The organism is Neglectibacter caecimuris, from assembly GCF_034335015.1.
Taxonomy (GTDB): domain Bacteria; phylum Bacillota; class Clostridia; order Oscillospirales; family Acutalibacteraceae; genus Acutalibacter; species Acutalibacter caecimuris_A.
The window spans coordinates 115,060-230,402 of the sequence record NZ_JAWXXK010000002.1 but is presented as its reverse complement, the minus strand read 5'-3'; the positions used below and the strand labels follow the sequence as shown (position 1 = coordinate 230,402).

General features: G+C 53.5%; 103 protein-coding genes and 2 rRNA genes (2 of these 105 only partly in view). 57 read left to right on the top strand and 48 right to left on the bottom strand.

What is annotated here, in order from left to right; all coding sequences use genetic code 11:
- The 7 genes from U8T64_RS03125 to rpmH all read right to left on the bottom strand — a co-directional run.
- Positions 1 to 703, bottom strand: the 5' portion of a protein-coding gene (locus U8T64_RS03125; RefSeq protein ID WP_322180864.1) for an HAD family hydrolase. 158 nt of this gene lie to the left of the window's left edge; 703 of the gene's 861 nt are visible here — the first part of the coding sequence; the start codon lies at positions 701 to 703; the stop codon falls past the left edge of the window.
- A gap of 58 nt (positions 704 to 761) precedes the next feature.
- On the bottom strand, positions 762 to 2,135 hold the full coding sequence (gene mnmE / locus U8T64_RS03120; RefSeq protein ID WP_322180862.1) for a tRNA uridine-5-carboxymethylaminomethyl(34) synthesis GTPase MnmE: 1,374 nt from the start codon (positions 2,133 to 2,135) through the stop codon (positions 762 to 764).
- Positions 2,136 to 2,373: 238 nt separating this feature from the next.
- On the bottom strand, positions 2,374 to 3,198 hold the full coding sequence (gene jag, locus U8T64_RS03115; protein WP_322180860.1) for an RNA-binding cell elongation regulator Jag/EloR: 825 nt from the start codon (positions 3,196 to 3,198) through the stop codon (positions 2,374 to 2,376).
- Between the two features lie 21 nt (positions 3,199 to 3,219).
- On the bottom strand, positions 3,220 to 4,293 hold the full coding sequence (locus U8T64_RS03110; protein ID WP_322180858.1) for a YidC/Oxa1 family membrane protein insertase: 1,074 nt from the start codon (positions 4,291 to 4,293) through the stop codon (positions 3,220 to 3,222).
- A 23-nt stretch (positions 4,294 to 4,316) separates the two neighbouring features.
- A complete protein-coding gene (gene yidD, locus U8T64_RS03105; RefSeq protein WP_322180856.1) occupies positions 4,317 to 4,553 on the bottom strand; it encodes a membrane protein insertion efficiency factor YidD in 237 nt (78 codons plus the stop codon).
- A complete protein-coding gene (gene rnpA, locus U8T64_RS03100) occupies positions 4,550 to 4,921 on the bottom strand; it encodes a ribonuclease P protein component (RefSeq protein ID WP_322180854.1) in 372 nt (123 codons plus the stop codon). The genes yidD and rnpA overlap by 4 nt, the downstream gene beginning before the upstream one ends.
- Positions 4,922 to 5,008: 87 nt before the next feature.
- Complete coding sequence (rpmH, locus tag U8T64_RS03095) at positions 5,009 to 5,143, bottom strand: 50S ribosomal protein L34 (protein ID WP_009064849.1); 135 nt, start codon at positions 5,141 to 5,143, stop codon at positions 5,009 to 5,011.
- A 408-nt stretch (positions 5,144 to 5,551) separates the two neighbouring features.
- Here rpmH and dnaA point away from each other — a divergent pair, with 408 nt between their 5' ends.
- The 9 genes from dnaA to gyrA all read left to right on the top strand — a co-directional run bounded on the left by dnaA (position 5,552) and on the right by gyrA (position 16,476).
- The gene (gene dnaA, locus U8T64_RS03090; RefSeq protein WP_322180852.1) at positions 5,552 to 6,865 is read left to right on the top strand and encodes a chromosomal replication initiator protein DnaA; all 1,314 of its coding nucleotides are present in this window, start codon (positions 5,552 to 5,554) and stop codon (positions 6,863 to 6,865) included.
- A 263-nt stretch (positions 6,866 to 7,128) separates the two neighbouring features.
- Positions 7,129 to 8,232, top strand: a complete 1,104-nt coding sequence (gene dnaN, locus U8T64_RS03085; protein WP_322180850.1) for a DNA polymerase III subunit beta — start codon at positions 7,129 to 7,131, stop codon at positions 8,230 to 8,232.
- 56 nt (positions 8,233 to 8,288) lie between these two features.
- Complete coding sequence (locus U8T64_RS03080; RefSeq protein WP_322180848.1) at positions 8,289 to 8,495, top strand: RNA-binding S4 domain-containing protein; 207 nt, start codon at positions 8,289 to 8,291, stop codon at positions 8,493 to 8,495.
- 2 nt (positions 8,496 to 8,497) lie between these two features.
- Positions 8,498 to 9,631, top strand: a complete 1,134-nt coding sequence (gene recF, locus U8T64_RS03075) for a DNA replication/repair protein RecF (RefSeq protein ID WP_322180846.1) — start codon at positions 8,498 to 8,500, stop codon at positions 9,629 to 9,631.
- Positions 9,632 to 9,904, top strand: coding sequence for an extracellular matrix regulator RemB (gene remB, locus U8T64_RS03070; protein ID WP_322180844.1), 273 nt, complete (start codon positions 9,632 to 9,634; stop codon positions 9,902 to 9,904).
- A 67-nt stretch (positions 9,905 to 9,971) separates the two neighbouring features.
- A complete protein-coding gene (locus tag U8T64_RS03065) occupies positions 9,972 to 10,856 on the top strand; it encodes a hypothetical protein (RefSeq protein WP_322180843.1) in 885 nt (294 codons plus the stop codon).
- 415 nt (positions 10,857 to 11,271) lie between these two features.
- Positions 11,272 to 13,266, top strand: a complete 1,995-nt coding sequence (gene gyrB / locus U8T64_RS03060) for a DNA topoisomerase (ATP-hydrolyzing) subunit B (protein ID WP_437125990.1) — start codon at positions 11,272 to 11,274, stop codon at positions 13,264 to 13,266.
- 52 nt (positions 13,267 to 13,318) lie between these two features.
- Positions 13,319 to 13,810, top strand: a complete 492-nt coding sequence (locus U8T64_RS03055) for a hypothetical protein (protein ID WP_322180841.1) — start codon at positions 13,319 to 13,321, stop codon at positions 13,808 to 13,810.
- Positions 13,811 to 13,905: 95 nt separating this feature from the next.
- Complete coding sequence (gene gyrA / locus U8T64_RS03050; protein WP_322180839.1) at positions 13,906 to 16,476, top strand: DNA gyrase subunit A; 2,571 nt, start codon at positions 13,906 to 13,908, stop codon at positions 16,474 to 16,476.
- 959 nt (positions 16,477 to 17,435) lie between these two features.
- On the opposite strand, the gene U8T64_RS03045 is transcribed toward gyrA, so the two are convergent.
- Genes U8T64_RS03045 through U8T64_RS03020 form a run of 6 tightly spaced genes read right to left on the bottom strand, consistent with a single transcriptional unit; the run spans position 17,436 to position 26,045 of the window.
- Positions 17,436 to 19,517, bottom strand: a complete 2,082-nt coding sequence (locus U8T64_RS03045) for an ADP-ribosylglycohydrolase family protein (RefSeq protein WP_322180837.1) — start codon at positions 19,515 to 19,517, stop codon at positions 17,436 to 17,438.
- A gap of 44 nt (positions 19,518 to 19,561) precedes the next feature.
- The gene (locus U8T64_RS03040; protein ID WP_322180835.1) at positions 19,562 to 20,596 is read right to left on the bottom strand and encodes a zinc-dependent alcohol dehydrogenase; all 1,035 of its coding nucleotides are present in this window, start codon (positions 20,594 to 20,596) and stop codon (positions 19,562 to 19,564) included.
- 3 nt (positions 20,597 to 20,599) lie between these two features.
- Positions 20,600 to 21,568 carry a Gfo/Idh/MocA family protein gene (locus U8T64_RS03035; RefSeq protein WP_322180834.1) on the bottom strand — a complete coding sequence of 323 codons (969 nt, stop codon included), beginning with the start codon at positions 21,566 to 21,568 and terminating at the stop codon, positions 20,600 to 20,602.
- Positions 21,565 to 22,947, bottom strand: a complete 1,383-nt coding sequence (locus U8T64_RS03030; protein WP_322180832.1) for an alpha-amylase family glycosyl hydrolase — start codon at positions 22,945 to 22,947, stop codon at positions 21,565 to 21,567. Before U8T64_RS03030 ends, U8T64_RS03035 begins: the two co-directional genes overlap by 4 nt.
- On the bottom strand, positions 22,934 to 24,757 hold the full coding sequence (locus U8T64_RS03025; protein WP_322180830.1) for a sensor histidine kinase: 1,824 nt from the start codon (positions 24,755 to 24,757) through the stop codon (positions 22,934 to 22,936). The genes U8T64_RS03030 and U8T64_RS03025 overlap by 14 nt, the downstream gene beginning before the upstream one ends.
- Before the next feature lie 28 nt (positions 24,758 to 24,785).
- Positions 24,786 to 26,045 carry a helix-turn-helix domain-containing protein gene (locus U8T64_RS03020; RefSeq protein WP_322180828.1) on the bottom strand — a complete coding sequence of 420 codons (1,260 nt, stop codon included), beginning with the start codon at positions 26,043 to 26,045 and terminating at the stop codon, positions 24,786 to 24,788.
- A 332-nt stretch (positions 26,046 to 26,377) separates the two neighbouring features.
- Between U8T64_RS03020 and U8T64_RS03015 the strand changes: the two genes are divergently transcribed.
- From U8T64_RS03015 to U8T64_RS03005, 3 genes are read left to right on the top strand one after another with little or no spacing between them, the layout of a single operon-like run.
- The gene (locus U8T64_RS03015) at positions 26,378 to 28,147 is read left to right on the top strand and encodes an extracellular solute-binding protein (RefSeq protein ID WP_322180827.1); all 1,770 of its coding nucleotides are present in this window, start codon (positions 26,378 to 26,380) and stop codon (positions 28,145 to 28,147) included.
- Between the two features lie 25 nt (positions 28,148 to 28,172).
- Positions 28,173 to 29,105: an ABC transporter permease gene (locus tag U8T64_RS03010; RefSeq protein ID WP_322180825.1), complete on the top strand. Its 933-nt coding sequence runs from the start codon at positions 28,173 to 28,175 to the stop codon at positions 29,103 to 29,105.
- A gap of 60 nt (positions 29,106 to 29,165) precedes the next feature.
- Positions 29,166 to 30,056, top strand: coding sequence for a carbohydrate ABC transporter permease (locus U8T64_RS03005; RefSeq protein WP_322180823.1), 891 nt, complete (start codon positions 29,166 to 29,168; stop codon positions 30,054 to 30,056).
- 235 nt (positions 30,057 to 30,291) lie between these two features.
- Here the strand turns inward: U8T64_RS03005 and U8T64_RS03000 are convergent, their stop codons facing one another.
- From U8T64_RS03000 to U8T64_RS02990, 3 genes are all read right to left on the bottom strand, one after another.
- Complete coding sequence (locus U8T64_RS03000; RefSeq protein WP_322180821.1) at positions 30,292 to 30,903, bottom strand: lysozyme inhibitor LprI family protein; 612 nt, start codon at positions 30,901 to 30,903, stop codon at positions 30,292 to 30,294.
- Positions 30,904 to 31,245: 342 nt separating this feature from the next.
- Positions 31,246 to 31,794, bottom strand: coding sequence for an NUDIX domain-containing protein (locus tag U8T64_RS02995; RefSeq protein WP_322180819.1), 549 nt, complete (start codon positions 31,792 to 31,794; stop codon positions 31,246 to 31,248).
- Between the two features lie 31 nt (positions 31,795 to 31,825).
- Positions 31,826 to 33,118: a DUF1015 domain-containing protein gene (locus tag U8T64_RS02990; protein ID WP_322180817.1), complete on the bottom strand. Its 1,293-nt coding sequence runs from the start codon at positions 33,116 to 33,118 to the stop codon at positions 31,826 to 31,828.
- 628 nt (positions 33,119 to 33,746) lie between these two features.
- Here U8T64_RS02990 and U8T64_RS02985 point away from each other — a divergent pair.
- From U8T64_RS02985 to ribF, 15 genes are all read left to right on the top strand, one after another.
- Complete coding sequence (locus U8T64_RS02985) at positions 33,747 to 34,754, top strand: ABC transporter ATP-binding protein (RefSeq protein ID WP_322180815.1); 1,008 nt, start codon at positions 33,747 to 33,749, stop codon at positions 34,752 to 34,754.
- Positions 34,751 to 35,455 carry an ABC transporter permease gene (locus U8T64_RS02980; RefSeq protein ID WP_322180813.1) on the top strand — a complete coding sequence of 235 codons (705 nt, stop codon included), beginning with the start codon at positions 34,751 to 34,753 and terminating at the stop codon, positions 35,453 to 35,455. The genes U8T64_RS02985 and U8T64_RS02980 overlap by 4 nt, the downstream gene beginning before the upstream one ends.
- 24 nt (positions 35,456 to 35,479) lie before the next feature.
- Positions 35,480 to 37,141, top strand: coding sequence for a DUF7088 domain-containing protein (locus tag U8T64_RS02975; protein ID WP_322180811.1), 1,662 nt, complete (start codon positions 35,480 to 35,482; stop codon positions 37,139 to 37,141).
- Between the two features lie 4 nt (positions 37,142 to 37,145).
- Positions 37,146 to 38,597, top strand: a complete 1,452-nt coding sequence (locus U8T64_RS02970; RefSeq protein WP_322180808.1) for a DUF4340 domain-containing protein — start codon at positions 37,146 to 37,148, stop codon at positions 38,595 to 38,597.
- Positions 38,598 to 38,698: 101 nt separating this feature from the next.
- Entirely contained in the window at positions 38,699 to 39,739 is a 1,041-nt protein-coding gene (locus U8T64_RS02965; protein ID WP_322180806.1) for an ABC transporter substrate-binding protein, read from the top strand.
- A gap of 765 nt (positions 39,740 to 40,504) precedes the next feature.
- Positions 40,505 to 41,044 (top strand): stage V sporulation T C-terminal domain-containing protein, encoded by a 540-nt coding sequence (locus U8T64_RS02960; RefSeq protein WP_322180804.1) that lies wholly within the window; start codon positions 40,505 to 40,507, stop codon positions 41,042 to 41,044.
- Between the two features lie 284 nt (positions 41,045 to 41,328).
- Positions 41,329 to 41,811, top strand: a complete 483-nt coding sequence (rimP, locus tag U8T64_RS02955) for a ribosome maturation factor RimP (RefSeq protein WP_322180802.1) — start codon at positions 41,329 to 41,331, stop codon at positions 41,809 to 41,811.
- A 103-nt stretch (positions 41,812 to 41,914) separates the two neighbouring features.
- Positions 41,915 to 42,994, top strand: coding sequence for a transcription termination factor NusA (gene nusA / locus U8T64_RS02950; protein WP_322180800.1), 1,080 nt, complete (start codon positions 41,915 to 41,917; stop codon positions 42,992 to 42,994).
- Between the two features lie 43 nt (positions 42,995 to 43,037).
- A complete protein-coding gene (gene rnpM, locus U8T64_RS02945; protein ID WP_322180798.1) occupies positions 43,038 to 43,340 on the top strand; it encodes an RNase P modulator RnpM in 303 nt (100 codons plus the stop codon).
- Entirely contained in the window at positions 43,330 to 43,671 is a 342-nt protein-coding gene (locus U8T64_RS02940; RefSeq protein ID WP_322180796.1) for a L7Ae/L30e/S12e/Gadd45 family ribosomal protein, read from the top strand. Before rnpM ends, U8T64_RS02940 begins: the two co-directional genes overlap by 11 nt.
- Positions 43,661 to 46,045: a translation initiation factor IF-2 gene (gene infB, locus U8T64_RS02935; protein WP_322180794.1), complete on the top strand. Its 2,385-nt coding sequence runs from the start codon at positions 43,661 to 43,663 to the stop codon at positions 46,043 to 46,045. Before U8T64_RS02940 ends, infB begins: the two co-directional genes overlap by 11 nt.
- A 280-nt stretch (positions 46,046 to 46,325) precedes the next feature.
- Positions 46,326 to 46,712, top strand: a complete 387-nt coding sequence (gene rbfA, locus U8T64_RS02930; RefSeq protein ID WP_322180792.1) for a 30S ribosome-binding factor RbfA — start codon at positions 46,326 to 46,328, stop codon at positions 46,710 to 46,712.
- On the top strand, positions 46,709 to 47,668 hold the full coding sequence (locus tag U8T64_RS02925) for a DHH family phosphoesterase (protein WP_322180790.1): 960 nt from the start codon (positions 46,709 to 46,711) through the stop codon (positions 47,666 to 47,668). Before rbfA ends, U8T64_RS02925 begins: the two co-directional genes overlap by 4 nt.
- 148 nt (positions 47,669 to 47,816) lie before the next feature.
- Positions 47,817 to 48,719, top strand: coding sequence for a tRNA pseudouridine(55) synthase TruB (gene truB, locus U8T64_RS02920; RefSeq protein WP_322180788.1), 903 nt, complete (start codon positions 47,817 to 47,819; stop codon positions 48,717 to 48,719).
- Positions 48,720 to 49,330: 611 nt separating this feature from the next.
- Positions 49,331 to 50,233, top strand: coding sequence for a riboflavin biosynthesis protein RibF (gene ribF, locus U8T64_RS02915; RefSeq protein WP_322180786.1), 903 nt, complete (start codon positions 49,331 to 49,333; stop codon positions 50,231 to 50,233).
- Between the two features lie 451 nt (positions 50,234 to 50,684).
- Here ribF and U8T64_RS02910 read toward each other — a convergent pair whose 3' ends face one another.
- Entirely contained in the window at positions 50,685 to 51,596 is a 912-nt protein-coding gene (locus U8T64_RS02910; protein WP_322180784.1) for a hypothetical protein, read from the bottom strand.
- A 470-nt stretch (positions 51,597 to 52,066) separates the two neighbouring features.
- Here U8T64_RS02910 and rpsO point away from each other — a divergent pair, with 470 nt between their 5' ends.
- Entirely contained in the window at positions 52,067 to 52,330 is a 264-nt protein-coding gene (rpsO, locus tag U8T64_RS02905; protein ID WP_322180783.1) for a 30S ribosomal protein S15, read from the top strand.
- Positions 52,331 to 52,480: 150 nt separating this feature from the next.
- The gene (locus U8T64_RS02900; RefSeq protein WP_322180781.1) at positions 52,481 to 54,673 is read left to right on the top strand and encodes a polyribonucleotide nucleotidyltransferase; all 2,193 of its coding nucleotides are present in this window, start codon (positions 52,481 to 52,483) and stop codon (positions 54,671 to 54,673) included.
- A gap of 688 nt (positions 54,674 to 55,361) precedes the next feature.
- Here U8T64_RS02900 and U8T64_RS02895 read toward each other — a convergent pair.
- From U8T64_RS02895 to rrf (U8T64_RS02865), 7 genes are all read right to left on the bottom strand, one after another.
- Entirely contained in the window at positions 55,362 to 55,907 is a 546-nt protein-coding gene (locus U8T64_RS02895; RefSeq protein WP_322180779.1) for a hypothetical protein, read from the bottom strand.
- A 353-nt stretch (positions 55,908 to 56,260) separates the two neighbouring features.
- A complete protein-coding gene (locus U8T64_RS02890) occupies positions 56,261 to 56,575 on the bottom strand; it encodes a helix-turn-helix transcriptional regulator (RefSeq protein ID WP_322180777.1) in 315 nt (104 codons plus the stop codon).
- Between the two features lie 259 nt (positions 56,576 to 56,834).
- Positions 56,835 to 58,064: a DHHW family protein gene (locus U8T64_RS02885; protein ID WP_322180774.1), complete on the bottom strand. Its 1,230-nt coding sequence runs from the start codon at positions 58,062 to 58,064 to the stop codon at positions 56,835 to 56,837.
- Positions 58,065 to 58,127: 63 nt separating this feature from the next.
- On the bottom strand, positions 58,128 to 58,478 hold the full coding sequence (locus tag U8T64_RS02880) for a DHHW family protein (RefSeq protein WP_322180772.1): 351 nt from the start codon (positions 58,476 to 58,478) through the stop codon (positions 58,128 to 58,130).
- A 59-nt stretch (positions 58,479 to 58,537) separates the two neighbouring features.
- On the bottom strand, positions 58,538 to 59,986 hold the full coding sequence (locus U8T64_RS02875) for an MBOAT family O-acyltransferase (RefSeq protein ID WP_322180770.1): 1,449 nt from the start codon (positions 59,984 to 59,986) through the stop codon (positions 58,538 to 58,540).
- Between the two features lie 65 nt (positions 59,987 to 60,051).
- Positions 60,052 to 60,585 (bottom strand): hypothetical protein, encoded by a 534-nt coding sequence (locus U8T64_RS02870; RefSeq protein ID WP_322180768.1) that lies wholly within the window; start codon positions 60,583 to 60,585, stop codon positions 60,052 to 60,054.
- Between the two features lie 508 nt (positions 60,586 to 61,093).
- Positions 61,094 to 61,210: ribosomal RNA gene (gene rrf / locus U8T64_RS02865) — 5S ribosomal RNA — on the bottom strand.
- Positions 61,211 to 61,404: 194 nt separating this feature from the next.
- On the opposite strand from rrf (U8T64_RS02865), the gene U8T64_RS02860 reads away from it, so the two are divergent.
- Entirely contained in the window at positions 61,405 to 61,920 is a 516-nt protein-coding gene (locus U8T64_RS02860) for an RNA polymerase sigma factor (RefSeq protein WP_322180766.1), read from the top strand.
- Entirely contained in the window at positions 61,917 to 62,897 is a 981-nt protein-coding gene (locus U8T64_RS02855) for a zf-HC2 domain-containing protein (RefSeq protein WP_322180763.1), read from the top strand. Before U8T64_RS02860 ends, U8T64_RS02855 begins: the two co-directional genes overlap by 4 nt.
- Positions 62,898 to 62,983: 86 nt before the next feature.
- Here U8T64_RS02855 and rrf (U8T64_RS02850) read toward each other — a convergent pair.
- Positions 62,984 to 63,100 (bottom strand): 5S ribosomal RNA (gene rrf / locus U8T64_RS02850).
- Between the two features lie 321 nt (positions 63,101 to 63,421).
- Between rrf (U8T64_RS02850) and U8T64_RS02845 the strand changes: the two genes are divergently transcribed.
- Positions 63,422 to 63,562, top strand: coding sequence for a hypothetical protein (locus U8T64_RS02845; protein ID WP_322180761.1), 141 nt, complete (start codon positions 63,422 to 63,424; stop codon positions 63,560 to 63,562).
- A 401-nt stretch (positions 63,563 to 63,963) separates the two neighbouring features.
- Here the strand turns inward: U8T64_RS02845 and U8T64_RS02840 are convergent, their stop codons facing one another.
- Both U8T64_RS02840 and U8T64_RS02835 read right to left on the bottom strand, forming a co-directional pair.
- On the bottom strand, positions 63,964 to 64,674 hold the full coding sequence (locus tag U8T64_RS02840; RefSeq protein ID WP_322180759.1) for a tRNA 2-thiocytidine biosynthesis TtcA family protein: 711 nt from the start codon (positions 64,672 to 64,674) through the stop codon (positions 63,964 to 63,966).
- Between the two features lie 27 nt (positions 64,675 to 64,701).
- Positions 64,702 to 64,833: a hypothetical protein gene (locus U8T64_RS02835; protein ID WP_322180757.1), complete on the bottom strand. Its 132-nt coding sequence runs from the start codon at positions 64,831 to 64,833 to the stop codon at positions 64,702 to 64,704.
- A gap of 351 nt (positions 64,834 to 65,184) precedes the next feature.
- On the opposite strand from U8T64_RS02835, the gene rplM reads away from it, so the two are divergent.
- The 11 genes from rplM (at position 65,185) to U8T64_RS02780 (ending at position 78,346) form a co-directional block, all read left to right on the top strand.
- Positions 65,185 to 65,613, top strand: a complete 429-nt coding sequence (gene rplM / locus U8T64_RS02830; protein ID WP_322180755.1) for a 50S ribosomal protein L13 — start codon at positions 65,185 to 65,187, stop codon at positions 65,611 to 65,613.
- Positions 65,614 to 65,630: 17 nt separating this feature from the next.
- Complete coding sequence (gene rpsI, locus U8T64_RS02825; protein WP_322180753.1) at positions 65,631 to 66,032, top strand: 30S ribosomal protein S9; 402 nt, start codon at positions 65,631 to 65,633, stop codon at positions 66,030 to 66,032.
- A gap of 167 nt (positions 66,033 to 66,199) precedes the next feature.
- Positions 66,200 to 66,817 carry a matrixin family metalloprotease gene (locus U8T64_RS02820; protein WP_322180751.1) on the top strand — a complete coding sequence of 206 codons (618 nt, stop codon included), beginning with the start codon at positions 66,200 to 66,202 and terminating at the stop codon, positions 66,815 to 66,817.
- Between the two features lie 22 nt (positions 66,818 to 66,839).
- Positions 66,840 to 67,703: a hypothetical protein gene (locus U8T64_RS02815; protein ID WP_322180750.1), complete on the top strand. Its 864-nt coding sequence runs from the start codon at positions 66,840 to 66,842 to the stop codon at positions 67,701 to 67,703.
- A 481-nt stretch (positions 67,704 to 68,184) separates the two neighbouring features.
- On the top strand, positions 68,185 to 69,603 hold the full coding sequence (locus tag U8T64_RS02810; RefSeq protein ID WP_322180748.1) for a resuscitation-promoting factor: 1,419 nt from the start codon (positions 68,185 to 68,187) through the stop codon (positions 69,601 to 69,603).
- A gap of 924 nt (positions 69,604 to 70,527) precedes the next feature.
- Positions 70,528 to 70,821, top strand: coding sequence for a hypothetical protein (locus U8T64_RS02805; RefSeq protein ID WP_322180745.1), 294 nt, complete (start codon positions 70,528 to 70,530; stop codon positions 70,819 to 70,821).
- Positions 70,822 to 70,937: 116 nt separating this feature from the next.
- Positions 70,938 to 71,861, top strand: a complete 924-nt coding sequence (locus tag U8T64_RS02800) for an AEC family transporter (protein ID WP_322180743.1) — start codon at positions 70,938 to 70,940, stop codon at positions 71,859 to 71,861.
- Between the two features lie 331 nt (positions 71,862 to 72,192).
- On the top strand, positions 72,193 to 72,834 hold the full coding sequence (gene rpe / locus U8T64_RS02795; RefSeq protein WP_322180741.1) for a ribulose-phosphate 3-epimerase: 642 nt from the start codon (positions 72,193 to 72,195) through the stop codon (positions 72,832 to 72,834).
- A 515-nt stretch (positions 72,835 to 73,349) separates the two neighbouring features.
- The gene (locus U8T64_RS02790; RefSeq protein WP_322180739.1) at positions 73,350 to 73,664 is read left to right on the top strand and encodes a hypothetical protein; all 315 of its coding nucleotides are present in this window, start codon (positions 73,350 to 73,352) and stop codon (positions 73,662 to 73,664) included.
- Between the two features lie 756 nt (positions 73,665 to 74,420).
- Positions 74,421 to 74,861: a hypothetical protein gene (locus tag U8T64_RS02785; RefSeq protein WP_322180737.1), complete on the top strand. Its 441-nt coding sequence runs from the start codon at positions 74,421 to 74,423 to the stop codon at positions 74,859 to 74,861.
- 239 nt (positions 74,862 to 75,100) lie between these two features.
- A complete protein-coding gene (locus tag U8T64_RS02780) occupies positions 75,101 to 78,346 on the top strand; it encodes an S-layer homology domain-containing protein (protein WP_322180735.1) in 3,246 nt (1,081 codons plus the stop codon).
- A 644-nt stretch (positions 78,347 to 78,990) separates the two neighbouring features.
- On the opposite strand, the gene U8T64_RS02775 is transcribed toward U8T64_RS02780, so the two are convergent.
- Positions 78,991 to 79,227 carry a hypothetical protein gene (locus U8T64_RS02775; RefSeq protein ID WP_322180733.1) on the bottom strand — a complete coding sequence of 79 codons (237 nt, stop codon included), beginning with the start codon at positions 79,225 to 79,227 and terminating at the stop codon, positions 78,991 to 78,993.
- A 63-nt stretch (positions 79,228 to 79,290) separates the two neighbouring features.
- On the opposite strand from U8T64_RS02775, the gene U8T64_RS02770 reads away from it, so the two are divergent.
- The 5 genes from U8T64_RS02770 (at position 79,291) to prmC (ending at position 85,379) form a co-directional block, all read left to right on the top strand.
- Positions 79,291 to 80,664, top strand: coding sequence for a hypothetical protein (locus U8T64_RS02770; protein WP_322180731.1), 1,374 nt, complete (start codon positions 79,291 to 79,293; stop codon positions 80,662 to 80,664).
- A 31-nt stretch (positions 80,665 to 80,695) separates the two neighbouring features.
- On the top strand, positions 80,696 to 81,400 hold the full coding sequence (locus U8T64_RS02765; protein ID WP_322180729.1) for a response regulator transcription factor: 705 nt from the start codon (positions 80,696 to 80,698) through the stop codon (positions 81,398 to 81,400).
- Positions 81,401 to 82,103: 703 nt separating this feature from the next.
- A complete protein-coding gene (locus U8T64_RS02760) occupies positions 82,104 to 83,597 on the top strand; it encodes a sensor histidine kinase (RefSeq protein WP_322180727.1) in 1,494 nt (497 codons plus the stop codon).
- Complete coding sequence (locus U8T64_RS02755; RefSeq protein WP_322180725.1) at positions 83,590 to 84,528, top strand: DUF1385 domain-containing protein; 939 nt, start codon at positions 83,590 to 83,592, stop codon at positions 84,526 to 84,528. The genes U8T64_RS02760 and U8T64_RS02755 overlap by 8 nt, the downstream gene beginning before the upstream one ends.
- A complete protein-coding gene (gene prmC / locus U8T64_RS02750) occupies positions 84,525 to 85,379 on the top strand; it encodes a peptide chain release factor N(5)-glutamine methyltransferase (protein ID WP_322180723.1) in 855 nt (284 codons plus the stop codon). Before U8T64_RS02755 ends, prmC begins: the two co-directional genes overlap by 4 nt.
- 174 nt (positions 85,380 to 85,553) lie before the next feature.
- On the opposite strand, the gene U8T64_RS02745 is transcribed toward prmC, so the two are convergent.
- The 11 genes from U8T64_RS02745 to U8T64_RS02695 all read right to left on the bottom strand — a co-directional run bounded on the left by U8T64_RS02745 (position 85,554) and on the right by U8T64_RS02695 (position 94,712).
- Positions 85,554 to 85,982 (bottom strand): hypothetical protein, encoded by a 429-nt coding sequence (locus U8T64_RS02745; protein ID WP_322180721.1) that lies wholly within the window; start codon positions 85,980 to 85,982, stop codon positions 85,554 to 85,556.
- Positions 85,983 to 85,997: 15 nt separating this feature from the next.
- Entirely contained in the window at positions 85,998 to 86,432 is a 435-nt protein-coding gene (locus U8T64_RS02740; protein WP_322180719.1) for a cell wall hydrolase, read from the bottom strand.
- A 175-nt stretch (positions 86,433 to 86,607) separates the two neighbouring features.
- Entirely contained in the window at positions 86,608 to 87,720 is a 1,113-nt protein-coding gene (locus tag U8T64_RS02735) for a DUF4179 domain-containing protein (RefSeq protein ID WP_322180717.1), read from the bottom strand.
- A complete protein-coding gene (locus U8T64_RS02730; protein ID WP_322180715.1) occupies positions 87,714 to 88,241 on the bottom strand; it encodes a sigma-70 family RNA polymerase sigma factor in 528 nt (175 codons plus the stop codon). The genes U8T64_RS02735 and U8T64_RS02730 overlap by 7 nt, the downstream gene beginning before the upstream one ends.
- A gap of 111 nt (positions 88,242 to 88,352) precedes the next feature.
- Positions 88,353 to 89,273 (bottom strand): thioredoxin-disulfide reductase, encoded by a 921-nt coding sequence (gene trxB, locus U8T64_RS02725; RefSeq protein ID WP_322180713.1) that lies wholly within the window; start codon positions 89,271 to 89,273, stop codon positions 88,353 to 88,355.
- Between the two features lie 3 nt (positions 89,274 to 89,276).
- A complete protein-coding gene (gene trxA, locus U8T64_RS02720; RefSeq protein WP_322180711.1) occupies positions 89,277 to 89,591 on the bottom strand; it encodes a thioredoxin in 315 nt (104 codons plus the stop codon).
- Between the two features lie 107 nt (positions 89,592 to 89,698).
- On the bottom strand, positions 89,699 to 90,790 hold the full coding sequence (locus U8T64_RS02715) for a uridine kinase family protein (RefSeq protein WP_322180709.1): 1,092 nt from the start codon (positions 90,788 to 90,790) through the stop codon (positions 89,699 to 89,701).
- A 36-nt stretch (positions 90,791 to 90,826) separates the two neighbouring features.
- Positions 90,827 to 91,549: an HAD family hydrolase gene (locus tag U8T64_RS02710; protein WP_322180707.1), complete on the bottom strand. Its 723-nt coding sequence runs from the start codon at positions 91,547 to 91,549 to the stop codon at positions 90,827 to 90,829.
- A gap of 48 nt (positions 91,550 to 91,597) precedes the next feature.
- On the bottom strand, positions 91,598 to 91,966 hold the full coding sequence (locus tag U8T64_RS02705; RefSeq protein WP_322180705.1) for a DUF1667 domain-containing protein: 369 nt from the start codon (positions 91,964 to 91,966) through the stop codon (positions 91,598 to 91,600).
- Positions 91,967 to 91,980: 14 nt separating this feature from the next.
- Entirely contained in the window at positions 91,981 to 93,267 is a 1,287-nt protein-coding gene (locus tag U8T64_RS02700) for an NAD(P)/FAD-dependent oxidoreductase (RefSeq protein ID WP_322180703.1), read from the bottom strand.
- Positions 93,268 to 93,284: 17 nt separating this feature from the next.
- A complete protein-coding gene (locus U8T64_RS02695; RefSeq protein WP_322180701.1) occupies positions 93,285 to 94,712 on the bottom strand; it encodes an NAD(P)/FAD-dependent oxidoreductase in 1,428 nt (475 codons plus the stop codon).
- A 202-nt stretch (positions 94,713 to 94,914) separates the two neighbouring features.
- On the opposite strand from U8T64_RS02695, the gene xylB reads away from it, so the two are divergent.
- From xylB to U8T64_RS02680, 3 genes are all read left to right on the top strand, one after another.
- On the top strand, positions 94,915 to 96,444 hold the full coding sequence (gene xylB / locus U8T64_RS02690; RefSeq protein ID WP_322180699.1) for a xylulokinase: 1,530 nt from the start codon (positions 94,915 to 94,917) through the stop codon (positions 96,442 to 96,444).
- A 554-nt stretch (positions 96,445 to 96,998) separates the two neighbouring features.
- The gene (locus U8T64_RS02685; protein WP_322180697.1) at positions 96,999 to 97,685 is read left to right on the top strand and encodes a hypothetical protein; all 687 of its coding nucleotides are present in this window, start codon (positions 96,999 to 97,001) and stop codon (positions 97,683 to 97,685) included.
- A 61-nt stretch (positions 97,686 to 97,746) separates the two neighbouring features.
- Positions 97,747 to 98,385 (top strand): hypothetical protein, encoded by a 639-nt coding sequence (locus U8T64_RS02680; RefSeq protein ID WP_322180695.1) that lies wholly within the window; start codon positions 97,747 to 97,749, stop codon positions 98,383 to 98,385.
- A 339-nt stretch (positions 98,386 to 98,724) separates the two neighbouring features.
- On the opposite strand, the gene U8T64_RS02675 is transcribed toward U8T64_RS02680, so the two are convergent.
- The 8 genes from U8T64_RS02675 to U8T64_RS02640 form a co-directional block, all read right to left on the bottom strand.
- A complete protein-coding gene (locus U8T64_RS02675; RefSeq protein ID WP_322180693.1) occupies positions 98,725 to 99,174 on the bottom strand; it encodes a hypothetical protein in 450 nt (149 codons plus the stop codon).
- A 168-nt stretch (positions 99,175 to 99,342) separates the two neighbouring features.
- The gene (gene pgsA, locus U8T64_RS02670) at positions 99,343 to 99,918 is read right to left on the bottom strand and encodes a CDP-diacylglycerol--glycerol-3-phosphate 3-phosphatidyltransferase (RefSeq protein ID WP_322180895.1); all 576 of its coding nucleotides are present in this window, start codon (positions 99,916 to 99,918) and stop codon (positions 99,343 to 99,345) included.
- A gap of 12 nt (positions 99,919 to 99,930) precedes the next feature.
- Positions 99,931 to 101,256 carry a 30S ribosomal protein S12 methylthiotransferase RimO gene (rimO, locus tag U8T64_RS02665; RefSeq protein WP_322180691.1) on the bottom strand — a complete coding sequence of 442 codons (1,326 nt, stop codon included), beginning with the start codon at positions 101,254 to 101,256 and terminating at the stop codon, positions 99,931 to 99,933.
- A 12-nt stretch (positions 101,257 to 101,268) separates the two neighbouring features.
- Entirely contained in the window at positions 101,269 to 101,796 is a 528-nt protein-coding gene (locus U8T64_RS02660) for an NUDIX hydrolase (protein WP_322180689.1), read from the bottom strand.
- Positions 101,797 to 101,801: 5 nt separating this feature from the next.
- Positions 101,802 to 102,221: a DUF3842 family protein gene (locus tag U8T64_RS02655; protein ID WP_322180687.1), complete on the bottom strand. Its 420-nt coding sequence runs from the start codon at positions 102,219 to 102,221 to the stop codon at positions 101,802 to 101,804.
- Positions 102,222 to 102,267: 46 nt separating this feature from the next.
- A complete protein-coding gene (locus tag U8T64_RS02650; protein ID WP_322180685.1) occupies positions 102,268 to 103,149 on the bottom strand; it encodes a YihY/virulence factor BrkB family protein in 882 nt (293 codons plus the stop codon).
- A 541-nt stretch (positions 103,150 to 103,690) separates the two neighbouring features.
- Positions 103,691 to 104,626 carry a transglutaminase domain-containing protein gene (locus U8T64_RS02645; protein WP_322180683.1) on the bottom strand — a complete coding sequence of 312 codons (936 nt, stop codon included), beginning with the start codon at positions 104,624 to 104,626 and terminating at the stop codon, positions 103,691 to 103,693.
- Between the two features lie 400 nt (positions 104,627 to 105,026).
- The gene (locus U8T64_RS02640; RefSeq protein WP_322180681.1) at positions 105,027 to 105,488 is read right to left on the bottom strand and encodes a GyrI-like domain-containing protein; all 462 of its coding nucleotides are present in this window, start codon (positions 105,486 to 105,488) and stop codon (positions 105,027 to 105,029) included.
- A gap of 207 nt (positions 105,489 to 105,695) precedes the next feature.
- On the opposite strand from U8T64_RS02640, the gene U8T64_RS02635 reads away from it, so the two are divergent.
- From U8T64_RS02635 to cysS, 4 genes are all read left to right on the top strand, one after another.
- Positions 105,696 to 107,720 (top strand): beta-galactosidase, encoded by a 2,025-nt coding sequence (locus U8T64_RS02635; protein WP_322180679.1) that lies wholly within the window; start codon positions 105,696 to 105,698, stop codon positions 107,718 to 107,720.
- A gap of 186 nt (positions 107,721 to 107,906) precedes the next feature.
- On the top strand, positions 107,907 to 109,091 hold the full coding sequence (locus U8T64_RS02630; protein ID WP_322180677.1) for a ribose-phosphate pyrophosphokinase: 1,185 nt from the start codon (positions 107,907 to 107,909) through the stop codon (positions 109,089 to 109,091).
- Positions 109,092 to 109,730: 639 nt separating this feature from the next.
- Positions 109,731 to 110,417: a serine O-acetyltransferase EpsC gene (gene epsC, locus U8T64_RS02625; protein ID WP_322180675.1), complete on the top strand. Its 687-nt coding sequence runs from the start codon at positions 109,731 to 109,733 to the stop codon at positions 110,415 to 110,417.
- 2 nt (positions 110,418 to 110,419) lie between these two features.
- Complete coding sequence (gene cysS, locus U8T64_RS02620) at positions 110,420 to 111,838, top strand: cysteine--tRNA ligase (protein WP_322180673.1); 1,419 nt, start codon at positions 110,420 to 110,422, stop codon at positions 111,836 to 111,838.
- Positions 111,839 to 112,459: 621 nt separating this feature from the next.
- Here the strand turns inward: cysS and U8T64_RS02615 are convergent.
- On the bottom strand, positions 112,460 to 112,789 hold the full coding sequence (locus U8T64_RS02615) for a helix-turn-helix domain-containing protein (protein ID WP_322180671.1): 330 nt from the start codon (positions 112,787 to 112,789) through the stop codon (positions 112,460 to 112,462).
- Positions 112,790 to 112,980: 191 nt separating this feature from the next.
- Here U8T64_RS02615 and U8T64_RS02610 point away from each other — a divergent pair, with 191 nt between their 5' ends.
- Positions 112,981 to 114,603, top strand: coding sequence for an S-layer homology domain-containing protein (locus U8T64_RS02610; RefSeq protein WP_322180669.1), 1,623 nt, complete (start codon positions 112,981 to 112,983; stop codon positions 114,601 to 114,603).
- Between the two features lie 534 nt (positions 114,604 to 115,137).
- Positions 115,138 to 115,343: the 5' end (the start) of an Ig-like domain-containing protein gene (locus U8T64_RS02605; RefSeq protein WP_322180667.1), read on the top strand. Its footprint extends 2,362 nt past the window's final position; only the first 206 of its 2,568 coding nucleotides appear in the window; it begins with the start codon at positions 115,138 to 115,140; the stop codon falls past the right edge of the window.

Genomic DNA, 115,343 nt, shown 5'->3' with positions numbered 1-115,343 from the left:
CCCCATCGCCGAACGCCACCAGCCGATCCGCCTTCAGCTTCTCCTTCAGCTGAGAAGCTGCATTAGCCTTGGAGGCGCCTTGCGGAATGACCTCAAAAAAACAGTCCCCGCTGTAAAACTCCGTCTGTAAAAAGCAGTGAAACTGTTCCCGATACCGCTCATAAAGAGGCCGCAGCTTTTCCTCCTCGTCAATACAGGTAAAGTAAAAAGCCTCCCCCTCCAAAAGCTGTTCCCATTGGGAAACCGGACGGTCCCGGGGATCCGGTTTCCTGGAATCGAGAAACGCCCGGGTTTTCTCATTGATCTCCTGCCGCAAATAAGAAAAATGCTCCTGCCCGTCATAGGTGTAAACAATGGGGGAAATCCCGTTTTCCAGCAGGGCCTTCAAAAGCTCTTCCGCTTCCCACCTCGTGAAAAAATAAGAAAGCAGCAGCTCTCCCGAGCTGTTGTCACGCACCAGCGTCCCGTTATAGGTGATCAGTGGGATCCGGGCCGTAAGCCCGGAGGTGGCCCTGGAGGCGGTAAGGTAAGAACGGGCCGTGGCATAGGAAAAAAGCATGCCCCGCTCCGTCAGCTCATTGATCACCCGATTGGTAAAGGGGGAAGTCCTGACATCCCCCCGCAGCAGCGTGCCGTCCAAATCAGAAACATACAGCGTTTTCATGTCTCCCCCCAAAAAAGCATCAATGCCCTGCCCTTCCATTGCTCGGCATTCAGTATCAAAAGCCCTTCTCTAACAACTAACTACTAATAACTAACAACTACTTCCCTACGCAAAACTCCTCAAACACCCGGTCGATGATCTCCTCGGAAACGGTTTCTCCCGTCAGGGAATACAGGGCGGAAAGGGCGTTTTCAATACAGACGGTGGCGGCGTCCAGCGTAAGGCCGCCCCGAAGCGCCCGCTCCGCTTCTTTCACAGCCTCCAGGGCCTGAAGCACGTCGCTTCTCTGGCGCTGGGTAAAGAGAACTCCCTCGGAAGGGGCAAAGTCCTTTGCGCCCAAGAGCTCGGAAACCTTTTCCTCCAATGCCCCCAGTCCCTGGCCGGACAAAGCGGAGAAGGGAAGAAGATGAGGAAAGGCCTCTTCCAGCCTTTTACTGTCCAAGGTACGCGGAAGATCGGATTTATTGATCAAGAGGATCGTCCTGTCGGGAGGAAGCTCCAAAGCCCAGGAAAGCTCCTCCTGAGAAAGCTCCTGAGAGGCATCGAACACCGCCAGGATCAGCTGGGCGCTTTTCAGCCGCTCCCTGGCCGCCTGGACGCCAATGGTCTCTACCGGGTCGTCCGTTTCCCGCAGCCCGGCGGTGTCCGCCAGGCGCAGGGGGATCCCTCCCAGCTGTACCGTTTCCTCCACGATATCCCGGGTGGTTCCGGCATATTCCGTCACGATGGAACGCTGCTGTCCGGAAAGCAGATTCATCAGGGTGGATTTTCCCGCGTTGGGCCGGCCGGCGATCACAGTATCCACGCCCTCCCGGAAAATTTTCCCCCGGTCGAAGGTATCGTCCAGCGCGGAAAGCTTCTCTATGATCTCAGAAAGTCTCTGAAGAAGTTCCGTTTCCTCCAGGGCGGGTACGTCCTCTTCCGGAAAATCGGCCCAGGCCGCCAGATGGGCGGCAAGCTCCGCCAGAGAATCCCGCACGGCGGCCACTTTTTTGGAAAGCGCGCCGCTGCTTCCCGCCTGGGCGGCCCGGGCGGCCTGCTCGCCGTTTGCCCCAATGAGCCGCATCACCGCCTCCGCCTGGGTCAGATCCAGCTTTCCATGAAGAAATGCCCGGCGGGTAAATTCCCCCGGCCCGGCGGGAGCGGCGCCGGCGCGAAGGATCACTTGGAGCAGCCGCTCGGTCACATACAGGCCTCCGTGGCAGGAAAGCTCCACCACGTCCTCACCGGTATAGCTTTTTGGCGCTGAAAATACCAAAGCCACCACATCGTCCAGCTTTTCGCCGTTTGGAAGAAAGGCCCCGCCCAGCTGGGCGGTATACCCTGCCATTTCGGAAATTTTCTTCCCGCTTTTTCCACGAAAGACCTGGTCCGCCACAGCCTTGGCGTCTTTGCCGGAGATCCGCACGATCCCAATGCCGCCCGGCGCAAACCCGGTGGAGATCGCCGCAATGGTTTTTTCCCCCTGCATATGCCCTTCCCCCTCTTTCTATCCTCTGCCCTCAGCTTTCGGCTGTTGCAGGGTATTTTTTTCGCAAACGGACGCTTCCCACGGTCAGTGTTCAGTAAAAAAGGGGCCGCCTTTTCAGGCCGCCCCAAAGCTGCTCTATCGACCCGAGGGAAAAACAGGTCTCAGAACCGATGCTTACAACCGAGAAACACCAACAAAAACAGATTTTTTGGTGTTCTCCAGCTGTAAATTCAGGTTCTTATTTATTGATCTCGATCTTTCCGTAAATGGGCATATCAGGGGCGTCGGATTTCGGCCCCTCCGCCCTGGGCGTGTTGTTCGCCGAAGAGCCGCTTCTGCCGCGGTCCCGGCCGCCGCCCCTGCGGTTATCATAGCCGCCTCTGCCGCCGCGCCGGTCGTTTCTCCGGTTATCATAGCGCTGAGGCCGCTCGCCGCCCTCCGGGCCGATGACCACATGGCGGTTCATATCTGTTCCCTCGCTCCAGGATTTTGCGCCCTCCACCGTCTGTACAGCGGTGTGAATGATCCTGCGCTCATAGGGGTTCATGGGCTCTAAGGAAGAATTCCTTCCGTATTTTACGGCACGAAGCGCCATGCGCTTGCCCAAAGCCTCCAAGGTTTCCTTCCGCTTTTCCCGATAATTTCCCACGTCCAGAGTAATGCGGTAATAGGATTCTTCCACATGGTTTGCCACCAGGGAAGCAAGATACTGCAAAGAATCCAGAGTCTCTCCCCGGTGCCCGATCACAAAGCCGATATCCTCTCCGCTGAGGCTCAAGGCCGCGCCGGCTTCCTCCCTGCTGATCTCCACCTGCACATCGGAGAGACCCATTTCCCGCAGCACGGCCTTCAGATATTCTGCAGCCATTTCGGCGGGATCGCTGTGAGTTTCAATATACGCCCTTACCTTGGCGGGACTTCCGCCAAACAGACCAAAGGTTTTTTTGGTGGGCATTTCCAAAATTTCAAATTCCGCCTCGGTGGTATCCACGCCCAGCTCCCGGCAGGCGTTGGCAAACGCCACTTCCACCGTTGCGCCCTGGGCCACAGCTTCTTTTATCATAACCGTTTTTCTTCCTTTCCGTTACTTTTTGGTTCCTATATAAGCGCTCGAGTCATTTCCGCCCGAACCGCCTTTTTTCTTTTTTGAAGCCTGCTTTTGCTGCTTTCCTCCGTCCTTTTCCTGCTTTTTCTGAGTACCGGCGGCCAGTCTGTCCGCAATCTGCTTTTGTGCCTCCGCGGAAAGAGGGCGCACATTCGCCTCCGCCAGCTCCAGGGTAACGGCCCGCTGCGCTTCCGTCATGGCGGTCATATGCGCGGCGCTGAAATATTTATTGGTCACAACGCTTTGCGCCCAGCTGGTCAAGGAAGAGATGATCCAGTAAAAACCAACGGCCGCAGGCATGGTATAGGCCCAGTACAGGCTGATCAACGGAAACACACAGGTCATCACCAGCATGCACCCCATGGGGTTTTGTCCGGTGGTTTTCTTTTGATAGAGCATGGTATATACCTGGAAAGCCACGCTGCTGACCAGGGAAAGCACGGGGATCAGCCACAGAAAGGTGCTGAACGCGGCGCCCTGAGGCGTGGAGAGCAGATCCAGGCCGAGAAATTTAAAACCCTTGGAAAAATCCTCGATCTTCGCGATATCCCCAGCGGAAAACATGGTAAGGTTATCCCGCAGGGCGCTGAAATTCCGAATGATCTGAAGCTCTGAATAAATACCGCCTGTGGAAACCATGCCGGGGATCTTGGAGATGTATTCCGTGGCCTTGTTTACCGTATCGGAAGCGATATGCAGCGTATTGGACAGCGGCATGATCACGGAATAGTAAATACCCAGCATGATCGGAAAAGGCAAAAGGGTGGTCAAACAGCCGTTTGTGGGGCTTACCCCTTCCTTTTCATAGAGCTTCATCAGCTCGTCATTATACTTCTGCTTGTTATTTGCGTATTTCTTTTGCAGCTCCTTCTGCTTTTCCTGAAGCTTGCTTTGAGAGGCCATGCTTCGCTGCTGCTTCAAGGAGGTGGGGAAAAGAGCCAGTTTCAGAATAATAGTAAATAGAATAATGGCAACGCCGTAGTTTCTGAATATGGTATACAGAAACCACAGGAGATACCCGAGAATACTTCCGAAAAAATTAAATATTGCCATGGTAACGCAACGGCTCCTCTGTTTCAGCTTCCCAGCTTTTTTTCTTTTTTCTCCGGCACCGGGTCATATCCGCCCCGGCTCCAGGGATTACACCGTAAAATACGCCATATGGTAAGAAGGCTGCCCTTTAAGGCCCCAAAGCGTTCAATGGCCTCTATCCCATATTGAGAGCAGGTAGGAATATACTTACAGGAGGCAGCGGTTCGAGAAGAGATCGCGGAGCGATAAAACCTGATCAAGCCGATCAAAATCCGCTTCACCGCATGTCCCTTTCCTTCTTTTCCGTTTTCGGGCGTTTTAATACCCCCGCAGCGGAAAGCTGTTTTTCCAGCTGCCTTTTTACTTCCGTGCTCTTTTTATGAGGGGTTTTCCCTCTGGCCACGAAAACAAGGTCACAGCCCGGCAAAATTTCCGGAAAAAGCTGTCGAAACGCTTCTTTGATCACCCTTCTGGAACGGTTTCTCATCACGGCGTTTCCGATTTTTTTACTGGTGGTGATCCCCACTCTGGTGATCCCCAGCCGGTTCTTTCTCACATAGGTCACCGCAAGGGGACCTACAAAGCTTTTTCCTTTCATATATGCCTGCCGAAAGTCGCTGTTTCTGCACAAAGATACCATTTTTTCCATGCTGGACCGCACTCCCGGTATATCCACCAACTCTAAAAAAATACAAAACAAAGAAAGGCCACGCGAGGTGACCTTTGAAGCGCCTTTTTAGTAAGAAAGGCGCGCTCTGCCTTTTGCTCTGCGGCGTGCAAGTACCTTGCGTCCGTTACGATCGGACATTCTTTTCCGGAACCCATGCTCCTTCTTTCTGTGGAGCTTCTTCGGCTGATAGGTTCTCAACATACCAAAAACCCTCCTTTCGGGCTGCTTTCCCGAAGGCAATATGATCCTGATGCCTTGCGATTTAGTATTATACCGTAACTCTGCCGCCTCTGTCAACAAAATTTTTTCTTCTCTTTCCCGAAAAAAAGAGCCATTCTTTTCTTTCCAAATTTCTTTTTTCCAAAAATCTAATATCAGTAGCGCTTTAGAAATGTAAAAACACAATCCATTGTGTTTTTTACCAGATCCTGCTTTTTCTATATTTTCCAGAAAAAAATTTTGAAATTTTGTAGTGCAAAACCCTCCTATTTATGTTATACTTCTATTTGTATATCGGCATTTTTCTTTCCTTTTTTTGAAAGCCCCGCCCTATGGAAAGAGTACAGACCGAAAATACCGAATTGAAACTGTTTTCTGGAGGGAGCCGCCTTGGATTCTTTCAACCAAACCTGGGAGCTGATCTGTGATTTCTGCCAGTCCAGAATCACAGACGTGGCCTACAAGACCTGGTTCAGCCGGTTAAAGCCCGTTTCGCTGGATTTTGAACAGGGGCTGGCCATTATTGAGGCGCCGAACGAATTTCATAAAAATACTCTCCTGCGCTGCTATAGCGAGCTTTTGCAAGAAGCAGTGCAGAGCGTCTATGGCCCGAAAATCAGCTTTTCTCTGTGTGTCCAAGAGGAAAAACCGGAAAGAAAACAGCCTATGGAGGTCACCGAAGAGCAAAGCGAGGATTTCACCTTTGAAAACTTCGTGGTAGGGCCCTCCAACAGCTTTACCCACGCGGCCTGCCAGGCGGTGGCCGCGCAGCCCGCGGTGCTTTATAATCCCCTGTTTATTTACGGAAATCCCGGCCTGGGGAAAACCCATCTGTTAAACGCCGTGGCAAATAAGTTTAAGAAAAACTTCCCGCACCTTACCACCCTTTACATCAAGGGAGAGCATTTTGCCAATGAGGTGATCGAGGGGATCAAAAGCGGCACCATGCCGACCATTCGGGAAAAATACCGCACGGTGGATCTTTTGCTGTTTGACGACATACAATTTATCGCGGGAAAAAACTCCACCCAGGAAGAATTTTTCCATACCTATGAAACTCTGCATGAAGCAAAAAAACAGATCGTTCTCACCTCTGACCGGCCGCCCAAGGAGATCGCCACGCTGGAAGAGCGGCTACAGTCCCGCTTTGAATCGGGACTTATCGCGGATATCGGCGTTCCCGATTTTGAGACCCGTACCGCCATCGTCATTAAAAAAGCGGAATCTCTTGGCTTCGAGCTTCCCAACACCGTTTCGGAATACATTGCCACAAAGCTGAAAAATAATATCCGCCAGCTGGAGGGCGCCGTAAAAAAGCTGCGGGCTTTCCATCTTTTAGAGGACAAGCCGATCAATATCGCCACAGCTCAGGCGGCCATCAGCGATATCATCAACAACAGCCAGCCAGCCCCCGTCACGGTAGAACGCATTGTAGAGGAGGTTTCCAGAACCTACGGGAACGTCACCCCGGAGGATATCCTTTCTCAAAAGAGAAACTCCAATATTTCCGGGGCAAGACAGATCTCCATGTATATCGTGCGGGAGATCACCGACCTTTCCATGGTGGAGATCGGTGAGACCTTTGGCGGAAGAGATCATTCTACTGTTGTCTACGCCATTCGTCAGGTAGAAAAAAAGGTAAACAGCGATTCTCATACCAGAAACATTGTAAACGATATTATTAAGAATGTAAGCAGCCATTAAGTTTTACACGATTTTTTCCACATTTCACCGGTGAGATTCCACAGCCCTGTGGAAAGAAAAAGCTTTTTTCACTTCTTTCACATTTTGTTCACAAGTTCATTTGAAAAAATTCCCTGGAATATTTTCAGGATTTCCGGGAATCCTTACTCTTTTTACACATTTTCACAGCCCCTACTACGACTTCTAAATCTATCTTTATCAATAAAAGACTATAAGCAACCCATCAAAAAGGTCCGTCTCAGCAGACCGGAAAGGAACAGCAAATGAAATTTACAGTAAATAAAAACGATATTACGGAGGCAGTTTCCAATATTCAAAGGGCCGTTTCCAGTAAAACCTCCATTCCGGCGCTGGAGTGTATTTTACTCACGGCTTCGGAAAGCAGCTTAGAGCTCTGCGCCTATGACTTGGAGCTGGGTATGACCACAGTGATCCCGGCAAGGGTGGAAGAACCCGGAAAGGCGGCGCTGACCGCAAAAATCTTTTCCGATATTGTAAGGAAAACACCGGACGAAACCGTTACTGTTACGGTAGATGAAAAAAATATGGCGTCTATCGAAAGCGGCTACAGCAAGTTTTCTATTATTTCCACGCCGGCCCAGGAATTCCCGGAGCTGCCGAAGCTGACGGATTCCACAAAGCTGGAGCTGCCGTCAAACGTATTGAAAAGCATGATCCGCCAGACCCTGTTCGCCGTGGCGGAAAGCGACGCCAAGCCCATTCATCAGGGCAGCCTGTTCCATCTGGAAAACGGGATCCTGGATGTGGTGTCGGTAGACGGCTACCGCCTGGCGAAGCGCAGCGAGCCGGTGGAATTTAAAGAGGATATCTCCTTTGTAGCTCCCGGTAAAACACTGGGTGAAATTCTGCGCCTTTTGAAGGATACCGACGACGTGGTGGAAATTTCCGCGGGTCGCAGGCACATTTTATTCCATATTGAAAACTACACCGTGATCTCCAGCCTGCTGGAGGGCGAATTTCTCAATTATAAGGCCGCGATCCCGCCGGACAGCAAAACGGAAGTGGTCGTGAAAACGAGAGAAGTCATTGAAAGCGTGGAGCGCGTCTCCCTTTTGATCACAGACCGCCTGAAGAGCCCGGTGCGCTGTCAGTTTGCGGAAGATGAGATCAAGCTGCTCTGCACCACCGCCATGGGCCGGGCCAGCGACCAGCTGACCGCTGAGATCACAGGCGACGATGTGGAGATCGGCTTTAATAATCGCTATTTGCTGGACGCCTTGCGGAATACGGAATGCGACGAGGTAAAGATCCAGCTGGGTGGGCCCTTGAGCCCCATGAAGATCGTTCCGAAGGAAGGGGACAGCTTCCTGTTCCTGGTTTTGCCCGTAAGGCTGAAGAACGATTGATCTTTTTTAGAAAATGCCTTGAGTCTGTTTTATGTTAGAAGGGAGCGGCGGAAACTGTGGAAAAAATCAAAATAGAAACCGAGTTTATCCGGCTGGATTCCCTTCTGAAGCTTTCCGGTCTGGTGGATACCGGTGGACAGGCAAAGTTTGTGATCCAGGGTGGAGAGGTTTCAGTCAATGAAGAGCCCTGCCTGATGCGGGGAAAAAAGCTGCGGCCCGGCGATACGGTCACCTATGCCGGAAAGCGGTTTCAGGTGGAATAGCCATGATCATACAGCGGCTTGGCACAGTAGGCTTCCGAAATCTGGAGGACAGCGAGCTATTTCCCTGTGAGGGAGTCAATGTGATCTACGGAGACAACGCCCAGGGAAAAACCAATCTTTTGGAAGCTTTGTGGCTTTTCACAGGGGGACATTCCTTTCGGGGAGCAAAAGACAGCGAGCTGCCCCGTCTGGATCGGAAAACGGGAATCAATTCTCCCGCCGCCTCCCTGGCGCTGGATTTTTTCAGCGAGGAGCGGTCTCAGAAGGCAGTGCTTCAAATAGAAAACGGCAGAAGAAGCTCTGTCATAAACGGCGTAAAGAAAAAGACAGGCTCCGCCCTGGTGGGAAAGGTGCGGGCTGTGATCTTCTCTCCGGAACACCTGCTTCTGGTAAAAGAGGGGCCTTCCCGCCGCAGAGGGTTTATAGACGGCGCTCTTTGTCAGCTAAAGCCCTCCTTTGCCCGAATGCTCAGCACCTATCATCGTACTTTACTGCAAAGAAACGCTTTATTAAAGGACATTTCCCGTTTTCCTGAGCTTCAGGATACCCTGGAGGTGTGGGATCTGCGTTTGGCAAAGCTGGGCGCGGGAGTAATGCTGGAAAGAAGAGAGTATATTGAAAAGCTGGCTCCCGGAGTGGAAGCTGTTTACAAGGGAATTTCAAAGGGAAAGGAAACGCTTGCGGTGCGGTATTCCCCATCAGTAAAGCTTTCTGTGGAAAACTTTACCGCACAGGAGGCGGAAGAAGCCTTTTTCCAAGAGCTGAAGCGATTTCTGCGTTCTGATATTCGCTCGGGCTTTACCTCCAGCGGCCCTCACCGGGACGATTTGGAGCTGGAGCTCAATGGGATCTCCGCCCGGGTCTATGGGTCTCAGGGACAGCAGAGAAGCGCCGTGCTGGCCATGAAGCTGGCAGAGGCGGAGGCTCTCGCTGAAATTTCCGGGGAAACACCCATGGTGCTTTTAGACGATGTAATGAGCGAGCTGGATCAAAGCCGCCAGGATTATTTACTCAATCATCTGCACGGAAGGCAGGTTTTTCTTACCTGCTGCAGCCCGGAAACAGTCAGCTTGCAGGAAACGGGAAAGCGTTTCCATGTGGAAGCGGGCCGCGTGCGGCCGGAGGAGCTTGAATAAATGTATCTGCATTTGGGACAAAATATAGTAGTGAGGACCGATGAGATCCTCGGTGTGTTCGATTTGGACAATTCCACGGTATCAAAGCACACAAAAAAGTTTCTCGGAATCGCGCAAAAGGAAAAACGGGTAGTAAACGTATCTATGGAGCTCCCGAAATCCTTTATCGTCTGCGAAAAAAACGGGAAACGGATCATTTATATCTCTCAAATCGCGCCGTCTACCCTGCTTCGTAGGGCCAGGGGGAAAAGCGTTCTGGAGGGAATGCTCTGATCCCGGTAAAAAACTTGTACCGGACCGGAAACAGGAATCTTGATTCGGAAAGAAAGGAAAAGAAGCCATGAAATATTTCGGAATTTCTTCATGTCCCTACTGTAAAAAGCGGGTAAACCTGATCAGGTCCTGGTCCCTGAAGCGCCAAGGCGAGTATCGGTGTCCCCGGTGCGGAGGAATCTCCAATATTTTTCTTTCTCCGCTCATTTATGTATTTGCCCTGCTGGCTGTTTTTGCCGGAGGAGCGTCTTATTTCTTTCACAAATTCATTCTCAACGATATTTCCCTTTCCACACTGGTACAGGTGATGATCCCCTTTGCGGTCTTTTTTCTGCTGAGTCTTTTTATGGTGAATTTGGAAAGACCTATTATTAAAAAGGTCCCCCGTGGAGAGGCCGAGCGAAAAAAAGCAGGCAAAAGCAGCTTGGAGGATCGCCGTATGCCGGCTGCCGCCGGTTCTATGGGCCAAAAAGAATCGCTGTCCTTTCGTGGGGAAGAATATCTTCCAAAGGGAGAATACCGAACCGGACCCTTGCCTCAAATGGAAGGCGGAGAGGAAAAGAGGCTTCCTGTCCGTTCTCAGCGGCCTGCCTATCAGGAGGACCTGGAAAAAACCTCTGTGGTGGAGGTTCCCGTTTCCAGGCCGCAAAGGCCTGCTCCTGAGATGAGAACAAGGCAACCTGCCCCTGCCCCGCGGGCAGCTTCTCAGCAAAGGACGGGGAAACCGCAGAGAACAGTACAAAATACCGCCGCGCCTTCTGTGGAGGCAAATCGGCCAGCTGTTGTAAGGCAGCAGGCTCCGCAGGCAGTAAAAACCGCCCCTTCTTCCCATGTGGTCACCAGCGTAAATATTCCCAGTGTAGGCGATGATTTTTTTGCTAAGTATAACGATCCGGATTATGTGGAGCGCCGCCTGAAGGAGATCAAGGAAGGCAAAAAAGAGATCAAGTAAGGAAAAGTTTTATCCTGTACCGAACCGGTAAGAACTTGCCGAAAACTGTACGCTTTCATTTGATAAGATACACTCTCAGCGCAAAAGGCCTGTTGGAAGCCAAAATTTTTGGCTTTTTCAAGCAGGCTTTTCTTGTTTTACAAAAAATATATTTGTAGATACTCTTTTAAAAAAAAACAAAAAAACTGATCTGGAAAAAGGAGAGACAGCGCCGAGTTCCAGTATTTTTTTGTTTACAAAGAAGTGAAAATCTGATATACTTATACTAATATATAGGGAAGCGCGGGATCCATTTTACGGCATGGCTTCACGCTTGGATCTTTCTTGTGTTTCCCGGGAATCCGTAAAAGAAATTTTACCGGCACGGTGCCGCGGTGACGCAGGCCAGGCAGGTTACAGATTTGGGGGACTTTTTTTGGACAATCAGGAATTAAACAGCGAGCTGCTGAAGGCGGACGCTCAAAAAGCCTACGACGGAGACCAGATCCAGGTCCTGGAGGGCCTGGAGGCGGTGAGAAAGCGCCCCGGCATGTATATCGGCTCCACCGGGCCCAGGGGCTTGCACCACCTGGTCTATGAGATCGTGGATAACGCCATTGACGAGGCGCTGGCTGGCTTTTGCGACAAGATCGTGGTGAAGATCCTGCCGGGCAATATCATCTATGTTTCTGATAACGGCCGGGGCATTCCGGTAGGCGTGCAGCACAAAACCGGCCTGCCCGCCGTTACCGTGGTGTTCACCATTCTCCACGCCGGCGGAAAGTTCGGCGGCGGAAGCTACAAGGTGTCTGGCGGCCTTCATGGCGTGGGCGCCTCTGTGGTAAACGCCCTTTCCGAATGGCTGGAGGTAGAGGTGGTCAGCGACGGCGAGCTTTATTACCAGCGCTTTGAGCGGGGTAAGGCCGTAACGGAGCTGGAAAACCGCGGCAAAGCCCCGGAAGGGCGCTCCAGCGGCTCTGTGATCTGCTTCAAGGCGGATTCCGAGGTCTTTAAGGAGACCACCACCTATACCTACGAGACTCTGCAGACCCGCCTGAGAGAGCAGGCCTTCTTAAACGCCGGGGTCAGCATTGAGCTGATCGACGAAAGAGACCCGCAGGAGCGGGTGCCGGACGAGCAAAATCAAGAAGGAAGGATCTCCAACACCTACTGCTATGAAGGCGGTGTAAGTTCCTTTGTGGATTATCTGAACACCAAGAAGGCGGTAGAGGTCATTCACCCGGAGATCATTCGCTTTGCCGCCGACGCCGCGGACGGAAATTCCACGGCGGAGATCGCCATGCAGTATACGGACAGCTTCAACGAGCTGATCCTTTCCTTCGCAAATAATATCCATACCACAGACGGCGGTACCCACGAAGACGGCTTCAAGCGGGCGCTGACCCGCGTAATGAACGATTACGCCAGGAAGTATTCCATTTTGAAGGAAAACGATAAAAACCTTTCCGGCGAGGACGTGCGGGAGGGCCTGACCTGCGTCATCAGCGTGAAGCTGAAGGAGGCGCAGTTTGAAGGGCAGACCAAGGCAAAGCTGGGCAACACGGAGATGAGCGCCCTGGTCAGCTCCATGGTCTATGACAAAATGATGACCTTCCTGGAGGAAAACCCCGCCACGGCCAGGGCCATCTTTGATAAGGCGCTGACGGCCTCCCGGGCCAGAGAAGCGGCCAGAAAGGCCAGGGAGCTGGCCAGAAGAAAAACCGCCCTGGAAAACAACTCCCTGCCGGGAAAGCTGGCGGATTGCCAGTCCAGAAACCCGGAGGAAACCGAGATTTATATTGTGGAGGGCGATTCCGCCGGAGGCTCCGCCAAGGGCGGACGGGACAGAAAATTCCAGGCAATTTTACCCCTTTGGGGAAAAATGCTGAATGTGGAAAAGGCAAGGCTCGACAAGGTGTACGGCAATGAAAAGCTGATGCCCGTGGTCACAGCCCTGGGCACCGGCATTGGGGAGGATTTCGACCTTTCCAAGCTGCGGTATGGGAAAATCATCATCATGGCCGATGCCGATGTGGACGGCTCCCATATCCGCACCCTGCTTCTCACCTTTTTCTTCCGCTTTATGCGGCCTTTGGTGGAGGAGGGCCATATTTACCTTGCCCAGCCTCCCCTGTTCCGGATCACCAAGGGAAAGCGCCACTATTACGCCTATTCCGACCCGGAGCGGGACAGCATTATGGAAGAGCTTGGCAGCGGCTATGAGATCCAGCGCTACAAGGGCCTGGGTGAAATGGACGCCGAGCAGCTGTGGGAAACCACCATGAACCCGGAGGTCAGGACCATGCGCCGGGTAGAGGTGGAGGACGCCGCCGAGGCGGACGAGGTGTTCACCGTGCTGATGGGCGATAAGGTAGAGCCTCGCCGGGATTTCATTGTGGAGAACGCCCAGAAGGCGAACTGGGACGTTTAGTTGTTAGAGAAAGGGCAAGGGCCTGAGTGGGCTGCTTGTGAAAGCAAGATTTATGCAGAAATTGGAGTTTTCCTATACTTTGACAGAGAAAGAGGTCTATGATGGGCTGCGGCTTTCCGGGGTGTACCGTACCACCGGGAAGCGGGCTGTGGTGGAAACCGCGATCCTCGGGGTGTTCTGCTTGTTCTTTCTCGTTTCCTATGTCCTGCAGAAAGAGACGTTTAACCTCATTATGACCTTTGTTTCCCTGGGGGTGCTGCTGGCGCTGAACCTGGTGCCCCGGCTGGATATGAGAAAGCAGGCGAAAAACTGCCACAGGCAGGTAAAGCTGCGGCTGTACCCGGATCGGTTTTTTCTGGAAACAGAAGCCGGCTCTCAAAGCGTCCTGTTAGACGGCTCTTCGGAGATCAAGGCTGCGGGGAAAAAGGAAAATAAGCTGCTCATTGTCCACATTGCGGGCGGCGGGCTGTTGGTGATCCCCCTGCGGGCCATTCCCGAAGCCATTCGGGGACAGGCTCTGAGCTTCCTGCTTCAAGGAGACTGAGGAATGTTTTGAAGAGCTTTTGATCGATCAGGAATTATATTTTTCACCCGGAGCAAAGCGTTTAGTCCCGGTGAGAAAGGATAGGATGGCGAATTATGGATTTTGAAAACAACGAGACCCCCCGGGAGGAACAGCAGAGAGGCCGCGTGATCGACGTCAACCTGACAAAGGAAATGCAGCAGTCCTTTCTGGACTACTCCATGTCGGTCATTGTACAGCGTGCCCTTCCCGATGTGCGGGACGGCTTAAAGCCCGTGCACCGGAGGATCCTCTATACCATGTACGAAAATACTCTCTGGCCGGAAAAGCCCTACCGCAAGTGCGCCGATACCGTAGGCGCCGTGCTGGGCCGTTATCACCCCCATGGCGACGCCTCCGTGTATGACGCCATGGTGCGTTTGGCCCAGGACTTTTCCCAGAGGTACATGCTGGTGGACGGCCACGGAAACTTTGGCTCCGTAGACGGAGACCCCCCCGCCGCCTATCGATATACCGAGGCGAAAATGAACAAGCTTTCCGTCGCCATGTTGGACGATATCGACAAGGACACGGTGGATTTCAACCCCAACTATGACGACCGCCTGAAGGAGCCCTCCGTGCTCCCCTGCCATTTCCCAAATATTTTGGTCAACGGTTCTACCGGTATCGCCGTAGGTATGGCCACCAATATTCCCCCCCATAACCTGGGGGAGGTCATTGATGGCGTATGCTGCCTCATCGATAATCCCGAGGCCACTCTGGAGGAGCTGATGGAGCACATCAAGGGACCGGACTTCCCCACCGGCGGCGTAGTTATGGGCCGCAGCGGGATCCGGGCCGCCTATGCCACCGGCCGGGGAAAAATCACCGTGCGGGCCAGAGCGGAGATCGAGGAAAATGAAAAAACCGGGCGCTCCAAGATCATCGTGACGGAGCTGCCCTATCAGGTCAATAAGGCAAGGCTTATTGAAAATATCGCCGACCTGGTCAAGGAAAAGCGGATCGAGGGCATCTCCAATGTGGACGACCATTCGGACCGCAACGGCATGCATATTGTGATCGACGTCAAGCGGGACGCTTCTCCGCAGATCGTTCTGAACCATCTGTACTCCTTTACCCAGCTGCAAACCACCTTCGGTGTGATCATGCTGGCCATTGTGGGCGGCAGGCCCGCCATTTTGAACCTGCGGCAGATCCTGGAGGAATATATCAAGTTCCAAAGCGAGGTCATCACCCGCCGTACCAGGTTCGACCTGAAAAAAGCCCAGGAGCGCGCCCATATTTTGGAAGGCTTGATCATTGCTCTGGACTTTATCGACGAAGTGATCGCCATTCTGCGAAACTCCAAGTCCATTCCCGAAGGCAAGGAAGCCTTGATGGAGCGCTTTGGCCTGGACGATCCCCAGGCTCAGGCCATCGTGCAGATGCGCCTGGGACAGCTTACCGGCATGGAGCGCACCAAGGTGGAAGAGGAGCTGCAGGCCTTAAAGGAAAAAATCGCGGATTTTCTGGATATTCTGGAAAGCGAAGGGCGGCGTATGGCCATCGTAAAGGACGAGGCCCTGAACATGAAAAAGCGGTTTGCCGATGAACGCCGCACTGAGATCGCCGCCATCAGCGGCGAGGTGGATATCGAGGACCTGATCCCCAAAGAGGAATGCGTGCTTACCCTGACGAATTACGGCTATGTCAAGCGCCAGAAAATGGATACCTACCATACCCAAAAGCGGGGCGGCAGAGGCGTGGCCGGCATGAACCGCCGGGACGAGGACGTGGCCACGGAGCTGTTTGTCACCGGAAGCCACGATTACGTCATGTTCTTCTCCGACCTGGGCCGCGTCTATAAGCTGAAATGCTATGAGGTGCCGGAGGGCAGCCGCCAAAGCCGGGGTATGAACATCAAGAATCTCCTGCCCCTGCAGCCGGACGAAAAGATCACCTCCATGATCCGGGTCACGGAGTTTGACGAGGATAAATTCCTGGTGATGGTAACGAAAAACGGCATCATCAAGCGCACCAGGCTCTCCGCCTATGATACGGCCCGCAAGGGCGGCCTGATCGCCATTGACCTGGACGAGGGAGATACCCTGAGCTGGGTGCGGGTCACAGACGGCGCTTCCGATCTGCTGGTAGCCACCAAAAAAGGCATGGCGATCCGGTTCCACGAGTCCGGCGTCCGGGAATTGAGCCGTACCGCCAGAGGCGTAAAGGTAATGAAGCTGCGGGAAGGCGACTGCATTGTGGGCATGTCCGTGCTGCGGGAAGGCGGCCTGGTGCTCACCATCACTGAAACCGGCTACGGCAGGCTGTCAAGCCCTGAAAACTACCGGCTGCAAAAGCGGGGCGGCAAGGGCCTGCGGAACTACCACACCGAAAAATTTGGCGATGTGGCCGGAATCAAGGTGGTAGACGCCCAGGACGACGATGTGATCCTCATTTCCGAAGACGGCATCATTATCCGCATTCAGGCCGATTCCATTCGCGTCTGCGCCCGGCCCAGCAAAGGCGTCAGGGTCATGAAGCTTCAGGAGGGCAGCAAGGTGGTAACACTTGCCAGGGCCCCCCATGAGGAAGATGAGGTAGACGATGTGGAGATCGAGGACGACGGTTCCGCCGAAGAAGGCGCCGACACCCCTGACGAGCCGGAGGAAGAGCTGGACGAAGAAATTGACGAGACAGAAGAATAAAAAATAAAACCAGGAGCTGCCGCAAAATTTGAGTTTTGCGGCAGCTTTTTCTCGAATGAGCAATTAGGAATGAGCAGTGAGCAATGAAGGACAAGGGCACAAGCGTTGCTTGCAGCGCTGATAAATGATAGTTTTGCGGCGAACCGCCGCAGGTACTCGTGCCCCTGCTTGGTGCGGGAGTTTGGGTTCCGACCCGACCGGAAGTAAATCGGAAAATTTTAGTTTAGTGCCCTTAGGCTCCCCTTGCGCGAGTAAGGGGTGCTGGTCTCCAGTGGAGACCAGCACCGGTTTCACCTGTCGGTTCGGTCGGTGCAGAACAATGCGCCAAGAAAGCCATGGCTTTCTGCGCTTTGCACCCGGAGCGAAGCGGAGAAAGCTGTCACGGCTTTGCCGTGACTGAGGGGATTCTAACTAGCGGTTTTATCCCACTTTCTGCGTGTGACTATCCCTTCCACCGCCTATCGGCAGTCCCCGCAGACTGCGAAGCAGTCTGTTTCCCCTCTATAAATAAGGGGAGGCAAAGGGCTGCTGAATTCTGATTTAGCAAATAGTCCTCCCTTGTTATCCTGAGTCGTCGAAGGCGGCGAAGGATCTCGACCCTTCTTTCTCAAATGGTGCAAGGGGCAAGATTCTTCACCGGGAAAGCAAAGCGCGCTTTGCTTTTGCTCGGAATGACAAAGAGAGGATCACTGCCCTTTCTAACAACTAATTACTAACAGCTAACAACTAAAGGGCGGGATTCTTCGCGGCGGCAAAGCGCACTTTGCTTTCGCTCAGAATGACAAAAGGAGGGAATCACCGCCCGTTCTAAACTTCTGCTTTACCTCAGGCTACAGCCGGAACTGATTGGAATTCTTGGTACGAAGAAAATAGGAAAGGAAGAAAAAACGATCCCCAAAAGCTCAAGTCTTTCGGGGATCGTTCTTTGCATTTACTTTTTTCAGCGTGTCGGAAATTTTTTATGCTTCCTTGCAGGTAACCTCAAACCTGTCGATCCGGCAGCGGCTTCCGCTTCGAATGGCCAGGCCGTAACAGCCGGTGAGATAGGGCGCTTCCGGGTCTTCCACGGTCAGGAGAGCTTCGCCGTTTACGGAAAGGATGATTTTGTTTCCATCGGCCTTTACTGTCAAGAGGTATTCCTTTCCGTTTTCCCAGGCGTACTCCTTAGAGGCCAGGGTGCGTAAAGTGCGTTGGTTTTTAACGATCGCCAGCCGGTCTCCCAGAAATCCAGCAAAGTAGCCGCGCATAGCGCCCTGGGCGCGTACCATGACCAGGTGGTTCCGGCCGGTCATGGGGCAAATGTGAGCGTTTACCGTATAGTCCCGGAAATCGATGCCGCCGGTAAACAGCTCCCCGTGGTCTGCGCAGCTGCCGTAAGCGGCGCCGCCGGCCATTCTCCACAGGCCCATGGAATGGGAGGTTTGCCCCAGCTCTATATGGGAACCGTTCCACCGCTCTTCTCCCGCCTTGGTAAAATCCAGGGTGTAGGCCGGAGCTCCTTCATAGGTCAAATGATCCACAAAAACCGTTACGGCGCTTCCGGCGGGAAGCTCCACTCCCACCTTCTGAATGCACCCATCTGACATGGGCAGCTTCAGCTTCAGCTCTGTCCAATCCTTTACCGTGGTCTCATCGCCATAGAGACAGCTTTGGGAATACGCGTCATAGGCAAAGGGGCGAAGGGCCGTGGGCTGGCTTGCCCGCACCCGCAGCACCACGGTTTGCCCGGGGAAAACCTCCGGCGTAAAGGAAGGGGAGTAGCGGTCATCGTTAAAATCGTCCGGCCGATAGTAGGTTTGGCGGTACAGACGGACCGGCTGCTCTCTCGCGGGGAATTCCCCTTGCAGGCAGCGCCCCATAGAAGCGTCTGTCAGAGGGATATTCCGCAGGGAGGCGGTTCCGTTTTCCACCCGGAAGGTATGGGTGCTGTCAGGCAGCGCAAAGGAGAACCGGGGAGCGGAGCCCTCCAGAATAGCCCGGTATTCCTCCGGATAGGCTTCCCCGGCGATCCGATAGCCGAGAGACGCCAGAAAGAAAGCGTCGTTGGTGATATCCCGAAGGTTCATGCAGCCCAATACGCTGGAGCAGGCCAAAAAATCGTTGATGGGCGCGCGCCAGGAAGCATCGATCCCTTCCAGCCCGACCATGACCCCCAGAATGCAGCCCACGTTGGCCACATTGCAGTCCGTGTCCCAACCGCACATATTGCATATATTGATGGAACGGGAAAAATCCCCGTTGCCGTACAGCAGGGAAAGCAGCACTACCGCTGAGTTTGGAATGATATGGCAAACGCCGGGATATCGATCGTAGCCGAAGTACTCCCGCACGTAGAAGAAGCATTCTCTCCAATCGCTTGGGTGCTCCCGATGGAAAGCCATTACCGCGTCTGCCATTCTCCTGTATTCACAATCCTCCGGGATCACTGAAAGCCCCGCCCGGATCACAGACAGGATATCATGCTCTACAAATGCCGCACTGACGCAGGCTGCAACAAACATGCCGCCGTATACTCCGTTGCCGCCGTGGGTAACAGAGGCCATTTTTTCCGCATACCGGGCCGCCCGGTGATGATTCCCCGGATTCACCAGCCCCCAGGTATCAATAAAGATCTGCCCGCCGATCTGTTCCGCCACAGCGGCGCCATTCAGTTCTACCGATCCGGAAAGAGGTGCGTCAATGCCGTTTAACAGGTTCAGATACGCGGTATGCTCTGTGGACATGCCGTAGCCGCCCCACCAGAAAAAGCCATGCTGGCAGGGAACGTAATTGAGCACGGTCTCCCCCATTTCCCGGGAGGTGATCTCTTCCGTGCAGGTATGGTCTTCCAAGGCGCGGATAAAAAAGATCGGCCCGTTGCTGTCATCGTCTGCGGCAAAATTTTTGAAATCGAACAGGTAGCCTGATACTTCGCCATATTTTTCGGCGATCTGTTCATAGGACCAGCCTTCTACATTAGAGCCGTGTCGGATCCCAATAAGCTTACCGTACCACCCGGCATAAGCACGCTGGATATAGTCCTTGGGAATAGAGATTGACATAGTGGTTTCCTTCCCTAAAATATAGTTATTGTATCGTCATCTTCTCAAAATTGCAATACGGTTTGCAGGCATTCCATGGAGCTGTCCAGCATCGTATAGGCTTTTTCCGCCTCACGATACGCAAAGCGGTGGGTAATGAGGGAAAGCAGGTCAAGCCGGTTTTCCCGGCAAAGGCGGTAGATGGTTTTTTCCATGCGGATCCGGTTCCAAACGTCCCGCACGTGGGGGCCGGTGTTTTCGATCTGCGAGCAGATCAACTGGATCCGGTTATGGTGGAATTCTTCGCCCAGGATCAGCCCGGAGGCTTCCAGGGTCATAAAGCCGGAGCACACCACCTTGCCGTTATAGGAGCAGCTCCGTATGGCGGAGTGCAGCGCTTTGGGAGAGCCGGAAATTTCAATGACCTTGTCCGCGCCGCCCTTTGTCATACGCTTGATCTCCAGCCCCGCGTCGCAGCTGTCGGAGTTGATGGTTTTGAAAGCCCCCAGGCGCTTTGCCATGTTCAGCCGGTAATCGTTGCGGTCCACCGCGATGACGTCCGCACCGTTCAGCCGGGCCAGCTGAGAAACGATCTGCCCCGGAACGCCCTGTCCAAACACAGCCACGGTTTCCCCTACGTGGATATCCGCGTCTAAAATGGCGTTCATGGCAATGGCGCCCATTTGGGAATAAATGCCCAAAACAGGGTCCAGCTCTTCGGGAAGCAAATGGGAAAGGCAGTATTCCTCCGAAACTACCTGATGGGTGCGGTGGCCCCAGGTGCCGTATACCACCATTCCCTCAGAAACCTGTGTTACCCCGGGCCCCAGCTCACAGATCCGCCCGACTTCCTCATAGGCCCAGGCGCCGGGAATGGGATAGGGGCTTTTCGTTTGATCTGCCGGCTCAAATACCCGCAGATCGGCGTTAAAAGATTTTGTGAGATAGGGGTTATTTCCCCGGTAAAGAGTCAGCTGCGTGCCGGCGCTGATGCCGGAATACAGCATTTCCAGGCGAACCTCTCCGGGCTTTAAGGCGAGATCTTCCGTATCAGCATAGCCCAGCTCTCTGGGCCCTCGAATTACGATCATGTTTCCCATAAATTATGCCTCCTTCGCGTTGTCCGATACTGTTTTTACAAGGCATAGGCCCTGATATCCCTCTTGAATGGGGCAGGAGCTTTTCTTTCCTGCCAGCACGGCCTCTACAAAGGCCCGCACTTCCTCCAAATACATGTCTACCTCACCGCATACGGTGGATTCCACCGGCTCCTCTCCGGAGGTGTCCCAGAACACGGCGTGATTGGGATCGGTAAACTGGGCGGTGACGTTTTCAAACACCGCCGTAAAGGGGTTTTCCCATTTGCCGGGAACCGCGCAGTTGGTGGCGGTAATAGACCCCAATGCTCCACTGCAAAACCGAAGCAGGGAAGCGCTGACGTCTTCAATGGTGTAATTCGGCACATCGGCGTGGCAGAGATTGGCCATCAACCCGGTGGAGAATTCGATGGGCCCCATCAAATAAAGGGCCATATCGTACAGGTGAATGGCCTGTTCCAGTATTTGGGATCCGCACTTATCCTTTTGCCGCCACCAGGGGCTGTGCAGGGAATTACACTCGTAGCGGGCGTTAAACAAAACGGGCTTTCCGGCTTTGCCGGAATCCATCAGTTTCTTCAGCTGGCAAACGGCTTCTCCAAACCGGTAGTGATACCCCACCTGAGAAATGACGCCGTTTTTTTCAATGGCCTCCACCATGCTTCTGGCGCGGCCTTCTTCCAGGGCAATGGGCTTCTCGATAAAAATATGGATCCCAAGGTCAGCCGCCTTTTCCACCTCGCCGTTGTGGGCGAAGGGCGGCAGGCAGAGAAAAAGCAAGTCCGGCTTTTCCTCCCGGAGCATCTTGTCAAAATCTGTATAGACGCGGGCATTATAAGACTGGGCCAGCTCATTAGCGGCGCTTTCCTTGACGTCGCAGACCGCCCGCAGGGAAACTGTTTCCAGCTCCTTCAGGCTTTGGGCGTGTCTATGGCCCATTCCCCCCGCTCCTAAAATTGCGGCACGCAGCATCATACATTCTCCTTTTCATTTCTTTTTTCACTGAGATAAATTTCATATCCGTAGGGCAAAAGGGTTCCCTGAATATGGTCTTTGCAGGAAACCGGCGCGCCGGTCAGGGCGTTTCGGTATGCTCTGCCGGCCTCGGCCGGAACGGAAAATTCCTGTTCTCTGTCGGTAAAGTTCAGGACCACCACCGCTTCCTGTGCCGATCCGGCAACAAAGCGGGAGAAGGCGTACCAGCCGTTTTGATCCTGGATCAGTTTGCGGTCTCCGTTTACGCGCAAAGCCTCCGTATTGGCACACAGCTTCAGAACACAGGCAAGCTTTTCCCGCATTTCCTTGGAAAAGCCCAGCTGCAGCAGGCTGCAGTCATCGTGCAGGATCGCGCCGGTGGTCACAATGGTGATAAGCTCCAAAAGGAACTGGGGCTCTGTCAGGGGAGTATTCCAATAGGTGCCCAGATAGGTGGTTCCTCCGGCCCGGATCACCGTTTCTCTCCAGGTGCTGAGGGCGGGCTCCAAAAGGGAGGGGTCTTCCTTTTGAATGGCTTCGCCGATCAGGGTGACCGGGTGGGAAAAGCGGAGAATGGAATAATCCTGAAGGGAATTGTACCCGGCTTCCAAAAGCCACCGCCTTAAGCTTTCCCCGGCGGCTCCTCCGCCCTCCGGCTGTAAATACTGGTTGGGATATTCCCGAACAACGTCGGTAATGCACTGGTTATTCAGGGTAAAATCGCAGTTTAAGTAACAAAAGGGCGCGTCGATGATCATGCCGTCAATGCCGGTATCCAGCCAGAACCGCAGGATTTTTTTACATTCCTCCTGCCAGGCGGCGGAGGCGAAATTGTATTGGGGCAGGGCCACGTCATTTTGAAAGCCCAGCCATTTGACCCAGTAGTATTTGCCCGCCCGGGGGCTGAATGCCCACTGGCCCTCCGGCTCTTTTCCGAATTCGGTGGAAAAGGTTTTGGGCGGGGGCGCGTCTTCTCTGTCGGACCAAAGAAAAAAGCTGGTTTCCCGGCTTTCTATGCCGCGTCTTACATCGTCCTGAGCCTTCAGAAAATCCACATTTTCCATGGCGGCATAGCCCACATTGATAAAAATGATCACGGCCATGCTTCGCCTGTGGCATTCTTCGATCAATTTCAGAAACTCTTCCATGGTGCCGATGGCGGGGTCCACAATGGTAAACTCATAGGGATCCAGCGCGCCGTATTGATCTCCTCCCCAATAGGGGGCGAAGATCTCAATGGCGCCTACGCCTTGCGCCTGGTACTCGTCCAGCATGGAGATGGTCTTTTGCAGCGGAATGCCGTCCCTGCGGGAAAAGACACGGGAGATGCAGGGGCAGGTTTCCCACCAGTTTTGTTTTAGAGCGCTAGTTTGGTTCATCTTGCCTTTCCTCCACTTTTATTTCCAGCAGCTCCGCCTCCGAGGGTGATAACTCGGCGGAGCCGCATGGCAGCGAAATGGTAATGGTGGTTCCCTGGCCCAGGGTGGAGCGGGCCGAAAGCCCATAGCGGCTTCCGTAGTACAGCTTGATCCTGTCGTTTACATTTCGAAATCCGATGCTGTTGCCGTTTTTGCTGACAACGGTGCCTTCCAGCAGTCGCTTCAGGGTATCCGGGGCCATGCCGGCGCCATCGTCCTGAATTTCAATGAGGATATTATTTTCCGCAACACGGGAGGAGATCATAATGGAAATGGTTTTCCGGTCGCAGGTCAGGCCGTGCCGAATGCTGTTTTCCACCAGGGGCTGCAGGGTGACCTTGGGGATCTGCGCCGCTTCCGTCAGGGGATCGATCTGATAGTACACGTTGATTCGGTTCCTATACCGTTTCTTTTGCAGGGCCAAATAAGCGCGCACCGCCTGCAGCTCTGATTCCAGAGAAACCAAGTCCTTTCCCTGGGAAAGAGTCTGCCGGTAAAAAACCCCCAGGTCCTCTACCGCTTCCCGAATTTCCTCCCTGGGGTGGTTATCGGAAAGCCAGGCGATGGTGGAAAGGGCATTGTATAGAAAATGGGGGTTGATTTGCGTTTGCAAAACCTCCAATCGGAATTTTTCCTTTTGCAGCTGCATCACGTAGGTCTCGTGGATCTGCCGCTTCAGCTCCAGCGCCATTTGGGTAAAGTTGGCGTCCAGCACGGCGGCTTCGTCTTTTCCCGTAAGGGGCGGGCCCAATTCCATTTCTTTCTTTCGAAAGGTCTCCATTTTGCGGATCAGGAAATCAAAGCGCCGGGAAACCTGCCTGGAAAACAGGAAGATCAGCGGCAAAATGGTCAAATTCGCCAGCAAAAAGAGAAGCCGGCCAAAGCTCCACATGGTGTCGGAAACCATTCCCGCTTCCGCCAGGGGCACAATGGTCATCAGCTTCCAGCCGTTACTTAAAGAAGAATCCTCCGTATAGTACCATTCGTTTCCGATCTGCACCTTGCCGTTTTCTTCCGGGAGCCAGCTGAAATCCTCCCCATAGTCCCCGTCGGAGGCGACAACAACAGCGCCGCTCTGGTCTAAAAGGATCATCTGAAAATCGTCCTGCGCGTTGATCACGTCTGTAATGGCACGGCCGTCCACTTCAATGGTCAGCATGCCGATGGGTACGCCCAGGTGCCTGGCGGAATAAAGAATTCTGCTGTAGGCAAAGCTTTGGTACTTGCCCTTCTCACAGTCCCGGTTGGAGGGGTCCCAGTATTCGTGGTTTTGAATATTCCGAAGGCTGGACCAGTACCCTGCCGTGCCAAGCTCCAGGATCTCCTGATATTCCGGCTGGCTTTTCATGTAGGTATCCAGGCGAATCAGATACGGGTAGGAATTGTGCAGGGTGGGGTTGGAGGAATACACCGTAATATGCCTTAAATAAGGCCAGCTCAGCCGGTTTGCGCCGTACTGATCCCAAATGCTTTGATACAGATCCAATGCTCCCAGAACGCTGGGATAGGGCTTTTCCAAATTGTTTTTCAGTTCGCTGTTATTCGATACCAGATTGGCCAGAGATTCGTAAACCAAAAACTGAGAATTCAGGATCTGGGTATAATTGACACTGCGGGAGCGTACGGTTTCCAAAACCTGCTCCTCCACAACACTCTGATTGTAGTACGTATAAAAAAGGCTTACAATGAAAAAGAGGATCCAAACGGAGACGTAGATGAAAAGCAGCTTCCCCTGCAGGCTCATATTGTGGATATGGTGAGAAACACGCATAGTCAAGCCTCCTTTTTGAACAGGATCCTTACTGCCTTGTTACCTGGCGGCGGTATTCGCCGGGGGTCAGTCCGAAGTACTTTTTGAATACCAGGTTGAAATAAGAAGGGCTTTCGTAACCGGTCAGCATGCCGATCTCCTGAATTTTATATTGCAGCTGACCCAGCATTCGGGCGGCGTGGTCCATACGCACCCGCTCCACATAGTCCATGATGGAAATTCCCATATGGCTCTTAAAGATCCGGCGGACATAGGAGGGAGAAAGATACAAATTTTCCACAATGGCCTCGGTGTTCAGCGGCTTTGCGTAATTTTCATCGATAAAGCGCTGAACATAGGTCACAATGGTATTGGGCTGAGAAGCCTCCTGCTGTTCCCCGGTATTTTTCTGCTTTTCATAAAACAGAACATGGCTCAAAGGAGAGCTTTCCCTTTTTTGCACGGCGGAAATGCTTTGCCGGGAAAGCTCTGAAAGCTGTTCCGGTTCTTCGGAAATATCGCTGATTCCGATAAAGACGTCCCGAAGCTGTTGAGAGTACAGCTGCTCCAAAAGCTTATCGGCCGTTTTGGAAAGCCGGTCAATGGCACTGCTTTCCTCCATAAAGCCGGGTAAGGTAAACACAATGGCGGCGGTACGGTGATCGGTGACCACCGGAACCAGTGCTTCCATTTCTTTGGCGAAGCGCTGCAAAAACGGCCGCAGATCATACATGTCCGCACAGCTGGCGGCGGAGAATACAAGGGAAAACACCGCAAGCTTCTTTCGCTCCAGAGAATCGGAAAACGGCGGCTGAGCAAGGAGCCTTTTGGTTTTTTCTTGGGGCGCGGTCAGCGCGTGCCGCAAAAGATGCTCTTCCTCCGGAGAATAAAGAAAAACTGGAGCGTCCGCGCTCAAAGGGCGCCTTCTGTCATTTTGTGATCTGGCAGGCAAAAGCTTATACAGGGCCCGAAACAGCTCTTCCCGTTTTACCGGCTTCAGCAGATAGGAGCTGACGCCTAAGTCGATCCCCGCCCTGGCGGCCTCAAAATCTTCATAGCCGGAAATAATAATGGAATGGGGGGCATACTCCTGGCAAGGGACTTGGTTCAGCATTTCGATCCCGGTAAGGACCGGCATGGCCAGATCTGTCAGGATTACGTCCGGGCGAAGCTGCCTTGCCTTTTCCAGGCCTTCCTGTCCGTTTCTGGCCGTTGCGCAGATCTCCAGCGGCAGATCGAATCCCTTGATCATAAGAGATAAGCCCTGCAATTCAAGATCTTCATCATCTACCAATAAAATACGGCACACAGCCACCTTCCCCCTTTCCCCCTTTTTTCAAGAGTATTGTATCACAAGAGGATTTTAATTATCAACGCCAAGTTGGTAAAAAGGACAAAAAATAATACTGATTGCCATTATTTTATATAGATTTCGTTGCCATGCACCTCTATAATAAAATTTAAAGAAACGCTGAATCAATCTGGCGCGCAGGATACGTGCCAAGCCTGATGGTGTGATTTATTCAGTGCTTCCTTAGACCAGCTTCTCGAAGGTACGTATGCCTTGGTTTCTGAGGGTGAAAACCGCATACAGCTTTTCAGGAAGCAGAAAAATACTTTTGAACAGAGGAGGCCCTTGTTATGAAAAAAGAGATCCAATTGACAGCCGTTTTGTTAGCGCTGGTACTTCTGATCTGTGGGTGCAGCGCTGCCCCGGAAACCAGTTCTGCTCCCGTGGGCAGCACCACGGGGACAAGCAGCACCGTTTCCGATCAGGGAACCGGTACGGCGGAACCTATTGAGTTTGAGATATTTATTCCCGACCCGAATAAAAAAATTCCGCCGGAAGACGCGCCTGTAATGCAGCAGCTGTTTGAAAAGACAGGGGTGCGCATCAAATACACGGTTCCGCCTACGGAAGCAAAGGAACGGCTAAATATCATGCTTTCCAGTGACGACCTGCCGGATCTGATCCGGTTTGACGATTCCAGTATCATGAAACAGTATATTGACGCGGGAAAGCTGCTGAAGCTCAATGACCTGCTGGAAACTCACGCTCCCCAGCTTTTCAACGTGAACTGGGAGACCTTCCGAAGCCGTATTGCCGATGAAAACGGCGATTACTGGTATATGCCCGGCAATTATACCTTCGGACAAGCCTATATTGAAGCCAACTACGGCTTTAACCTTCGCAACGATTATCTGGAGGAATTCGGCTATGAAAATGTGCCGAAAACCATGGCCGATATCAAGGAGCTTTTGAAAAAAGTGAAGGAGTGGAACCCGGATATTATTCCGATGGGCCTGGCCCTGGGTCCCCAGGGGCATCTGAACTACTTGCCGCAGATCGGCGCCGCCATGAATGGCCTTACCTATCTCGACAACTGGGGCGGATATTCCCTGTATTTACTGGATGAGGCAAAGGACGAGCTGGTGTACTACACGGATTCCCCGGAGCTCAAGGCTTTTTTCCAGTTCTTAAATGAACTGAATGTGGAAGGACTCATTGACCCGGAATCCCCTATCATGTCTGCTGAAATGCTGAAACAAAAGGCGGTTTCCGAGCAAATCTGGTCCTTCTTCGGTCCCTGGTGGGAAGTGAATTCCGAGGTAAACGCCTATGAGGCCTCCATCGGTTCTCAGGAACAGTCTGTGGTGGTATACCCCACCGCCGATGCTTCTATCGAGGTGGGTACCTATTCTCCTTATACCGTGGATATGTTCACAACAGGCGTTACGGTAACCACAAAATGTAAGGATCCCGAACGGTATATGGACTTTATTGAATACATCAATACGGAAGAGGGCTGGCTGAACGCCCAGGGCATTATCGATTACCATCATACCGGAGATAATACGGCAGAGTCCACGGAAGGATATGACTATATTATCCGCGAAGATATGCTCATCGATGGAAAACCTGCTTTTCAGTCCAGTTCCTGGATGGGAGATATGTGGGAATCCGATGAAAACTGGTGGTGGAACCGCGGCGTTGAGTGTATGGGAGATTTTACCTACAGCATCAATTTCCTGCACAAGAATTCCAGCTATGTAAAGCCCCCGGAGGACGTGAGCATTTGGTGGGATGAAAATACACAGCGGATCAATGCCCTGCTGGGCGTGACCGGTGAAAACTATCAGGAAAAGGAAAACGCCCGGGGCGTTGACGCCAGCGCGATTTCCGGCCTGGAGATCCTTTCGGAGGACGCTGCCTACACGAAGCTTCTTGCCGTTCAAAAGCTGCACGAAACAACGCTGCCCAGAATCATTATGGCAGGAAGCTCCGAAGACTTTGAGAAGGAATGGAATGCCTACGTGCAAGCGCTTAAGGAGGCCGGCGTAGAAGAAGTAATGGCAAAATATAACGAGCTCTACCACACGCGTATGGAGGCCTGGAGAAGCGCGGAGTAATTTCAGAAGGGTGTGAACGAACGATATGCGGCAGTATAAAAAAGCAGGGCGGAGTTCTCTTCGGAAATCCGTGTGGCGGCAGAAGACCCTGTACCTGATGCTGTTTCCGGCGATTTTATTTACTGTGATTTTTGCTTACGTTCCTATATGGGGTATTTTCACTTCGTTTTACGATTACAATCCCGGGCTGGGCTTTTCCGGAAGTCCCTTTGTAGGCCTGAAGCATTTCCAGCGCTTTTTCTCGGAGAAATCCGTATTTCTGATCCTGCGCAATACCGTTGCCATCAGCTTCCTGAATATTCTTTTCGGCACGGTATTTGCGATCTTGTTCGCGGTGCTACTCAATGAACTTCCCTTTGTGCGGTTCAAGAAAACCGTACAGACCGTTTCCTATCTGCCGCATTTCGTTTCTTTCGTGGTCGTTTCCAATATTGTACAGACACTTTTGGCTACAAACGGGCCGATAAACGGTCTTTTGGTCTCCCTTGGGGTTCTGGAAAAGCCCGTTGTTTTCTTCACGATCCCGGAGGCTTTTTGGTGGCTGGTCACGGCCATGAACGTGTGGAAGGAAATGGGCTGGTCTGCCATTATCTATATCGCCGCCATTGCGGGGATCGATCCTTCCCTGTATGAAGCGGCTATGGTGGACGGCGCCGGAAGATTGCGCCGGATCTGGCACATTACGCTTACAGGGATCCGCCCAACCATTGTGGTACTTCTGGTCCTGGCCGTGCCGGACCTGCTGAACGCGGGCTTTGACGCCTCCTATTTGCTGGGAAACGCTATGGTGTCCAATTTCAGCGAGGTGCTGGATACTTACATTTTCCGTGTGGGCCTGCAGGAGGGGCAATATTCCTATGCGGCCGCCGTGGGGCTTTTGCGCCAGGCGGTAGGGCTGGTGCTGATCCTTTCGGCAAACAAATTTTCCAAAAAGGTCAGCGAGTACAGCCTATTCTGACTCGGAAACGTTTCGTAAACCGCTCCGAAGTGAAATATTCAGAAAGGATCTCTGATGCCTATGCGTAAAAGTTGGCAGGACCGTGTTTTCAATGCGGGAAATCTTTTCTACATGCTGTTGGTATCCGCCTGCACGCTGTACCCGTTCCTGCATATTCTGGCCGTTTCCCTAAACGACGCCAGGGATTCCACCAGGGGAGGGATCACCATCTTTCCCCGGATCCTCAGCTTCGACAGCTACCGCACCGTATTTGGATATGAAGGCCTGTATCATGCCTTTTTCGTCAGCGTTCTGCGCACCGTGGCCGGTACGGCCCTGTTCCTGATCGTTACCACCTTAGCGGGCTACGTGATGACCAAAACACAGCTGAAGGGCTACCGCGTCTTTTACATGTTCTTTGTGGTTTCCATGTTTGTCAGCGGTGGTCTGGTTCCCACCTTTCTGCTGTATAAGCAGCTGGGAATTCAGAATACCTTTTGGGTGTATATCCTGCCCGGGGCCTTCAGCACCTATTACATGATCCTGTTCAGAACCTACATTATTCAGCTTCCGAAGGGCCTGGTGGAATCCGCCACCATCGATGGCGCGGGGGAATTTACCATCTTCAGAAAGATCGTGTTTCCCCTGTCCACGCCGATTTTGGCTACCATTGGCCTGTTTGTGGCAGTAAACCAGTGGAACGCCTGGCAGGATACGCTGTATTACACCTCAAACCCGGATCTGGAAACACTTCAATACGTTTTAATGAAGGTGCTCCGACAGGCGGAGGCCACCCAAATTGCCAAGCAGGCCCGTTCCGCCATGGCCAGAACGCTGGGAACCACCACCATCACGCCGGATTCCATCAAAATGGCGATCACCATTGTCGCCACGGTGCCCATTCTGTGCGTGTATCCCTTCCTGCAAAAGTTTTTTGTAAAGGGTATGGTGCTCGGCGCCGTGAAGGGATAGGCCTGGAAAAGACCTTCGCCGAATCGAAAGACAGACTGCCGCAGTTTGCCCTTTTGACCATAAATAGTGGAAGAGAAAAGCGAGAGAACCGCCAGACCTTCTCTCGTTTCCACTAGGATCTATTGGGAAAAACTATGAAGGTCTGAGCGGGGGGAAAAGTTTTTTCGATACATTCAAAGCAATAAAAAAAGAGAGGGGTATTCCCCTCTCTTTTTTTATTGCGCCGTTTGCCCTTTTATCCTACCGCGGAAGAGATTCCGCCTTCGGGCGAAGGAAATTCCGGCAGTTGGCCGGTGGCTTCAAAAATAATTTTACAAAGGGCCATGGCCCGTTCCCGGTAGAGGAGTACTACCTGCTGAGAAGAGGAAAGAACGCTTTCATTTGTGTCCCCGGCTTCTTCCCGGATAGCGGTGATCCTGTCCTCCACCGTGGTCTCCCATTCGGTCTGCTCCGCCTGCAAGGCGGACTTTTCCTCTTCCGGTGTTTGTTCCAGCGCCAGAGGATACACGGTATCGATCAGATCCCGCCAGCTTCTGGCGGCCTGGTTGCAGGCCTGGCGCATCATGGAGAAGGAGGAAGCCAGGGAGTAGTCCTGATCATATTTTTTATCAATGGGATTTTGAGAGAAAAGATCCTCAAAGGAGCCCTCCTCTACTCCGCTGGGGGTGGAGATCAAGTCCTCCGCCGGCGTAAACCGGGAGCTTTCCGGCGCCGGTGTGGAGGAAATTGCGCTATCAGAGCTTTCCGGCAGCGAAGAACTTTCCGGTTTCTTGTTTTCACAGCCCGCAAGTCCCAGCGCCATCACAGCGCAAAAGCCCATGCAAAGCCACTTCTTCAGGTTGTTCATAATGGTGACCTCCTTATTTTTCTGAAATGAGCAGGGAGCTGTAAGAATGAAGAATGAGCAATTTTAAGGACAAGGGCACAAGCGTTGCAGGTAACGCGTTTAGTTCCCTTAGGCTCCCCTTGCTTCGCAAGGGGAGCTGTCACGGCTTTGCCGTGACTGGGGGGATTGAAAGCTGGCGATTTCATGCAGCCTTCCTGCGCAAGCCCGATCCCTTCCGTCATGCTTACGCAGGCCACCTCCCCTTGTAAACAAGGGGAGGCTAAGGGCTAATAAATTTCAATTCAGCGAATTAAGTCCTTGCCCTTAAATTGCTCATTGCTAATTCCTCATTCCTAATTTGCCCTACAAGATCCCCTGCTCCACTAATTTGGCGGTTTTCAAAATGCCGATCTGGGTTTTGGCGTCGGGGATCTCATTTTGCAGCACCATTTCCACCGCCTGCTGCAGGGGAATGCGCTCATTGGTGAGAAATTCGCCCTCGTCCAGGTGCAGAGTGCCCTCGTCCCTTGTCAGGCGGCAGGCCCAAAGGCGAATGATCTCTCCCGCATAGCCGGGTGTGGGATAAATATTTCCCAGGGAGACATAGGTTTCCGCGGTGGTGCCGGTTTCCTCCCGCTGCTCCCGCTTCATGGCCTCAAAGGGATCTTCCCCCGGCTCCAGCTTTCCGGCGGGAAGCTCCAAAAGAACTTTCCCGTAGGGATAGCGGAACTGGCGGACAAGGATCAGTTCGTTTTTTTCTGTCAGGATCGCCACGCTGACCCCGCCGGGGTGCTCCACCACCTCCCGCTTGGTCAGCTTGCCGTTTTCCAGCTCCACCTCGTCCACGTGGACCCGAATGATTTTTCCGTTGTAGATCTCCCGTTCCGATTTTTTCAGCTCTGTCAGCTTCATATGGCGTCCTTTCTTTATCTTAAATAAAAAATCAATAGGCCTCGTCAAAGAGCCGGCTCATCACCAGGCCCGTAATGAGCTTCGGATAAAAATAGGTGGATTTCTGGGGCATTTTTTCCCCGGCGGCGGCTACCGCGCCGATCTCACTGACCCGGGTGGGGTTCAAAAGGAAGCAGCACTGGCTTTCCCCGGCCCTCACCGACTGCTCCGCTTCCTGGGCGGAACGGGTATAGCGCAGATTTTTCTGGGCCGCCATGTTTTCCTTATCAATGCCCAAAAGCCGCTCCAAAATCAGGCTGTGCAGGATCGTCACGTCCAAATTGCGGTAGGCCTGGCTTTTTTCCGGCAGCAGCTCCTCCATGACGCCGCTGTCCCGCAGTACAAGGGTATGCCACCGGGCCCCGTCAAAAAAGCCAAAGGCGTGGCGGCCCTCCTTATAAAAGGCCCACAGGGCGGTCTGCGCTTTTTCCCCGGTTTCCCTTTCAGCAATTTCAAACCAGGGTTCGCAGGTGTTCAGGAGCTTTTCGCTGTCAAGCTTCGGCAAGCCGCTCAAAAGCCTGTGGGTGGGAAATACCACCAGGCCTTCGTCCTCCATATCCACCAGCATCATCATCACAAAGTCCGCGTCAGGGCAGTACCGGTTTTCCTCCCGCAGCGTATCGCGGTACCGCAGGGCAGTTTCATAGCGATGATGCCCGTCGGCGATATACAGCTTCCGGTCTGCAAAATCCTCCCGCAGGGCGGCAATGGAAACAGGGTCGTTTACCACCCACAGGCGGTGGGTCACGAGACCGTCGGAAAACTCATATCTGGGAGAGCAGGAGGCGGCCAAGTTGTCCAGGCGCTGCCGGGTAATGTGCTTCTCGTCCGGATAAAGGGAATAAATCTGGCTGAAGTTGCAGCCAGTGGCCCGCATCAGCTGAAAGCGATCCTCTTTTGCCTTGCTGAGAGTCTCTTCGTGGGGCAGCACCACCCCGGCGGAAAATTCCTCCAGCCGCACCCGGCAGATTATGCCCCGAAGCTTTTTGGTTTCTCCGTGATCCACCCGGTCCAGAAATTCCTCTTCATAAATATAAACGCCCTCGTCCATATCCTCCCGAAGGACGCCGCTTTCCAGCCACTCCTTCAGAACGTTTCCGGCTTCCGAATAGGGATTTTCCCCCTTGGGAAGCTCCAGCCGGATCATATTGTAAGGATTTTGGGCAAGATAAGCCCGGTACTCCTCCTCGCTGATGATGTCATAGGGCGGGCAGACCAACTCCTTGATGTCCCCGGCTTTCCGGGTATCGTACCGCAGCGCCCGAAAGGGCCTGATTTCAGCCAAAGTGATCACCTCGTTTTAATTAGATGCCGGAACAAAAGCTTGATAAACTGTGCCCCTATTGTACACCGTATTCGGTTTTCCCGTCAAGGCCGCGGCGGAGCATTGAATAATGAGCAATTAGTACTTACCCTTGGCTCCCCTGAAAGGGGAGCTGTCACGGCAAAGCCGTGACTGAGGGGTTCTGCCCGAATAGCCGGTAAAATGCAGGTTTTATAGCAAGCTGGAACCTCTCCACCATGCTTACGCATGGTCCCCCTCCTCTTTCAGGGGAGGCAAGGGTTTTCTACTATTTGTTAGTTTGCTAAATCTCAATGAGCCGTTATCTTGCTAATTACTAATTACTAACTGCTATCCCCCGTTTTATCATGCTTCATTCACGGAACGTTCACAATGTCGGGTTATGATAGCAGTACTGCCCGGAGAGTCGGGACAGGGTATTGCAAATTTTCCGATTTTGCGGTACTATTTATAAAGGGAATTTTTGGTGAAAACACATGTTAGAAAGTTCGTTTCCTGCCGAAAACAGACAAAAGCGGGACAACGGCGTTTTTTAACCGAAGCAGAGCTCCCGTAAGTCAGGAAATCAGCCCTTTTGGGGCAAGACGGAAAACAGGAGGAATCAGGTCAAATGGTAGAGGTCAGAAACCTCACGAAGCGCTACGGCAGCAAGCTGGCGCTGGATCACGTGAGTTTTACAGTGGAGGAAGGCTCCATCGTGGGCTTCCTTGGCCCGAACGGCGCGGGAAAATCCACAACGATGAATATCATTACGGGGTATCTTTCCGCCACCTCGGGAGAGGTTTTGGTTTCGGGGAAAAACACCCTGGACGAGCCCCAGGAGGTCAAGAAGATGATCGGGTATCTCCCGGAACTGCCGCCGCTGTACATGGATATGACGGTGAAGGAATACCTGAACTTCATGTACGAGCTGAAAAAGGCCAGGCTGCCCCGGGAGAAGCATCTTTCCGAGATCTGCAAGCTGGTGAAGATTGAAAATGTTTACAACCGGCTCATCGGCAACCTGTCGAAGGGCTATAAGCAGCGCGTGGGCATTGCCCAGGCGTTGATTGGAAATCCCCCGGTTCTGATTTTGGACGAGCCCACCGTGGGCCTGGATCCCAAGCAGATCATCGAGATCAGAACGCTCATTAAAAACCTGGGCAGAAATCACACCGTGATTTTGAGCTCTCACATTCTGTCGGAGGTACAGGCGGTGTGCGAGCGCATCGTCGTCATCAACAACGGCCGCGTGGTGGCGGACGGCGCCACCGATACCCTGGCCCACGATCTTTCCAAGGATCACCGGCTGCTGCTGCGGGCGGAGGGCCCGGAGCGGGAAATGGTGCACGCTCTTCTGGGGCTGCCCCATGTGGTGGACGCGGTTTCCCTGGGTGAAAAGGAGCCCGGCGTGTTCGAGCTTACGGTGGAGTCCGAACCGGACGCGGACCTGCGCCGGGACGTGTTTGCCCTGCTGGCCAGAAAGGGCTGGCCTTTGCTTGCGATGAAAAATATGGATCTCACACTGGAGGATCTGTTCCTGCAGCTGACAAGCGGCGACGCTGCCCTGGCCCATTCTTCCGGGGAAACCTCCTCCGATGAGGCAGAGGAAGCCGAGCAAGGAGGAAATGAAGAATGAAAGCGATCTTTAAGCGGGAGCTCCGCTCCTATTTCAACGCCCCCGTGGGCTATGTGTGCATTGCCGCCCTGGCTGCCCTTTACGGCTATTTCTATTATCAGGTCATGGCCCTGGGCTCCAGCGGCTATATCCGAAATGTGTACGGTACCATGTTCTCCTTCAGCATGATCGTGATCCCTATCATTACCATGCGCAGCATGACGGACGATCAGAAGAACAAAACAGACCAGGCGCTGCTGACCGCGCCGGTCAGCGTTACCGCCATAGTGACCGGGAAGTTCCTGGCCTGCTGGTTCGTGTTCTTTATCGCCTCCACCCTGGGCCTGCTTCCGGCAGTGGCCATGAGCTTCTTTTCTTCCCCGGCCTGGGGCGAGATCCTGGGCAACTACCTGGGGACTCTGCTGTACGGCGGGGCCATGATCTCCATCGGCGTGCTGATCTCCAGCCTGACGGTGAGCCAGATCATTGCCGCCATCGGCACCTTTGTGGTGTCCGTGTTCCTGATGTATATCGATAACCTGGCCACCGCCATTTCCAATAAAACAGTAAGCGCCCTGGTAAGCTGGCTTTCCTTCAACAGCCGCTATACCACCTTTACCCAGGGTATTTTCAGCGTATCCAGCACGGTATTTTTCCTCAGCGTGATCGCGGTATTTTTGTTCCTGACCGCCCGCAGGCTGGAAAGCCGCCGCTGGAACTAAAGGAAAGGGAAGGAGGCTATCACAATGGAAACCAATCGTAACGATCAGCAGCTCGAAAAAGAGCAGCTTTCCGCGGAAGCGGAGCAGAAGGAAACCGCGCAGCCGGAGCCCGCTCCGGAAAGTCCGGTAGAGCAGGCTGTGGAGCCTGAGGAAAACAAGGAAGCGGAAAAGGCCGCCCCGAAGCAGAAAAAGAAAAGAGGCGGACTGTTCAAAAGCAATAAATTCAAGCGCGGGGGCATGGCCACCGTCATGTCCGTTGTATTTATCGCCATTGTTGTGGTGATCAATATTTTGGTGGGGCTTCTGACAGAGCGGTTCCCCTCTTTGAACTGGGACCTTACCGCCGATAAGCTCAATACCCTTTCCGACCAGGCTATTGACATTGCCAAGGGCATAGAGCAGGAAACTACTATCTATCTGATCGGCGAGGAAGAGGCGTACCGTAAGGATCGCCTGTACAGCTCCTACGGCCTGGAATACAGCCAGGTATCGAACCTGGCGGAAAAGCTGCGGGAGGTCAATTCCAAAATTTCCGTGGAATTTATCGACCCAGATACGAACCCCGGCTTTATCAGCGAATATCCCGAGGAAAACCTGACCTCCGGCACGGTGTTGGTGAAAACCGAAAAGCGGCACAAGCTTTTGACCGCCTCTGATTTGTTTACCGTGCGGAATAACCAGAGCACCTATCAGACAGAGACCTATTCCAAGGTAGACAGTGCCCTGGCGGGAGCATTGGAGATCGTGAACCTGGAAACAATGCCTGTGGTCACCATGGCCACCGGCCACGGGGAGCTTCTTACCGACGACGTGCTGGGCAGCTTTGAGGAGCTGCTGGAAACACAGAATTTTGAAGTGAAGAGCATTGATTTTCTCACCGAGGAGATCCCGGAGGAGACCCAGCTTTTGATGATCCCCACCCCCTCTACCGACTATGCTGAGGAGGAGATCCAAAAGCTTCGGGAATATATCGACGATGAAACCCATTCTGGCCAGCGCTCTCTGCTGGTGACCTGTCACGCTTCCCAGGGAAGTCTGCCCCGGCTTCAGAGCTTTTTGGAGGAGTGGGGGATCCAGGTGGGAGAAGGCGTGGTAGCGGAAACCGATTCTTCCCGGGTGGCCCTGCGTAATGCCGGCTATGTATTGGTAGATCCCTCGGAAAATCTGCTCAATGAAAACACCTATAACCCCCTGGTGTCTGCGGCCAGCCGTCCCCTTTCTCTGCTGTTTGAGGCAAACGGGGACGTGGTGATGACAGAGTCTCTCTGGACTACCGCCGCCAGCGCTTATGTGGCCACCGAGGATATGACGGAGGCGGATATCGCCACCCTGGAAACCTCTCAGCAGTCTGTAGCCTGCATCGCGGAAAAGCGCCCCAGAGTAGATGGTGAAGAAGCTCGTCGCAGCCTGGTGGTATTCGGCTCCTCCTATGTCTTTACCGATACCTTTATGAATACTACCGCCTTTGGCGACAAAAACTATGTTTCAGATCTGCTGGGATACTGTACCGGCACAGACGGAAGCCAGGTGTCCGTATCGACTCAGCAGGTACCTACCAATACTCTGGACGTAGCGGCTTCTGTCAGCACTGTGAATCTGCTGGGCCTGGGTGTGTTTACTGTGGGCCTGCCTCTGGCGATCCTCATTGCGGGACTGGTGATATTCCTGAAGAGGAGGCACCTGTAAGCCTATGAAAAAGACCGGAAGAAATATTTTGATCATGCTCCTGGTGCTGCTGGTTTTGGGCGGCGTTTCAGCCTGGCTGTTTTTAGTTCCTTCTCAGGAGGAAGCGGAAAACAGTTCCTCCGCCCCCTCTTCTCAGGTTTCCTCCGCTGCCGGAGAGACCCTGGTGGAGCTAAAGGCGGAGGACGTGACTTCGATTTCCGTGAAAAACCAGGAGGACAGCTTTCAGTTCGTTTCCCAGGGAGAGGATTTTTCCCTGGAGGGGTATGAGGATTGCGACCTGAATACCACCATGATCTCCAGCAGCGTGGGGAACCTGCTTTCCATGACGGCCTCCAAGAACCTGGGTTCTCAGGAGGATCTGAAGGAGTTCGGGCTTTCCGGGGAAGCCGCCGTGGAGGTGGAGATCAGCCGGAAAGACGGAACAAAGGAAAAGCTTACCCTGGGCGGCAAGGCGGGAGAATCCGCCGGGCGGTATGTCCTGAAGGACGGAACCGTTTATATTGTCGCCAGCATATCCGAACAGCTTTACGGAGGAAAATTTGAATATTTCAGCAGCTACCTGTATTCTGTGGCGGAACGCACCTCTGTAGTCACAGCCGAGGACGGCACGGAATCCACCGAAACGCTGCCGGATATTTTATACAGCCTGAAGCTTTCGGGTACAAATTATCCGGAGCCGGTGGAGATCAAATACGATGAAAGCGTGACCAGCGGATATTTGATGACCGCTCCCGTCAAGGCGGAGTCCGGCTCCAACGGGCTCACCACGCTGTCTGAGGGTGTAAAGGCCCCCACCGCCCTGGGCGTGGCGGCCGTGCATCTTACCGATGAGCTTTTGGAGGAATACGGCCTTTTGGAGCCCGCCGCCAGGATAGAGTTTACCCTGAACGCGGATACCCATACCATGTCTGTGAGCAAGGCCGATCCCGACGGGAACCGCTATCTTCTGCTGGACGACCGGGACGTTGTGTACCGGGTGGCGAAAAGCGCGGTGGAATCCTGGGCGGAGATCCCTCTGCTGAAGCTGCGCATGAGCTATATCTGGCTGTCGAACATCAAGGACGTAAAGAAGCTCTCCCTCACGGCAAACGGCACGGACTACCGGTTCGATATGACCAGAACGCTGAACGAGGAACAGTCTACCGAGGATTCTCCTCAGTATGACCTGGCGGTAAAGAACGCCGCCGGGAAGGAAATTTCCTATGATGACTACCGGAGCTTCTATCAGGATCTGATCAGCGTGGCGGTGCTTTCCACAGAAACAACAGAATTTTCCGGGACTCCGCTGTTCCGGGTGAGCTACGGCTATTTTGACAATTCCGAGGAAAACGTCATAGAGTTTTACCCTGCGGAAAACGACAGATGCGTTGCCGTGCTCAACGGGGAGTTTAACGGCGTGGTACGGAAAAGCGAAGTAGAAAAGCTGGCCTCCCGGCTGGCTGAGGTGCACGGATAAGAAAACTTTTAGAAAAAGGCCGCGGGACGATTCTGGCGGGTGATAAAACCGATGGACGTCTTTTCCACGGCCTTTCTCATTTTGGAAGGAGGGTTCGCAAAATGAACTATGGAAAGAAGCTTCTTTGCGTGATGCTGTGCCTGCTTCTGATCACCGCCGCGTTTCAGGGCTGCTCCCGCGGGAAGGACGCGTCCTCCCTTACGTCCTCGCAGCCGGTTTCCTCGGAAACGGAGAAAGCCGCCTATACCATCGGATTGCTTCAGTTTATGGAGTACCCCTCCTTCAATACGGTTCGGGAAGCCTTTATGAGCCGTTTGGAGGAATGGAATTGCGATGAGAGCCTGGTGAAGATCGATTACCAGAACGCCGGCGGCGATGAAAAGAAGGCGGAGGAGCTCTGCCAGAAATTTGTAAAGGACAAGGTGGATCTGATCGTGGCCATCTCCGACCCGGCGGTCAATGCCGCCGTTTCCGCCGTAAAGGGTACTGAAATTCAAGTGCTGGCCGCTTCGGCGGAGGAGCTGGGCTCTCAAAATGCTCCGGCAATGGAAGGAAATGTGACCGGCGTTTTGGGAAAGTCCACTGTTTCCGCCGTGATCGACCTGGCATTGCAGGGAAATCCCGCGCTCAAAACGCTGGGACTGCTGTATGATCCCCAGGAGCCTGTTTCCAAGGCCCAGGCGGAGGAAGCAAAGAAATATTGCGGAGAAAAGAACCTTGCGGTAGAGGAAGTAACACTTTCCGTCACCGCCAAACAGGAGGAAGCGGAAAAAGCTGTTTCTGACCTGTGCGGAAAGGTGGACGCGGTATTTACCCCCATCAGTACGGGAACGGGAGCCCTGTCTGGAACGATCTCCAAGGCTATGCTTCAGGCGAAAAAGCCCTGGTACGCAGGCACCGACGCTCTGGTACAGAGTGGGGCCCTGGCGGCGGTGAGCTTGGATTACGGCGAGCTGGGGCGCCAGGCCGCCGACTTGGCGGTACAGCTGGTAGAGGGAAAGCCTGTTTCTCAGATTTCGGCAGTGAATTTAACTGAGCACCGCACCTATGTAAACCAAACTACTCTGGACGCCATCAAGGCCGTTTTCCCCGAAGAGATTTTGGGAAGCGCCCATTTCTACGCGGGCGGTACGGAGCAGTAAGAAAAAAAGAATTTCAAGGAACGCCTCGGCTTCGGGGCGTTTGTTTTTTTATCCCCTTTTGAGAAATGCGCAGAGAAAAAGCCATGCGGCCTCAAAGCCATACGGCTTTGGGGAACAAGGGAAATGTGCCCCGTGATTTCTTTCAGCTACGGTATGCCGTAAGGCAGGAAAGCAAAGAATAACAAGAAAATCTTGAAAAAGCCCTTGCTGCTCCTCTGTGACTTGCGTTTTTAGAGCTTTTTTAAGAAAAAATTCAAAACCGCTCTTGAAAAGTGAAATTTCCTCTTTACTTTTTGCGAAAAGTCAAATTGAAATGTTGAGTTGTTGCCCGAAAAGTGAACTTGATATTTGAGAAACGAAACATTGTTCTTTCCTTTTCCTGAAAAATGACCTGAAATTCCCTTTTCCCGTTTTGCATTCCACAGGAAAACGGACAAAACGATTTTCCCGTTTTCTTAGGGATAAACTCCCAATTCGTGCAAATACTACCCTTGCAGGTGACCAGGGACAAGCGGAAAAGCGGCAAGATGGGTCCGGTGGGAGCCGCGAAATTACTTTAGGCAACCCCGCACAAAGACCGGCCAGAGGCCTTTGTACACAATTTGCTTGCACATTTTCCGTCATAGCACACAGCTTTCGTTTGCCAATCGCAAGATTGGCTGCACTCAATCTGTGCACTCTGACGAAAAATCTGACTGCACAACTTGCGCACAATCTTTGTGCGGTGCTGCCTTTATTAAACCTTGCACGAAAGGAATGAAAAATATGAAAGCAACGGGAATTGTCAGAAGGATCGACGATCTGGGAAGGGTGGTGATCCCCAAGGAGATCCGCCGCACGTTGAAAATACGGGAAGGAATGCCCATGGAGATCTTTACGGACGTCTCCGGCGAGGTGATCCTGAAAAAATACTCTCCGGTGGGAGAAATGTCCCAGTTGGCTTCCGCCTATGCGGAAACGCTGGTCAATTTGACCGGGCACGCCGCCGCCATTTGCGACACCGAGCAGATCATCGCCATCGCGGGGCCGGCGAAAAAGGAGCTGCTGCATAAGCCCGTGGCGCCCCAGCTGGACGAGCTGATCCAGGGCCGCCGGAATTTTGTGACCGCCGGGGAAAATACCGTGCTGGTCTGCAAGGAATTCCCCGCAGCGGCATTGGCTGTGTTTCCAGTGGTTTCCGTGGGGGACGCCATGGGCGCCGTGGTGCTTTTGAAGGGGGAAAAATCCCCTGCCAGAGTCAGCGGGGAAGCAGTGGAGAGCCTAAAAGCCGCCGCCATGTTCCTTTCCCGGCAGTTAGAGGCTTAAGCACTTTAAGACGTGGTACACAAACAACGGCGCGCAGGGTTAGAAAGACCTGATCAGAGGAGCGGCAAAATTACTCAGCCGGCGTGCCAACCTCCGAGTGTGATCGATCCGGCGCTTCCCTCAGGCTCCGAACCGGGAGCTTTGGAGAAAAAATCAAGGGAAATCCAGAAAAACCCTTGATTTTCAGGAAGTGCGGTGCTATAATCACTCATGGTAATAAGGTGACGATGAAAGAGTGGGGCGACCCGCTCTTTTGTTTACTTATTGGAAAGGAAGAGATGTGCTTGAGCCCCGACAGCAAAAAGAAAAGCACGGCGGAGCGTGTATGGGATATGGCGGAGCCCCTGGCAAGGGAGCTGGGCCTGTCCATCTGGGACGTACAGTTCGGGAAGGAAGGCGCAGACTGGTATCTCCGCGTTTTCATCGACAAGGAGGGCGGCGTGTCCATTGACGACTGTGTGGATATGACCCATGCCTTAAATCCCGTGCTGGATCGGGAGGACCCCATTCCCCAGGAGTACATGCTGGAAATTTTCTCTCCGGGCTGGGAAAGAAAGCTCACCCGCCCGGAGCATTTTCAGGCCTATCTGGGGAAGCCCCTTCGGGTAAAGCTAATCCGCCCGCTGGAAAACGGTGGAAGGGTGTTGGAGGGAATTCTGCTTCGGGCCCAGCCGGGAGGAGAATTTGAGCTTCAGCTGGACGAGGAAACCAGCGTGACCCTGGAAAAAAAGGAATGTGCCGCGGTGAACGTCATAGAAGAGCTGTAAAGTCTGTATTCATCGGTGAAATATAAGCTCTGAAACGCTCAATAGAAAGAACGGGCCTTGTAACGGAACCGGTCAAGGCCGGAGAAAAGGAGAGAACTATACCATGGCAAGAAAAAAGGAACCCGAAAAGCAGGGAAATGAAGAGCTGTTTCTGGCTCTGGAGCTGCTGGAAAAGGAAAAGGGGATCCCGGCGGAATTTATGCTGGATAAGATCAAAAAGGCCATTTCCACCGCCTGCAAAAACAATTACGGAAATGAGGACGTGGAGATCGAGATCGACCCCGCCTCCGGAAAGTTTGACGTGTTTTTGAAAAAGGAGATCGTGGAAGAGGTGGAGAACCCCAACCGGGAGATCCTGCTGGAAAAGGCAAAGGAGGATAACGCCGCCGCCGAGGTGGGGGGCTTTGTCCGCCTGAAGCTGGACACCAAGCAGTTCGGCCGGGTGGCGGCCCAAACCGCCAGAAATATTATTCGCCAGGGGATCCGTGACAGTGAGCGGGGCCAGATGATGCAGGAGTTCCAGAGTAAGCATCAGGAGCTGGTCAGCGGTCTGGTGGAGCGGGTAGATATGAAAACCGGCGCGATCACCCTGCGGATCGGCAAGGCGGAGGCCGTGCTGCCGAAAAACGAGCAGATCGGTGAGGAAACCGTGCGCGAAGGCGACTACATAAAGGTTTATGTAGTGGACGTTCGGGAAACGGAAAAGGGGCCCAAGGCCATTATTTCCCGTACTCACCCCGATCTGGTGAAGCGCATGTTTGAAACAGAGGTGCCGGAGATCTACGACGGCACCGTGGAGATCAAGGCGGTTTCCAGAGAGGCCGGCTCCCGCACAAAGCTTGCGGTGCTCAGCCACAACCCCGATGTGGACGCGGTGGGCGCGTGCATCGGCGCCAGGGGCGCCAGAGTTTCCGAGATCGTAGATGAGCTGGGCGGAGAAAAGATCGATATTGTGGAATACAACGAGGATCCCTGTGTGTTTATCGCGGCGGCGCTTTCTCCCGCCAATGTGATCTCTGTAGAGGTGGCCGAGGACGGCTCCCGTTCCTGCAAGGTCACAGTGCCGGACAACCAGCTTTCTCTGGCCATTGGCAACAAGGGACAGAATGCAAGGCTGGCTGCCAGGCTGACGGGCTGGAAGATCGATATCAAGCCGGAGAGCGGCTTTTTCGGAGAAGAATGAGAAAACGGCTCCTAAAATGAAGTGAGCAAAGGGAGGGATCACTGTGCGTCCGAAAAAAATACCGATGCGAATGTGTACCGGCTGCGGCGAGATGAAGCCGAAAAAAGAGCTGGTGCGGGTGGTGAAGGCCCCGGAAAAGCAGAATGAAGCCGGGAATCCCCTTCCCCCTGAGATCTCCCTGGATCTCACAGGAAAAAAACCGGGCAGAGGCGCCTACCTGTGCAGAAACCCGGAATGCCTGCGGGCGGCCCGAAAAGCCCGGCGGCTGGAGCGCGCTTTTTCCTGCAAGATCTCCGATGAGGTTTACGAGCAGATGGAGAAGGAGATCGGGCAGGATGGAGAATAAGGTACTGTCCCTTTTGGGGCTTGCGCGGCGGGCGGGAAAGCTGGAATTGGGCTTTGACGCCGCCGCTTCCACAGCCAGAAATCAAAAGGCCCGGCTGCTTTTGGCAGCGGAGGACATTTCGGAAAAAACCTTTAAAAATTTACGCTATGAAGGGGAACGGGCGGGTGTGCCCGTTCTGCGGCTGAAGACCGGCATGAAAGAAACAGGCCAGGCCTGCGGCATCAAAAGAGCCGGAGTGCTGGCGGTAACAGAGCAGGGCTTTTCTGAGGCGCTGAGAAACGCGATAGAACAAAGACCGGAAGAGAAGGAGGAACGATCCTATGATGATTAAATACAGAGTACGGGAAGTTGCCAAGGATCTGGATATTCCCAACAAAGAGGTGATAGACACCCTGGCGGAGTATTTTACAGAACCGAAGAAGTATATGACTGTGCTGACGGAAGAGGAATTGGACATAGTGTTCGAAACCTTTACCCAGAAAAGAAACCTGGAAACGCTGGATACCTATTTTGCGGAGCGGGAGCAGGCACAGCCCGAGCCGGAGATCACGGTAGAGGCGGAACCGGTTTCCGAGGAGCCGAAAAAAGCTGTGCCGGAGCAGAAGGATTCTCCGGCGGAGAAAAAAGCTCCCGCGGCAAAGCCGGGAGAAAAGGCCCCCGTCCGCCCTGCCGCGGAGGGAAAGCCAAAGCCCCAGGAAAAGGCCGCTCCCGCTCCGGTGGTAGAGCATTCGCAGCCGGTGCGCAGGGTCATCGATACCCGTTCCTCCAATGTGAATATCGACCGCTACAATGAGAAATATGATCGCCTGGCCGATCAAAAGGTAAAAACGGACAATGTGGTGACAAAGCAGAAGTTCATGAGCCGCAACCAGCAGCGCCGGGGACAGCAGCGCCGTGGTAAGCGGGAGACGGAGGCCGAAAGACTGCGGCGTATTGCCCAGGAGCGGAAGGCAAAGCATATCACCATCGAAGTGCCTGAGGAGATCACCGTGGGCGAATTCGCCCTGCGGCTGAAGGTAACGGCCCCCGAGGTCATTAAAAAGCTGATGGCCCTGGGCGTGTTCGCCACCATCAACGACACCATCGATTTTGACACCGCTGTGCTGGTGGCCGATGAATTCCATGCCAGAGTGGAAAAAGAAGTCGTTGTTACCATCGAGGAGCGTATTATTGACGACAGCGAGGATGACGAGGCCAATCTGGTGAGCAGAGCCCCCGTCGTTGTGGTCATGGGCCACGTAGACCATGGCAAGACCTCTATTTTGGACGTGATCCGCCATTCCAACGTGACCGAAGGGGAAGCCGGCGGTATCACCCAGCATATCGGTGCTTATCGGGTAAAGGTGGGCGACCGGGACGTGACCTTCCTGGATACCCCTGGCCACGCCGCGTTTACCACCATGCGGGCCAGAGGCGCCCAGGTCACGGATATCGCCGTGCTGGTAGTGGCCGCGGACGATGGCATTATGCCCCAGACGGTGGAGGCCATCAACCACGCCAAGGCGGCGGGGGTCTCCATCATTGTGGCCATCAATAAAATGGATAAGGTGGGCGCCAACCCCGAGCGGGTCAAGGAGCAGCTTACCGAGCATGGCCTGGTGCCGGAGGATTGGGGCGGAGAAACCCCCTGTATCCCCGTTTCCGCTCATACCAAGGAAGGCATCGGCGACCTGCTGGAAATGATCATTCTCACAGCGGATATGATGGAGCTGAAGGCCAACCCTGAACGCGCCGGAAAGGGCACGGTGGTAGAGGCCCGTCTGGATAAGGGCATGGGCCCCATCGCCACAGTCCTGGTGCAGAACGGAACCCTCCATGCCGGAGATATCCTGGTAGCCGGCACCACTGTAGGCCGGGTGCGCTCCATGATGGACGACAAGGGCAGAAAGGTGACGGAAGCCGGCCCCTCTGTGCCTGTGGAGATCACGGGCCTGAACGATGTGCCTGTGGGCGGCGATATCTTCAACGCCGTTTCCGATGAGCGCCTGGCCAGAGAGCTGGTGGAGCAGCGCCTGACCGAGCAGAAGGAAGAAACCTTCCGTTCTCAGACCAAGGTGACGCTGGATAACCTCTTCGACCAGATGAAGGAAGGGGACATGAAGGAGCTGAAGATCATCGTCAAGGGCGATGTGCAGGGCTCTGTGGAGGCGGTGCGCCAGTCCCTGGAAAAGCTCACCAACGAAGAAGTTCGTGTCAATATTATTCACGGCGCGGTAGGCGCCATCAATGAAAGCGACGTCATGCTGGCCAACGCCTCCAACGCCATTGTGGTGGGCTTCAATGTGCGCCCCGACCCGGTGGCCGAGGAAAACGCCAAGCGGGACGGCGTGGATCTGCGCCTGTACCGCATCATCTACGATTGCATCGAGGAGATCGAATCTGCCATGAAGGGCATGCTGGCGCCCAAGTACCGGGAGATCTCCCTGGGCAAGGCCGAGTGCCGGGAGACCTACAAGATCTCCAACGTGGGCATCGTTATCGGCGGCCATGTGACCTCCGGCAAGATCACCCGCAGCGCTCTGGTGCGGGTGGTGCGGGACGGCATCATCGTGGCGGACGACAAGATCGCCTCCCTGCGCCGGTTTAAGGACGATGTGCGCGAGGTGGCCGACGGCTACGACTGCGGGATCACCCTGGAAAAATTCTCCGATATTAAACAGGGGGACATTTTGGAAGCCTATGAGATGGAGGAGTACCGCGATTAAACTGGACGGAAAAAAGGTTTCGCAGTATGAAATACTGCGATTCTCCTTCGGAGAACCACCTTTTTTCAGTGCCTTACGGGTACACTGATCCATGGAAGCTGGTGTTCTGGAATTCATGGACTGGACGGAAAAAAGGTTTCGCAGTATGAAATACTGCGATTCTCCTTCGTAGAACCACCTTTTTTCAGTGACCCACGGGTACACTGCCGGTAATGTTTTTAGAATCCTGAGAGATGAAAGAGTATAGATGCCAGTTGTTAGAGAATAAGAAGGAGCTAGTATGCCGAGCTATAAAATCGATCGGGTAACAGAGGACGTAAAACGGGAGCTTTCCGCTATTTTGCGGGAGGTGAAGGACCCCCGGGTGAAGGATTGCTTTTTGAGTATCGTGCGGGTGGAGGTCACAAACGACCTTTCCTACTGCACGGTCTATGTGAGCACCATGGAGGGAATGGAGCAGACCAAAACGGCGGTAAAGGGCCTGAAGTCAGCGGCGGGGTATATCCGCCGGGAGTTGGGAAGGCGGCTTTCCCTGCGCCATGTGCCGGAAATGCTCTTTAAGGCTACCGATTCCATTGAATACGGCGCCCATATTTCCCGGCTTCTGAACGATTTGGAGCTTCCCGCCGAAGAAACAGATCCCGAAAAAGGGGACGAAACGCTATGATGGATTGCGCGAAAACAGCGGCTCTCCTGAAGGGCTGGGACCGTGTTTTGATCCTGAGCCACGCTTCCCCGGACGGAGATACCCTGGGTTCTGCCTGCGCTCTGATGGGGGGGCTCATTTCCCTCCAGAAGCAGGTGGATTTCCGCTGCGCGGACGAAATTCCCCACAAATTTGACTATCTGTTTCAGGGGCTTTCCCTGGGCGGCTTTGTCCCGGAGCATGTGATGACAGTGGACGTGGCGGATCTTGCCCTTTTAGGTTCGCTGAAAGAGGAATATGAAGGAAAAATAGAGCTTGCCATTGATCACCACGGCACCCACAAGCCCTTTGCGGAAAATTGCTGGGTGGAGCCGGAAAGCGGCGCCACCGCGGAAATGATCTGGCTTTTGCTGAAGGAACTGGGTGTGCGGGCGGACAAGGCCACGGCAAGCTGCGTTTACACAGGCATCACTACCGATACCGGCTGCCTGCGCTATCGCAACGCCACCCCCCGCAGCTACCGCATTGCGGCGGAGGCCATGGAAGCGGGAGCGGACGCGGCGGAAATCAACCGAATGATGTGGGAAAGCAAGACCCGTGCCCAGATGGAGGCGGAGCGGCTGGTACTGGGAGATCTGGAATTTTTCTGTGAGGGGAAATGCGCTCTCGTTCAGGTGCCGCGCTCTGTTTTGGAGAAAACCGGAACAACAGACAGCGACCTGGAGGGGATCGCCGCTTTGCCCCGGCAAATCGAAGGCGTGCTGCTGGGCGTGACTGTCAAGGAAAAAGCGGACGGCACGGTGAAGGCTTCTGTTCGTGCCAATCCCCCGGCGAACGCGGCGGCGGTCTGTGAAAAATTCGGAGGCGGCGGACACACGGGAGCGGCAGGCTGCTCCTTTCCCGGCCTTTCCCTGGCGGAAGCGGCGGAAAAGCTGAAAGCGGCCTGTGAGGAAGAGTTATTAGTTGTAAGTAATTAGTTGTTTAGAAAGGGCATAGCCTTCCAGTTTGTCATTCTGAACCGCCCTTTGGTTTTTGTTCAGCAAAGACAAGAGAAACCTGTCGTTTTTACCCCTTTCTAAATCAGACTTCCCTCACGATGAAATGTTAAAAAGGAAAGCGGTTGCCATGAACGGAGTATTGATACTGGACAAGCCCCCGGAGTTCACCTCTTTTGACGCGGTAGCGGTGGTGCGGGGGCTTACTCATGAAAAAAAGATCGGGCATACCGGCACCCTGGACCCTATGGCTACCGGGGTGCTTCCTCTGCTGCTGGGCAGGGCGGCCAAGGCGGCGGACCTGCTGCCGGATACGGAAAAGGAATACCGTGCAGGCTTTTGCCTGGGCCAGCAGCGGGACACCGGGGATATCACAGGGGCCGTGACGGAAACGGACAACACCCCAGTTTCCGCGGAGCAGCTGAAAGCCGCCATGGAGCGCTTTCGGGGAGAAATCGACCAGATCCCGCCCATGTATTCCGCCGTGTCTGTGGGCGGAAAGCGTCTTTATGAGCTGGCCCGCAAGGGAATCGAGGTGGAGAGGAAGCCCCGAAAAATTACCATCAGCCGTCTGGAGCTTTTGGAATATGACGAAAAGAAGCGGGAGGGCGTGCTGTTGGCAGCCTGCTCCAAGGGCACTTATATTCGGGTGCTCATTGAGGATATCGCCGGGGCGGCAGGCTCCTGCGGTACCATGACCGCCCTACGGCGTACCAGAGCCTGCGGCTTTTCAGAAGCGGACGCCGTTTCCCTGGAAGAACTGAAAATGCAAGCGGAAAGCGGCGGCTTGGGAAGCGTTCTGCGCTCCACGGAAAGCCTGTTTGAGGAGTACCCGGCGGTGATGGTCAGCCCAGCCCAGGCCGCCCGGTTCTGTAACGGCGGCGCTCTTTCCATGAACCGCCTGAAGCTGCCCCGCATCGCCCTCGCCGAGGGAACGCGCCTGTGCGTCTATGAAGCCGGCGGCCGCTTTTTAGGCCTGGCAAAGGCGGCCCCCCAGCAAGGCGAGCTGCGATTTTTGAAATTGTTTTGCTGAATTAGATACCGGGCGGCGACACAGGCAGGGGCAGGTACTATGAAGAATGAGCAATGAGTAATAAAGGGCGAGGGCACAAGCGTTGCCTGCACCGCTCGATAAATTATTGTTTAGCACTCAGTTTCCCACTGTCATTCTGAGGAACGAAGTGACGAAGAATCTCGTCCTTATTTCCAAGGCAAGAGGGCAAAGAACGAGATTCTTCACTTCGTTCAGAATGACAGTTGGAAAGTGAGCAAGTAACCGCCAAATTCCAATTTATCACCCTGCCAATGGTCGGGTCGGAAACTGGCTTTCCGTACCAAGCCGCTTCACGAGTGGCCGCGGCGCCTCGCCGCCAAATTCCAATTTATCACCCTGCCAACGGTCGGGTCGGAAACTGGCTTTCCGTACCAAGCCGCTTCACGAGTGGCCGCGGCGCCTCGCCGCCAAATTCCAATTTATCACCCTGCCAACGGTCGGGTCGGAAACTGGCTTTCCGTACCAAGCCGCTTCACGAGTGGCCGCGGCGCCTCGCCGCTAAATTCCAATTTATCGAGCTATGTTTATGCCCTTTCATTCCTAATTGTTCATTTATTTGTACGCCCCCCAAAAAGAAAGGAGCGGCGGGAATGGTTACGATCAAAAACATAGAAGAAATTCAGGAGAACACCTCCTGCTCCTTGGCGCTGGGGGCCTTTGACGGGCTGCACCGAGGGCATATGGCGGTGATCGAAAAGGCCCTTTTGCCTCCTTTCGCGGAGCACGCGGGGGTGCTTACCTTTGCGGGAAGCCCTTCCGGCGGCCCGGCTGTGATCACAACGGAGGATAAAGAAAGTCTTTTGGCGGAGCAGGGAATAGAGCGCCTTTACTCTCTTTGCTTTTCCCAGGTGCGGGATATTCCGGCAGAGGAATTTTTCTGGGAAACCCTCATCGGGCGGTGCAGGGCGGCCCGACTGTGCTGCGGCGAGGATTTCCGTTTTGGCAAGGGCGCGGCGGGCAATGTTTCCCTTCTCACAAGGCTTTGCCGGGAGGCGGAAATAGAGCTCTGCGTGCTGGCTGATGTGCTGGACCACGGGGAAAGGATCAGCTCTACCCGGATCCGGGCGGCGGTCAAGGCAGGGGAGATCCCTTTGGCAAACCGGCTGCTGGGCAGGCCCTTCGGCTTTTCGGCAGAGGTGATCCACGGAAACCACATTGGCACAGGGCTTGGCTTCCCCACCGTAAATCAGGCGATCCCGGAGGGGTTCTCCATTCCCCTCTTCGGCGTGTACGCTTCCCGGATCCAGGTGGAAAATACCTGGTATACCGGCGTGACAAATATTGGGGTAAAGCCCACCGTGGGCTCCGACCGGGTGCTTTCCGAAACCTGGATCCCGGAGTTTTCCGGAGATCTGTACGGAAAAAGGCTGCGGCTTGCCCTGCTTCAATTTATCCGCCCGGAGCGAAAATTTGATTCCCTGGAGGAGTTGAAGGCCGAGATTCGAAAAAACGCGGCACAGGCCGGGGAAATTACAGGAGCGGGAAAGAAATGAGCAATTAGAAATCAGCAATGAAAGGGCAAAGGCGTTGTACCAACACAGGCGTTGTACCAACGCCGGTAAATTGAAATTTACGGGCGCACCGCTTACTCCCCACCTGTCATTCTGAACGAAGTGAAGAATCTCGTCCTTCGAGCCTTTTTGAAGGGTTTTAAGGACGAGATTCTTCGTCGCTATGCTCCTCAGAATGACAAAGGAGGAGGCGTTCTTCTCTAACGAGTAATTCGCTAAACTATCATTTATTAGCATTGGTTACAACGCTTGTGACTGTGCTCTTCCTTGCTCGTTCCTCATTGCACCTGCCCTTTTCTAAATTGCGCTGCGTAGCAGCGCCGCCACCGTCTGGTATCCAGAATCCAGCATCTAAAAAAACGAGCGCATTGCGGTTTTTTCCGCAATGCGCTCGCTCTGTTTATTGCTTTTATCCCGGTATAAAACGACCTGCTTATTCCACGATCACGGCGTATTCGTCCAGCTCCGCGATGTAGCGGTCGCATTCCTCCTGGGTGATCATGCCGCTTTGCACGTTGGCCCGGTAGGCCTCCTCCGCTATGGCCCGGTGGTTTACGTTTTCCGGGGGATATTCCGTTTCGGCGGCCTTCAGCTCTTCCCGCAGGGAGGAAAGGCCGAAGATAAGCTCGCCCTTTTCCGCAGGCTCCTGTAAGGCCCTGGCAAGGCCGTTCCCCGCCGGAAGCTCAGGCTGGATATTCAAGGCATACTGGCTGATAAAAAGCCTGTCTGCGGAAGCGGAACGGGCGGCTTCTCCGGCCTTTTCCGCCTGGGCGGGCTCGTAAACTCCCTCGGTTTCTCCGGTAATATAATAGTAGTCTCCCCTGGTGGTAAAGCCGGCGCCGCGATCGGGCTTCCAGAGGAAGAGCAGGTATTCCCGGCCTTCCTGCAGGGAGGCATAATCCTTGTAGATGATGGAGGGATCTGTTCTGTCCCCCTCCATGCGCACGGTAATTTCCTCCGCAGGGGCTTTTCCCCGCAGGGTTTCCGCAACGGAGATGGTATAATCCGTATGAACCAAGGTACCCGCGTTATCGCCCACTCCGTAAATCAGGAAAGGCTCGGAAACAGCGGAAACGGTTCCCCGTACCACCAAAGTGGATTCCTGAATGAGATCCTCCAGAGAATAAAGAACGGGATAGCCAAAGATTACAGTAACAGTTTCCGGCAAAGAGCTTTCCTGTTCAGGGCTGACAGTGAAGGGCAAAACCGCTTCGGAAGCGGAAGCGCCCTCCTCCGGCTGGGCAGCCAGAGCGGGAGAGCGGAAGAACAGCACGGAGCCTGCCACGAAAACTGCCATGGACAGGGAACAGCTGAGAATGGTAAACACAGTTTTCCTTTTTTTCATGGAAATCCCTCCTGAGAGTTATTGGGAAAGCTTGCAAAGTAATTTGCGTAAAATTCGCAAATCTCTAATGTCATAATAACAGGAATTATAATGCGTGTCAATAAAGATTTCAAAAAAAAGATACAAAAATTTCCGGAAGAATATTAAAATTCAAAATATAAATCTTAAAGCCAAAATGAAAAAACCCGGAAAAACGCTTTACAAAGCCGGGAAGCTGTGGTAAAATAAACAAGCTGCCCTATCCTCGGATCATGGAAACACCGACCTTGATCTGTGGATAAACGATCCTTCGGATCGTCTTACGATTCAAAACGATCATTGCACGATTCTTCGAATCGCTTATGATTTTTTGAATCGTCCGTGATTCCTTCTTTGAAATTTCTTATGGTTCTTTATTTTAAGAAGGCTTGTGATTTGGATCGTTTGGGGTGAATAACAGAGCGGCAGAGAGCCGCGGAAAGGTGAACAGTATGACAAAAGCAGAAAAGACCGAGATCATTCAGAAGTATGCCCGCCACGAGGGCGACACCGGTTCTCCCGAGGTGCAGATCGCCGTTTTGAGCAAGCGGATCAGCGACCTCACCGAGCATCTGCGTGAGAACAAGAAGGATCATCATTCCCGCCGTGGTCTGTTGAAGATGGTAGGCCAGAGAAGGAGCCTTCTGAATTATCTCATCAAGATCGATATTGAGCGCTATCGCGCCATTGTCGCGGAGCTGGGTCTGCGCAAGTAATACGGGAAAGCAAAGGCTGTGGTTGCAGGCCGTCTGGCCAGCGGCACAGCCTTTTGTTCTTTTATACCGGGTTTTCAGAAAGAGAAGCCCCCGCGGTTTGGGTCAGCTTGGGAGGTTTTACTCAGATAAGGAAAGGAAAGTGTGAAAAGTATGTTTGAGAATTTCAAGGTGTATGAAACGGAATTTGCCGGGCGCCCTCTTGTGGTGGAAACCGGGAAAATGGGTCAGCTGGCAAACGGCGAGTGCCTGGTACGATACGGAGAAACGGTAGTGCATGTGGCGGCCACCGCCTCCGCAAAGCCCCGGGACGGGATCGATTTCTTCCCGCTCTCCGTGGATTTTGAGGAAAAGCTTTATTCCGTGGGAAAGATCCCCGGCTCCTTTTTGAAGCGGGAGGGCAGGCCCAGCGAAAAGGCCACGCTGGTTTGCCGTATGATCGATCGGCCCATTCGCCCCCTGTTCCCCAAGGATATGCGCAATGATGTTTCCATCGTCTGCACGGTAATGTCTGTCGAACAGGACTGCTCCCCGGAAATTGCCGCCATGGTGGGCACCTCTATTGCCCTGAGCATTTCGGATATTCCCTGGAACGGCCCCATCTCCGGTGTTTCCGTGGGTCTGGTGGACGGCGAGTTTGTGATCAATCCCGATGTGAAGCAGCGCGAGGCTTCTCAGATGGCCGTGACCGTCGCCTCTACCTCTGAGCGGATCGCCATGATCGAGGCCGGCGCCAACGAGGTTTCCGACGAGGATATGTACAACGGCATTATGGCGGGCCATGAGGCCAACCAGAAAATTATTGAATTCATCAAGGGCATTCAGGCGGAAATCGGCAAGGAGAAGTTTTCCTATCCCTCCAATCAGCCGGAGGAGGAAATGCTGGAAGCTATCAAGGCCTTTGCCGAAGACGATATCCGCGCCGCTATGGATACCGATGATAAGAATGTGCGGGACGAGCGGTTAAAGCCCGTTTATGAAAAGGTCCATGAGAAATTCGACGAGCTCTATCCCGAGCAGGAAGCGAAGATCGAGGAGTGCCTGTATCTGACGCAGAAATATGTGGTGCGCCGCTGGCTGTTGGACGAGCAGAAGCGTGTGGACGGCCGCGGCATGGACGAAATGCGCCCCCTGGCGGCGGAGGTGGCCCTGCTGCCCCGCGTGCACGGCTCTGGCATGTTTACCAGGGGCCAAACCCAGGTGCTCACCGTGGCTACCCTTGGCTCTCTTCGGGATAACCAGCTGCTGGACGGCATCGACGAGGAGGAATCCAAGCGGTACATTCACCACTATAACTTCCCCTCCTATTCTGTAGGCGAAACCCGGCCCAGCCGCGGCCCCGGCCGCCGGGAGATCGGCCATGGCGCTTTGGCGGAGCGTGCCCTGGTGCCTGTAGTGCCCGGAATTGACGAATTCCCCTATACGATCCGCCTGGTGTCCGAGGTGCTTTCCTCCAACGGCTCCACCTCCCAGGCCTCTATCTGCGGCTCCACCCTGGCGCTGATGGACGCCGGCGTACCCATCAAAGCCCCGGTGGCCGGTATTTCCTGCGGCCTGATTACCGAAGGGGACCGCTGGATGACCATGGTGGATATCCAGGGCGTGGAGGATTTCTTCGGCGATATGGACTTTAAGGTGGGCGGCACCAAGAAGGGAATCACCGCCATTCAGATGGATCTGAAAATCAAGGGCCTGCTGCCCGAGATGGTGAAGGAAGCACTGGAGAAGACCCACAAGGCCAGAAATTATATTATCGACGAGATTCTTCTGAAGGCCATTCCCCAGGTGCGGCCTGAGCTTTCCAAGTACGCGCCCAAAATGCTTTCCACCCAGATCCCGGTGGACAAGATCCGGGAGGTCATCGGCACAGGCGGCAAGGTCATTCAGAAGATCTGCGCCGAGTGCGAGATCACCATGGACGTGGAAGAGGACGGCCATGTGTATATTTCCGGCCTGGATCTGGAAAAGTGCCGGAGAGCTTTGGATATTGTGGATACCATTGTCAACGACCCGGAGCCCGGCTCCTACTATAACGGCAAGGTCACCCGCATTATGGATTTCGGCGCTTTTGTGGAGATCGCCCCCGGCAAAGAAGGCCTGGTGCATGTTTCCCGCCTGGATATCAAGCGCACGGAAAACGTGACCGATGTGGTAAATGTGGGCGATGTGGTAAAGGTCAAGGTGCTGGAGATCGATGATAAGGGCAGGCTGAACCTCAGCCGCCGGGACGCCCTCATCGACCTGGACGGCGCCGTGCCGGAGAACGACATCTCTGAGGATCGCGGCCCCCGCCGGGACCGGGGAGACCGTGACCGCCGCCCCCGGAGAGACCACGACAGAAGATAAGCTTTGCTGAAAGAAAAAAGCGCCGCCGCAAATGCTGAATTTTGCGGCGGCGCTTTTTAGATGCTGGATACTAGATGCTGGACAGCAGATGCAATGAGCAATTAGGAATGAGCAATTTTAAGGGCAAGTGCGTTGAAGGGAACACTCGGCTATAAACAACACAGGTGTTGTAACCAAAGACCAATAAATTGGAATTTGCAGCTGCGCTGCGGGCACTCGTGAAGCCGCTTGATACGGAAAATCGGTTTCTGACCCGACCGACGGTGATCCGCCTATTTTCCTCATGTCATTCTGAGGAGCATAGAAAGCTATAGCTTTCTTGACAAAGAATCTCGTTCTTTGCCTTTTTATTCAGGGAATTAAGGGCGAGATTCTTCGTCACTTCGTTCCTCAGAATGACAGCGAGGGAGCTCGCCCCTCTTTAACAACGAACAGATAACAACTAGCTCGCTAAACTATAATTTACCAGCTTACTTACACTCAGTTCAAAAACACTTATAGCAGTGTACTTCTTCCGTCCAGCCTGCGGCGCCTGTGTCCTTGCCCTTCTCATTGCTCATTCCTCAGTGCTAATTTCTCATTCCTTTTTGCTGCAACTGCTTATAAAAGCTGCCCGCGCAGCCGGGGAGCCGCGCGGGTGGAAGTAAGGTGAAAAAGGAAAATGTCCGCTTTCTTCAGCTGGTCGAGGTCACCTCAGCCGCACAGGGCGCAGGATCTGGTAGCCGATCCCCTCGGGGTAGTGCCGCTGATAGCATTGGCAGACCTCTTCGTTCCACTGGAATTTTCCGGCGTGCTCCGCGGTGCTGATGCCGCCGGGATCACTGCCGGGTTTGTTCAGGTCGTAATTCCATGCCAGTTCTTCTACCCGCCGCATGACTTCCCCATTGTTTTCCATGTAGTCGAAGGGAGGGTGATAAAACACCAGGTAATAGCTGGCCGGAAAGCTTCTGAGCTCAAAGCCCTCAGGCACGGGGCCGCTGTAGTCCTCCGGTACCCCAAAGCCGTAAAAATACTCCCGCTTGCCGTTTGTGCGCACCCAGCCCGCTGTGTGGGGTGTGACCACCGGGTGCGCACTGTCACGCATGCTTTCTATAGCGCCGCACACCCGGTCGCAGTCGTGATAGCTCCAGAAATCTCCGTACCCTTCGGCGCGGGGCTCCCAAATACCGATGTATTTGTGGGCGGGGATATACTCTGTTTTTACCCGGGCTTCGCGCAGTTCCTTTGTGCTCATACCGTCAGCTCCTTTTTGCGATGGATACATCGCGGAATATTGCCAGGGGTGAAACATGTCCTTACTCATGGTAAGCGGGATCGGCACAGGCCGCTTCCGTTAGCCAGACGGCGCAAATTCAAACCCGCTGAATAGCGGCAGCAAGCTGCCACAAGCGATATATTATCGCTTTTCAGTTTATCGTCCTAGGCAAAGGCGCAAATGCTCCGCAAGCGGAACATTCTCCTGCCGTCGTCCGGAGCTTGCGAAGCAAGCTTTTTGCGCTGAAAATCGACAACATCTCACCAGTTTTCAGTTCGAAGAAGTTTTGCCGGAGTGGATTTTTGTCCGACCTAGGCAAAAGCGTTGTATTTCTAACAACGGGCGGGCGAAAGCCCAAACTTCTCCCGAAAGGCCCTGGTCAGGGCTTCCTGGCCGGAAAATCCCCAATCCAGGGCGATATCCAGAACACGGCGCTGACTGTCCCGAAGCTCAATGGCCGCCTGGGTCAGCCACTTGCGGGCCACATAGCTTCTCAGAGTACACCCGTATATCTGGTGAAACATGGAGGAGCAGTACCACGGGGAATACCCTACCTGCCTTGACAGCTCCAGCAGGGTTGGCTCCCCGCGCAGGTTGTCTTCGACCCAGCGAAGCATTTTTTGAACGGCCTCATGGTATCTGTACATGCTTTTCCCCCCTTGGCAGCCCCAGTATAGCATACCCTTTTCCGCAAAGTCTTACCTTCAGTTGCAAAAGTTTTACAGAAAAGCAAACAGCCGCCTCCGTATTAAAGATCCCCCGAAGATTCTGCCTTCGGGGGATTTCTGGTATGCTCGCACTTTGTATAGAAAAATAAAATTTATATCTGGAACGGAACCTGCGGTCGGGTCAGAAACTATCCTCCCGCACCAAGAGGCTTCACGAGTGCCTGCGGCGGTTCGCCGCCTAGAATTTTTCCTTCAGGGCGTCGATCAGCTCTTCGTTTCTGGTCATGGAAATGTTGTTCAGCAGGATCACATCGCTGACGTTTTTCTCCGCCGCCAGGTCGGAAATGTCTCCCTCATAGTAGCGGTAGTCCACCACATAAACGGTCTGGTAATGATCCACCAGGAAGGGAATGAACACATTGCCAAAGGATTCCTTGACCACCAGGCAGGCGGAGCCGTCGGAAAGGTCGCTGTTTACGATCTCCTCATAGGGCTGGTCGGCGGCGCAGAAGATCAGGTATTTGTTTTCCGTGCTGTAATCCGTGCCGTCCTGGATCACAGGCCAGTCCTCAATGGTGTTGCCCTCTGAATCGGTATAGGAAAGGGCGGTATTGGCTTTCGAGCGGTAGGCCTCCACCGTGTCGGGGTTGTTTTCCATATCGCTGTTGGGGTCGCTGGAATAGAAGCTTCCCAAGAAGCCGCTGTAGGTCTCCTTTTCGTAGTCCTCCAGCGCCTTGGGGGCGATTCCTTTGGCCTTGCAGAACTCCACATAGGCATAATAGGCGCCCAGCTGAGTCCAGTGGTGATCGGTACGGAAGTAAAGATACTCGTTGTTGTGAAGCTTCAGAGCGTCAAAAATGGAAACGGTCTTTACCTCAGGATTGATGGCGGCCATGGAGGAATACATGTAGTTTATAGCCTTGTTCTGATCCTGGCTGTTGATTTCATTCTGCTGCAGATAGCTTTCCGGCAGCATGATATCCATGCTGGTGGGAACGATCATGTTGAAAAGCGTCACAGAGCCGCCCAGCTGTTTTTCCGCGTCGCACACGGTGGTAATGTAATCGTTGGCCCGTTCCTCTACAAAATTGTAATACTCATAGCCCGTATCCCCGATCTTCAAAAGCGTGCTCAGCTTTTCCGCAGAGCCGGTGGGGATCTTTTCCGGCGGCGGGGTCTGGGCGGCCTGAGAGGGTAAGCTGGAGGAAGGCGCGCTGCTCAGAGCGGAGGAACCGCTCAAAGAAGAAGAGGGTGCGGAGGAATTGGGGGTCTTTTCCCGATCGCCCCGGCCCGCCAGGGTGACGATGAGCACCACCGCCACGATCACAACGATCAAAATCAGGGCAAGGTACAGGAAAGGAGGGGGCCCCACCTTTTTTCTGTTATTCCGCCCGTTTGGCTGTAAGGGCGCTCTGCGCCTGGTGGAAGGCACGGAGGGGATTCTGCGGCGGACATACTCTCTTTCCATGGATAACCATCCTTTCTTATTCCCTATATTGAGTCAAAGCATTGAAGGCATTGTCAGGCGTTCTTATTTTCCGGTAAAGGGGGTATCGGGAATATCGTCTCCCGTTTGTACTTCGCCGTGGATCTCTACAGAGCGGATCCCGTAAAAGGAGTGGACCTTTTTGTTGGCATCCAGAAAAGCGTCACGTCCCGGGAAGGTATCGGAAAACCAATCGTCAATTCCCCGAAAATAGCTGCCGCTTAAAAGACTTTCCATAGAAAACTCCGGAAAGGGGGTCAGCTTCCGCTTTTCCTGAAGGGATTCGGTGGGGCGCAGCGGCAAAAGGAGGGAAAACACCATGCCACAAAGCAGCACGGCAAAAAACAGAACCGCCTTGATCCGGGAGCCCCGGCGGCGTTCCTTTGCGTGACGCATTGTTTTCACTCCTTTTCCCTCATATTCTTTTTCAGAGCGCGATCACGCCCCGGAATTTTCTAAAATTGCAGATACAGGAAGGGATCGTAAGAATCCCCCACCAAAAAGCTGGCGGAAAGCACCAGCGCCGCCACGGGAAGAACCCATTCCAGCACCGTGCTGAAAACCACAGGCACCGGGTGGGAAGAAGAGCAGACGCGGTGATACAGCATACGTATGAGCGGCGTGCAGGCCAGTACAGCCGCAAGCAGGAAGAAGCAGTAATTTAGCACCTGGTTGGAGGCTTCAAAGCTGGTAAGCGGGTTTCCGTTTAAGCCGAATAACCCCTTTACCACCACCCAGGCCTGGGTGAAATCCCGGAAATAGAACAGGATCCAGCCGAAGAAGACCACCAGCAGGGTATACAGATGGCCGAAAAAGGCGGGAAGCCTTTGCAGCCACGGAATCAGGAATTTTTCCAGGGCCAAAAATACGAAATAGTACAAGCCCCACAGAATGAAATTCCAGTCCGCCCCGTGCCACATACCGGTAAGCAGCCACACAAGAAACAGGTTCAGCGCCTGGCGGGGCTTCCCCTTTCGGTTGCCGCCCAAGGGAATATACACATAGTCCCGGAAAAAGCTGGAAAGGGACATGTGCCACCTGCGCCAGAATTCCGTAACGGAACGGGACAAATAGGGGTAGTCGAAGTTTTCTTTATAGCGAAAGCCCACCATCAGGCCCATGCCAATGGCCATATCCGAGTAGGCGGAGAAATCCAGGTAAATTTGCAGCATGTAGGCGAAGCACCCAAGCCACAGGGAAAGCGCCGGGGCGGCTTGAAGCTTTGGAAGATTCAGAGCCTGATGGGCCGGAAGCCCGTCCAAAATCGTCAGGGTGGCAAGCTTTCCGCACACGTTTGCCAGCAGAACCTTTTTCGCGAGCCCCGAGGCAAAGCGGTTGATGCCGTTTCGCAGGTCCTCACTGTCCACATGGCGGGAAAGGATCTGCTCCGATACGTCCTTGTACCGGACAATGGGCCCGGCGATACATTGATGAAACAGGCATACATAGAGAAGCAGCCGCCGGAATTTCGGTTGGGCTGGCACCTCTCCCCGGTAAACGTCCACCAGGTAGGAAAGAAGCTGGAAGGTGTAAAAGGAGATCCCAATGGGCAGGGCGATCTGCGGAATGATTTCCGGAAAGCCAAACCAGCGCTGGGTATTTTCCGTGACGAATACACCGTATTTGAAAAAGGAAAGAAGCCCCAGGTCAAGCGCACAGCCCAGTACCAGAAAAAGCTTGCTTTTCCAGGCGCCTCTGTATTTGCCGATCAGCTGAGAAAGCAGCCAGTCGGCAAAGGCCATAAAGAGCAGGATGACAATGTAAAAAGGCTCTCCCCAGGCATAAAATACCAGAGAAAAAAGAATGAGCACCGTGTTTTTTGTTTCAATGCTTCTGGCCAGCGTATAAACAAGCATTTGCAGGGGGAAAAAGACGCAGAGAAAAACCAGCGACGAGAATACCACGACCTTTTCCTCCCTTTCTCATAAAATGATGCTCTGGCAGAGAAGCTTTCTAATAATAAAGCTGTTTATTGCTGTTCCCCATTTTGCTCCTGCCCTGCGGACGCGGCGCCCGGACCGGGCTGCTGGGGCTGCGGGGGTTGAGCATAAGGGGGCTGCCCGGCCTGAGGCTGGGCGGAAAAAGGCTGGGGGAACGTTACCGCTTTGGGGCGGGATTTGCCGTACACTTTGTAAGCAATATCACAGAGCAGCGGAATATCCGCCTCCTGCTCCTTCATCACCCTGGTGATGGCCAGAATACTGAGAATGATAGCGCCCAGGTAAATGATCACGGAAAGCACCGTGGCGGCCACACTGAGAACGTGGGAAAAGAAGGAGATCGAGACCCAGGAGACCATGCCGATCAGGATATCGCTGAAAAAGCTGACGACCAGGGAAAGAAGCCAGGCCTGCATGGTCTGGCGGCTGGCCCACTCGTCCTTTTCCACAAAGACGGTGACGCCCAAAAGCAAAAGGCAGATCCAAGGCGATTTCAGGATCACCGCGGCAAACGCCAAAAGGGGATAAAAGTACAGAACGATACCGAATTTGCCTTTTTTCATGGAAAAATTCCTCCCAAGTCATATATTTATAAGTTTACAGGATTACAATGGGAAGGTCAAGCGATTTTCCGAAAAATTATTGGGAAGGCAAAAAGCGGCTTTGCCGCTTCCCAGGAAAAATTCTGACGAATTTTTCTTCAGGATTTAAAATCAAAAAAGCAGCTGTCCAAAAAGCGGCTTTGCCGCTTTCCAGGAAGAATTCTAGCGAATTCTTCAAGATTAAAAATTAAAAAAACCAGCTGTCCAAAAAGCGGCTTTGCCGCTTTCCAGGAAAAATTCTGACGAATTTTTCTTCAGGATTTAAAATCAAAAAAGCAGCTGTCCAAAAAGCGGCTTTGCCGCTTTCCAGGAAAAATTCTGACGAATTTTTCTTCAGGATTTAAAATCAAAAAAGCAGCTGTCCAAAAAACGGCTTTGCCGCTTCCCAGGAAAAATTCTGACGAATTTTTCTTCAGGATTTAAAATCAAAAAAGCAGCTGTCCCTTTTGGGACAACTGCTTTTTTGATGTGTTGGCGAACACCTATTTTCCCGGGCCGTCACCAGCCAAGTATCTTCGGCACGAACGAGCTTAACTTCCGTGTTCGGGATGGGAACGGGTGGACCCTCGCCGTAATCAACACCAACTTTTCCTGCCCTCATCGGACAGCTTATTGAGTATATCACAGCCTTTTGAAAAATGCAAGCTTTTTTTTAAAAAAATTTCCTGTTTTTAGCGGTTGCGGTTTTTTGGAGCCTGTGGTAAGTTTTTTTCTGGAAATTTGTAACGTTTCGGGGAAAAGCTTGTCTAACGGTTGAAAGGGCAGGAGGTGCGGGCGGCTGTGGAAAAAAGGAAAAAAGTAGAAGAGTTTTCCGAACAGGCGCTTTGCGCCGAATATGAAGCGGTTTACCGCTATGTGCTGTCCCTTTGCCGAACGGAAAGCGAAGCCCAGGATATCACCCAGGAGACCTTTCTGAAGGCCCTGAAAGCAAAAAGCTTTTCGGGCGGTAGCAGCCTGTATACCTGGCTTTGCGCCATTGGAAAAAATCTTTGGCGGAACCGGTGCGGGAAGCTGGGGAGAGAAGTTTCTTCGGAGGGCTGGGAGCAGGCTCTGCCCGATCCCTCTGCCGCCATGGAGCAGCGGGTGGCTGACCGGGAAACCTCCTTTCAGCTCCACCGGATCCTCCATGAGCTGAAGGAGCCCTATAAGGAGGTCTTTTCCCTGCGGACCTTCGGCCAGCTTTCCTTCGGAGAGATCGCAAGGCTTTTTTCCAAAACGGAAAGCTGGGCCAGGGTAACGTATTACCGGGCAAGAAAAATGATTCAGGAAACCCTGAGAAAGGAAGGCGGCTTATGAAGGAAGAAAAGGCAGTGAGCTTGAGCTGTGAGATTATAAGAGACCTGCTCCCCCTGTATCGGGACAGCGTGGTGAGCGAAGGCACCGCCCAGGCGGTGCGGGAGCATCTGGAGGAGTGCGGGGCCTGCGCGGCGGAATACGAAACGCTTTGCGCCGCTCTGCCGGAGGAAGAGGCTCCGGAAGCGCAGCCCATGAAAAAATTCGCGGCATTTCAGAAAAAACTGAAAAACAGGAGGTTTCTCACTATTTTTACGGCAGTGGCGCTTACCTGTGTCGTGCTGCTCTCCGGCTTTTTCGCGCTGACCCGCATTCCGCTGATCCCGGTTTCCCCGGAAGAGGTGGAGCTGCGGCTGGTGTTCCGCTATGAATCGGAGGGAAAAGAAAAGCTTTTCCTGGCCCACACCATTCCCTGGTTCAGCTTTCAGAAATGGCGGGATTTTGTGTGGGAGCAGGATAACGGCCTTTTCAGCGCGGCCCAGGGGGAGAAACCGGGAGAATATCTTCTGGAATACGAAACGGACCGCCCTGTGCTCAGTGAGCGGGGGGATTCCATTGAGGATTTCAGCATTGTGGAGCTGCCGGAAAACGCGGACCCCCAAAGCCTTTGGCTGGGAGGAAAGCTGGTTTGGACGGCGGAAAAGCAGAAATCGCAAAAAGTACCGGACTATGTGTATGAAATAGATCAAATCAGAAGGAAAGGAAACAGCGCCCTCTATCATCTCTGGCCGGAATTTCACCGTATCGATATTCTGTATCCGGACGGCAGGCTGAGGATCTGGGATCTGGACGGCGAGGAGCTTTACAGCGGCACGCCCGATGAAGAGGGTCTGTATCCGAACGCCCCGGACGCCCGGTATATCCTCCATGAATACCGCGGAGAAAACCAAATGGGAATGTCCTATTCCCGGCAGGGAGATCTTTTGGACGGCGATGGTAAGGGGAGGATCACCTGGCAGGAATCGGAACCGGCAAAGTGACCCGCCTGAACCGGAGAACTACCCCGCAGGCATCTCAAAAACCTTTTGACAAAACAAAAAACCACCCAACGGGTGGTTTTTTTCTGTGTTGGCGAACACCTATTTTCCCGGGCCGTCACCAGCCAAGTATCTTCGGCACGAACGAGCTTAACTTCCGTGTTCGGGATGGGAACGGGTGGACCCTCGCCGTAATCAACACCAACTTTTGCTGCCCTTACCAGACAGCTTACTAAGAATACCACAGTCCCCCGAAAAATGCAAGCCCTTTTTCGAAGTTTTTCAGATTTTCTCCACAAAACTCAATAAGTAGGGGGGCGGTTAAATGCCGGGCACTAGATGGCAGAGGGGACGGGGCAAAAGAGCAATGAGCAGTGAGCAATGAAAGGGCGGGACGCAGTTTGATAAATTGGAATTTAGCTGACTAACGAATAGCATTATCCCCTTGCCTCCCCTGAATAGGGGAAGAAGGTTGCTTTGCAACCTTCTGGGACCGCCGATAGGCGGTGGAGAGGTTCCAGCTCGCTATGGATCAGTATAAAACCTGCATTTTTTACCTTTCTGTCGGAACCCCTCAGTCACGGCTTCGCCGTGACAGCTTTCTACGCTGTCGCTTCGGTCGGTGCTGGACGGTCTCCACCGGAGACCAGCACCCCTTTCAGGGGTGAGCGCGTCCCGGTGGGGGGAGGTCTCCAGTGGAGAACTCAGCTGTCGCTTCAGACATTGCTGAACGTGCTCCACTGGGGCACAGCAACCGCTCTGACCCGTTCTCGTTTGTCAACTCGGTCGTTGCTGGACGTGTGCCACCGGCACACAGCAACCGAGCCGACAGGCGAGACCGCTGATGCGAACCGTTCTCAGCTGTCGCTTCGGTCGTTGCTGGGCGTGCCCCACCGGGGCACAGCAACCAAGCCGACAGGCGAGAAAGCCAAGGGTGTGTGCTAAACTCTGATTTATCGTTTTGCATTGCCCTTAAAATTGCTCATTCCCCATTGCTCATTATTGAAAGTCCGTCTAATACCTAAAACGCCCTTCTCTAACAACTAACTACTAACATCTAACAACTAAATCACCACCCGTCGAGCCCCGCGCGCTGCAGGGCTCCCAAAAGCTTTGCTTTCAAATCGGGAAAATCCTGCTCCAGGCGGGCGATGAGCAGCTCCGTGTCCTTTCGGGCGGTCAGACCGTCTGCCGGGCAGCCGCTTTTTACAACGGGAAGGCTCATTCTGACGGCGGCATTGCGAATTTCCCGTTCCTCACAGAAGATCAAAGGGCGGATCTGGGTAATGCTTTTCCGGGAAAGATAGCTTTTGGGGGAAAAACAGCCCAGCTTCCCGCCGTAAAGGAGATTCATCAAAAAGGTCTGCACCGTGTCGTCATAGTGATGGCCCAGGCCAATCTTGTTATAACCCTGCTCCACACAGAGATTGTGCAGGATCCCCCGGCGCATTTTGGCACACAGGCTGCAGGGATTTTCTTCTTTTCTATCCTCAAAAATAACCTGTCCCAAGTTGGTCCTTTTTATCGTATAGGGAACGCCCAGCTCCCGGCAAAGGGCCTCCACCCCGGAAAAGTCTGTTTCCCGCCCGCCGAAGCAGGGATCGGCGGTAATGGCGGCCACGGTAAATTTTTTGGGATAATACCGGGAAAGCTCCGCCAATGCGCACAGCAGAAACAGGGAATCCTTCCCCCCGGAAACCCCCACCGCCACCTGGTCTCCCTCTTCGATCAGCTGATACCTCTCCACCGCCGCGCGAACCTTGCCGATAAGCTTTTGCATAGGATGCCTCTTTTCTTATAGGATCATTTATGTAAAAAAGCTTCCCCGCGCGGCGATGGAGAAGCAAAAGCTCCCTGACTGAGTTTGCGATGCAAACTCGCCGACGAAATCGGACCCCGATTTCGTTTGCGCGCGAATCTTGCCGATAAGCTTTTGCATGGGTTACCTCTCTGTAGAAACCATTATTTATGGTATGACTAGTATAGCACAATACCGGTTCGATTTCCAGCTCCGGATCTTTCCGTGGAAAACATAGCGAAAATAAAAAGTTAGAAAACAAAAGAAAACCCTATGAAAGCAAGAGAAATCAGGAGATAGAGAAAAGCAAATTAAAAATCAGGGGAAAAGATGTTGACACCCGGAAAAGCCTGTGATATGATAGGAAAGCTCTCAAAAAGAGCGTTTGATATTTAGAAATCCCTCCGGGGGAGGTTGCCGGGCAGTGCTTGCGGCTGGGCCGCGCTCCCTCTTTTCGGAATGAGATGGAAAATTTGCTGGAGGTAAAAAGCTATGTCAACTACGATGCCTAAGGCCGGACAGGTCGAGCGCAGCTGGTATGTGATCGACGCCGCCGGAAAGCCCCTTGGCCGTGTGGCCGCTCAGGCCGCCGTGCTGCTCAGAGGCAAGCACAAGCCCACCTTTGCCCCCCATGTGGACTGCGGCGATCATGTGATCATTGTGAACTGCAAGGACGCCGTCCTCACCGGCGGCAAGCTGGAGAAGAAGTATTACTATCACCATACCGGGTATATCGGCCATCTGAAGGCTGTGCGGTATGACACGCTGATGCGCACCAAGCCCGAGCTCGCCATGCAGCTGGCGGTAAAGGGCATGATCCCGGCGAATTCTATTGGCCGGGACGAGCTGGGCCGTCTGCGGGTCTATGCCGGCGCCGAGCACAAGCATGCCGCGCAGAAGCCCGCCCAGTGGAATCTATAAAGAGGAGGACGTAAAGAATGTACGAGACTGCACCCTATTTTTACGGCACGGGACGGCGGAAAAGCTCCGTCGCCAGAGTCCGCCTGTATCAGGGGACCGGCAAGGTCACCATCAATGATCGGGATATCGACGATTATTTCGGCCTGGATACGCTGAAGTACATTGTACGTCAGCCTCTGGCCCTTACCGATACCGATGGCAAGTTTGATATCGTCTGCCGGGTGTCCGGCGGCGGCGTTACCGGCCAGGCCGGCGCCATCCGCCACGGCGTGGCCCGCGCTCTGCTTCAGTATGACAGCGAGAACCTTCGCGCGCAGCTGAAGAAGGCCGGCTTCCTCACCCGTGACCCCAGAATGAAGGAAAGAAAGAAGTACGGTCTGAAGGCCGCTCGTCGCGCGCCTCAGTTCTCCAAGAGATAAGTACCGTTGTCTCACGGCAGCACCTGCTTTTGCGGGTGCTGCTTTTTTGCAATTCTTTGAGGTTTTAACTCGGTAAGTCGAATTGTGTCGAAGAAATTTTGTTGACAGGCCATAGAGAGCAAAGTATCATTTTCAATAGGATTTGATATTAAAAGGTTAGGAGAATAATGCAGATGAAGAAAAAAGCAATAGTTTTATTCTTGACATTCATTATGGTTCTGTCAAGTACAGCAATAAGCGCCCGTGCATATATTTACTATGATCCGAAACACTGTATTAATGAAATGATAACGTTTATTCCACATAGTGGTTTTGGGGCAACAACTATTTCGCACATGAACGAAGCTCTTTATCAGTGGAATAAAGCAGTTGGAAAAAGCATTGTGAGTCGAAGCCCTACAGAACGACATTCTAAAACCGGGTATCCCAGCAAAGATGGAAAAAGCTTAATATACAGGGAAAAATTTCCTGAAAGTAAAAGGTACGCAGTTGCAGAAACCTCTACCTATACCAAATGGTTTTCTGATTTTAAGAAATCAGAAACTGTAAGTGAAAGTGATATAGGAATAAACATGTCACACAAATTTGCCAATTCCGGGATAGCGGGATATTATGATGTGTGGACAATCTTTTTACATGAATCAGGACATACAGTAGGATTAAAAGACGTTGATGATCCTAGTGTTGTAATGTATAAAGAGGCAGAAACTCAAATTTTAAGACGCACTTTACAGCCAGATGATATTCGAGGGGCTGTTTGTCTTTATCAGTATTATGCAGAGTAATTGAAATTTTGAGGTGAAAGAAATGGAAGGAAAAAAATACGAAGGAATTTTTTCAAAGCTTTTCGCGATCTTGCTTGTAGCGGTTCTTGCGTTTGCTATTTTGTATCTTCCGCCCCTTCTCCGCCGGGAAAAGACAGTGGTAGAGCAAAGCAGAACGGTGGCCGCTCTTTCTGTAGAGCAAATGGCCCTGGAGTCGGACCTGGTGGCCCGGGGAACGGCGGTGGAGTGCTCTTCTCCCTTTCTGGTACAGCCTCAGGACGGGCGGGACCCCAGCGTTTTTGTGGACTACACCTTTGCGGTGAAGCAGGTCTACCGCTGCGGTCGGGAGAAAGAGCCTCAGGAGCTCACGATTCGTGTGGAGGGCGGCACGTACCAGGATATTACCGTAAATACCTCCGGCAGCCCTTCCTTTGAGATCGGGAAAGAATATATCGTCTTTTTATACCGGGCTCCCAAAAACGGCGGATACGAAACCGAGGGCGAATATTATTATGTAACCGGCTTTGAACAGGGAGTTTTTCAGGAAACACCTGAAGAAAAGACGGATTTAAGCGCCGTGAAGGCGCAAAAAACAGATAAGGCCTCACGGTTTTCGGCTTTGGAAACAGCGGAAGCTTATTTTGTAAGCGAAAAGGCGCTGCAAAGGGAAGAAAACGGAAAAATCAAAGTGGAAGCCGCTGAAGAAATTCTGTCGGAGCAAGCGTTTTCAAAGGAGATCGCGGCATTTAATCAGGAATATCCGGAGGAGATCGACTACTACAAAAAAAGGCAGGAGGAAGCTTACCGAAGCAACCTGGAAACCGGAATGATCACGGAAGAAGAGTATGAGCAGTGGGCAGCGGAGCTGGAACAGGAAGACGGCCCTTATGCGGAAATCAGGCGATAAGGGATTTTTTTGTGAGAAGCCCTGGAGCCACCCACGCTTTACCGGTTTTTTCTGCGTGATGCTTCGGAAGCCGAAAAAGTAACAGGGCAATCTCTTTTTTAGAGATTGCCCTGAAATTGAGTTTTGTGTATATACACGATAGGTTTATACATAGATTTAGGAGAAAATCCAGGACGAACCAGTGGGGAATACAGATTTAGCGAATAAAAATGCAATATTTTTCCATTTTTCCGCTTTGAAACTTTTTTGTAACCTTTGATTTTTTTGCAGTTTGCACATGGGCTGGTTTCCATAATTAGGAAATATGAGGGCAAAAGGAGACAAAAAACCACGAAAAAAAGGATTATGTCAAGGAATGAGTCATGCAGATTTGTAAAAAGTGCACAAAACCAACTGGCTAAAAATTTTGACACATCGGTAGTTTTTTACTATACTAGCCCTTGTAAACCGCTTTTTTCAAGCGGCGAAAGGAGCATTTTATATGCACGGCAGACACAGTAGAAAAGCGCCCCGGCTTTTGATCCTCCGGGGAGTCATAGCGCTGGTTCTGGCGATCGTGTTCAGTGTATCCTCGTTTACGACTGTTATGGCAAATACGGTCTCCGCCAATGTGATCGACGGGGACAAATCTTATACGTTCAGCATGAACAGTACAAGCATGCCAAAGCTTCTCGCTCAGGCCCAGAAGCTGGGGCTGGAGCCCCTGGGTCCTCTGGATGTGTTTGAGCAGGTGGGGAACACCACCACGGTGAACATTCGCCGGGGCGTTTCCATGACAGTAAACGAAGGAAGCAAGAAAACGAACTTGATCGCGTATCAGGGCGATACCGTAGAAAAAACTCTGGCGGATAACAATATCCTCATTAAGGATACTGATGAAGTCACCCCTTCCCGGGAAACGATCGTGACCGCCGGCCTTTCCGTGGAGATCCGCAGGCTCTGCCAGGTCACGGTGATCGCCGATGGCGAAAGCAAAACCTATTCCCTGCTGGGCGGCACAGTGGCGGACGCTTTGAAGAAGGCGGGCGTTACCCTGAAGAACAAGGATTCCGCCAACTATGAGCTTACAGATCCCCTGTTTGATAAAATGAATCTCCGCGTCAGCCGCACGGTGAAGATCAAGATCTCCGCGGACGGGCGCACCAGTGAGTATGAGGTTTCTGCGGCCACAGTCCGGTCGGCCTTGCAGAAATGCGGCGTTACCATCTCTCAGGACGATAAGCTGAATGTAGACCGCAAGGCGCACCTGACCGATGGCATGCACATTGTTGTCACCCGCGTGACCACAGAAGAGGTCAAGGAGCTGGAAGAGGTGGATTATCCCACCCAGTATGTGACCTCCGATTCCATGTACGAGGACGAAACCGAGATCCGCACTCCTGGAGAAAAGGGAGAAAAGGAAGTTACCTATAAGCTCATCTATATTGCCGGTGAGCTGGACGGCAAGGAAGTCGTTTCTGAAGTGACCATCAAGGAGCCTGTACCGGAAGTCGTTGTAAAGGGCACAAAGAGCCGTGAAAGTTCTTCCGGGCCGGATCTCAGCGGGGGAAACGGCAGCGGTGTTTCTGCGGGGACCTTCGTAGATTCCAGCGGTAATACGGTGTCTTACTCTCAGAAGCTGGTGGGCGAATGCACCGCCTATTCTGTACCGGGCGGCACTACCTCCCTGGGCTGGAAAGCCGAGTACGGCATTATAGCGGTCAACCCTGAGATCATTCCCTACGGTACGAGAATGTATATCGTCTCTCCGGACGGCAGCATCGTATACGGGTACGGCATTGCCGGCGATACCGGCGGCGCGGCCATGGCAGGCGATATCATTGCCGACCTGTGCTATAACACCATTGAAGAGTGCAGCATTATCGGGCGGCGGGATATGGTGATTTACATTTTGTCATAACGAACCTGTAAAAAAAGCGGAGCCGCTGGGCCCCGCTTTTTTATTTTATGTGAGGGAACGAAGGCGCAGCGGCGAGCCGCCGCGGGCACTTGTGAAGCTGCTTAGTACAGGAAATCGGTTTCTGGCCCGACCAGAAGTTTTGTCATTGCTGAGCAAAAGCGAAGTTCACTTCGCTTTTTGCTCAGCAATGACAAAGGGAGCTATCTGCTAAATTGGAATTTAGCGGCGAGGCGCCGCGGCCACTCGTGAAGCTGCTTGGTGCGGGAAATCGGTTTCTGACCCGATCGCAAGCAAAGCGCTAAATTGGAATTTGGCAGTTTTATCCTATTCGACTGTAGGGGAGCGGCTTGCCGCTCCCGTCCTGAAATTAGCACTTAACCTGCGGGAGAGGGTGAAGATTGCCAGTGGTAATCGTTCTGAACCGACCGAAGCGAAGAGGAGACTAAGCCTCTCCCCTGCAACAAACTGTGTGCATGAAGCTATAATTCAGCGGCAAACCGCTCACTTTCCTCCTGTCATTGCTTTCATGGTGAAGAATCTCGCCCTTTGCCGTTTTTCAGGGAGTAAGGTCGAGATTCTTCGTCACTGTGTTCCTCAGAATGACAAAAAGGAGAACTTGACCTTTTCTAACGACTAACGGCTGACAATTAGTTCGCTTAACTATAATTTAGCGCTTTACTTCTGGTCGGATCGGAAGCCAAACTCCCGCACCGAGCAGGGACACGAGCGGCTGCGGCGCCTCGCCGTAAACTATAATTTAATGGTTACTCCTCCTTCCTTCCTGTCTCCATCTCCTTTACCGTTTTTTCCACGTACCTTCCCTTGTAATTCCAAAAGATTGCGGCTATAATACTGTCAAAGGTCTTTGGATTCCGTGGGATCCCTCTTTTTGTTTTCTGATTTTTCATTTCGGAGGAACGCCAAATGGATTATTTTTACGCGACCATGTGGTTTATTGTGGGCCTGGTCTTGATTTTTTCCATCTCTAAAGAAAATAAAGTCTTTTACATTGCGGGCGGCTTCTTCCTTCTTTTAGGCGGCTGGTGGCTGGCGAACGCTCTTTTACCGGAGCAGGATCTTTTTGCCGGTGGCTGGGGGGTCGCTTTGCGGTGCATTGCCGCTGTGGCGCTTGTGGTATTGACTGTTTTCTTTTTGCGGGAACGCCGGCGAAATATCCAAAGCGAGGAAGAGAAAGGCCCTTCCGGGGATAAAAAGTAAAAACAGCAAGGAAGCTTAAGGCGACATTGCACAAAGATTGTGCGCAAGAAGTTGTGCAAGCAAATCGTGTACAAAGGCCTTTGTGCGGTGTTGCCTGAAAGGAAAAGAGGAGTCGAATGGAAGCGATCAGTACGGTAGTCGGCAAGGTAGCGGTAATGCTCCTGCTGATTATAGTGGGCTATATCATTACGAAAAAAGGAATGCTTACGGAGAAGGGCGCGGCGGAGATCACTTCTCTGCTCATCAAGATCGTCACACCCTGCCTGATCATCAATTCCCTGATTAGCGCGGGAAAAGATTTAGAGTTGAACTCTCTGCTGCTGGCGGCGGTGGTTTCCGCGCTTTCCATGGGGATCGGTATCCTTGTCAGCCTGCTTTTTTTCAAAAAGGAACCGATGGAGCGAAGAAAGGTACTGCGCTTTTCCGTGATCTTCAGCAATGCCGGGTTTATGGGCCTGCCGCTGATCCAAGGCATTGTGGGAGACACCGGCGTGGTGTATGGCTCCTTCTTTGTGGTGGTTTTTAATCTGATCTGCTGGACCTATGGCTATGCCATGATGAGCGGAGGCGGGCTGAACCTGAAAACGGCTCTTTTGAACCCCGGGATCATCGGCCTTGCCGTTGGCCTGCCCGTTTACTTTCTGAGGCTGGAGCTTCCTGCGGTGATCCGAGAACCCATTGGGTTTCTTTCCGACCTGAACACGCCTTTGGCCATGCTGATCATCGGCAGCCATGTGGCAAGGGTAAACCTGAAATCTTTTTTAGCGGACAGAAGCGTTTATCTGATGGCCTTTTTGCGGCTGATTCTTTGTCCTGCGCTTTATCTTGCTCTTCTGCTTTTGATCCGTCCAGGGCAGGAACTTTTTGTCAGCAGTGTGATCCAGGCCAGCACTCCCGTGGCGGCCAATACGGTGCTTTTCGCGGTGGAATATCATCAGGATTCTCAGCTGGCCTCAAAAACCGTGGCGTTTACCACGATGCTTTCCATTCTCACCATTCCCGTTTTTACAATCTTGGCCCAGCTTGCTTGCGGGTTCTAGATTTTAAATATTAGATGCTAGATACTAGAGGAAGGGCAAGGGAGGCAAGGCGTTTTTCAGCAGGGCCGCATTCTTTTGCCTTTGATCGCAGGACGGTGTTTGCCATTGTCAAGTGAAACTATATAATATATATAGAAAAAGAGATCTCACTCTTTTCTGTCGGCGGCATAGTATAAAGAAGCGGCGGTCCGCGCGGGCCCTGCTTTTTATAGATCCCGTCCGGCTTGAAAAAGCCGGGCGGATTGCTTTTTCGCCCCATTTCACCTGATATCAATACAGCCGTCCGATACCTGAAAATTCAATGATTTGCGCCTAAAAAGGAGAGTCTCTTATGAGTAACCCCCAATCCCTAAAAATTTCCCCTTCTCTGCTGGCAGCGGATTTTTCCGCCCTGGGCCGGGAAGTAGAGCGGGTGTCTGCGGCGGACATGCTTCACATCGATGTGATGGACGGCAGGTTCGTTCCCAATCTTTCCATAGGCCCCCAGGTGGTGGCCGCCCTGCGGGACAGGACTCCTCTGTTTTTCGACGTCCATTTAATGCTGGAGCACCCCCTCCCTTACATTGAAGCCTTCCGCCGGGCCGGGGCGGACAGCATTACCTTTCATATAGAATGCGGGGACGATCCCGCCGCCGTGCTTGCGGCCATTCGGGAAAGCGGCGCAAAGCCCGGCATCGCCCTGAGCCCCGCTACGCCGCCCCAGGCCTTGGAGGCTTTCGGAGCAGAGCTGTATCTGATCACCGTAATGACGGTGGAGCCTGGCTTCGGCGGACAAAAGCTCATAGAGCCCTGTCTGGAAAAGCTTTCCCCGCTGAAAAAGGCTTTTCCCTCTGTGCTGCTGGAGGTAGACGGCGGCGTCAACGAAGAGACCGCCCTCCTCTGCCGCCGGGCCGGAGCCAATATTCTGGTAGCCGGTACCGCCGTTTTCCGCGCGGAAAATCCGGCGGCGGCCATAGAAAAGCTGAGAGGATAGGCGCTTATAAGGAGCAATTAGTAATGAGCAATGAAGGGTAAGGGCCAAGCGTTGCAGCCAATGCGGTAAATTATAGTTTAGTACCCTTAGGCTCCACTTACGCGAGTAAGGGGAGCTGTCACGGCTGCGCCGTGACGGAGGGGATTAGAACTGGCGGCCTTATCTCACTTTCTGCGTGTGACTATCCCTTCCACTGCCGTTCGGCGGTCCCCGCAGACTGCGAAGCAGTCTGCTTCCCCTCTATAAATAAGGGGAGGCAAAGGGCGGTTAAATTCCAATTTAGCTGCTTACTAACGGTCGGGTCAGTGATTAACTTCCCGCACCAAGCAGCTCACGAGTGCCTGCAGCGGCCCAAACGTTGTAACCGACGCTGCAAATTCCAATTTATCGAATTCTGTCTTTCCCCTTAATTGCTCCTTTTCCCTCTGACAACTTACACAGTGCAAGCCAGGAATCCTCACCAACCTCTCCTGCCGGGCATAAAATGGCAGTGACCGGGAAAAGAGGTGCTGCCCTTGAGATTGAAGCATCCCGCACAGCCCCTTGTGTTTTGTTTTTCGGGGGTTTCCGCACTGTGCGGCGCGGTCGTGCGGCTGTATGGCGCTGTACCGGACGCACCGGCGTCCCTTTGCGTATATGGGGGCCGGTACTATTTAGCGGTATATGCCGGATTGCGGGAAAGGCGGCAGGTGATCCTTGCCGCCGAAGAATTCGGCGTGTACCTGGGCCCGGCCTGCGTTTTGTACGCCTTTTACGCGGAGCATGGCCGGGAACTGAGTCAAAACGCCGTAGCTGAGCTGGGCGCCGCTCTGTATCGGGGCGGAGGGTGAAAAAAGCCCCGGAGGTACTCCGGGGCTTTTTAGATGCTGGACACTAGATGCTAGATGCTGGACGGTGGCGGCTTTGCTGATGCAAAGCATTGAAAGAGCAGAGGCGCATATCAATGAGCAATGAGCAGTTAGCAATTAGCAATTAAAGGCAAGGGCAATAAATTATAGTTTAGCGAACTAGTCGTTAGCTGTTAGTTTGTTAGTCGTTAGAGAAGAGCAAGTTCCCTCCTTTGTCATTCTGAGCCGCAGGCGAAGAATCTCGCCCTTAATTCCCTGAATAAAAGGGCAAAGAACGAGATTCTTCGTCAAGAAAGCTATAACTTTCTATGCTCCTCAGAATGACATGAGGAAAATAGGCGGGTCACCGTCGGTCGGGTCAGAAACCGATTTTCCCTATCAAGCAGCTTCGCGAGTGCCCGCAGCGCAGCTGCAAATTCCAATTTATTGAACAGTTCCCCACTGTCATTCTGAGGAACAAAGTGACGAAAAATCTCGCCCTTAATTCCCTTAAAGAGGCAAAGGACGAGATCCTTCACCGAGAAAGCAAGGTTTCCTTGCTTTCTGTTCAGTAATGACAATTTGGAGGTTTTTCCCTTTTCTAACAACCAACTACTTACTTACGGCTAACAACTAACATGGTAAATTCCAATTTATCGAACAGTTCCCCACTGCCATTCTGAGGAACAAAGTGACGAAGAATCTCGTCCTTAATTCCAGGGCAAAAGGACAAAGGCCGCGAAGGATGACAGAAAGAAGGTGCCTGTCCTTTCTAACAACGAACTGCTCACGGCTGATAACTACTATGCCAAATTCCAGTTTATCACCTTACTTATGGTCGGGCCAGAAGCTATTCTCCCGCACCATGCAGCATCACAAGTGCCTGCAGCGCCTGTGCCCCTGCCCTTCATTACTCATTTCTTGTTCCTAATTGCTCCTATGCCCTTTTCAGTCTCTGCCATTTTGCGCAGAAGGCTTTTGTCTCTTTATAATAATGGAAAGGCCGAAAGAGTCCGTGGGCGGAGAAAGAGAAGGAATTACCGTTTTTTGTCTTTATCAGGATCTTTGGGGCTTGAAGCCCCGGGTTCAAGCCTCAAAAAAGAGCTGATTTTACGTCCTTTTGAAAAAATCATATTCTATTTTAGTGGAATCCTTTTAAAAATAGCGGTCAAATTTGCTAAAATTGGGCTGTTATGGTAAGTAAAAACATGGAAGATTCTCTAAGAAAAACGAAAAAATAAAAGAAGAACTTTCTTAGAAATGGCGGAATCATGCGGTTTTTCGTCATTTTTACCGGATTTCAAAAGATTATGTAAATTCGGTAAAAAAGTTGAAAAAAAGGCTTGCATTTTTCAGAGTCAAAGGTTATGATATAGGTATCTTCCACTCATGGGGAAATCATGCCCTGTGAGAATCTAAAATTTAAGAGGGTTGAAATCATGAACAAAAGCAAGTTCCTGAAGAAATCACTTGCGATGGTTCTGGCAGTTATGCTGGTCGTCGCAATGATTCCGCTCGGTGCTTCTGCTAACTCCCTGTTTGTAAACGACGGTACGGTCGTTTCTGTGGAGGCAACAGTAGGCACTCTGGAAATGGGCACGGGTAAGTCCTTTACGGATACCCTGACCTATGACGCAGCCGGAAATGAGACGCTGAACGTCAAGCTGACTGGCAGCCTCACCAACGTGGTTGCGATCATCACTGACGAGAACGGCGAAGATGGCGACGAGGCGGTTGCCGCCGGCGGCGCGATCACTGTTCCCGTTACCGCGAAGAAGGTTGTTTTCTTCGCTGCCGATGACGCTTATGTCGGAGGCGACGAGGCTGGCAAGACCAGCGCTACCTACACGGTAACCATGAACAAGCCCGCTCCCAGCACCGATGTTTCCGTAAAGTCCGCCAAGCTGGGCGGCGATGAAGGAATCGATGGCGTTGTGGACAACGGTGCCAAGACCATCACCTTTACAGTACCGTGGGGCTATAACGTTGCTGGCGACAATGGCGCGGTCACCGCTGAGCTGAACAATCCCAAGACTGGCGTTGTTCCTTCCGCTACTGTTTCCACGATCGGCGAGAATGTTTCTCTGCCCATCACCTCTCAGTATGGCAACACCGATACTTACACCGTTATCACCAAGGAAATGACTTGTTTGACTGCTCTGTCCGTGGGCGGCGTTAGCGCTGTTCTGGACGACGACGAGGATTCCCCCACCTATGGCGAGTACAGCGTGACCCTGCCTGAGGGCACTGACCTTGACGAAGAGCAGGTCGTAAAGTACACTGTTCCTTCCACCGCTACTCTGCGCGCCACAAGCGCTATGTGGGGCGGCACTGAGTTGGTTGGTACCAACGGCAAGGTCACCATCACTGATGGCGCCAAGGTCGCTCTGGTATTTACCTCTTCTGCTTCCACCACCAAGACCTATCAGGTCACTGTAAGCGTAAAGAAGAGCAACGATGCTTCTATTACCGGCTTTGTGGCCGCTACTACTGTAAACAAAGGCGCTGTATATTATGATCAGGAAGGCACTGTAACCGGCGATAAGCTGACTGTACTTCTGCCCTACAAGGCTGATCTGGATGCTACCAAGGTAAAGTTCACCGTGGCCGAGGGTGCTACCATCACGGTTGGCGGCCTTGCTTTCACTAACGATGGCAGCCAGACCATCGATCTGACCGCTCCCAAGGTGGTCGAGGTTACTGCTGTTGATGGCGTTACCAAGAAGTATTATGAGATTTCCGCTACCACTGCGGAGAATCCCTATGGCAACCCCGCCATTACCGCTGCTAAGCTGACCATTGGCGAAGATGAGTACACCGGCACAATTTCCGGTCAGACCATTACCTTCGCGAATCTGCCTTATTCCACTGAGAATAGTGTTGTAAAGGTTTCCGGCAATTACAGCTGGGCTAAGTCCTTTGCTACTCAGATCGTGGATGGAAATCCTGTTTGGGCTGAGGATCCCTTCACTGGCACCAACACACTGGCGATTCACTCTGATGCTGGCGATATGGTTACCTACACTCTGAAGTACACCAAGGCCGCTGCCAAGACCGGTAAGACGGTTTCCAACTACACTGTGTCCACAGCTGCCAAGGGCGAGAACGTAGCCGCTGACAATACCTGGAATGTGACCTTCTCCGGTACCAAGGCTACTGTGACCCTGCCCTATTCCTTCGAGGCCAACAAGGCTACCATCGATTTGATTTCCAGCTTCACCCTGTCCGATGGCGCAAAGCTGTACTTCAACGATGCTGCTACTACGACCAACCTGAACACCACTCCTGTAGAGAGCGGCTATTATGCGGAAGACGATGCCGATCATCCCGATGATCCCAAGAACACCGTTAAGGTAGATAAGCTGGCCTCTATTGTGGTTGCCGATGAGGCTGCCGCGGTTGCTCTGAGCAAGGAAGGCGGCGCTGTTGTGATCGCCGATATGCCCAAGGCGGCTGCTTATAAGGGCCATGTCTCCATCTACACTGTAGAAGTGAAGTATGCCCCTGCCAAGACCGGCCATTCGCTCCGCAGCCTGACTGCTGACGACGGCAAGGTGACCTCCAAGATCTCCGGCACCACCGTTGAGATCACTGTTCCCTACTCCTACGTTCAGAACGGTACCGCTTTCTTCGCGGATTACACCGCTGACGAGCTGGCGAAGGTAGAGGCTGGTTCCACCGTGATCCCCGCCCTCTCTTCTGTTGAGGACAAGACGATCGATGCCACTGGTAAGCTGAAGGTCGTTATGAATGGTGAAACTCCTGAGATCCAGGTTTACAATGGCAGCTACTCTGCCTTCAGCACCATCACTGTGACCAACGAAGCCAACACCGCGAGCACCCCCTATGCCGTAACCGTTAAGGTTGCCGATGCTAAGACCGGTGCTGATGTTGTTGAGCTGACCGCCAACAAGACAAAGGCCGTGATCGATACCAATAAGAAGACCGCTACTGTGCGTCTGCCTTACAATACCGATCTGACCAATGTTGTGATCGATTACAAGGTTTCCGACCTGGCTACTGCTGTAGTTAACCCGGTTGTCACTCCTGATGAAGAGGGTGCCATGCACTATGATGCCACTCAGCCCATCACGATCACTGTTACCTCTGAGAACGGCGCTACCGTTAAGGTTTACACCGTTAACGTGACCGCTGCTGAGCAGTTCTCCGATGTGCCTGCTACTGGCCGCTACTACAGCGAGTATGTTTACCAGGCCGCCGCTGCCGGTATTGTCAACGGCTATACCGATGGCACCTTCAAGCCCGGCAACAAGATCCTGCGCAAGGACTTCGCTGTTATGGTAGCCAACATGCTGGGTGCGGATGTTTCCAGCTACACCAAGTCTCCGTTCTCCGATGTTGCCAATGATTATGCAACCAAGTACATTGCGTACTGCGCTGACAAGGGCATCATCTCCGGTACCGGCAACGGTAAGTTCAGCCCCAACGCTTATATCACCCGCGAAGACGCCGCCTGCATCGTGGCCCGCGCTCTGAAGCTGCCCACTACTTCTACTGACAGCTTCAAGGATGCCGCCAAGGTTTCCAACTATGCGAAGGCTTCTGTGGCTGCCTGCAAGGCTGCTGGCATTTTCACCGGCGATGAGAAGGGCAACTTCAATCCGAAGGCCAACATCATTCGCGCTGACGCTGCGATCATTATGGTTAAATCCTTGAATAAGTAAGGTTTCAACTCTACTTAATTTTAAGATACCCCATAAAACAGAGAGGGCGGAGAAATCCGTCCTCTTTGTTTTGCTGAAAAGGGCATGAAAGCTTTCTATGGGCTTTCATGCCCTCTCGCAATTTCAAAATGAGTTTTTTCTTCTACCTGTTGTCTCATTTCTGAAAAAAGCCCGTTTCTTGGCAGAACTGTTCGTTTTTCGTCCACACAAAGGAATCCGCAAAGTTTATTCATGACTTTTCAAAGCAAGTGTGCTATAATGGACAAAAATAGCTTGGTTTAATAAGAGCGACAAGGCGGCGAACCGCCGCGGGTACTTGTGAAGTGGTTGGTACAGGAGGAGGCTTCCTGACCTTTCAATAAGCAGATAAATTATAGCGTTAGTGCCCTTAGGCTCCCCTTTCGGCAAGGGGAGCAGTCATGCGTAGCATGACTGAGGGGATTGAGTCCAACGCCTCTGTCTTACTTTCTGCGGAGCCCGATCCCTTCCACCATGCAAAGCATGGTCCCCCTCCCCTTATAAATAAGGGGAGGCAAAAGGCAGCAAACTTCAATTTATTTGCTTAGTTGTTGTCGGGCCGGAAATTGTTCGTTTGCATCAAGCGGCTTCACGAGTAGGAGCGGTGCTTCACTGCCAAATTCCAATTAATTTACTATCCTTCCTCCAGCGACCTCCGTGGTTATGCTAGATACTCTTTTGTACCAAGCAGAGAAACGAACTGCCTGCGGTACGCCGCTAAATTTCAAATTATTGCTTGGCTGTTGTCGGGCTGAAAGCTGCCCGTTTGCACTAAGCAGCTTCACGAGTGGCTGCGGCGCCTCGCCGTTGAAGCCTGTTTGTGGTCGGGCCGGAAGCTGCCCGTTTGCACCGAGCAGCTTCATGAGTGACCATTCCTTTCAAAAATGACAGTAATTCCTTCCAACCAAAAAAAGGGTGGTGATCCTGTGAAGAAAAGAATAGTGATTCTTGGAGCGTCCTTATGGCTCTGCCTGTTTCTTTCCGGCTGCTCCCTTGCCTCCTTTGACACCAAGAATCTGATGGCGCCGCCCAAGGCTAATCAGGATCAACAGGCGATCCAGGCGCTGCTGCAAGGGAACCGCCTGGACATCACTTTGGTTTATCCGCAAAGCGGGGAATATCGTTCCGCAATTATCATGCACGATTTTACCGGGGACGGCGAAGAAGACGCCATCGGTTTTTACTCCACCGAAAACACCGGCGCTGGCGGAGTGGAGGTTCAGTTTCTGAGCAAGACGGAAGAAGGCTGGGAATCCACCGCGGTTTTTCAAAACACGGCTCTTCAGGTAGACCGTGTCTGTTTCGGCACGCTTTCTCAAAGCGGACGCAGCTTGATTTTAATTGGCTGGGGCAGCACTACAGGAAGCACGGGCCGCACCGCGGCGGTGAACGCCTATGTCTACAGCCTGGGCGGAGAGATCACGGAATATTCATTGGGTCCCTATGCGGAAATGACCCTGACCGATTTCGACCGGGACGGGGTGAATGAGGTTTTTACGGTGGACAAGTTTCTGCCTGCCGAAGTGGAAGGAGACGAACCTACTCCCGCCAAGGCCAGGGTTTTTACCTGGAGCCAGGGCGCTATGCGGGAGGCGTACAGTGTCGACGCGGATAATTCCATTTCCAGCTATTCGGCTGCGGTATTTGGGAAGCTGACGCCCTCCCTTTCCGGTGTGGCGCTGGACGGGGTCAAGGCGGACGGAAGTATGACGACCCAAATTTTTTATACAGAGGGGAACACCCTAAAAAATGCTCCGGAGGGGGTAAATACCGAGGAGTATGGCAACCCCTTTCAGCGCCCTTCCACGGCCTCCTTTCCTTCCAGAGATCTGGACGGAGACGGCCTTTTGGAGCTTCCCGTGGTATCGCTGCTGCCTGGCCTGCCGGAAACCTTGTCTCCCGACTCTACGTGCTATCAGGTAAATTGGTGCCATTTTCAAAAGAACGATCTTACTCTGACACTCCGGGCCATGATGAACCCCGCGGAGAACTACTGGTTCCGTCTGCCTTATTATCTGAACGGGAAGATCACCTCCGCAAACGATGCGGAGCGGCGTGTGGTGACCTATTCTGAAATTATAGAAACCTCAAAAAAAGGGGAATATCTATTGGGAGAGCCGCTGTTTTCCATTCGGGTTTTTACCAGATCCTCCTGGGAAAGCCGGGGGACCAGCAGCGGATATGAGCAGCTGCTGGCACAAAACGACTCCGTTTATGGGATCCAAACCCTCACAAGAGATGAAACTATGCTGCGATATATTCAGCAGATCAAGCGAGACTTTAAACTGCTCAGCGAATGATGCGAGAAATCCGGAGAAAGGGGCATCAAGTATGAAAAAGATCCTGGTAGTAGAGGACGAACAGAACATTCGGGAATTTGTGGTCATCAACCTGGAGCGGGCGGGCTATCAAACCGTGGAGGCTGAAAACGGCGAGCAGGCGCTGAAGCTGTACCAGGAGGCCGAAGGAGACTTTGACATGGCAGTGCTGGATATCATGATGCCCGGCGCTTACGACGGACTGGCCGTGTGCAAGGAGCTGCGCAAATCAAACAGTTCTATCGGCATTATCCTTTTAAGCGCCCGTACCCAGGAGATGGATAAGGTAAGCGGCCTGATGATGGGCGCCGACGACTACGTGACAAAGCCCTTCTCCCCCTCCGAGCTGGTGGCCAGGGTAGACGCGGTATACCGCCGGGTGGCCCTTGCCGCCCAAAACAGAGAAACAAGCCTGCGGGACGAGCTGCAATCCGGAGAATTTACCCTGAACCTGCGGAACCGTTCCCTGCACAAGGGCGAAAAGCCCATCGAGCTGACCCAAGTGGAATTTCAGATCATGGAGTATTTCTTTTCCAACCCCGGTATTGCCCTGCCCAGAGGCGATATTCTGAAGCATGTCTGGGGGCCGAGCTATGTGGGAGAGGAAAAGATCGTAGACGTCAATATCCGCCGCCTGCGCATGAAGGTAGAGGACCAGCCCTCCGCCCCCGCCCACATCGTCACCGTTTGGGGGCTTGGATATCGCTGGGAGGTTTAGTTGTTAGTCGTTAGCGGTTGGTTGTTAGAGAAGGGCAGCGGCGAGCCGCCGCAGGCACTTGTGAAGCTGCTTGGTGCGGGAAATCAGTTTCCGGCCCGACCGCAAACAAGTGGGTAAATTGGGGTTTAGGGATTACTCGCTTGCTTCCCTCTGTCATCCTGAGCAAAAGCAAAGCAAGCTTTGCTGCCGTGAAGGATCTCGTCCTTTGCCCTTTTGCCCTGGAAGTAAGGGCGAGATTCTTCGTCACTTCGTTCCTCAGAATGACAGTGGGAAACTAACTGCTAAATTGGGAATTGGCGGCGAGCCGCCGCAGGCACTTGTGAAGCTGCTTGGTGCGGGAAATCAGTTTCCGGCCCGACCGCAAGTAAAGCGATAAATTGAAATTTATCTGTCCTTAGCCTTCCCTTGCTTGCAGAGGGGAAACAGACTGCTTCGCGGTCTGTAGGGACCATCGCACGATGGTGGAAGGGATAGTCACACGCAGGAAGTGTCATAGAGTCGATAGTTTCTTATCCCCTCAGTCAGCCTATCGGCTGACAGCTCCCCTTGTAAACAAGGGGAGCCTACGGGCACTGCTAATCTATCATTTACCGGACGGTGCAAGCAGCGTTTGTATTTTGCCTTTCATAATTTCTCATTCCTCATTGCCCTTACGTCCTACTCCAGTATCCAGCATCTAACATCTAGAAAAGGAGGTTACTCCGTGGAAAAACGCAAAAAAAGCATTTCCCGGCGGTGGTTTGTAAATACTGTCGGCGTAACGCTTGTCATTTTAACAGTTTCCATTCTTTCCCTTGCCATCACGGTGCAAACCTCTACCTACAGCGGCATCGAGCAGGCGCTTACCGGCCGTGTGGACGAGCTTTTGAACTGGCTTTCCGCTGACGCCGGCACCTACAAAACCACCTCGGAGTTTACTGCCATTGCCAGAGATTATATTGAGCATTTCCCCGATCGAAACGAGATGGAGATCATGGCCTTAAACCGGGTGGGCAGTGTGTTTACCACTTCCACCGGCTTTGAGCCGGATCAGCGCCAGAGAATGCCGGATTATGAAACCGCTCTTTTAAGCCCGGATAATTCCGGAAAATGGGTGGGAGAGCTGAATACCGGGGAAAGGGTGATGGCCATCACCAGGGTCATTCGGGACAGCGGCGGCGGGCTGACCGGCTCTGTCCGGTATCTGGTGTCTCTGGAAAAGGCCGATGAGCAGATCGGCCGGGCGATCCTTACGCTGATCGCGGCAGGTGCCTTTATCATGCTGCTTATCACCTTTTCCGGCGTTTACTTTATTCGCTCCATTTTAGTGCCTGTCCGCCAGGTCAGCGCCGGGGCAAAACAGGTGGCCGGCGGAAATTTCGATGTTCGAATTCAAAAGGCCCGGGACGACGAGTTGGGCCAGCTCTGCGATTCCATCAACGATATGGCCGGAGAGCTCGCCGCCACGGAGCAGATGAAGAACGATTTTATTTCCTCGGTGTCTCATGAGCTTCGCACGCCGCTGACGGCCATCAAGGGCTGGGCGGAGACCCTGCAGGAGGGGGCAAGCCCCCAAACCACAGAAAAGGGCGTGGGCGTCATCATTCGGGAATCAGAGCGGCTTTCCGGACTGGTGGAGGAGCTGCTGGACTTTTCCCGGCTGCAAAGCGGCAGAATGCGCCTGCTGGTGTCCCGGCTGGATATTCTGGCGGAATTGGACGAAGCGGTGTACCTGTTCACGGAACGGGCTCGCACCGAACAAAAGCTGTTGGATTATCAGGAAAACACAGTGCTCTCCCCGGTGTATGGCGATATCGACCGGCTGCGGCAGGTTTTTGTCAATATTATCGATAACGCCTTGAAATATACGGATTCCGGCGGAACCATTACCGTATCCTCCGCCGAGGAAGAGGGAATGATCCGGGTAAAAATTCAGGATACGGGCTGCGGTATTCCGGAGGAGCACCTGCCCAATGTGAAGAAAAAGTTCTATAAGGCAAATCAGCTGGTGCGGGGTTCCGGAATCGGGCTGGCGGTGGCAGACGAGATCGTTGCCATGCACGGCGGCACCCTCACCGTGGAAAGCGAAGTGGGCAAGGGTACGGCAGTGAACATCAGCCTGCCTACCTGTGAACGATTGGAAGGCCACCCGGAGCTTGTGGAAACGCCGGAGATCCGAAAATTACTTCAGGAAAGGAACCAGAAAGAGCATGAGTAAAAAAATCACGTCCATTGGCGGACAGGCCCTGATGGAGGGCATTATGATGGTGGGTCCCCACAGCACGGTGGCCGCCTTTTGCAGCGAAAAGGGGGAGATCTCCACAGAGGAGATCGAATGCCCCCGCTTGACACAGAAATACCCCTTGCTGGGGAAGCCTTTCATTCGGGGCATCTTCGCCCTGATCGATTCCTTTCGCCTGGGCTATAAGGCCCTGTCCCTTTCCGCTGATAAAATTACCGAGGACGTGGGCGAGGAAGAGCTTTCCGGGCTGGATAAATGGCTGGACGAGCACCTGGGAGAAAAAATGACAGGGATCATCATGGGCGTTGCCTCCGTGCTGGGGGTCGGCCTGGCGATCCTGCTTTTCTTCCTGCTGCCCACCGTGCTGTTCAATTTGCTGCAGGGCGCGGTTCCCGGAGATATCTCCGGGTGGAGGTCCCTGTTTGAAGGGGGGCTGCGCATCGCCATTTTTGTGGGATATATTTTGCTGGTTTCCCTGCTGCCGGATATCAAGCGCACCTTCCAGTATCATGGAGCGGAGCATAAAACCATTTTCTGCTATGAAAACGATTTGCCCCTTACGGTGGAAAACGTGAGAAAGCAGGGCAGGTTCCACCCCCGCTGCGGCACCAGCTTTCTCATTCTCATGCTGCTGCTGGGCGTGGTAGTGGGGTTCTTTATCCCCTTTACAAATCCCATTCTGCGCACCCTTACAAAGCTTTTGTGCATTCCGGTGATCATGAACATCGGTTATGAGATCCAGAAATTTTCCGCCCGCCACCCGGACAGCTTTCTGCGGTTTTTGATTGCCCCCGGCCTGTGGATGCAACGCATCACCGTAAAGGAGCCGGACGATAAGATGATCGAGGCCGCCATTGCCGCCATGGAAGCGGTGATCCCCGAAAACGGTGAGGATCTGATCTCATGACCTACCGGGAGCTGTACCTGAAGGCAAAAAGCGTTTTTTCAGCCCGGGACATTGATTCCCCCGGGGAGGACAGCCTGGCCCTTGTAAAGGCCTTTTTCGGATTGGACCGCTCCGCCCTTGCCCTGCGGGGGCAGGAATGCCCCGCCCCGGAGCGGGAAAGGGACTTTCTAAAGGCTGTGGAAGAACGGGCGGCCCGTCGCCCCCTGCAATATATTCTGGGAGAATGGGAATTTATGGGGCTTTCCCTGAGGGTGGGCGAAGGCGTGCTGGTTCCCCGGGAGGATACCGCCGTTTTAGCGGAGACCCTGGCAGAGCGCCTGCAGGGCGTGCCTGAGCCCGTAGGCGTGGATCTCTGCGCCGGCTCCGGCGCGGTGGCCCTGGGCCTTTGTACCCTGCTTCCCCACGCGAAACTGACCTGTCTGGAGCTTTCCGAACAGGCTTTTTCTTATCTGGAGCAAAATCTGGCCGCCTATCCGCAGTATAAAATTTGTGCAAAAGTAGGAGATGTGCTCCGCAAGGAGACCGCGGAGAGCTTCCCTCCCCAAAGCCTGGATTTCATTGCCTCCAACCCCCCTTATATCCCATCAAAGGAGCTTTCCATTTTGCAGCCGGAGGTACAAAGGGAACCGGCGATGGCCCTGGACGGCGGAGAGGACGGCCTGGTGTTTTACCGGGCCCTTTGCGCCCTGTGGCTCCCCCGCCTAAAGCCCGGCGGCGTTCTCGCCGTGGAGATCGGGGAAGACCAGGGAAAAGCGGTTTCCGCCCTCTTTGCCTCCCACGGCCTGACAAAGATAGAGCTCCGGCAGGACTGGGCCGGCCTGGACCGCTGCGTAGCGGGGGAAGCGGGATAGATAGAATGAGGAATGAGAAAGGGCAAGGACAGAGGTCGCTAAATTATAATTTGGCAGGCTGATGAATAGCAGTAAACTCCTTGCCTTTCCTGAATAGAGGAAACAGACTGCTCCGCAGTCTGCGGGGACCGCCGATAGGGTGAGCGTGTTGGAAAGCTTTTTCGACACGCTCTTTTATCTCATGCGCCGGGGGCCCATGCCCGGTTCTCCGCTGGTGCTGGGAAGCAGGTTGTAATTAAACCTTGGCCGATCCCCCGGCATATAGAAATAGACAAATTTTACCGAGAAAATATCGCACACAATGAAATTGTTGGCGGCCTCATCGTACAGGGTGACAAAGCTTCTTCCCACAAAATAAAGCATTCCCTGCTTCCGAATGATCTCCTCTGTGCCGATGAGAAATTCCACCACCACATATTGACCTACATTGTCGGCAAGAATGGCCTGCATGGAGCCCCGCATTTCTTCGCTGTCAAAGCTGGGCTGCGGCGGGTGATAAAAGTTATCCAGCTGGCTGCCGCCGTTTTCCATCTCCTGAAAATCCTTTCGGTTCCGCAGTCTCCTCATTCCGGGGGAACGATCCCAGGTATTGTTTTCACTCATGGTAAATTGACCTCCTTATGTGTCCGCATAGGCGGCGGTGGGATTATAAAAGCAATGGTCTCCAATGCGAATGACGAACTCCCCTACAGCAGAGGGAAATTGCTCCCGGCAGGTGGGCTTAAAGGGATTAAAGTACCAAAGGGCAAAGCCCAGGTTGGTAAGCCGGTTTCCCGCAATGGCCCAATCGGCAATATGATACTGCACTTCGGTAGGGCGCATATTGTATACGTTCTGCATATTGTACTGCCCGCCGATGGTCTCCATAACGCAGGTAAACTGCCTGGGCTGGTAGATCACCTCGTTTACTGTATAAAGGCTTCCATATTCCCCATAATCTACCTGGACCCGGTTCATGACGACGCAGGCCACCGCCTTCATACCGGTATCTCCTTCACCGCCTGCCTCGCACTCTAAAATACGGGCTAAAAGCTCCCGATCAGAAAACGCCATACCATTCCTCCCCTCCCAGCGCCCTTTTCCATTGGTATGAGCGTAAGGCGTAAAAAATACCCCCTGTTATTTCTGAGGGAAAGGAACTCTCCCCGCCCTTTCCAGCAGCTAAACCGTTCACAACTAACAACGAAAAAGCGGAGAGGCCTTTTTCCTCTCCGCTTTTTTCCGGCTGTTACGGTTCTTCGGAAGTGACGGTCCGCTGCTCCAGGTCGATCACAAATTTCGCCTGGGTTTGTGTCACCTGATCCCATTGGTTTTCATCGCAGAACCAAAGGACAAGCTTTTTTGTCCCTGCTGGAACACTGTCAAAAATCAGGGTGGCCGTCTGGGCTGCCTGCGCGTTGGAGCGGTAGCCTTTGTCATAGGTTTCGCCGTGCTCCATCAAAATCTCTTCGCCGTCCTCGGTAAAGAGATAGGGGAATCCCAGATCCCCGTCTTCCGGAACAGTGGGGTGGCGCAAGCCCCAGAAGGGCTTCTCAATCTGAATCTCCGTCCGGGCGGGGGTGGTGGTCACACTCAGAAGCTTTGCCCCGTTCATTTCCGCATGAGAGTCAAAGGAAGTAAAATGCGTCCTGTCGGGGGTAAGCGTGAAGGTTCCCCGGAATTCTCCCGGGATCTCTTCCTTTTCGTATCCGGCCGAAGTCTCTTCCCCGTGCCCGGAGAGACGTCCCACCAGATCCCGCAGGAAAAGGGAGATTTCATAATGCTCCGCTTCCCTTTGGCCTTCCGGCACCGGCAGGATCATGGTGGCCACCCACAGGCCTTCCTCCGCGGGCTGAAATCCATTCAGCTTTCCGCCTTCCCTGACCGTCTCTCCATTGATTCGGGCTTCACAGGTGCCCCCCATTTGCCGTGCCTCCACCCACTGATATCGGCCGCTTTGTTCCTCGGGAAGCTTCAATACCAGGCTGAGCTGCACGGTATTGCTGTCTCCATAAGCCTGCTTTACGGTTATTTCCGTGCGGGGCTCCGTGCTCTCCAGCTTTAGTCCGATTTCCTCCGCCAGCCCATAGGTTCCCAGGTTGGCGGAGCCTCCCACCTTTCCGGGGGCGTTGACCGTTTGGAAAATTCTCCCCAGCACCGGGATCTGGCTTGCCAGGGCGGGATTGGTAAAGCCGAAGGTCAAAAACGCCGCCACCATGGCCACAAAGCTTCCCAAGGCTGTTCCCGCGCGGCGCAGCACCCTTTTCCGATGGAGCTTTCCCACCTGGCGCAGGCTTTCGTTTACCCTGTCTTCCAGACAGGACGGAATGGCGATCCGGAATGTTTCCTTTTGCTCTAACATACCTTCTCCTCCTTCAGTTCAAGTCTCAGCCGTTCTCTTGCCCGGCTCAGCCGGACAGCTACCGTGCCCTCCGGCACCTCCAGTTGATTGGCGATTTCTCGGTTGCTCAAGCCATCGAAGTATCGAAGCTTCAGAAGCTGCTGCATAGGCTCCGGAAGATGGCCCAGGGCATCGTACAGATCCATGCGCTCCTCCGGCGGCAGCCCCTCCGGGGCGGAAAGCTCTTCCAGCTCGTCCCACTCTGCGGCAGGTCTCCGCTTTTTCATCAGATCCTGGGCTGAATTGATCACGATGCGCATCAGCCATGTTTTGAAATGTTCCGGCTTCCGCAGGGTCTTTCTATGGGTATAGGCCTTCAAAATTCCCTCCTGCAAAGCGTCCAGAGCATCCTCCTCGTTTCGGGTATAAAGAAACGCCATGCGATACAGAGACTCCTGCTCCCGCCGGATCAATTCCCCGAACGCTCCCGGATCGCCCCGCATCGCCTTTTTGACCAAGGCAAGCTCCGGCTTCTTCTTCACGGTATCCACTCCTTTCACTACATTAGACTCTTTTTCCGCCCGGAATCTTACAGAAAACACAAAAAAATTCCCGGCAGAAAATTTCCGCCGGGAATTTTTACTTTTTGCGGATTATCGATTCAGGTATTCCTCCATAAAATGCACGGCCACAGCGCCGTCCGCCGCGGCTGTGATCACCTGGCGCAGAGGCTTTTCCCGCAGGTCGCCTACGGCGTACACGCCCGGCAGGCTGGTGCGGGTAGTCTCATCGGCCTTCACGTAGCCCGCCTCGCTGAGCTCCAGCTGGTCCTGAAACAGGCCGGTCTCCGGCAGATAACCCACCGCCACAAACAGGCCGTCGCAGAGAAGCTCCTGCTCCTCCCCGGAAACGGTATGCTTTACCCGCAGGCCGGTCAGCGTGTCCTGATACAGCAGAGCTTCTACCCGGCTGTTCCAGATAAGCTCTACATTTTCCGCCTGCTCCAGAGGGGCGAGATAGGCCTTCTGCGCCCGCAGGGTATCCCGCCGGTGGATCAGATACACCTTTTCACAAATGCGGGAAAGGTAAAGGGCATCGGCGGCGGCGGTATTTCCGCCGCCGACCACCGCCGCGATTTTCCCCCGGTAGAACATGCCGTCGCAGGTGGCGCAGTAGGAAACGCCCCTGCCCCGCAACTCCCGTTCCCCGGGAAGCCCCAGCTCTCTGGGCCTGGCTCCGGTTGCCAAAACCACCGTGCGGGCAAAAAATGTTTCCTTTTTGGTTTTGATCTCTTTGATCTCCCCGGTAAGCTCTGCTTCCACCACCTCGGCAAGCTTTGTCTGCACGCCGAAGCGCTCCGCGCTTTCCTTCATTTTCACGGCAAGGTCAAAGCCATGGATCCCTTCCGGAAAACCGGGATAATTGTCGATCACATCGGTGGTGGCCATCTGCCCGCCGGGAGCAAGCTTTTCCAGCAGCAGCACGGAAAAATTGGCCCGGGCCGCGTACAGCGCGGCGGTATAGCCGGCTGGACCGCCGCCCAGGATCACGGTGTCAAAAATCGTCTGCTCCATGGTTTATTTCCCCAAAAGCTCCTCCAGCTTTTCCTTGGGCTGAACGCCTACCAGCGTAGCGGCGGCTTCTCCTCCCCGGAACAGGATAGCGGTAGGAATGCTCATCACATGATAGCGGGCGGCAAGATCGGGCTCTTCGTCGATATTCACCTTGCCCACCTTTACGCTGCCCTCGTTTTCCTCAGCAAACTCATCTACAATGGGAGAGAACATGCGGCAGGGGCCGCACCAGCTGGCCCAAAAATCCACCAGAACAGGCTGCGACGCCGAAAGCACCTCTTTATCAAAATTATCCTTCGTCAATGTGAGTACTGCCATCTGAATCTTCCTTTCTTTTTCAGTATGATGTTACTATAGCATATCCTAAAACGGAAAAAACTTCCCTGTTTTCCTGCAAAAAACTCTTTTCTAGAAACGAACACGCCCTAGCAGCTAAAAACCAAATCGCATACTTCCCGAACCTTCATCTCTTCAAAATATGCGTTTTCCATGGGGATCCATTCCTCTAAAAACCGCCGAAGCATGAAGCCGCCGTTTCTTTCCAGGATCCGGGTGCTCTGTTCCGCCGGAGAAATGGATAAAAACACCTTGACGTCATAGTATTCCCGAAGCTCCGGGTGCATGCAGTACGCGCCCTCTAAAAAATTAATCTTTTTAGGCTGTACCTCCACCGGCGCGCTCAGCTTCATGGCGGAACAGTCGAAAGGAGAGTAGGAAAAAGCTTTCTTTTCCGAAAGCCTTTCACAAATTTCCTCCCGAAAGCGCTCTCTATCCATGTTGCCGCCTGTTTCGGAAAGCCGCTCCGGGGTACGCTTTTCTAAGGGAAGGAAAAAATCGTCCGCATGGAACACATTGCAGTCAAAAATCTGTGCCAAAAGCTTTGCCAGCGTAGTTTTCCCCGCCCCGCTGTTTCCGTCTATCGCCACAGTCACGCTGCCCTTTTCCTTCAGGCACTGCTCCATGGCGGCGTAAAGCCGCACATATGCGCCGTATTCCCGGCGAATGACCCGGTAAGCGGGCTCATAGGTCCTGCGGTATTCCTCGCTGTGCCGCACGGGGGTATAGCCGCCTTTCTTATATTCCCGCAGGTACTCTTCCACCTGCTTTGCGGAAAAAGGGAACGGACTCTCCTTTCCCTTGCTCAGCTCCCAAAACAACCGAAGCTTTTCCTCAAAAAGAAACCACGCCGCCTTCGGCACACCCCGGGAGGACGCCACAAAAAGCCGGTTTATCATCTCCGGGGAAAGCTCCTTGCCGGCGGAAAGATTGATTCGGCAGAAATGGCCGCACAGATGGAAAAAATAGGGGTGCTTTTTCTGTTTTTCCGAAAGGCCCGCGATTTCCTCCCGTAGATAACGCAGGGAAGCCTCTTCATCCGTTATCATATGTCCGCTGCCGAATTCGGACTGAAATAAATGCTTTACGTAATCGGCGATCTGCGCTTTTGGGTGGTCTCTGGCGCAATCGATCAGGAATTTCTGGGTTTCCCAGATATCCTGTTTGTTGATCGTCTCCATGGGTATCCCCTCCTCTATAGACGATTTCTTTTCCCTTCAGCAAAGCTCCGCAAGCTCGCAAAAATCGGCAAAGCTTCCGTGCTTGATCCCGGAAAGCTCCCGGTTTTCCCGATTGATCAGGCAATCTGTTACCAGATAAGCCTCCAGCCCCAGCTCCAGAGAAGCCAGGTCCTCCGCAGCATCGTTTCCCACCATCAGGCATTCCTCCGGGCGCTTTCCGGTCCTTTCCAGGATCTGCCCAAAATAGGCGGGGTTCGGCTTACAGAAGGAATATTCCTCATAGCTTGTGATCTCCAGAAAATCCTCAGGTGCAAGGCCGATCCAGGAAAGCCGGGTTTTGACCGCCACGGCGGGAAACAGCGGGTTTGTGGCCAGGATCACGGAATAGCCCTTTTCCCGCAGGCCCCTGACCGCCCCCGCGGCCAAAGGATTTTCCCCTACTGAGTCTTTCACCCGGTCAAACTCTTCCGCGTAAAAGCGGTCGAATACCGGGCGCAGCTTTAACGCCTCCTGCCCCATTTCCCCGGCAAACACCTGCCAGAAGCGCTCTACATTTTTTGCGCTGCCATCGTTTTTCGCCATGGCCCCGGTGCCCTTCCACACAGCGGCGGTAAGCTTTTCCCCATCAGAATAGCCATACTCCGCGCCCTTTTTAGCCAGCTCTCCAAAATAGGCTTTTATAAATTTCTTTTCGTCCATGGGAAGCAGCGTGCCGTCCAGATCAAACAGGACGGTCGTGATTTTTTGATTGAGTGCCATAAGGTCAAATACCTTTCCTAAAGCTTCCGGGAAATAAACCCCAGGGCTTTATCTCTTTGGAATATTTTTCGCGGCGATCACATTGACCCCGGTGTCCGCCACGTTTTCGATCACCACGTCGCCCAGCCTGACCGGGGCGGAAACCGCCGCTTTCCGAATTTCCTCCATACAGGGAAAAATCTTTTCCTTGGGGATATCGGTTTCCGTGCGCACAGGAACCACAGGCGCCTTTCCGCCCTGCACCTTTACGATAGAGGTAACGGTGCGCACAGGGGCGGTCACCTCCCGCTTTCCGTATTCCTCTCCCCGCTTGCAGGTATTGCCGGAAACGGAGACCGCTTCCCCTTTTTCATTGAGCTCTACCCGCAGCCCGCAGCCTAAGGGGCAGCCGATACAGATCAGTTCTTTGGTTTCCATACAGCGCCCTCCCTTCACCGCTTAGCGGAATGTACTTCCTCTTCGGCCCAGAGGGTAATGCTCTCTTCTGTTCCGGTCAGCCATTCCTGTTTTAAGACGATCTGTTCCATTTCGCCGGGGGCCATTACAGGCCGTTTCCGGCGCAGCAGCTCTTTTCCGCCTGCCTTTACTACCACAGAAGCGTTCCGCAGATTTTTTCCTACCCGGAAACGCACCACAAGCTGGGGCCCCATTTTTTCCGGATCTACCGTGCAGGGCACCGTATACCGCACCGCGCCCTCCGGCTTCAGGGGAATTTCTCTTCCCCCGGCCTTCTGCCCTTCCATGCAGTACTCCGCCGCGCGTTTCCCCGCCTGTTCCGCTTCCTCCGATACATAGTCCACCAGGTCATGAACATGCAGCACATTCCCGCAGGCAAACACCCCGGGAATGCCGGTCATCAGGCTCTCGTTGACCCTGGGCCCGCCGGTTACGGGAGAAAGCTCCACGCCGATTTCCCGGGAAAGCTCGTTTTCCGGGATCAGCCCCACCGAAAGCAGCAGGGTATCGCAGGAAATTTCCTCCTCGGTGCCGGGAATGGGCTTCAGGTTTTCGTCCACCCGGGCAATCGTTACCCCGGAAACCCGCTCCTTTCCCCGAATATCCACCACAGTATGGCTGAGCTTCAGGGGAATGCCGTAATCGTTCAGGCATTGGACTATGTTTCGTTTGAGCCCGCCGGAGTAGGGCTGAATTTCCGCCACGCATTTTACCTTCGCGCCCTCCAACGTCATACGGCGGGCCATGATCAGCCCGATATCCCCGCTGCCTAAGATCACGACCTCCCGGCCCGGCAGATAGCCCTCCCGGTTTACCAGGCGCTGGGCCGTTCCGGCGGAGAAGATCCCGGCCGGGCGAAGCCCCGGGATATTTAACGCGCCTCTGGGCCGCTCCCGGCAGCCCATGGCAAGTACCACAGCCTGGGCCTCTGTCTGCACCAGGCCCTCCTGCCGGCTGACCGAGGTGACCAGCAGGCCTTCCCCGGAGGGGGCTCGCTCCAGCCCGATCACCGTGGTGTTCAGCTTCGCCGGGATTTCCAGCGCGGCCGCTTTTTCCACATATCTCCCTGCGTATTCCGGCCCGGTCAGCTCCTCCTTGAAGGTGTGCAGCCCGAAGCCGTTATGGATGCACTGGTTTAAAATGCCGCCCAGCTCCGGCTCCCGCTCTAAAATGATCACGTCTGTAACGCCGCTTTCCCGGGCGGCAATGGCCGCCGCCAGCCCGGCGGGGCCGCCGCCGATGATCACAATGGCATGCTTCATGCTCCCGCACCTCTCTCTCAACGGATTTTTTCCGAAACAATGCCGGAGGCTTTTCCGCTTTTACAAATCTTTTCCAGAGGTATTTCACATTCCCCGGAAAGCAGCTCCATCACCCTGGGGGAGCAGAAGCCGCTCTGACAGCGGCCCATTCCGGCCCGGGTACGCCGCTTTACCCCGTCCAGGGTTCTGGCCCCCAGCGTACTGTGAATAGCGTCGAGTATTTCTCCCTCGGAGATCTCCTCGCACCGGCAGACGATAGCGCCGTATGCCGGATTTTCCCGAATTTTTTGGATTCGTTCCTCCAGGGGCAGGGCCGCGATCCGCAAAACGCCTCTGCGAACCGGAATAAAATTCTTCTTCTCCGAAAGCCCCAGCTTTTCCGCAATCTGTGCCGCCAGATATTCCCCGATGGCCGGGGCGCTGGTCAGGCCGGGAGATTCGATCCCGGCGGCGTCGAAAAAGCCCGGGGCGCTTTCTCCCAGCACAAAGTCGTCGCCCTCCTCATGGGCCCGCAGACCGGAAAAAGAGGTGATGACCTGGCGCAGAGGCAGCCTGTTCACTGCCAGGGCGGACTTTTCCATCACTTCGGCAAGCCCCTGGGCCGTTGTTGCCGTATTTTCCTTTTCCTCTGTATCGGCCGCAGTCGGGCCCACCAGCAAATTGCCGTGAACAGTGGGGGAGACCAGCACGCCTTTTCCGTACTTCCCCGGCAGCTGGAAAATAGTGCGGCTCACATGGCCCCCCGCGCTTTTATCCAGCAGCATATATTCGCCCCGCCGGGCAGTAATATGAAGCTTTTCCTCGCAGGCCATATTGTGGAGCTTATCGGCAGATACCCCCGCCGCGTTGACGACGGCCCTTGCCTCCACATCGCCTTCCCCGGTATGCAGAAGCCAGCCGTTTTCCGTTTTTTCCAGGGAGAGGACCTGGGTGTTAAACCGGAATTCCACACCGTTCTGCGCGGCGTTTTCCCCCAGCCCCAGGGTCAGCTCAAAGGGGCATACGATCCCGGAGGTCTCCGCCAGCAGCGCACCGCAGACCTCTTCCTTCAGGTTGGGCTCCAGGGCCCTGGCCTCCTGCCCTGTCAGCAGCCGCAGGCCGGGCACGCCGTTTTTTCGCCCTCTTTCATACAGCTCCCGCAGCTTCGGCAGTTCCTCTTCCCTGAGACAGACCACCAAGGCCCCGGTTCTTTGAAACGGAATGTCCAATTCCTCTGAGAGCTTGTCCATCATGGCGTTGCCTCGGACGTTCATTTTCGCCTTCCAGCTTCCGGGCTCCGCGTCGAAGCCTGCGTGGATAATGGCGGAGTTCGCCTTGCTGGTGCCCTCGCATACATCGGGTTCCTTTTCCACCACCAGAAAGCTGCCTTCCCGCCGGGAAAGCTCCCTTGCCACCGCACAGCCGGTCACACCGGCGCCAACGATTACCGCGTCATACCGCTTCATAGACCGTCCTCGCTTTGTTAAAAGTTTCAGCCTTAACCATAGCATAATTTCCGCCATACCGCAAGAGCGAGAACCTAAAAAAACAAAGAATTGGAAAAGAAAATCATTGCTCCCAAACTTTCCGCGTTTCCCTTGACATTGACGGAAAAATCTAGGAAAATAGTAGCAAACAGGTTTTAAGCGAACAAAGGGGAGAATTTCTATGGAATACTTGATCGGGATCGACCTTGGCACCAGCGGAACAAAAACCGTGCTGTTTGACAAGGAGGGAGGCGTAGTAGCCAGCGCCCTTGCGGAATATCCCCTGATCCAGGAGAAAAACGGCTGGGCGGAGCAGGAGCCCGGAGACTGGTGGCAGGCCGCCGTGAAAACTTTGCGCACGGTAGTGGCGGAAAGCGCCGTGGATCCCGCCGGGATCAAGGGGATCGGCATTTCCGGGCAGATGCACGGCCTGGTAATGCTGGATCAAAACGGGGAGGTGCTGCGCCGCTCCATTATCTGGTGTGACCAGCGCACCGCCGAGGAATGCGTGGAGCTCACGGAACGGGTAGGGGAAAAGCGGCTCATTGACATCACCGCGAACCCTGCCATGACGGGCTTTACCGCCTCTAAAATTTTGTGGGTGCGAAAGCATGAGCCGGAGCTTTATGAAAAATGCGCCCATATCCTGCTTCCCAAGGACTACATCCGTTATATGCTCACCGGCGACTTTGCCACGGAGGTTTCCGACGCCTCCGGCATGCAGCTTCTGGACGTGCCGAACCGCTGCTGGAGCCGGGAGGTCCTGGAAAAGCTGGACATCGATCCTGGGCTTTTGGGAAAGGTGTACGAATCTCCGGAGATCACCGGCGTGATCTCTGAAAAGGCCGCTGCCCTGACCGGGCTGAAGGCGGGAACCCCGGTGGTAGGCGGGGCCGGAGACAACGCCGCCGCCGCGGTAGGCACAGGCGTGGTACGGGACGGCAGGGCCTTTACCACGCTGGGAACCTCCGGGGTGGTCTACGCCCATACGGACAAGATCACCATTGATCCCAGGGGCAGGGTGCACACCTTCTGCTGCGCCGTGCCCGGCGCCTGGCACGTCATGGGCGTGACCCAGGGGGCAGGGCTTTCCCTGAAATGGTTCCGGGATAATTTCTGCAGGGCGGAAAAGGAAACCGCCGCCGGAATGGGCGTGGATCCCTATTTCCTTATGGACAAGGAGGCGGAGCAGTCGCCCATCGGCTGCAACAAGCTTTTGTACCTGCCCTATCTGATGGGGGAGCGCACTCCCCATCTGGATCCGGACTGCCGGGGCGTGTTCTTCGGGCTTTCCGCCATTCACACCAAGCGGGATCTGCTGCGGGCGGTGCTGGAGGGCGTGGTCTATTCCCAGCGGGACAGCGTGGAGATCCTGCGGGAAATGGGCGTATCCATCGGGGAGATGATGGCCTGCGGCGGCGGCGGTACCTCGCCCCTTTGGCGGCAAATGCTGGCCGACGCCTATAACTGCCCGGTAAAAACCGTAAAGTCAAAGGAAGGCCCCGCCTTGGGCGTGGCGATCTTGGCCGGCGTAGGCGCGGGCCTGTACCCCTCTGTCCAGGCCGCCTGCGATACCATGATCCGCACAAATCCCGCCCAGCCCGCCATTCCGGAAAATGTGCCGCTGTACGAGCGGTATTACCAGGTCTACCGCAGCCTCTACCCGGCCCTGAAAGAAAGCTATCAGCACCTGGCAAAGATAGAAGAATAGCCGTCGTTTTCAGAAACGGTATTCTTCACCGTTCTATCACAGCATACAAAAGAGCACGGCTGCACTACACAGGCAGCCGTGCTCTTTTAGATTCCGGATATTTAGATGCTGGATTCTAGAGGTAGATGCAACGAATCATGAGCAATGCCGTTAGGCCCCACTTGCGCGAGTAAGGGGTGCTGGTCTCCGGTGGAGAACTCAGCTGTCGCTTCAGGCATTGCTGAACGTGCCTCACCGGGGCATAGCAACCGAAGCGAAACGGAGAAAGCTGTCATGCGTCAGCATGACTGAGGGGTTCTGCCCGAATAGTTGTAAAACGCAGGGGTTATACGGGGTTACAACGAGTTGGAACCCCTCCGCCAAGTCTCGCCGGTCGGCTCGGTCAGTTCGTACCAGCGTTCCGCCGGATCGTTTTTTAGAAGATAATCGTTAACTGCCAAGGCGCTGAAAGTCAGCTTGATTTTCAAAGTGCGGTATGCTAAAATACCATACGAGATATTCCAATATTTAGGGCAGATACCACAAAATATGGAAAGCACTTGGGAGGCAGAGGAATGGAAGAACGCTGGAAGCTGTGGCTGGACTGGGAGATGAAGGAATTCTCTGAGCTCTTTCAGCAGTTCAACAAAAGGCTGATGAAAAAGGTGCCGCTGTGGATGGGTGTGAGCATATTCGGCATGGTGGCGCTGGGCTTTTTGGTGGGATATGACGCGGCCTATGTATTTCGCGTTCATTTTCTCATCGGGCTGGGCCTTGCCTTGGTGATCCTGCTGTGCTTTTGGCTTCAGACAAGGCTGGTTTCCATGAAAAAGGTGCGCCCGGCCTATGAGCAGGCGTTCGGGAAGCTTTCCGGGGAAGAAAAGGCGGCGTTTCTCCGGCAGATGGAGCTGAAAACCTACGGGAAGCTGAACTTCTTGAACGGCACAACGGATAAATACCCCTGCCGCCTTCTGGTGGGGCCGGAGTATTGGCTCTATTTCAGGGATCTGAGCTGCCGCATTGTCAAAGCGGAGGAGATCCAAAGCCTTACGGGCCGGGAGGAAAAAACCAGGGTAGACTATACCCTGGGAAATACCCGGGTCAGCCAAAAGCTGACGGTAGCCGTATCTTTGGTGATCGAATACCGGGCGGAAAGCGGCAAGGGGCAGGAAAACCTGCTGCTGGAGAACGGCGGACAGCTTGAGCAGGCGGTGGAGCTGATCCGAAGGTACTGTCCCAGGTGCGCAGAGCTTTTTTTCTGAATATACAAGAAACAACAGCGGCGAAGAGGGGCTGCGCAAAAAACATTGCGGAGGGAAAAACATGATGAAAAAGACTGGAATTCGTTTGGGACTCCTTTGCCTTGCCCTGCTGGTGAGCATGACGGCCTTTGCGGGCTGCTCGGAGCTCTTGGGCGGAGAAAGCTCCAAGGAAGAGGAAACACTGTACCCCGTTTCCGTAAACGGCAGGGAGATCCGGGTGGGAGAAACCACCATGCAGACGCTGCTGGACGCGGGCTATGAGGTCACGGTGTCCGAATGGACGGAGGACCACAGCGATATCGAGGAATATGAGGTGGACCCGGAGCAGCTGCTGGACGCCGATTCCTACTACTCCGGAGGCTCCGTATGGCTTTCGGAAAGCTCCTTTGCCCACGTTTCCTTTGTGACAAACGAAACCCCGGTAAAGCTTTCGGGCGCAGTGATCGCCCGCATGGAATTTAACCTGGGCGCGGAGGAAAGCACCGACCTGCTGGAAAAGCTTCAGATAAATGGCGTGCCTGTTACAGAGATCACCCGGGAAAAGGCGGAGGAAATGTTTCCCGATTTTACCGGGAACGAGGGTATGTGGCTTAAGTACGGACTGGATTACAAATACGACCTGAATTTTGATTCCGCCACAGGCAGGCTGATGAAGTTTTCCGTAGAGCGCAGCTATGATGTGGATTATACTGAGGACTAGCTGCTGGAAATGAGCAATTAGCAATGAAGGGCAAGTTCTCTCTTTTATCATTCTGAGGAACGAAGTGACGAAGAATCTCGCCTTTAAAGCTCTTCAAAAAAAGGCCCAAAGGACGAGATCCTTCACTTCGTTCAGGATGACAATTCGGGGCAGCCCTTTTCCTTATTCTAACAACTGACTACTAACGGCTAACGACTAAAGAATCAGGCGCTGCAAGCAACACTTGTGTTGCTTGCAGCGCCTGTGTCCTTGACCTTATAATTGCTCATTGCTAATTTCTCATTACTCATTGCTCATGCTGTCCTGCTCCACTCAGCTGCCTGAAAGTAAAAGCGGTCCCTATAAACTCAGGTCGGCGGGATCTCCCGCCTCCTCCAGGGAATTTAACTCCGCTTGGGAAGAGCGGGAGGAACCAAGATTCAGCCTTGCCAGGCGGATCAGGGCGATGAGAATGGAGGTAGCTCCCAGCTTTACGCTTAAGAGATCGGGGCAGTCTCCGGCCTGGGCGGCCTGATTTGCCAGCTCTTCCGCCTGCTTTTGAAATCCGAACAGGGCGCAGAGGACAATGAGAGAAGCGGCGTTCTGCAGTTCCAGGGGGCCGGGGCCGGAAAGGGAAGCGGCAGGATCCTCCGCCTGAAGCAGCAGCTCCTCCCGCTGAACGTCTAAGGAACGGTATTGCAGGGCGATGCCTAAAAAAAGGGTGCGGAGCATTGCTTGGCTTTGGCAAAGGAGCTGAAGCTCCCGCTCCGGTTTCTCGGAGGCCCCTGCCCGCTCTATCCTATGGTTCATAAAAAAACACCCCCCGCCTTGTCCGGAATCACGGCGTTTTGCCGTCATTTCCATGGTATGCAGGGCAGGGAGGCCTTGTGTTTTCAGAATCAGGAAACTGTTGGGGAAACCGCGGCCGGCGGCACAGCGCACAGCCTGTTTTCCGGGCCGATTTCGCTTCTTCCCGGCTTATTCGCCCAGGCTGAGGCATTCCCGGTTGTCCCAGAGGTACTTGACGCCGGAAAGCAGCGTAACGGCGGCGACCAGCCAGCAGAGAATTTGTGTGACAAGGGAAATGAGAAAGGCTCCGTCCGCCGGAAGAAGAGCGCAGGCAAAGTAGTAGAGCAGCACCGTGACCATCTGCAAAACGGTTTTTACCTTGCCCCACAGGTTGGCGGCGATCACCTTTTGATTGGCGGCGGCCAGCATGCGCACCCCCGCCACGGCGAATTCCCGGAACAGCACAATGGCCAGCACCACAGGGCTGCACACGCCGTCTGTTACCATATAGAGCAGGGCGGCGGTGGTGAGCATTTTATCAGCCAGCGGATCGGCGAATTTTCCGAAATCCGTCACCAGGTGATTTTTTCTGGCCAGATAGCCGTCCAAAAAATCGGTGATGCTGGCGGCGGCGAAAATAATGCCGGATAAGAGACTCCAAACAGGGGAAAAATCGCTTTGCCCGAAATGGGAAAGGGCGGCAAACACCATAAATACCGGAACCAGAAGCACCCGGAGCAGGGTCAGCTTGTTGGGAAGATTCAGCTTCATGGGAGATCACATCCTTTTTCCAAAGAGATCGCAGTCCACACAGTCTTCAATGAGCACCTTTACAAAGGAGCCTAACACCGGCTTTTTTTCAGCGGTGAAAAACACCTTGCCGTCAATGTCCGGGGCGTCCATGGCCGAGCGGCCGAACCAGCATTCCGCGTACCGGTCAAAGCCCTCGGTAAGCACCTCGACGGTCTGCCCGATCCTGGCCTGCCCCTTGCGCTCCATCAGAAGGGTTTGAGAATCCATGATCAGCTCGGCCCGGTGCTCCTTCACCTCTTCCTCCAGCTGTTCGGGAAGCTCCGCCGCCGGAGTTCCCTCCTCCTGAGAATAGGCAAAGCAGCCCAGGCGGTCAAATTCTATTTCCTTTACAAATTCCGCCAGCTCGGTAAAATCCTCCTCTGTTTCGCCGGGGAACCCGGTGATCAGGGTGGTGCGCAGGGTGACCCCCGGCACCTTTTCCCGGATTTTCCGGAGAAGGGCGGTAAGGCTTTCCCGGCTGCCCCGGCGGTTCATGGCGCGAAGCACCTGTTCCGAAGCGTGCTGTAAGGGCAGGTCAATGTATTTTACGATTTTTTCTTCCGCGGCCATCACCTCCAGCAGCTCATCGGTGATGGAATCCGGATAGCAGTACAGCACCCGGATCCAATGAAGCCCCTCTATGTTGCACAGCCTTTTCAAAAGCTTCGCCAGAGAATATTCCCCGTACAGGTCTATGCCGTACCGGGTGGTGTCCTGGGCGATGAGGGTAAGCTCCCTGGCGCCGTTTTCCACCAGAGCCCTGGCCTCCTCCTCAATGCTTTCCATGGTACGGCTGCGGTAGCCGCCCCGGATCATGGGAATGGCGCAGTAGGTACAGCGGTTATCACAGCCCTCCGCGATCTTCAGATAGGCGGACCAGCTGGGGGTGGAAAGCTCCCGGGCCCCGCACAGGGGCATTTTTTCCTTTTCGGGAAAGCTTTCCACAAAGCTTCCCTCCATCATTTTTTGAAGATGGGCGGCGATTTCTCCGTTGGCCCCGATGCCCAGCACGGCGTCCACCTCAGGAAGCTCTTTGTGGATCTCCTGCTGGTACCGCTCCGAAAGGCAGCCGGTGACCACCAGCTTTTTGATCTGTCCCTCTTTTTTCAGCTGGGCAAGCTCCAGAATTTCTTCAATGGATTCCTTTTTCGCACTTTCGATAAAGCCGCAGGTGTTGACGATGGCAATATCGGCAAGGGCCGCGTCCTCCACCGTTTCAAAGCCGCCCTTTTTGAGGGCCGCCATCAGCATTTCCCCGTCCACCTGATTTTTTGCGCAGCCTAAGCTGACCATTCCCACCCTGATTGCCATAGCGATCTCCTTTTACTTCGGTTGAATAAAGCTTCGTAAAATCCTGAAAAACTCTTCATTTTTCGGGCCCGCCGGGGTTAAAATCTTTTCCGCCCGGCCCAGGGCCTCCCATTCCTCGTAGGGGAGCCACTTTACATCGATGGTTTCCCCAGGCTGTAGAACAATGTCCTTTACGTCAATATTTCGGCGCAAGCCGTACACATCATTAAAAAGCCCGGTTCCGTCCGGCTCTGTGGACTGTACCCGGTAGAGAAAAATAAACTCTTCCAGTTCAGCAAAAATGCCGGTTTCCTCCTGCAGTTCCCGTTGGGCAGCAGCCCGGCTGGTTTCTCCGGCCAAGGCTCCGCCGCCAGTGTTCTCCCAGATACCGGGACAAAATTTCTTTTCCGGGCTGCGCAAGGTACAAAGGATCTCTCCTTGATCGTTTCCCACTGCAATAATGGCCCCCAGGTGGTACTCTCCTGGCTTCATAGGAGTCCCTCTGGCATGAAAGCGTCCTGTTTTTTCCCCATTTTCGTCATAAATATCCCAAAGTTCCATGATGCTTACCTCTCCATGCCGAGCAGCGCACCGGCCTTCTGCACGGCAAGCTTCACATAATCGCCCAGAGACAGCTCCTCTATGCCCACTACGGTAACAGAGCAGCGATTTACCGGAATCAACAGCTTTTGCGCTGTGCTTTCAGATACGGCGGCCGCCATCTTCGGGGTGATCTCCCCATACAGGGCATTGGCGGTAATGATCCCCATGGGCCCTGCGATAATATCCGCGTCCGCGCAGTTGACTACCACCGGGTTTTCCCCGGTAGCTCCCGCGTCCGCTCCGGCCTTGAGCATGGCGGTGGTGGCGGCGGAATTGGTGCCCACGGCGATCACCTGGGCGGAAATGCCGGAGGCCTTCAGCTGAGCGGTCAAAGCGGCGCCCATTTTGCCGCCCTGGCCATCGATCACAACAATTTTTTTCATAGTACGGTTCCCCTGTTTCCCCGGAAAAGGACCGGAAGCAAAGCTCCTATTTCTCCGCGTCCCTTTCCCGCTTTTTTCGTTCTCGCGCCTTCCTTCGCTTTTTCGAGGCGTTTTTCAAATCGTCCTGGATCCCGCTGAATTCCAGCCACATGCTGACCTCCGCGCCCAGAAAGAGAATGTACATGCAGAAAAACAGCCAGTACATTAAAATCACCAGGGTGGCCAGGCTGCCGTAAATGGAAAAATTGGAGAAATTCTCCACAAACAGAGAGAAGAAAAAGGAAAACAGAACCCAGCCCGCAGCCCCGAAGGCCGCGCCCGCCAGATTGTGCAGGAACTTGATCCGCCGGCGGGGCAGGAAGGTGTACATCAGGGTAAAGAAGATAAACAGCAGCAAAAATCCCACCAGGGATTTGAAATTGATCAGCAAGGTGGCAAAGAAGGGCGGCGAATGCTTCAGCAGGTAATTGTAGATGGTAGAGCCGAACACCAGAAGGGCCGCCGTAACCAGGATCACCACGGCAAAGGCCAGCACGTACAGGATCGCCACAGCCCGCAGCCGCACAAGGCCCCGGCTTTCCTTCACCTCGTAAATTTGATCCAGGCCTTTGATCACGGCCACCATGGCCATGGAGGAGGTCCACACCGAGGTGATCACGGCCACCGGCAAAACGCCGCCGGATTCCAGGGGGTTTGGAAACAGCGCCTCCACAAAGGAGGACACGCTTTCCGGAAAAAGCCGCAGGGCGGCTTCCAAAATCGGCACACCGGAGGAAAAATGAATGCGCTGCATCAGGGTGAGCACCAGGGCGATAAAAGGCAGAAAGGAGATGATGAGAAAAAAAGCGCCGTGAGCGGAGGCGGAATCCAGCCTGTCCCGGGTAACGCGGCCCGCAAACCATTTGATATGCTTTTTGATAAGCTTCATTGGGCGCTCTCCTTTCCGGTTTTTGGAGGCGGAAGGCAAACTTCCACCATGCAAAAGCAGTATAGCATAAAGCTTTCAGTTTTACAATCCTTTGCGCTTTTTAGAGCGCTTTCTCCCAGTATAGTAAAAGCTCCACGCAAAATCTGCCGAAAAGGGCAGCGGCTGCGCCGCGGCCACTCGAGAACCCTCTTGGTGCGGGAAACCGGTTTCTGACCCGACCGTTGGAAAGCGGATAAATTAGAATTTAACGGTAATCCGCTCACCTCCCGTCTGTCATTCTGAACGAAGTGAAGAATCTCGCTCTTTGTCCTTTCGCCCTGGGATTAAGGTCGAGATCCTTCGTCAAGAAAGCTATAGCTTTCTTGACGAAGGATGACAAGGGGGAAAAGAGTGTGCTAACCTATCATTTAACATTTTTCTTCCGATCGGGTCAGAAAGTGTTCTCCCGCACCGAGCAGGGACACGAGTGCCAGCGGCGGCTCGCCGCCAACATCGAAAAAAGGCTGCCGCAAAATTTTGCGGCAGCCTTTTTTCGTATTGTTTATTTTTCCGCGGCCTCCAGCAGCGGGGCGGTATCCCAGTCGCCCACCAGGGGGCTATTGAGAATGCGGAATTTCCGGGTTTCCTCCCACAGTTTTTGCAGGGCGGGGAAGCTTTCGTCCGGGGTGAGCAGCAGCTCTGCCAGCCGGTCCAGCTCGGAAAGCTCCTGTTCCGTAAGAGACTCAAATTTTCCCTCAATATAGCAGGGCTGGAACAGATAGGAGATCTCATCGTTCATCAGAGCGTGAAAATCGTAAAACAGATAGCGGATCACGGCCTTTAAGGAGCAGGTGCCCAGGCCGTCCGCATAGAGGAACCGCGTGCCATCGTCCCTGCCGGAGCGAATATCCAGCCAGGCCTTTGCCGCCCAGTCGAATTCCCCCTCCCGCATGTCGTACTGGGTAACGGGCAGGGAAAGCCCCTCGTAAAAACCGTCGGCGTCAAAGGTGATCCAGCGGTTTTCCCTGTTGTTCCAAACCTGATTGATCCAGTGATCCATACTGACGCCGGGCTTGAAATAGGGGGCAAAGCCTGCCCGGCTGCGGCAGGGGATCCCCTTGGCCTTGTAAATGGCGGAAACCAGCACGGAAACATACCGGCAGGTCAAAATCAGCTTGTGCTCCACCGCCCGGTCCGGCACGAAGCCCCGCTGATCCAGCCGGAACAGCTCGGCGGCCATGGCGGGGGCCGTGAGAAAAAGGTCGTCCTCACAGCGGTGGCGGTGCCAGGGATATTCCGTCATATCCCCATAGCGCAGGTCGGCGTTGGCGTTTGTGTTCCCCTCCCGCAGTGTGACCCGGTGAACGATCTGATGGGACACGAGCTCCCCCAGCTCTTTCGGATCGTCCGGCAGGCTTTTGAAATATTCCTGATAAAGCCCTGAATACGTGTACGGCCCGGTGCTTAAAAAATGCTTCCGCAGGTTTTCTTTCAACATAAATAGGCTCCTTTGGTTTTAGATGCTGGATACTAGATAGCAGATGCTAGATGGTGGTGGCACCGCTATATTCAATGAGCAATGAGCAATTAGAAATGAGCAATTTAAGGTCAAGGGAAGAGCTTGCTAAATTGGAATTTATCGATTACCCGCTCACTTTCCAACTGTCATTACTGAACAGACAAGCACAAAAAGCTATAGCTTTTTAACCTTGCTTTCTCGGTGAAGAATCTCGTTCTTTGGGCCTTTTTGAAGGGCTTTAAGGTCGAGATTCTTCGTCAAGAAAGCTATAGCTTTCTGCGTTCCTCAGAATGACAGGAGGGAACTGTTCGCTAAACTATCATTTATCGCCTCGTCCTTGACCTTCATTGCTAATTCCTCATTCCTCATTTCCGCCGCCTTAAAGCTTTTGAATGGGGAAAAACTGATAGTTTTCCCCGGTTTTGGGATCGGTATAGTCGTAGACGGCTCCGGCCAGCTTCCGGTTTTCCTGCCGGAGCTGCTCCAGTGCCTGGGAGAAAGCCTGTGGGCCTGCTTCCGTGACCAGGTATTCATAGCCGGGAGAGACCCACTTCACCCAGCCCGCAGGGGCCTCGACGGATCCCTCCACCTCCACGCCCGCCAGGTAAAGGCCCTTTGAAAAGTCGTTTTCCCAGGGGAGAAAGGCCATGCCGCAGTCGGACATCAGGCCCCAGAACCCGGCGAAAGCTCCGTCTTCCCTTTTCTTTGCCAGGGCGGCTACTTCTTCAAAATGAGAGTTTGCCTCCTGCCACAGCCGCCCGATAAATCCTTCTCCGTCCTCGGTGGAGCCCAGCTTCCCAATGACGGCAAAGCTCTCCTTCTTCCGAATTTCATACTTCATTTTTTCTTTCTCCTTTCCCAGTGCCTGACTGTATGATACCGTACATTTTACCCTCTCGTCCTGTCAAATTCCACCCGCTTTTGTCCCGCTCACCTGAAAGCCCTTGCTCTAATACTCACAACTAACGACTATTTCCCCTTGCGGCTTTTCCCGCTTCGTATTACAATGGGAAAAGACAGATTTATTTTCCGAAAGGAGCCTGCTTTTATGAAATCCCAGACCCCGAAATTCCCCTATCTGCTCCACGGCGGAGACTATAATCCCGACCAATGGCTGGAGTGCCCCGACATTTTGAAAAAGGATATTGAGCTGATGAAAAAGGCCCATATCAACTGTGCTTCCGTGGGTATCTTCTCCTGGGCCAAACTGGAGCCCAGGGAGGGCGAGTATCAGTTCGGCTGGCTCCGGAAAATTATTGACGATCTGTATGAAAACGGCATTTACACGGTGCTTGCCACTCCCTCCGGCGCAAAGCCCGTGTGGATGAGCGAAAAATATCCGGAGATCCGCCGGGTCTCCCGGGAGCTTGTACGGGACGAGACCGGCGGGCGGCACAACCACTGCTATACCTCTCCCCTTTACCGGGAAAAGGTAAAGGCCATCGATACCGCCCTGGCGGAGCAGTTTGCCTTTCACCCCGGCGTGCTTTTGTGGCACCTTTCCAACGAATACGGGGGCGTTTGCTATTGTCCCCAGTGCCAGGCGGCCTTCCGGCAGTGGCTGAAGAAAAAGTACGGTACCCTGGAGGAGCTGAACCATCAGTGGTGGACAGATTTCTGGAGCCACACTTATACCGATTGGGAGCAGATCCATGCCCCGGTGCCTAACGGCGAGACCGGCACCCACGGCCTGAACCTGGATTGGAAGCGTTTTACCACCGATCAGGTCATCGATTTTATGAGGCTGGAACGGGACGCGGTAAAGGCCGTGAACCCGATGCTTCCCGTTACCACGAATTTCATGTACTATTTTGACGACTATAATTACGGCAAATTCCGGGACGAACTGGACGTGATCTCCTGGGACAGCTACCCCTGGTGGAAGGCGGGCGACAACAGCGAAACCGCCGCTCAGGTGGCCCTGTGGCACGATGTGATGCGCTCCTTGAAAAAGCAGCCCTTCCTGCTGATGGAATCCACCCCCAGCATGACAAACTGGACGCCGGTTTCCCGCCTGAAGCGCCCGGGCATGCACATGGCCCAGTGCATGCAGGCCATTGCCCACGGCTCCAATTCCGTGCAGTATTTTCAGTTCCGCAAAAGCAGGGGCTCTACCGAAAAATTTCACGGAGCGGTGGTGGATCACTACGGCGGCTCCGATACCAGGGTGTTCCGGGACGTGACCGAGGTGGGGCAGCGCTTGGAAGAGCTGAGCAGCCTCGCCGTCAGTATGAGTAAGCCTCAGGTGGCTTTGCTGTTTGATACGGAAAACGGCTGGGCCATGAAGGACGCGGCAGGCCCCAGAAACTGCGGAATCCATTATGTGGAAACAGTGCAGCAGCACTACCGGGCCCTGTGGAAGCAGGGCATTGCCGTAGACGTGATCGACGAGGAGAGGGATCTTTCCGGCTACCGGCTGGTGATCGCCCCCATGCTGTACCTGCTGCGAGGCGGGATCGAGGAAAGGCTCCAGCGCTTTGTGGAAGGCGGCGGCACGCTGGTGGGAACATATCTTACCGGCCTTGTGAATGAAAACGATCTGTGCTATCTGGGCGGCTGGCCCGGCGCGGGACTCAGAGAGCTGTTCGGCGTTTGGAACGAATCTACCGACGGTCTGTGGGACGGGGAGAAAAACACCCTTTGTATGGGGGAAAAAACTTATGAGATCGCGGAGCTCTGCGCCCTGATCCACGCGGAAGGCGCCAGGGTGCTGGGAACCTACGGAGAAGACTTTTACCGGGGAGAGCCTGCCCTTACCGTAAACGGATTCGGGGCCGGGAAAGCCTATTATATTGCCGCCAGAACGGAAAACCGCTTCTGCGATGATTTTTATCACGAGCTGGCGGAAGAGCTGGGGCTGAAAAAGGCCCTGGACAGCGACCCGCCTCAGGGTGTGGAAGCCTGCCTGCGGGAAACAGAGGAGGAGCGTTACCTGTTTCTGCAAAACTTCTCCGGCGTGGAAAAAAGCGTTTCTCTGCCCCATGGGTACAGGGATTTTCAAACCGGAGAAGAAAAAAAGGAAGTTGTTTTGCCTCCTTACGGCTCTGCCGTATTGCAGGGAAGCACAAAATAAGGGGGAGATTGCCCCGAAAAACTGTAGGGGCTGTGAAAAATCAAAATTCTCTAAAATTTTCGCAGGTTTTTGTAGAATTGCGGACAGGATTGTGTTAAGATTTTATTCATAAAAGGCCCGGCAGCTTCCCTTGTCAAGTGAAGCTACAATCAAATATTTGCGGACAGAGAAAGGATGGCCAGCAGAATGGAACAATCGGCGCAGTTTTTTTTCAGCCCCCAAAACCGTGTAGCTCCTTTGGGGATCGTTTCCCTGGAGGGTGCGACAGAGCTTTCCGGCAAGATCGAGGCTCACCTGCTGAGATGGGCGAAAGAGGCAGGCGTGAAGGTCGATACCTTCCAGATCAAGGCAAGCTGCCCCCGGTTCTCCTCCGGGGACGGAAAGGGGATCATTACCGATACGGTTCGGGGCTATGACCTGTTTTTCATTGTGGATGTAGGGAATTACAGCTGTGTCTATAACTATTTCGGCAAGGAGAACCACATGTCTCCCGACGACCATTTTCAGGATCTGAAGCGGCTGATCCAGGCGGCCAGCGGCAAGGCCCATCGAATCAACGTGATCATGCCCCTGCTGTACGGCGGCAGGCAGCACCGCAGAAGCTACCGGGAATCTCTGGACTGCGCCGTGGCCATGCAGGAGCTTCACGCCATGGGGGTGGAAAATGTGGTCACCTTTGACGCCCACGACCCCAGGGTACAAAACGCCGTGCCTCTGATGGGTTTTGACAACCTGATGCCCAGCTATCAGGTACTGAAGTCCATGTTCCGCAATTTTCCGGATCTTTCCACCGACCGGAACGATTTTATGATCGTCAGCCCCGACGAGGGCGCCCTGAGCCGCAATATGTACTATGCCTCTGTGCTGGGAGTGGAAATGGGCATGTTCTATAAGCGCCGGGATTATTCCCGGGTGGTGGACGGACGAAACCCCATTGTGGCCCACGAGTATCTGGGCTCCGATGTGGAAGGGAAGGATGTATTCATTGCCGATGATATCATCTCTTCCGGGGAATCCATGCTGGACATTGCCTATAATCTGAAGGAAAGAAAGGCAAAGCGCATTTTCGCCTATGCCACCTACGCCATTTTCACCAACGGCCTTGCCACCTTTGATAAGGCCTACCGAGAAGGCGTGATCGACGGCGTGTTCGGTTCCAACCTGACCTACCGCACGGAAGAGCTGAAAAACCGCCCCTGGTTCTATGAAGTGGATGTGTCAAAGTACATCGCGTATTTTATTTCCGCTTTGAACCATGATATTTCCGTAAGCTCCCTGATCGACCCTCACCAGAAGATCGACGCGCTTCTGGAAAGGCGGCGGGAAGAGCGCAGCAAATACCAGGGACAGCAGCTGAGCTTTGAGAAATAAGGAACCCTTTTGCCCAAAAGGCATAAAATAAGCTAGTATTGCGAAGAAGGAAAGAAGTATCCCCGGAGATACCGGGCAGCAGAGAGAAAAGGGCGTGGAGGGCATGGCGAAAGCCGTGCTTTCCCGGCTGAAACCCTTTTTGGCCGCGGCAGGGGAGAATGCATTCCGGAGCAGGCGGGGGGAAATCCCCACCCGGCGGGAGCCGTTATCCTCCGCAGGAGAACAAAGCGAAGTGGAACCGCGCGAAACAGCGCCTTCGCAGACGAAAAATCCGTCTGCGAAAGCGCTGTTCGTTTTTAAATGGTGAATGAGCAATGAGCAATGAAGGGCGGGGCGGTAAATGATAGTTTGGCACCCATTCTCTGTCATTGCTGAGCAAAAAGCGAAGCTGGCTTCGCTTTTTCAGCAAAGCAAGCTTTGCTGCCGCGAAGAATCTCGTTCTTCGGACTTTTACTCAGAAACAAAGGGCGAGATTCTTCGCTTCACTCAGAATGACAGGTGAAAGGACCTTTCCCTTGACCTTAAATTGCTCATTCCTCATTCCTCATTGCTAATTGCTCACTGCGCATCGTGCGCAGCAGCGCTGCCATTGTCTAGCATCTAGTATCCAGCATCTAAATACCCAAGAAGGTGATTATTATGTTTCAAAAGCTGAAGGAGGATCTGAACGCTGTTATGGAGCGGGATCCGGCGGCACGCTCCAGGCTGGAAGTATTTTTTCTTTATTCCGGATTTAAGGCGGTGCGGGCCCATCGCAGGGCAAACTGGTTTTACCGGCACAATTTGAAATTTCTGGCCCGGTTCATTTCCCAGCGCTCCCGGAAAAAGACCGGGATCGAGATCCACCCGGCGGCCAAAATCGGCCGGGGACTCTTTATCGACCATGGCATGGGCGTGGTCATCGGCGAGACCGCCGAGATCGGGGATTTCTGCACCCTGTATCAAAATGTGACCCTGGGCGGCACCGGAAAGGATCAGGGCAAGCGCCACCCCACCCTGGGAAACCATGTGCTGGTGGGCGCGGGGGCAAAGGTGCTGGGCCCCTTTACCGTAGGTGACAACGCCCGGGTAGCGGCGGGGGCCGTGGTGCTGGACGCCGTTCCGCCGGACGCCACCGCGGTGGGCGTGCCGGCCCGGGTGGTGAAGATCGGCGGGAAAAAGGTAGAATGCGCCAGCACCCAGCTGGATCAGATCCATGTGGCGGACCCTGTTTCCATGGAGCTCTGTCATCTGCGGGGCCAGCTGGAGCGCATGCAGAACGAGCTGAACAATCTGCTGGAGGAAAAAGAAACCGGTGAAAAAGCCCGGGTAGAAAAAGGAGAATAAAAATGGAGCTAGTAAATACACTGACCATGAAAAAAGAGCCCTTTGTCCCTCACGAGCCGGGAAAAGTGCGGCTGTATACCTGCGGCCCCACGGTGTACCATTTTGCCCATATCGGCAATTTGCGCTCCTACCTGATGGAGGACGTGCTGGAGAAATTTCTGCGGTACGAGGGCTATCAGGTGGATCGGGTGATGAACATCACCGATGTGGGGCATCTTTCCTCCGACGCGGACACCGGAGAGGATAAGATGCTCAAGGGCGCAAAGCGGGAGCATAAAACCGTAATGGAGATCGCGGAGTTTTACACAAACGCTTTCCGGGCGGACTGTGAAAAGCTTCACATTCGCTGGCCCGATACCGTGGTGCCCGCCACCAGCCGCATCGAGGATTTTATCGAGTTTATTTCTGTTCTGCTGCAAAAGGGCTATGCTTATCAGGCCGGTGGAAATGTGTATTTTGACACCTCCAGGCTTTCAAAATACTATGTGTTCGGCAACCAGAACGAAGAGGATCTGGCGGTAGGCGTGCGGGACAGCGTGGACGCCGATGAAAATAAGCGGAATAAAACCGATTTCGTGCTGTGGTTCACCAAATCAAAATTTGAGGATCAGGAGCTGAAATGGGAAAGCCCCTGGGGCTACGGCTACCCCGGCTGGCATATCGAGTGCTCTGCCATCAGCGTGCGGGAGCTGGGAGAGTACCTGGATATCCACTGCGGCGGCATCGACAACGCTTTCCCCCACCACACCAACGAGATCGCCCAAAGCGAGGCGTACCTGGGCCATCCCTGGTGCAAATACTGGTTCCACGTGCTGCATTTGAACGACGCCAGGGGAAAAATGAGCAAGTCCAAGGGAGAGTTCCTCACCGTTTCGCTGCTGGAGGAAAAGGGGTACGATCCCCTGTGCTACCGGCTGTTCTGCCTGCAGTCCCATTATCGCAAGCCCCTGGCTTTTTCTTTTGAAAGCCTGAAAAATGCCGCCCAGGCGTACCAAAAGCTGGCGTCCCGTGTCGCCGGGCTTTCCAAAGAGGGGGAGCCGGACCGGGAGGCGGCAAAGCCCTGGCGGGAGAAATTTTCCCAGGCGCTGGGGAACGACCTGAACACCTCCCTGGGCCTTACCGTGCTTTACGATATGCTGAAGTCAGACCTGCCCGACGCCACCAAGCGGTATTTGGTACAGGACTTCGATTCCGTGCTTTCCCTGGGTCTTTTGGAGGCGGCGGAAAAGGCCGCCGCGCCCCGGGGAGCAGAGCTTTCCCAGGAAGAGCGGGAAGAGATCGAGGCCCTGATCGCGAAGCGCGCCGAAGCCAGAAAAAGCAAAGACTGGGCCGCCGCCGACGCCATTCGCGACGAGCTTACCGCCCGCCATGTGGTCATGAAGGACACGCCGGACGGGGTGGAGTGGCACGTTAGTTGTTAGTGGTTAGCAGTTAGCTGTTAGAAAGGGCGGTGCGGCTTGGGGAATTAGCAATTAGGAATGAGCAATTATTTAAGAGCAAGGGCATAAGGGGCTGCGGATTGGAATTTGCCATATCAGCGGGTAGTTGGGAAGCTAGTTGTAGAAAGGGAACGGGCTCCAAGTTGTCATTTTGAGCTTTTTCTCTGCCACCTCAATCTCCCCCCTGTCATCCTGAGCGGAGCGAAGGATCTCGTTCTTTAGTTATTAGTCATAAGTAGTTAGTTGTTAGAAAGGGAAGGGGGGTCTGTGGTTGTTATCCCAAGCATATTTCCTGTTCCTCTGAACCTTCGTCCTGTCCTCCCGAGCTTCCTTTCCTAAATTATCCTAAGTCTCCTCCTGTCATCCTGAGCAAAGCGAAGGATCTCGTCCTTTGGCTTTTTATATGAGAAGGACGGGATTTTTTGCCGGAAAAGCGAAGCCTATTTTGCTTTTTTAGCAATGACAAAGGGAATTTGGCCTTCCACTAACAACTGACCTTTCACGGCTAACATCTGATTCGTTACAGCCATAAAAAGCGGAACCACAGAAGAGACTTTTCTCTTCCGTGGTTCCGTTTTTTATGGCTGATCGCACTTCCACACTTTATGTCGAATTGTTTTCCTGCTTTGCCTCAAATTCCAGCAAGGCCTGAAGGGCCTTTTTCCCCCGGCTGTCAAGGCTGTGATATTGCTTTAAAAGCCGCTGATCGGTCAGGGTAAAATCCACTGGCAGCTTCCGCACGGAAGAGCGCCCGAAAAGATAATCCAGGCTTACATCAAAGTAATCCGCCAAAAGCAAAAGACTTTCATAATTCAGCTGGCGCTTCCCTGTTTCATACAAGCTGTAGGCCGAGCTGGTGATATTCAGCAGGTCGGCCATTTCCTGCTGTGTTTTTCCCATTTGAAGGCGCAATTCCCGCAGCCGCTCCTGCATGCTCTCACTCCCCGCGTATGATGAAAAATAGTATACCGTGCAGGCCCAAAAAATACATGAAATCAAACAAAATGTCGATATTATCCAAGGAAATTCAAGAAAGAAGCTTGACTACATGACAAAATGTTGTATAATGAACCTTAAATTGACATTTTGTCATAAAAAGATTAGCGAAGTGGGTGGTTTTTTCAATGACGAAAACCGCCTCAAAACAATGTGGGGAGGCTATAAAAATGAATGTGCGGAATGGAAAAAAGTTTCTTTCCTTGCTGCTGGCAGTTTGCCTGTTGGTGGGCTGTTTTCCGCTTTCGGCAAATGCGGAAGAAGTTACGAACATAAAGGAATTTTGGAAGGAATATGTTACTTCTGGAAAATATCAAAGCGCTACAAATGTTATGTGGAAAGACAAGATTTTTGAATATGCATTTCTGGATATTGATGGGAATGGTTGTGAGGAATTGCTCCTTAGCACTCAGAAGGACAGTTTAGGATTTGCAAATTATCTTGTGTTTGAATATGACATGAAAACAGAAACCGTAAGAAATATTGAAATTGAAAGTCAATACGAAGATGGAAAATATAATTTAGGAGATCAATACAATAAGGTACTCCGTTATTCTCCGTTACACCACGCATTAGTTTATCAAGAACTTCGTAATGGTATGCAAATGGCAGATTGGGGCTACTGGACTATGAAAGATAAAAAGCTTGCCATCTCGTGCCGTTTGGCGTTTGATGCTACTGGAACAAAAGAGCCGGTTTATTATTTTATTGAAAACGGAAAAAGTACATACCTGACAGAAACGGAATATCAAGCATATATCATGGAAGGCACTGAGTTGATTGATTTCGCCAGAATTGGTGAACTATCCGGTGAGGCGTTCAGGTTACAGCAAGAATTCTATTTCCAAGGAAAGCATATCGCAACAATCAATTTACCGGAAAGCTGGGAAGGACATGTAGTAACAGAAAAGGATACAGGGCCTTTTCCTCAATACTTTACATCTATCAGTTTTTATTCCCGTCTCAATAAGGAAAATGAATATGGTGGCAGGCTTTTCACTATACAGGTAACTTCTGGAGATGATTGGAAAAACATGCCGCGGAGAACATGGTTGAGAAACTTTCGAATCGGCGACATCAGATATGAAGTCATTTTGTGGGGACCAACAGATATTCGTTATGACCATGATGATCCCGCATGTAGTGCAGAATATCAACTTATGGAAAGAGGAGAGAAAGAAGTAATCGATAATATAGTGTTCCATATTGGTACGGGTAACACAGAAATCTTTAACGATATTTCTGCCAGCGCCTACTATTATGATGCCGTTGCCTGGGCGGTGGAAAACGGGATCACTGTTGGAACGGACAAAACCCATTTCAGCCCAGAGCAGCGTTGTACCCGGGCGCAGATCGTTACCTTTCTCTGGCGGGATTCCGGAAGCCCTGAACCCAACAGCAGCCTTACGATCTTTTCCGATGTAAAAGCGGGCGAATATTATGAGAAAGCGGTCAAATGGGCGGTAGAGCAAGGGGTCACCAACGGCACGGGGAAAGGAAAATTCAGTCCGGAAGCAAGCTGTACCAGAGCTCAGGCGGTGACCTTCTTGTGGAGAGCAGCGGGTGAGCCGGAGCCCAGCAAGACGGTAAAAAGTTTCTCCGATGTGAAAAAAGGCTCCTATTATGAAAAAGCCGTAAAGTGGGCGGTGGAGCAGGGGATCACCGCCGGGACCGGAAACGGGAAATTCAGCCCGGAATCCGGCTGCACCAGAGCCCAGATCGTATCATTTTTGTATCGGGCTTATCAATAAAAAGGAGTGTACGGAAGTATGAAAAAGAGGTTTTTGTCAATTTTACTCGCGGTTCTTTTTGTAATTGGCGTAATGCCGGTTTCGGCGAATGCAGCCACAACGTATAATGTGTCAAGGGCGTTGGATTATGCCAGAGCGAATTGGAACACTGGAAAGGGATTATGCGCCGAATTTGTCAGCGATTGTATAAGGGCTGGAGGGTTGACTTCATATAATACAGAGTGCACCAATCTTTATAACCAGCTTAACAACGAGGTAGTGAGGGGGGCAAGAATTGCCAGTATTCAGTATTTGACTCCATCGGGTAACTACATTAAGACTGCCGATAATAAAGGAAAGGTCTCAAAGGGCGATGTTCTTTTCTGGCTTTGCCAAGGGTGTCCAACGGATTCAGTGGGTGGACCTTACCAGCACACGGCTTTAGTCAGTGATGTTTCAGGAACATATGTCAATGTTTACCAGCATAATGGAGCCCAAAATAACACGCCCGCCTATGTCGGGAATTGTTATGAATGTGGGAGAAGATACTCTCACATGGTGGTTGTTCATTTTGGTACTTCCTCTCCGGATTATATTGTCAATGTCAAAACGGATCAGTACGCTACCGTTCGGAATTCCTGGACGAAGTCTTATTTAAACATCAGCGGGAACAGTAGTGCGAACAACGCCAATGCCACTGTCAACTCCTGGACCGGCGGCAGCGGGGAGGACTTTAAATTTGTGAAAAACGGCGCGGGGTA

Bases quoted from the DNA above. Each gene is read 5' to 3' on its own strand.
- mnmE (WP_322180862.1), bottom strand. From the start codon at position 2,135: ATGCAGGGGGAAAAAACCATTGCGGCGATCTCCACCGGGTTTGCGCCG.
- jag (WP_322180860.1), bottom strand. From the start codon at position 3,198: ATGATAAAAGAAGCTGTGGCCCAGGGCGCAACGGTGGAAGTGGCGTTT.
- U8T64_RS03110 (WP_322180858.1), bottom strand. From the start codon at position 4,293: ATGGCAATATTTAATTTTTTCGGAAGTATTCTCGGGTATCTCCTGTGG.
- rnpA (WP_322180854.1), bottom strand. From the start codon at position 4,921: ATGGAAAAAATGGTATCTTTGTGCAGAAACAGCGACTTTCGGCAGGCA.
- rpmH (WP_009064849.1), bottom strand. From the start codon at position 5,143: ATGTTGAGAACCTATCAGCCGAAGAAGCTCCACAGAAAGAAGGAGCAT.
- dnaN (WP_322180850.1), top strand. From the start codon at position 7,129: ATGAAATTTACAGTAAATAAAAACGATATTACGGAGGCAGTTTCCAAT.
- recF (WP_322180846.1), top strand. From the start codon at position 8,498: ATGATCATACAGCGGCTTGGCACAGTAGGCTTCCGAAATCTGGAGGAC.
- remB (WP_322180844.1), top strand. From the start codon at position 9,632: ATGTATCTGCATTTGGGACAAAATATAGTAGTGAGGACCGATGAGATC.
- U8T64_RS03065 (WP_322180843.1), top strand. From the start codon at position 9,972: ATGAAATATTTCGGAATTTCTTCATGTCCCTACTGTAAAAAGCGGGTA.
- U8T64_RS03055 (WP_322180841.1), top strand. From the start codon at position 13,319: ATGCAGAAATTGGAGTTTTCCTATACTTTGACAGAGAAAGAGGTCTAT.
- gyrA (WP_322180839.1), top strand. From the start codon at position 13,906: ATGGATTTTGAAAACAACGAGACCCCCCGGGAGGAACAGCAGAGAGGC.
- U8T64_RS03045 (WP_322180837.1), bottom strand. From the start codon at position 19,517: ATGTCAATCTCTATTCCCAAGGACTATATCCAGCGTGCTTATGCCGGG.
- U8T64_RS03040 (WP_322180835.1), bottom strand. From the start codon at position 20,596: ATGGGAAACATGATCGTAATTCGAGGGCCCAGAGAGCTGGGCTATGCT.
- U8T64_RS03035 (WP_322180834.1), bottom strand. From the start codon at position 21,568: ATGATGCTGCGTGCCGCAATTTTAGGAGCGGGGGGAATGGGCCATAGA.
- U8T64_RS03030 (WP_322180832.1), bottom strand. From the start codon at position 22,947: ATGAACCAAACTAGCGCTCTAAAACAAAACTGGTGGGAAACCTGCCCC.
- U8T64_RS03025 (WP_322180830.1), bottom strand. From the start codon at position 24,757: ATGCGTGTTTCTCACCATATCCACAATATGAGCCTGCAGGGGAAGCTG.
- U8T64_RS03015 (WP_322180827.1), top strand. From the start codon at position 26,378: ATGAAAAAAGAGATCCAATTGACAGCCGTTTTGTTAGCGCTGGTACTT.
- U8T64_RS03010 (WP_322180825.1), top strand. From the start codon at position 28,173: ATGCGGCAGTATAAAAAAGCAGGGCGGAGTTCTCTTCGGAAATCCGTG.
- U8T64_RS03005 (WP_322180823.1), top strand. From the start codon at position 29,166: ATGCGTAAAAGTTGGCAGGACCGTGTTTTCAATGCGGGAAATCTTTTC.
- U8T64_RS03000 (WP_322180821.1), bottom strand. From the start codon at position 30,903: ATGAACAACCTGAAGAAGTGGCTTTGCATGGGCTTTTGCGCTGTGATG.
- U8T64_RS02995 (WP_322180819.1), bottom strand. From the start codon at position 31,794: ATGAAGCTGACAGAGCTGAAAAAATCGGAACGGGAGATCTACAACGGA.
- U8T64_RS02985 (WP_322180815.1), top strand. From the start codon at position 33,747: ATGGTAGAGGTCAGAAACCTCACGAAGCGCTACGGCAGCAAGCTGGCG.
- U8T64_RS02980 (WP_322180813.1), top strand. From the start codon at position 34,751: ATGAAAGCGATCTTTAAGCGGGAGCTCCGCTCCTATTTCAACGCCCCC.
- U8T64_RS02975 (WP_322180811.1), top strand. From the start codon at position 35,480: ATGGAAACCAATCGTAACGATCAGCAGCTCGAAAAAGAGCAGCTTTCC.
- U8T64_RS02970 (WP_322180808.1), top strand. From the start codon at position 37,146: ATGAAAAAGACCGGAAGAAATATTTTGATCATGCTCCTGGTGCTGCTG.
- U8T64_RS02965 (WP_322180806.1), top strand. From the start codon at position 38,699: ATGAACTATGGAAAGAAGCTTCTTTGCGTGATGCTGTGCCTGCTTCTG.
- U8T64_RS02960 (WP_322180804.1), top strand. From the start codon at position 40,505: ATGAAAGCAACGGGAATTGTCAGAAGGATCGACGATCTGGGAAGGGTG.
- nusA (WP_322180800.1), top strand. From the start codon at position 41,915: ATGGCAAGAAAAAAGGAACCCGAAAAGCAGGGAAATGAAGAGCTGTTT.
- U8T64_RS02940 (WP_322180796.1), top strand. From the start codon at position 43,330: ATGGAGAATAAGGTACTGTCCCTTTTGGGGCTTGCGCGGCGGGCGGGA.
- infB (WP_322180794.1), top strand. From the start codon at position 43,661: ATGATGATTAAATACAGAGTACGGGAAGTTGCCAAGGATCTGGATATT.
- rbfA (WP_322180792.1), top strand. From the start codon at position 46,326: ATGCCGAGCTATAAAATCGATCGGGTAACAGAGGACGTAAAACGGGAG.
- U8T64_RS02925 (WP_322180790.1), top strand. From the start codon at position 46,709: ATGATGGATTGCGCGAAAACAGCGGCTCTCCTGAAGGGCTGGGACCGT.
- truB (WP_322180788.1), top strand. From the start codon at position 47,817: ATGAACGGAGTATTGATACTGGACAAGCCCCCGGAGTTCACCTCTTTT.
- ribF (WP_322180786.1), top strand. From the start codon at position 49,331: ATGGTTACGATCAAAAACATAGAAGAAATTCAGGAGAACACCTCCTGC.
- U8T64_RS02910 (WP_322180784.1), bottom strand. From the start codon at position 51,596: ATGAAAAAAAGGAAAACTGTGTTTACCATTCTCAGCTGTTCCCTGTCC.
- rpsO (WP_322180783.1), top strand. From the start codon at position 52,067: ATGACAAAAGCAGAAAAGACCGAGATCATTCAGAAGTATGCCCGCCAC.
- U8T64_RS02900 (WP_322180781.1), top strand. From the start codon at position 52,481: ATGTTTGAGAATTTCAAGGTGTATGAAACGGAATTTGCCGGGCGCCCT.
- U8T64_RS02895 (WP_322180779.1), bottom strand. From the start codon at position 55,907: ATGAGCACAAAGGAACTGCGCGAAGCCCGGGTAAAAACAGAGTATATC.
- U8T64_RS02890 (WP_322180777.1), bottom strand. From the start codon at position 56,575: ATGTACAGATACCATGAGGCCGTTCAAAAAATGCTTCGCTGGGTCGAA.
- U8T64_RS02885 (WP_322180774.1), bottom strand. From the start codon at position 58,064: ATGGAAAGAGAGTATGTCCGCCGCAGAATCCCCTCCGTGCCTTCCACC.
- U8T64_RS02880 (WP_322180772.1), bottom strand. From the start codon at position 58,478: ATGCGTCACGCAAAGGAACGCCGCCGGGGCTCCCGGATCAAGGCGGTT.
- U8T64_RS02870 (WP_322180768.1), bottom strand. From the start codon at position 60,585: ATGAAAAAAGGCAAATTCGGTATCGTTCTGTACTTTTATCCCCTTTTG.
- U8T64_RS02855 (WP_322180763.1), top strand. From the start codon at position 61,917: ATGAAGGAAGAAAAGGCAGTGAGCTTGAGCTGTGAGATTATAAGAGAC.
- U8T64_RS02845 (WP_322180761.1), top strand. From the start codon at position 63,422: ATGGATCAGTATAAAACCTGCATTTTTTACCTTTCTGTCGGAACCCCT.
- U8T64_RS02840 (WP_322180759.1), bottom strand. From the start codon at position 64,674: ATGCAAAAGCTTATCGGCAAGGTTCGCGCGGCGGTGGAGAGGTATCAG.
- U8T64_RS02835 (WP_322180757.1), bottom strand. From the start codon at position 64,833: ATGCAAAAGCTTATCGGCAAGATTCGCGCGCAAACGAAATCGGGGTCC.
- rplM (WP_322180755.1), top strand. From the start codon at position 65,185: ATGTCAACTACGATGCCTAAGGCCGGACAGGTCGAGCGCAGCTGGTAT.
- rpsI (WP_322180753.1), top strand. From the start codon at position 65,631: ATGTACGAGACTGCACCCTATTTTTACGGCACGGGACGGCGGAAAAGC.
- U8T64_RS02820 (WP_322180751.1), top strand. From the start codon at position 66,200: ATGCAGATGAAGAAAAAAGCAATAGTTTTATTCTTGACATTCATTATG.
- U8T64_RS02815 (WP_322180750.1), top strand. From the start codon at position 66,840: ATGGAAGGAAAAAAATACGAAGGAATTTTTTCAAAGCTTTTCGCGATC.
- U8T64_RS02810 (WP_322180748.1), top strand. From the start codon at position 68,185: ATGCACGGCAGACACAGTAGAAAAGCGCCCCGGCTTTTGATCCTCCGG.
- U8T64_RS02805 (WP_322180745.1), top strand. From the start codon at position 70,528: ATGGATTATTTTTACGCGACCATGTGGTTTATTGTGGGCCTGGTCTTG.
- U8T64_RS02800 (WP_322180743.1), top strand. From the start codon at position 70,938: ATGGAAGCGATCAGTACGGTAGTCGGCAAGGTAGCGGTAATGCTCCTG.
- rpe (WP_322180741.1), top strand. From the start codon at position 72,193: ATGAGTAACCCCCAATCCCTAAAAATTTCCCCTTCTCTGCTGGCAGCG.
- U8T64_RS02780 (WP_322180735.1), top strand. From the start codon at position 75,101: ATGAACAAAAGCAAGTTCCTGAAGAAATCACTTGCGATGGTTCTGGCA.
- U8T64_RS02775 (WP_322180733.1), bottom strand. From the start codon at position 79,227: ATGAAGCTGCTCGGTGCAAACGGGCAGCTTCCGGCCCGACCACAAACA.
- U8T64_RS02765 (WP_322180729.1), top strand. From the start codon at position 80,696: ATGAAAAAGATCCTGGTAGTAGAGGACGAACAGAACATTCGGGAATTT.
- U8T64_RS02755 (WP_322180725.1), top strand. From the start codon at position 83,590: ATGAGTAAAAAAATCACGTCCATTGGCGGACAGGCCCTGATGGAGGGC.
- prmC (WP_322180723.1), top strand. From the start codon at position 84,525: ATGACCTACCGGGAGCTGTACCTGAAGGCAAAAAGCGTTTTTTCAGCC.
- U8T64_RS02745 (WP_322180721.1), bottom strand. From the start codon at position 85,982: ATGAGTGAAAACAATACCTGGGATCGTTCCCCCGGAATGAGGAGACTG.
- U8T64_RS02740 (WP_322180719.1), bottom strand. From the start codon at position 86,432: ATGGCGTTTTCTGATCGGGAGCTTTTAGCCCGTATTTTAGAGTGCGAG.
- U8T64_RS02735 (WP_322180717.1), bottom strand. From the start codon at position 87,720: ATGTTAGAGCAAAAGGAAACATTCCGGATCGCCATTCCGTCCTGTCTG.
- trxB (WP_322180713.1), bottom strand. From the start codon at position 89,273: ATGGAGCAGACGATTTTTGACACCGTGATCCTGGGCGGCGGTCCAGCC.
- trxA (WP_322180711.1), bottom strand. From the start codon at position 89,591: ATGGCAGTACTCACATTGACGAAGGATAATTTTGATAAAGAGGTGCTT.
- U8T64_RS02715 (WP_322180709.1), bottom strand. From the start codon at position 90,790: ATGGAGACGATCAACAAACAGGATATCTGGGAAACCCAGAAATTCCTG.
- U8T64_RS02710 (WP_322180707.1), bottom strand. From the start codon at position 91,549: ATGGCACTCAATCAAAAAATCACGACCGTCCTGTTTGATCTGGACGGC.
- U8T64_RS02705 (WP_322180705.1), bottom strand. From the start codon at position 91,966: ATGGAAACCAAAGAACTGATCTGTATCGGCTGCCCCTTAGGCTGCGGG.
- U8T64_RS02700 (WP_322180703.1), bottom strand. From the start codon at position 93,267: ATGAAGCATGCCATTGTGATCATCGGCGGCGGCCCCGCCGGGCTGGCG.
- U8T64_RS02695 (WP_322180701.1), bottom strand. From the start codon at position 94,712: ATGAAGCGGTATGACGCGGTAATCGTTGGCGCCGGTGTGACCGGCTGT.
- xylB (WP_322180699.1), top strand. From the start codon at position 94,915: ATGGAATACTTGATCGGGATCGACCTTGGCACCAGCGGAACAAAAACC.
- U8T64_RS02685 (WP_322180697.1), top strand. From the start codon at position 96,999: ATGGAAGAACGCTGGAAGCTGTGGCTGGACTGGGAGATGAAGGAATTC.
- U8T64_RS02680 (WP_322180695.1), top strand. From the start codon at position 97,747: ATGATGAAAAAGACTGGAATTCGTTTGGGACTCCTTTGCCTTGCCCTG.
- U8T64_RS02675 (WP_322180693.1), bottom strand. From the start codon at position 99,174: ATGAACCATAGGATAGAGCGGGCAGGGGCCTCCGAGAAACCGGAGCGG.
- rimO (WP_322180691.1), bottom strand. From the start codon at position 101,256: ATGGCAATCAGGGTGGGAATGGTCAGCTTAGGCTGCGCAAAAAATCAG.
- U8T64_RS02660 (WP_322180689.1), bottom strand. From the start codon at position 101,796: ATGGAACTTTGGGATATTTATGACGAAAATGGGGAAAAAACAGGACGC.
- U8T64_RS02655 (WP_322180687.1), bottom strand. From the start codon at position 102,221: ATGAAAAAAATTGTTGTGATCGATGGCCAGGGCGGCAAAATGGGCGCC.
- U8T64_RS02650 (WP_322180685.1), bottom strand. From the start codon at position 103,149: ATGAAGCTTATCAAAAAGCATATCAAATGGTTTGCGGGCCGCGTTACC.
- U8T64_RS02645 (WP_322180683.1), bottom strand. From the start codon at position 104,626: ATGTTGAAAGAAAACCTGCGGAAGCATTTTTTAAGCACCGGGCCGTAC.
- U8T64_RS02640 (WP_322180681.1), bottom strand. From the start codon at position 105,488: ATGAAGTATGAAATTCGGAAGAAGGAGAGCTTTGCCGTCATTGGGAAG.
- U8T64_RS02635 (WP_322180679.1), top strand. From the start codon at position 105,696: ATGAAATCCCAGACCCCGAAATTCCCCTATCTGCTCCACGGCGGAGAC.
- U8T64_RS02630 (WP_322180677.1), top strand. From the start codon at position 107,907: ATGGAACAATCGGCGCAGTTTTTTTTCAGCCCCCAAAACCGTGTAGCT.
- epsC (WP_322180675.1), top strand. From the start codon at position 109,731: ATGTTTCAAAAGCTGAAGGAGGATCTGAACGCTGTTATGGAGCGGGAT.
- cysS (WP_322180673.1), top strand. From the start codon at position 110,420: ATGGAGCTAGTAAATACACTGACCATGAAAAAAGAGCCCTTTGTCCCT.
- U8T64_RS02615 (WP_322180671.1), bottom strand. From the start codon at position 112,789: ATGCAGGAGCGGCTGCGGGAATTGCGCCTTCAAATGGGAAAAACACAG.
- U8T64_RS02610 (WP_322180669.1), top strand. From the start codon at position 112,981: ATGACGAAAACCGCCTCAAAACAATGTGGGGAGGCTATAAAAATGAAT.